Source organism: Cupriavidus sp. MEYA8, from assembly GCF_059278825.1.
The window spans coordinates 2,302,990-2,414,411 of record NZ_CM181221.1 but is presented as its reverse complement, the minus strand read 5'-3'; the positions used below and the strand labels follow the sequence as shown (position 1 = coordinate 2,414,411).

The 111,422-nt window shown below is 66.1% G+C and carries 105 protein-coding genes, 8 tRNA genes and 1 pseudogene (2 of these 114 only partly in view); 77 read left to right on the top strand and 37 right to left on the bottom strand.

Annotated features, from left to right (window positions below; all coding sequences use genetic code 11):
* The 4 genes in view from recO to nagZ are tightly spaced (at most 34 nt apart) and all read left to right on the top strand, a layout consistent with a single transcriptional unit that may run on beyond the window.
* A protein-coding gene (gene recO, locus AC5WJ1_RS11185; protein WP_135705562.1) for a DNA repair protein RecO crosses the window boundary here: on the top strand, positions 1-111 show its end. 789 nt of this gene lie to the left of the window's left edge; only the last 111 of its 900 coding nucleotides appear in the window; the start codon falls outside the window, past its left edge; the stop codon is at positions 109-111.
* A 34-nt stretch (positions 112-145) separates the two neighbouring features.
* Entirely contained in the window at positions 146-928 is a 783-nt protein-coding gene (pdxJ, locus tag AC5WJ1_RS11180) for a pyridoxine 5'-phosphate synthase (protein WP_494476079.1), read from the top strand.
* The gene (acpS, locus tag AC5WJ1_RS11175) at positions 925-1,347 is read left to right on the top strand and encodes a holo-ACP synthase (RefSeq protein ID WP_133095542.1); all 423 of its coding nucleotides are present in this window, start codon (positions 925-927) and stop codon (positions 1,345-1,347) included. Before pdxJ ends, acpS begins: the two co-directional genes overlap by 4 nt.
* Before the next feature lie 14 nt (positions 1,348-1,361).
* Positions 1,362-2,411: a beta-N-acetylhexosaminidase gene (nagZ, locus tag AC5WJ1_RS11170; protein WP_135705560.1), complete on the top strand. Its 1,050-nt coding sequence runs from the start codon at positions 1,362-1,364 to the stop codon at positions 2,409-2,411.
* A gap of 88 nt (positions 2,412-2,499) precedes the next feature.
* Here the strand turns inward: nagZ and efp are convergent, their stop codons facing one another.
* A complete protein-coding gene (efp, locus tag AC5WJ1_RS11165; protein WP_133095544.1) occupies positions 2,500-3,060 on the bottom strand; it encodes an elongation factor P in 561 nt (186 codons plus the stop codon).
* 222 nt (positions 3,061-3,282) lie between these two features.
* Positions 3,283-4,452 (bottom strand): elongation factor P maturation arginine rhamnosyltransferase EarP, encoded by a 1,170-nt coding sequence (gene earP, locus AC5WJ1_RS11160; RefSeq protein ID WP_434033544.1) that lies wholly within the window; start codon positions 4,450-4,452, stop codon positions 3,283-3,285.
* 112 nt (positions 4,453-4,564) lie between these two features.
* Between earP and uvrC the strand changes: the two genes are divergently transcribed.
* The 6 genes from uvrC to AC5WJ1_RS11130 all read left to right on the top strand — a co-directional run bounded on the left by uvrC (position 4,565) and on the right by AC5WJ1_RS11130 (position 9,565).
* Positions 4,565-6,640, top strand: coding sequence for an excinuclease ABC subunit UvrC (gene uvrC, locus AC5WJ1_RS11155; RefSeq protein WP_494476078.1), 2,076 nt, complete (start codon positions 4,565-4,567; stop codon positions 6,638-6,640).
* Between the two features lie 107 nt (positions 6,641-6,747).
* On the top strand, positions 6,748-7,347 hold the full coding sequence (gene pgsA, locus AC5WJ1_RS11150) for a CDP-diacylglycerol--glycerol-3-phosphate 3-phosphatidyltransferase (protein WP_133095547.1): 600 nt from the start codon (positions 6,748-6,750) through the stop codon (positions 7,345-7,347).
* Positions 7,348-7,519: 172 nt separating this feature from the next.
* Positions 7,520-7,595 (top strand) — tRNA-Gly (locus tag AC5WJ1_RS11145).
* Between the two features lie 61 nt (positions 7,596-7,656).
* Positions 7,657-7,732: transfer RNA gene (locus tag AC5WJ1_RS11140), tRNA-Gly, on the top strand.
* A 107-nt stretch (positions 7,733-7,839) separates the two neighbouring features.
* Positions 7,840-7,913: transfer RNA gene (locus tag AC5WJ1_RS11135), tRNA-Cys, on the top strand.
* Positions 7,914-8,335: 422 nt separating this feature from the next.
* A complete protein-coding gene (locus AC5WJ1_RS11130; protein ID WP_133095548.1) occupies positions 8,336-9,565 on the top strand; it encodes a cation:proton antiporter domain-containing protein in 1,230 nt (409 codons plus the stop codon).
* Between the two features lie 31 nt (positions 9,566-9,596).
* Here AC5WJ1_RS11130 and AC5WJ1_RS11125 read toward each other — a convergent pair whose 3' ends face one another.
* Complete coding sequence (locus tag AC5WJ1_RS11125) at positions 9,597-10,526, bottom strand: LysR family transcriptional regulator (protein ID WP_133095549.1); 930 nt, start codon at positions 10,524-10,526, stop codon at positions 9,597-9,599.
* 94 nt (positions 10,527-10,620) lie between these two features.
* On the opposite strand from AC5WJ1_RS11125, the gene AC5WJ1_RS11120 reads away from it, so the two are divergent.
* Complete coding sequence (locus tag AC5WJ1_RS11120) at positions 10,621-11,724, top strand: YeiH family protein (protein WP_133095550.1); 1,104 nt, start codon at positions 10,621-10,623, stop codon at positions 11,722-11,724.
* Between the two features lie 116 nt (positions 11,725-11,840).
* Here AC5WJ1_RS11120 and AC5WJ1_RS11115 read toward each other — a convergent pair.
* Positions 11,841-11,927, bottom strand: a tRNA-Leu gene (locus tag AC5WJ1_RS11115).
* Positions 11,928-12,135: 208 nt separating this feature from the next.
* Here AC5WJ1_RS11115 and AC5WJ1_RS11110 point away from each other — a divergent pair.
* From AC5WJ1_RS11110 to AC5WJ1_RS11100, 3 genes are all read left to right on the top strand, one after another.
* Positions 12,136-12,468: a hypothetical protein gene (locus AC5WJ1_RS11110; protein WP_133095551.1), complete on the top strand. Its 333-nt coding sequence runs from the start codon at positions 12,136-12,138 to the stop codon at positions 12,466-12,468.
* 276 nt (positions 12,469-12,744) lie between these two features.
* Positions 12,745-13,002 carry a hypothetical protein gene (locus AC5WJ1_RS11105; RefSeq protein ID WP_133095552.1) on the top strand — a complete coding sequence of 86 codons (258 nt, stop codon included), beginning with the start codon at positions 12,745-12,747 and terminating at the stop codon, positions 13,000-13,002.
* A 141-nt stretch (positions 13,003-13,143) separates the two neighbouring features.
* Positions 13,144-13,551 (top strand): heme-binding protein, encoded by a 408-nt coding sequence (locus tag AC5WJ1_RS11100; protein ID WP_133095553.1) that lies wholly within the window; start codon positions 13,144-13,146, stop codon positions 13,549-13,551.
* A gap of 275 nt (positions 13,552-13,826) precedes the next feature.
* Here AC5WJ1_RS11100 and AC5WJ1_RS11095 read toward each other — a convergent pair whose 3' ends face one another.
* From AC5WJ1_RS11095 to AC5WJ1_RS11080, 4 genes are all read right to left on the bottom strand, one after another.
* The gene (locus tag AC5WJ1_RS11095; RefSeq protein ID WP_133095563.1) at positions 13,827-14,156 is read right to left on the bottom strand and encodes a hemin uptake protein HemP; all 330 of its coding nucleotides are present in this window, start codon (positions 14,154-14,156) and stop codon (positions 13,827-13,829) included.
* Positions 14,157-14,400: 244 nt separating this feature from the next.
* Complete coding sequence (locus tag AC5WJ1_RS11090; RefSeq protein ID WP_133095554.1) at positions 14,401-14,814, bottom strand: ExbD/TolR family protein; 414 nt, start codon at positions 14,812-14,814, stop codon at positions 14,401-14,403.
* A gap of 21 nt (positions 14,815-14,835) precedes the next feature.
* Positions 14,836-15,564, bottom strand: a complete 729-nt coding sequence (locus AC5WJ1_RS11085; RefSeq protein ID WP_133095555.1) for a MotA/TolQ/ExbB proton channel family protein — start codon at positions 15,562-15,564, stop codon at positions 14,836-14,838.
* A 72-nt stretch (positions 15,565-15,636) separates the two neighbouring features.
* A complete protein-coding gene (locus AC5WJ1_RS11080) occupies positions 15,637-16,290 on the bottom strand; it encodes an energy transducer TonB (RefSeq protein ID WP_133095556.1) in 654 nt (217 codons plus the stop codon).
* Positions 16,291-16,801: 511 nt separating this feature from the next.
* Here AC5WJ1_RS11080 and AC5WJ1_RS11075 point away from each other — a divergent pair.
* Positions 16,802-19,102, top strand: coding sequence for an AAA family ATPase (locus tag AC5WJ1_RS11075; protein WP_135705555.1), 2,301 nt, complete (start codon positions 16,802-16,804; stop codon positions 19,100-19,102).
* 22 nt (positions 19,103-19,124) lie between these two features.
* On the opposite strand, the gene murI is transcribed toward AC5WJ1_RS11075, so the two are convergent.
* From murI to AC5WJ1_RS11055, 4 genes are all read right to left on the bottom strand, one after another.
* On the bottom strand, positions 19,125-19,934 hold the full coding sequence (gene murI, locus AC5WJ1_RS11070; protein WP_133095558.1) for a glutamate racemase: 810 nt from the start codon (positions 19,932-19,934) through the stop codon (positions 19,125-19,127).
* Positions 19,935-20,061: 127 nt separating this feature from the next.
* Complete coding sequence (locus AC5WJ1_RS11065) at positions 20,062-21,585, bottom strand: fumarate hydratase (protein ID WP_133095559.1); 1,524 nt, start codon at positions 21,583-21,585, stop codon at positions 20,062-20,064.
* 192 nt (positions 21,586-21,777) lie between these two features.
* Complete coding sequence (locus AC5WJ1_RS11060; RefSeq protein ID WP_133095560.1) at positions 21,778-22,335, bottom strand: TIGR00645 family protein; 558 nt, start codon at positions 22,333-22,335, stop codon at positions 21,778-21,780.
* Positions 22,336-22,447: 112 nt separating this feature from the next.
* Positions 22,448-23,350: a DMT family transporter gene (locus AC5WJ1_RS11055; RefSeq protein ID WP_135706293.1), complete on the bottom strand. Its 903-nt coding sequence runs from the start codon at positions 23,348-23,350 to the stop codon at positions 22,448-22,450.
* A gap of 399 nt (positions 23,351-23,749) precedes the next feature.
* Here AC5WJ1_RS11055 and acs point away from each other — a divergent pair, with 399 nt between their 5' ends.
* From acs to AC5WJ1_RS11040, 3 genes are all read left to right on the top strand, one after another.
* Positions 23,750-25,732, top strand: coding sequence for an acetate--CoA ligase (gene acs / locus AC5WJ1_RS11050; protein ID WP_494476077.1), 1,983 nt, complete (start codon positions 23,750-23,752; stop codon positions 25,730-25,732).
* 94 nt (positions 25,733-25,826) lie between these two features.
* Positions 25,827-27,878 carry a sodium:solute symporter family protein gene (locus AC5WJ1_RS11045; RefSeq protein ID WP_133096055.1) on the top strand — a complete coding sequence of 684 codons (2,052 nt, stop codon included), beginning with the start codon at positions 25,827-25,829 and terminating at the stop codon, positions 27,876-27,878.
* Between the two features lie 60 nt (positions 27,879-27,938).
* Positions 27,939-28,029: transfer RNA gene (locus tag AC5WJ1_RS11040), tRNA-Ser, on the top strand.
* 1,084 nt (positions 28,030-29,113) lie between these two features.
* Here AC5WJ1_RS11040 and AC5WJ1_RS11035 read toward each other — a convergent pair.
* A complete protein-coding gene (locus AC5WJ1_RS11035) occupies positions 29,114-29,266 on the bottom strand; it encodes a hypothetical protein (protein WP_165971517.1) in 153 nt (50 codons plus the stop codon).
* A gap of 22 nt (positions 29,267-29,288) precedes the next feature.
* Here AC5WJ1_RS11035 and AC5WJ1_RS11030 point away from each other — a divergent pair, with 22 nt between their 5' ends.
* From AC5WJ1_RS11030 to AC5WJ1_RS11005, 6 genes are all read left to right on the top strand, one after another.
* Positions 29,289-30,137 carry a D-amino acid aminotransferase gene (locus tag AC5WJ1_RS11030; RefSeq protein WP_494476076.1) on the top strand — a complete coding sequence of 283 codons (849 nt, stop codon included), beginning with the start codon at positions 29,289-29,291 and terminating at the stop codon, positions 30,135-30,137.
* A 53-nt stretch (positions 30,138-30,190) separates the two neighbouring features.
* Positions 30,191-30,466 carry a hypothetical protein gene (locus AC5WJ1_RS11025; RefSeq protein ID WP_135705551.1) on the top strand — a complete coding sequence of 92 codons (276 nt, stop codon included), beginning with the start codon at positions 30,191-30,193 and terminating at the stop codon, positions 30,464-30,466.
* A 357-nt stretch (positions 30,467-30,823) separates the two neighbouring features.
* Positions 30,824-31,027: a hypothetical protein gene (locus tag AC5WJ1_RS11020; protein WP_133096058.1), complete on the top strand. Its 204-nt coding sequence runs from the start codon at positions 30,824-30,826 to the stop codon at positions 31,025-31,027.
* A gap of 127 nt (positions 31,028-31,154) precedes the next feature.
* Positions 31,155-31,571, top strand: a complete 417-nt coding sequence (locus AC5WJ1_RS11015; protein WP_133096059.1) for a YXWGXW repeat-containing protein — start codon at positions 31,155-31,157, stop codon at positions 31,569-31,571.
* Positions 31,572-31,679: 108 nt separating this feature from the next.
* Positions 31,680-31,904, top strand: coding sequence for a hypothetical protein (locus AC5WJ1_RS11010; protein ID WP_029046345.1), 225 nt, complete (start codon positions 31,680-31,682; stop codon positions 31,902-31,904).
* Positions 31,905-31,993: 89 nt separating this feature from the next.
* Positions 31,994-32,287: a hypothetical protein gene (locus AC5WJ1_RS11005; RefSeq protein WP_167884615.1), complete on the top strand. Its 294-nt coding sequence runs from the start codon at positions 31,994-31,996 to the stop codon at positions 32,285-32,287.
* Between the two features lie 57 nt (positions 32,288-32,344).
* Here AC5WJ1_RS11005 and AC5WJ1_RS11000 read toward each other — a convergent pair whose 3' ends face one another.
* The 4 genes from AC5WJ1_RS11000 to glpK all read right to left on the bottom strand — a co-directional run bounded on the left by AC5WJ1_RS11000 (position 32,345) and on the right by glpK (position 36,518).
* Positions 32,345-32,725, bottom strand: coding sequence for a hypothetical protein (locus tag AC5WJ1_RS11000; RefSeq protein ID WP_133096061.1), 381 nt, complete (start codon positions 32,723-32,725; stop codon positions 32,345-32,347).
* Between the two features lie 92 nt (positions 32,726-32,817).
* A complete protein-coding gene (locus tag AC5WJ1_RS10995; RefSeq protein WP_218959749.1) occupies positions 32,818-33,177 on the bottom strand; it encodes an MliC family protein in 360 nt (119 codons plus the stop codon).
* Positions 33,178-33,229: 52 nt separating this feature from the next.
* A complete protein-coding gene (locus AC5WJ1_RS10990; protein ID WP_135705548.1) occupies positions 33,230-34,888 on the bottom strand; it encodes a glycerol-3-phosphate dehydrogenase/oxidase in 1,659 nt (552 codons plus the stop codon).
* Between the two features lie 55 nt (positions 34,889-34,943).
* Positions 34,944-36,518 (bottom strand): glycerol kinase GlpK, encoded by a 1,575-nt coding sequence (gene glpK, locus AC5WJ1_RS10985; protein WP_135705547.1) that lies wholly within the window; start codon positions 36,516-36,518, stop codon positions 34,944-34,946.
* Between the two features lie 56 nt (positions 36,519-36,574).
* Between glpK and AC5WJ1_RS10980 the strand changes: the two genes are divergently transcribed.
* Positions 36,575-37,507 (top strand): NUDIX hydrolase, encoded by a 933-nt coding sequence (locus tag AC5WJ1_RS10980; protein WP_494476075.1) that lies wholly within the window; start codon positions 36,575-36,577, stop codon positions 37,505-37,507.
* Between the two features lie 129 nt (positions 37,508-37,636).
* Positions 37,637-38,503, top strand: a complete 867-nt coding sequence (gene purU, locus AC5WJ1_RS10975; RefSeq protein WP_063238204.1) for a formyltetrahydrofolate deformylase — start codon at positions 37,637-37,639, stop codon at positions 38,501-38,503.
* 169 nt (positions 38,504-38,672) lie between these two features.
* On the opposite strand, the gene AC5WJ1_RS10970 is transcribed toward purU, so the two are convergent.
* Complete coding sequence (locus AC5WJ1_RS10970; protein ID WP_133096065.1) at positions 38,673-39,443, bottom strand: DeoR/GlpR family DNA-binding transcription regulator; 771 nt, start codon at positions 39,441-39,443, stop codon at positions 38,673-38,675.
* A gap of 156 nt (positions 39,444-39,599) precedes the next feature.
* On the opposite strand from AC5WJ1_RS10970, the gene AC5WJ1_RS10965 reads away from it, so the two are divergent.
* The 6 genes from AC5WJ1_RS10965 (at position 39,600) to AC5WJ1_RS10940 (ending at position 45,812) form a co-directional block, all read left to right on the top strand.
* Complete coding sequence (locus AC5WJ1_RS10965) at positions 39,600-40,772, top strand: ABC transporter ATP-binding protein (RefSeq protein ID WP_434033619.1); 1,173 nt, start codon at positions 39,600-39,602, stop codon at positions 40,770-40,772.
* A gap of 2 nt (positions 40,773-40,774) precedes the next feature.
* Positions 40,775-41,890, top strand: coding sequence for an ABC transporter ATP-binding protein (locus AC5WJ1_RS10960; RefSeq protein WP_494476074.1), 1,116 nt, complete (start codon positions 40,775-40,777; stop codon positions 41,888-41,890).
* Positions 41,887-42,771, top strand: coding sequence for a carbohydrate ABC transporter permease (locus AC5WJ1_RS10955; RefSeq protein WP_494476073.1), 885 nt, complete (start codon positions 41,887-41,889; stop codon positions 42,769-42,771). The genes AC5WJ1_RS10960 and AC5WJ1_RS10955 overlap by 4 nt, the downstream gene beginning before the upstream one ends.
* A complete protein-coding gene (locus AC5WJ1_RS10950; RefSeq protein WP_133096069.1) occupies positions 42,764-43,594 on the top strand; it encodes a carbohydrate ABC transporter permease in 831 nt (276 codons plus the stop codon). The genes AC5WJ1_RS10955 and AC5WJ1_RS10950 overlap by 8 nt, the downstream gene beginning before the upstream one ends.
* Positions 43,595-43,639: 45 nt before the next feature.
* Entirely contained in the window at positions 43,640-43,948 is a 309-nt protein-coding gene (locus AC5WJ1_RS10945) for a DUF2160 domain-containing protein (protein WP_133096129.1), read from the top strand.
* Between the two features lie 133 nt (positions 43,949-44,081).
* On the top strand, positions 44,082-45,812 hold the full coding sequence (locus AC5WJ1_RS10940; protein ID WP_133096130.1) for an ABC transporter substrate-binding protein: 1,731 nt from the start codon (positions 44,082-44,084) through the stop codon (positions 45,810-45,812).
* A gap of 85 nt (positions 45,813-45,897) precedes the next feature.
* Here the strand turns inward: AC5WJ1_RS10940 and AC5WJ1_RS10935 are convergent, their stop codons facing one another.
* Entirely contained in the window at positions 45,898-47,931 is a 2,034-nt protein-coding gene (locus tag AC5WJ1_RS10935) for a sensor domain-containing diguanylate cyclase (RefSeq protein WP_135705544.1), read from the bottom strand.
* A 551-nt stretch (positions 47,932-48,482) separates the two neighbouring features.
* On the opposite strand from AC5WJ1_RS10935, the gene AC5WJ1_RS10930 reads away from it, so the two are divergent.
* The 9 genes and pseudogenes from AC5WJ1_RS10930 to AC5WJ1_RS10890 all read left to right on the top strand — a co-directional run bounded on the left by AC5WJ1_RS10930 (position 48,483) and on the right by AC5WJ1_RS10890 (position 52,964).
* Complete coding sequence (locus tag AC5WJ1_RS10930) at positions 48,483-48,818, top strand: ArsR/SmtB family transcription factor (protein ID WP_135705543.1); 336 nt, start codon at positions 48,483-48,485, stop codon at positions 48,816-48,818.
* Complete coding sequence (locus tag AC5WJ1_RS10925; protein WP_133096072.1) at positions 48,815-49,297, top strand: ArsI/CadI family heavy metal resistance metalloenzyme; 483 nt, start codon at positions 48,815-48,817, stop codon at positions 49,295-49,297. Before AC5WJ1_RS10930 ends, AC5WJ1_RS10925 begins: the two co-directional genes overlap by 4 nt.
* A 9-nt stretch (positions 49,298-49,306) precedes the next feature.
* Positions 49,307-49,801 carry an arsenate reductase ArsC gene (locus AC5WJ1_RS10920; RefSeq protein WP_135705542.1) on the top strand — a complete coding sequence of 165 codons (495 nt, stop codon included), beginning with the start codon at positions 49,307-49,309 and terminating at the stop codon, positions 49,799-49,801.
* A 39-nt stretch (positions 49,802-49,840) separates the two neighbouring features.
* Positions 49,841-50,335: an arsenate reductase ArsC gene (locus AC5WJ1_RS10915; protein ID WP_135705541.1), complete on the top strand. Its 495-nt coding sequence runs from the start codon at positions 49,841-49,843 to the stop codon at positions 50,333-50,335.
* A gap of 5 nt (positions 50,336-50,340) precedes the next feature.
* Positions 50,341-51,045, top strand: a complete 705-nt coding sequence (locus AC5WJ1_RS10910) for an aquaporin (RefSeq protein ID WP_133096075.1) — start codon at positions 50,341-50,343, stop codon at positions 51,043-51,045.
* A 90-nt stretch (positions 51,046-51,135) separates the two neighbouring features.
* On the top strand, positions 51,136-51,558 hold the full coding sequence (gene arsC, locus AC5WJ1_RS10905; protein ID WP_135705540.1) for an arsenate reductase (glutaredoxin): 423 nt from the start codon (positions 51,136-51,138) through the stop codon (positions 51,556-51,558).
* Entirely contained in the window at positions 51,555-52,319 is a 765-nt protein-coding gene (gene arsH / locus AC5WJ1_RS10900) for an arsenical resistance protein ArsH (protein WP_133096077.1), read from the top strand. The genes arsC and arsH overlap by 4 nt, the downstream gene beginning before the upstream one ends.
* Before the next feature lie 40 nt (positions 52,320-52,359).
* A pseudogene (locus AC5WJ1_RS10895) lies at positions 52,360-52,734 on the top strand (MFS transporter); the annotation flags it as partial.
* 74 nt (positions 52,735-52,808) lie between these two features.
* Positions 52,809-52,964, top strand: a complete 156-nt coding sequence (locus tag AC5WJ1_RS10890; protein WP_431189918.1) for an ATP-binding protein — start codon at positions 52,809-52,811, stop codon at positions 52,962-52,964.
* A gap of 105 nt (positions 52,965-53,069) precedes the next feature.
* Here the strand turns inward: AC5WJ1_RS10890 and AC5WJ1_RS10885 are convergent, their stop codons facing one another.
* From AC5WJ1_RS10885 to AC5WJ1_RS10865, 5 genes are all read right to left on the bottom strand, one after another.
* Positions 53,070-53,705: a site-specific integrase gene (locus AC5WJ1_RS10885; protein WP_135705539.1), complete on the bottom strand. Its 636-nt coding sequence runs from the start codon at positions 53,703-53,705 to the stop codon at positions 53,070-53,072.
* A gap of 135 nt (positions 53,706-53,840) precedes the next feature.
* Positions 53,841-53,915, bottom strand: a tRNA-Val gene (locus tag AC5WJ1_RS10880).
* Between the two features lie 91 nt (positions 53,916-54,006).
* On the bottom strand, positions 54,007-54,738 hold the full coding sequence (gene dnaQ, locus AC5WJ1_RS10875; protein ID WP_133096078.1) for a DNA polymerase III subunit epsilon: 732 nt from the start codon (positions 54,736-54,738) through the stop codon (positions 54,007-54,009).
* A gap of 59 nt (positions 54,739-54,797) precedes the next feature.
* Positions 54,798-55,235: a ribonuclease HI gene (gene rnhA / locus AC5WJ1_RS10870; RefSeq protein WP_029046361.1), complete on the bottom strand. Its 438-nt coding sequence runs from the start codon at positions 55,233-55,235 to the stop codon at positions 54,798-54,800.
* Between the two features lie 65 nt (positions 55,236-55,300).
* On the bottom strand, positions 55,301-56,032 hold the full coding sequence (locus AC5WJ1_RS10865; RefSeq protein WP_195432029.1) for a class I SAM-dependent methyltransferase: 732 nt from the start codon (positions 56,030-56,032) through the stop codon (positions 55,301-55,303).
* Positions 56,033-56,167: 135 nt separating this feature from the next.
* Here AC5WJ1_RS10865 and gloB point away from each other — a divergent pair, with 135 nt between their 5' ends.
* The 15 genes from gloB to AC5WJ1_RS10790 all read left to right on the top strand — a co-directional run bounded on the left by gloB (position 56,168) and on the right by AC5WJ1_RS10790 (position 75,704).
* Positions 56,168-56,968, top strand: coding sequence for a hydroxyacylglutathione hydrolase (gene gloB / locus AC5WJ1_RS10860; protein ID WP_135705538.1), 801 nt, complete (start codon positions 56,168-56,170; stop codon positions 56,966-56,968).
* A 133-nt stretch (positions 56,969-57,101) separates the two neighbouring features.
* Positions 57,102-58,796 (top strand): transglycosylase SLT domain-containing protein, encoded by a 1,695-nt coding sequence (locus AC5WJ1_RS10855; protein WP_135705537.1) that lies wholly within the window; start codon positions 57,102-57,104, stop codon positions 58,794-58,796.
* A gap of 166 nt (positions 58,797-58,962) precedes the next feature.
* The gene (locus AC5WJ1_RS10850) at positions 58,963-60,855 is read left to right on the top strand and encodes a propionate--CoA ligase (RefSeq protein ID WP_240745885.1); all 1,893 of its coding nucleotides are present in this window, start codon (positions 58,963-58,965) and stop codon (positions 60,853-60,855) included.
* 146 nt (positions 60,856-61,001) lie between these two features.
* A complete protein-coding gene (locus tag AC5WJ1_RS10845) occupies positions 61,002-63,356 on the top strand; it encodes a bifunctional salicylyl-CoA 5-hydroxylase/oxidoreductase (protein WP_135705536.1) in 2,355 nt (784 codons plus the stop codon).
* On the top strand, positions 63,353-64,156 hold the full coding sequence (locus AC5WJ1_RS10840) for an SDR family NAD(P)-dependent oxidoreductase (protein ID WP_133096083.1): 804 nt from the start codon (positions 63,353-63,355) through the stop codon (positions 64,154-64,156). Before AC5WJ1_RS10845 ends, AC5WJ1_RS10840 begins: the two co-directional genes overlap by 4 nt.
* A 25-nt stretch (positions 64,157-64,181) precedes the next feature.
* Complete coding sequence (locus AC5WJ1_RS10835) at positions 64,182-65,033, top strand: enoyl-CoA hydratase family protein (RefSeq protein ID WP_133096084.1); 852 nt, start codon at positions 64,182-64,184, stop codon at positions 65,031-65,033.
* Between the two features lie 14 nt (positions 65,034-65,047).
* Positions 65,048-66,217, top strand: coding sequence for an acyl-CoA dehydrogenase family protein (locus tag AC5WJ1_RS10830; protein WP_135705535.1), 1,170 nt, complete (start codon positions 65,048-65,050; stop codon positions 66,215-66,217).
* Between the two features lie 49 nt (positions 66,218-66,266).
* Positions 66,267-67,961: an AMP-binding protein gene (locus tag AC5WJ1_RS10825; RefSeq protein ID WP_135705534.1), complete on the top strand. Its 1,695-nt coding sequence runs from the start codon at positions 66,267-66,269 to the stop codon at positions 67,959-67,961.
* Positions 67,958-68,383, top strand: coding sequence for an acyl-CoA thioesterase (locus AC5WJ1_RS10820; RefSeq protein ID WP_133096087.1), 426 nt, complete (start codon positions 67,958-67,960; stop codon positions 68,381-68,383). The genes AC5WJ1_RS10825 and AC5WJ1_RS10820 overlap by 4 nt, the downstream gene beginning before the upstream one ends.
* A gap of 67 nt (positions 68,384-68,450) precedes the next feature.
* Positions 68,451-68,861, top strand: a complete 411-nt coding sequence (locus tag AC5WJ1_RS10815; protein WP_133096088.1) for a RidA family protein — start codon at positions 68,451-68,453, stop codon at positions 68,859-68,861.
* 346 nt (positions 68,862-69,207) lie between these two features.
* Entirely contained in the window at positions 69,208-70,344 is a 1,137-nt protein-coding gene (carA, locus tag AC5WJ1_RS10810; RefSeq protein ID WP_133096089.1) for a glutamine-hydrolyzing carbamoyl-phosphate synthase small subunit, read from the top strand.
* Between the two features lie 36 nt (positions 70,345-70,380).
* Complete coding sequence (gene leuE, locus AC5WJ1_RS10805) at positions 70,381-71,052, top strand: leucine efflux protein LeuE (RefSeq protein ID WP_133096090.1); 672 nt, start codon at positions 70,381-70,383, stop codon at positions 71,050-71,052.
* 100 nt (positions 71,053-71,152) lie between these two features.
* Entirely contained in the window at positions 71,153-74,401 is a 3,249-nt protein-coding gene (gene carB / locus AC5WJ1_RS10800) for a carbamoyl-phosphate synthase large subunit (RefSeq protein ID WP_133096091.1), read from the top strand.
* A 264-nt stretch (positions 74,402-74,665) separates the two neighbouring features.
* Complete coding sequence (gene greA / locus AC5WJ1_RS10795) at positions 74,666-75,142, top strand: transcription elongation factor GreA (RefSeq protein ID WP_063238187.1); 477 nt, start codon at positions 74,666-74,668, stop codon at positions 75,140-75,142.
* 58 nt (positions 75,143-75,200) lie between these two features.
* On the top strand, positions 75,201-75,704 hold the full coding sequence (locus tag AC5WJ1_RS10790; RefSeq protein WP_133096092.1) for a DUF4149 domain-containing protein: 504 nt from the start codon (positions 75,201-75,203) through the stop codon (positions 75,702-75,704).
* Positions 75,705-75,756: 52 nt separating this feature from the next.
* Here AC5WJ1_RS10790 and AC5WJ1_RS10785 read toward each other — a convergent pair whose 3' ends face one another.
* A complete protein-coding gene (locus AC5WJ1_RS10785; RefSeq protein WP_133096093.1) occupies positions 75,757-76,260 on the bottom strand; it encodes a YhbY family RNA-binding protein in 504 nt (167 codons plus the stop codon).
* A gap of 198 nt (positions 76,261-76,458) precedes the next feature.
* Here AC5WJ1_RS10785 and AC5WJ1_RS10780 point away from each other — a divergent pair, with 198 nt between their 5' ends.
* From AC5WJ1_RS10780 to phoR, 11 genes are all read left to right on the top strand, one after another.
* Positions 76,459-77,124 (top strand): RlmE family RNA methyltransferase, encoded by a 666-nt coding sequence (locus AC5WJ1_RS10780; RefSeq protein WP_133096094.1) that lies wholly within the window; start codon positions 76,459-76,461, stop codon positions 77,122-77,124.
* A 150-nt stretch (positions 77,125-77,274) separates the two neighbouring features.
* The gene (gene ftsH / locus AC5WJ1_RS10775) at positions 77,275-79,158 is read left to right on the top strand and encodes an ATP-dependent zinc metalloprotease FtsH (protein WP_133096095.1); all 1,884 of its coding nucleotides are present in this window, start codon (positions 77,275-77,277) and stop codon (positions 79,156-79,158) included.
* Between the two features lie 134 nt (positions 79,159-79,292).
* The gene (gene folP / locus AC5WJ1_RS10770) at positions 79,293-80,168 is read left to right on the top strand and encodes a dihydropteroate synthase (RefSeq protein ID WP_135705533.1); all 876 of its coding nucleotides are present in this window, start codon (positions 79,293-79,295) and stop codon (positions 80,166-80,168) included.
* A gap of 77 nt (positions 80,169-80,245) precedes the next feature.
* Complete coding sequence (gene glmM / locus AC5WJ1_RS10765; RefSeq protein ID WP_133096097.1) at positions 80,246-81,589, top strand: phosphoglucosamine mutase; 1,344 nt, start codon at positions 80,246-80,248, stop codon at positions 81,587-81,589.
* Positions 81,590-81,820: 231 nt separating this feature from the next.
* Complete coding sequence (pstS, locus tag AC5WJ1_RS10760; protein WP_133096098.1) at positions 81,821-82,852, top strand: phosphate ABC transporter substrate-binding protein PstS; 1,032 nt, start codon at positions 81,821-81,823, stop codon at positions 82,850-82,852.
* Positions 82,853-82,969: 117 nt separating this feature from the next.
* Positions 82,970-83,938, top strand: a complete 969-nt coding sequence (gene pstC, locus AC5WJ1_RS10755; protein ID WP_133096099.1) for a phosphate ABC transporter permease PstC — start codon at positions 82,970-82,972, stop codon at positions 83,936-83,938.
* A 5-nt stretch (positions 83,939-83,943) separates the two neighbouring features.
* The gene (gene pstA / locus AC5WJ1_RS10750; protein ID WP_135706291.1) at positions 83,944-84,849 is read left to right on the top strand and encodes a phosphate ABC transporter permease PstA; all 906 of its coding nucleotides are present in this window, start codon (positions 83,944-83,946) and stop codon (positions 84,847-84,849) included.
* Positions 84,850-84,915: 66 nt separating this feature from the next.
* Complete coding sequence (gene pstB, locus AC5WJ1_RS10745; protein ID WP_022535815.1) at positions 84,916-85,704, top strand: phosphate ABC transporter ATP-binding protein PstB; 789 nt, start codon at positions 84,916-84,918, stop codon at positions 85,702-85,704.
* A gap of 55 nt (positions 85,705-85,759) precedes the next feature.
* The gene (gene phoU, locus AC5WJ1_RS10740) at positions 85,760-86,464 is read left to right on the top strand and encodes a phosphate signaling complex protein PhoU (RefSeq protein ID WP_029046387.1); all 705 of its coding nucleotides are present in this window, start codon (positions 85,760-85,762) and stop codon (positions 86,462-86,464) included.
* Between the two features lie 27 nt (positions 86,465-86,491).
* Positions 86,492-87,199 carry a phosphate regulon transcriptional regulator PhoB gene (gene phoB, locus AC5WJ1_RS10735; RefSeq protein WP_133096101.1) on the top strand — a complete coding sequence of 236 codons (708 nt, stop codon included), beginning with the start codon at positions 86,492-86,494 and terminating at the stop codon, positions 87,197-87,199.
* A 134-nt stretch (positions 87,200-87,333) separates the two neighbouring features.
* Positions 87,334-88,698, top strand: a complete 1,365-nt coding sequence (phoR, locus tag AC5WJ1_RS10730; protein WP_135705532.1) for a phosphate regulon sensor histidine kinase PhoR — start codon at positions 87,334-87,336, stop codon at positions 88,696-88,698.
* Positions 88,699-88,781: 83 nt separating this feature from the next.
* On the opposite strand, the gene ppk1 is transcribed toward phoR, so the two are convergent.
* Positions 88,782-90,869, bottom strand: coding sequence for a polyphosphate kinase 1 (ppk1, locus tag AC5WJ1_RS10725; RefSeq protein ID WP_240745998.1), 2,088 nt, complete (start codon positions 90,867-90,869; stop codon positions 88,782-88,784).
* A 187-nt stretch (positions 90,870-91,056) separates the two neighbouring features.
* Between ppk1 and ppx the strand changes: the two genes are divergently transcribed.
* Positions 91,057-92,589: an exopolyphosphatase gene (gene ppx / locus AC5WJ1_RS10720; RefSeq protein WP_133096104.1), complete on the top strand. Its 1,533-nt coding sequence runs from the start codon at positions 91,057-91,059 to the stop codon at positions 92,587-92,589.
* Positions 92,590-92,636: 47 nt separating this feature from the next.
* Here ppx and AC5WJ1_RS10715 read toward each other — a convergent pair whose 3' ends face one another.
* The 3 genes from AC5WJ1_RS10715 to infA all read right to left on the bottom strand — a co-directional run bounded on the left by AC5WJ1_RS10715 (position 92,637) and on the right by infA (position 94,825).
* Positions 92,637-93,476, bottom strand: a complete 840-nt coding sequence (locus AC5WJ1_RS10715; protein WP_135705531.1) for a GNAT family N-acetyltransferase — start codon at positions 93,474-93,476, stop codon at positions 92,637-92,639.
* Positions 93,477-93,907: 431 nt separating this feature from the next.
* Positions 93,908-94,384, bottom strand: a complete 477-nt coding sequence (locus tag AC5WJ1_RS10710) for a SixA phosphatase family protein (RefSeq protein WP_133096132.1) — start codon at positions 94,382-94,384, stop codon at positions 93,908-93,910.
* Between the two features lie 219 nt (positions 94,385-94,603).
* Positions 94,604-94,825, bottom strand: coding sequence for a translation initiation factor IF-1 (gene infA / locus AC5WJ1_RS10705; RefSeq protein ID WP_008641674.1), 222 nt, complete (start codon positions 94,823-94,825; stop codon positions 94,604-94,606).
* Between the two features lie 650 nt (positions 94,826-95,475).
* On the opposite strand from infA, the gene AC5WJ1_RS10700 reads away from it, so the two are divergent.
* Together AC5WJ1_RS10700 and AC5WJ1_RS10695 are read left to right on the top strand one after the other, a co-directional pair.
* Positions 95,476-95,997, top strand: a complete 522-nt coding sequence (locus AC5WJ1_RS10700) for a hypothetical protein (RefSeq protein ID WP_135705529.1) — start codon at positions 95,476-95,478, stop codon at positions 95,995-95,997.
* 164 nt (positions 95,998-96,161) lie between these two features.
* Entirely contained in the window at positions 96,162-96,920 is a 759-nt protein-coding gene (locus tag AC5WJ1_RS10695; protein WP_133096107.1) for an exonuclease domain-containing protein, read from the top strand.
* Between the two features lie 94 nt (positions 96,921-97,014).
* Here the strand turns inward: AC5WJ1_RS10695 and AC5WJ1_RS10690 are convergent.
* Positions 97,015-97,091: transfer RNA gene (locus tag AC5WJ1_RS10690), tRNA-Pro, on the bottom strand.
* A 410-nt stretch (positions 97,092-97,501) separates the two neighbouring features.
* Between AC5WJ1_RS10690 and AC5WJ1_RS10685 the strand changes: the two genes are divergently transcribed.
* Together AC5WJ1_RS10685 and AC5WJ1_RS10680 are read left to right on the top strand one after the other, a co-directional pair.
* Positions 97,502-98,749: a GGDEF domain-containing protein gene (locus AC5WJ1_RS10685; protein WP_494476072.1), complete on the top strand. Its 1,248-nt coding sequence runs from the start codon at positions 97,502-97,504 to the stop codon at positions 98,747-98,749.
* A gap of 51 nt (positions 98,750-98,800) precedes the next feature.
* Positions 98,801-98,877, top strand: a tRNA-Arg gene (locus AC5WJ1_RS10680).
* Positions 98,878-98,974: 97 nt separating this feature from the next.
* Here AC5WJ1_RS10680 and AC5WJ1_RS10675 read toward each other — a convergent pair.
* The 5 genes from AC5WJ1_RS10675 to AC5WJ1_RS10655 all read right to left on the bottom strand — a co-directional run bounded on the left by AC5WJ1_RS10675 (position 98,975) and on the right by AC5WJ1_RS10655 (position 105,805).
* Positions 98,975-99,313, bottom strand: a complete 339-nt coding sequence (locus AC5WJ1_RS10675; protein WP_135705528.1) for a copper-binding protein — start codon at positions 99,311-99,313, stop codon at positions 98,975-98,977.
* Positions 99,310-102,483 (bottom strand): efflux RND transporter permease subunit, encoded by a 3,174-nt coding sequence (locus AC5WJ1_RS10670; RefSeq protein ID WP_494476071.1) that lies wholly within the window; start codon positions 102,481-102,483, stop codon positions 99,310-99,312. The genes AC5WJ1_RS10675 and AC5WJ1_RS10670 overlap by 4 nt, the downstream gene beginning before the upstream one ends.
* Positions 102,480-104,030, bottom strand: a complete 1,551-nt coding sequence (locus tag AC5WJ1_RS10665; RefSeq protein ID WP_135705526.1) for an efflux RND transporter periplasmic adaptor subunit — start codon at positions 104,028-104,030, stop codon at positions 102,480-102,482. The genes AC5WJ1_RS10670 and AC5WJ1_RS10665 overlap by 4 nt, the downstream gene beginning before the upstream one ends.
* Entirely contained in the window at positions 104,027-105,334 is a 1,308-nt protein-coding gene (locus AC5WJ1_RS10660; RefSeq protein WP_494476070.1) for a TolC family protein, read from the bottom strand. Before AC5WJ1_RS10660 ends, AC5WJ1_RS10665 begins: the two co-directional genes overlap by 4 nt.
* Before the next feature lie 72 nt (positions 105,335-105,406).
* Positions 105,407-105,805, bottom strand: a complete 399-nt coding sequence (locus AC5WJ1_RS10655) for a copper resistance protein (protein ID WP_133096112.1) — start codon at positions 105,803-105,805, stop codon at positions 105,407-105,409.
* 454 nt (positions 105,806-106,259) lie between these two features.
* On the opposite strand from AC5WJ1_RS10655, the gene AC5WJ1_RS10650 reads away from it, so the two are divergent.
* On the top strand, positions 106,260-106,787 hold the full coding sequence (locus AC5WJ1_RS10650) for a c-type cytochrome (protein ID WP_494476069.1): 528 nt from the start codon (positions 106,260-106,262) through the stop codon (positions 106,785-106,787).
* Between the two features lie 188 nt (positions 106,788-106,975).
* The gene (locus tag AC5WJ1_RS10645; protein WP_195431970.1) at positions 106,976-107,443 is read left to right on the top strand and encodes a nucleoside deaminase; all 468 of its coding nucleotides are present in this window, start codon (positions 106,976-106,978) and stop codon (positions 107,441-107,443) included.
* 11 nt (positions 107,444-107,454) lie between these two features.
* Here AC5WJ1_RS10645 and AC5WJ1_RS10640 read toward each other — a convergent pair whose 3' ends face one another.
* The gene (locus tag AC5WJ1_RS10640) at positions 107,455-107,613 is read right to left on the bottom strand and encodes a hypothetical protein (protein WP_494476068.1); all 159 of its coding nucleotides are present in this window, start codon (positions 107,611-107,613) and stop codon (positions 107,455-107,457) included.
* A 15-nt stretch (positions 107,614-107,628) separates the two neighbouring features.
* Between AC5WJ1_RS10640 and AC5WJ1_RS10635 the strand changes: the two genes are divergently transcribed.
* Both AC5WJ1_RS10635 and AC5WJ1_RS10630 read left to right on the top strand, forming a co-directional pair.
* Complete coding sequence (locus AC5WJ1_RS10635; RefSeq protein ID WP_165971515.1) at positions 107,629-107,790, top strand: hypothetical protein; 162 nt, start codon at positions 107,629-107,631, stop codon at positions 107,788-107,790.
* A gap of 170 nt (positions 107,791-107,960) precedes the next feature.
* The gene (locus tag AC5WJ1_RS10630) at positions 107,961-109,250 is read left to right on the top strand and encodes an MFS transporter (protein ID WP_133096113.1); all 1,290 of its coding nucleotides are present in this window, start codon (positions 107,961-107,963) and stop codon (positions 109,248-109,250) included.
* 106 nt (positions 109,251-109,356) lie between these two features.
* Here AC5WJ1_RS10630 and fabI read toward each other — a convergent pair whose 3' ends face one another.
* Positions 109,357-110,142, bottom strand: coding sequence for an enoyl-ACP reductase FabI (fabI, locus tag AC5WJ1_RS10625; protein ID WP_133096114.1), 786 nt, complete (start codon positions 110,140-110,142; stop codon positions 109,357-109,359).
* A gap of 211 nt (positions 110,143-110,353) precedes the next feature.
* Between fabI and AC5WJ1_RS10620 the strand changes: the two genes are divergently transcribed.
* A protein-coding gene (locus tag AC5WJ1_RS10620; protein ID WP_135705524.1) for an extracellular solute-binding protein crosses the window boundary here: on the top strand, positions 110,354-111,422 show its 5' portion. It continues 830 nt past the right edge of the window; 1,069 of the gene's 1,899 nt are visible here — the first part of the coding sequence; its start codon is at positions 110,354-110,356; its stop codon lies beyond the right edge, outside the window.

Genomic DNA, 111,422 nt, shown 5'->3' with positions numbered 1-111,422 from the left:
GCGCAGACCGCGGCGCAAAGCCGGGCGCTGATGCGCTTCCTGCTGCATTATTATCTGCAAGGCGAACCGCTGAAAACGCGCCAGATACTGATCGACCTGCAGTATCTGTGACCGAATCATTCCAATCCGAATCTCTCCTGCTCGCATGATCTTCCACGCAAATCCGGGCGTCATCGACCTTGGCGTCAATATCGACCACGTCGCCACGCTGCGCAACGCGCGCGGCACCGTGTATCCCGACCCCATCCAGGCTGCGCTGCAGGCCGAGGAAGCCGGCGCGGACCTGATCACGCTGCACCTGCGCGAAGACCGTCGCCATATCCGCGACGCCGACGTGCGCGCGCTGCGCCCGCAACTGGCCACGCGCATGAACCTCGAATGCGCGATCACGCAGGAGATGCTCGATATCGCCTGCGAGATCCGCCCGCAGGACGTGTGCCTGGTGCCCGAGCGCCGCGAAGAGGTGACCACCGAAGGCGGCCTCGATGTGGCCGGGCGCTTCGAGCAGGTCAAGGCCGCCTGCGCGCAGCTGGCCGGCGCCGGCATCCGCGTGTCGCTGTTCATCGATGCCGATGCCGACCAGATCGCCGCCGCGGCCGCGTGCGGCGCGCCGGTGATCGAGCTGCATACCGGCGCCTATGCCGATGCGCAGTCGCCCGACCAGCAGGCGGCGGAATTCCGCCGCATCGCCGAGGGTGTCGACGCAGGCCTGAAGCATGGGCTGGTGGTCAACGCCGGACACGGCCTGCACTACACCAATGTCCAGCCCATCGCGGCGCTGCCCGGCATCAAGGAGCTGAACATCGGCCATGCCATCGTCGCGCATGCGGTGTTCGTCGGCTGGCAGAACGCGGTGCGCGAGATGAAGGCCATCATGGTGGCCGCGCGTCTCGGCACGCGTTATCCCGTAGCAGGCACGCCGGCGTGATCTACGGCGTCGGCACCGACATCATCCAGATCGCCCGCGTGCAGGGCGTGATGGAACGCACCCACGGCCGCTTCGCGGAGAAGGTGCTCGGACCCAACGAGCTGGCCAAGTACCACGCGCGCAAGGCGCGTTCCGAGAAGCGCGGGCTCGCCTTCCTGTCCACGCGTTTTGCCGCCAAGGAAGCCTTTTCCAAGGCCATCGGCCTGGGCATGCGCTGGCCGATGACGTGGCGCGCGATGGAACTGATGAACCTCCCTTCGGGCGAGCCTGCGCCGGTATGCCACGGCGAGCTGGCGGCATGGCTTGCGGAACGCGGCCTCACTGTGCGGGTCAGTGTCAGTGACGAACATGACTATGCGGTCGCCTTCGCCATTGCCGAGCGCACCGGCGGGGCGGCTCCCCAAACCAAAGCCTTGTGAATCCAACCACTTCCATGTCCAAGAAGAACTCCGGCAAGCGGCCGGGCCCGGTGGTCCTCGACGTCGTCGGCAAGCAGCTCGATACCGACGATGCGCGCCGCATCGCGCATCCGCTGACCGGCGGCGTGATCCTATTCGCGCGCAATTTCGAATCGCGCGCGCAGCTGCAGGCGCTGACGCGCGCGATCCGCGCGGTGCGCGACGACGTGCTGATCTGCATCGACCATGAAGGCGGCCGTGTGCAGCGTTGCAAGACCGACGGCTTTACCCACCTGCCGGCGATGCATCGGCTGGGCGAGCTGTGGGACCGCGATGTGCTGGCGGCCACGCGCGCCGCGGTGGCATGCGGCTATGTGCTGGCGGCCGAGCTGCGCGCCTGCGACATCGATTTCAGCTTCACGCCGGTGCTGGACCTCGACTACGGGCGCAGTGCCGTGATCGGCGACCGCGCCTTTCATGCCGACCCGCGCGTGGTGACGATGCTGTCCGGCCACCTCAACCACGGCCTGCTGCTGGCCGGCATGAGCAACTGCGGCAAGCACTTTCCCGGCCACGGCTATGTCGAAGCCGACTCGCACGTGGCGATCCCGGTCGACGAACGTACGCTGGACGAGATCCTCGAACAGGACGCGCGTCCGTATGAATGGCTGGGCCTGGGCCTGTCGTCGGTGATGCCGGCGCACGTGATCTATCCCAAGGTCGACCCGAATCCGGCCGGCTTCTCGCGCTACTGGCTGCAGGACGTGCTGCGCGCGCAACTGGGCTTCGAAGGCGTGATCTTCAGCGACGACCTCAGCATGGAGGGCGCCAGCGTGGCCGGCAACGTGACCGAGGCCGCGCGCGCCGCGCTGGCGGCAGGCTGCGACATGGTGCTGATCTGCAACCACCCGGATCGCGCCGACCAGTTGCTGACCGAACTCGACACAGGCATCGACAAGGCCTCGCAGCGCCGCGTCCGCAAGCTGTTCCCGCGCCGCAAGCCGATGGACTGGAACAAGCTGCAGGGCGAAGGCGAATACCGCGCTGCGCTGCGCACGCTGCGCGAGTACGAGCTGATCGCCTGATCCGCGGGCGTACAAAAACAGAAAAGGCAGCCGAGGCTGCCTTTTTCCTTGCCGGTCCCGCTGTGCGAGCCGGGACCTTGCGCGCGCCTTAGTTGGCGCGGCTGCGGTATTCGCCGGTACGGGTGTCGATTTCGATCTTGTCGCCGATGTTGCAGAACAGCGGCACTTGCAGTTCGAAACCGGTGTTGATCTTGGCGCCCTTGAGCACCTTGCCCGACGAGGTGTCGCCCTTGACGGCCGGCTCGGTGTAGACGATTTCGCGGACCAGCGTGGTCGGCATTTCGACCGAGATGGCCTTGTCGTTGTAGAACACGACTTCGACGTTCATGCCGTCTTCGAGGTAGTTCAGCGAGTCACCCATGCTGTCCTGCTCGACTTCGTACTGGTTGTAGTCGGCGTCCATGAACACGTACATCGGGTCGGCGAAGTACGAGTAGGTGCACTCGCGGCGCTCCAGCACCACGACTTCGAACTTGTCGTCGGCCTTGAACACCGACTCGCCCGGGGCGTCGGTCAGCAGGTTCTTGTACTTCATCTTGACCACGGCTGCGTTGCGGCCCGACTTGTTGTACTCGGCCTTCTGCACGACCATCGGATCGCCGCCGATCATGAACACGTTACCGACGCGGAGTTCCTGTGCGATTTTCATCTGAACTGTTTTCCTGATTAAGAAAGTAGGAATCTGGAATGGCGAAGGCGCGCTGCCGGCATTACCGCTGCGGTCGGGCAAATGCTCCACCGAAAGCCGCCGAAGCCGGTATCCACGCGCTCGCGACCCCGTGCTCAGCTTGCATTCAGGTCTTCAGCCCCCGCGTTCGACGCATGGGAGAGGACCCGGTTCTCCGGCCCGGTCGCCATTTGAATCAACCGGTTATTTTACCTGATTTTCGCAAAACGCCACCAGGTTGGCGGCAAGATCTCCGGGATGCTGCAAGCGCCGCTCCCAGCGCGGCGCGGTTGCGGCAAGTGCCTCCAGATGCGCTCGCAGGCGTGGCCAGTCGACGGGAACGCCATAGCCGTTCCACGCGTGCCAGAAATCGGTTAATGCAGCGGCGGCGTCGGGTGCCACCCCGCTTTGGCGGAACAGGTCGAGCCAGGCATCGAGCTTGACCTCGTGTGCCGCATCGTCCTGCGGGTAGATATGCCAGACCAGTGGCCGCGCTGCCCACTGCGCGCGGACGAAAGAGTCCTCGCCCCGCACGAAGTTCAGGTCGCAGGCCCACAGCAGTTCGTCGAAGTGCTCCTGGCGTACGAATGGGATCAGCTGCACGCACAGCCTGCCACGTTCCACCGGGTCGCCGATCCGCAGCGGCGCGCCCAGCCATTCGGCGACCTGGTCCGCAGCCAGGCCGGCGGGCACCAGGCAATGGACCGTCTCGGCGCCTTCGCGCCATTGCTCCAGCAGCGCGGGCAGGGCCGGGTTGCGGTAGGCAAACAGGCTCACCCGCAGCGCGTCGGGCCGGGGCGTCACGCTCAGCCGATGCCACAAGGCAGCCTGGGCGGCTGTTCCGCCAAGGAAGGCGGCGCGCTGCGCGCCCAGCATCGATTCCCGCAACAGGCCGCCGGTGCCGGGCTCGAAGCCGGGGAAGAAGAAGTGCTTTACCAGCGGCAGCCGCGGATGGGGCGAGGGCATCGCATGATGCTCCCGCACCCACTGTTCGGCGCTCATGTATTCCAGGTTGATCCAGGCGGGCTTGGGGTCGCGCGCGGCCATGCGGGCCAGGAAGGCTTGCGGCACTTCGCAGGCGAAGGCTTCGATGACGGCATCGTGTGGCGCCACCCCGGCGGTGTCATCCACGTCGCTATCATCACCCGGGCCTGCCGGCCGCCACGGACGAATTTCCACGCCCGCCAGGCGCTGCACGGTGGCGCCGGTATCGAGTTCAGGCGCCAGCCGCGCGAAGCTCGCCAGGTCATCGACCCATAGCCGCACCGCGTGCCCGTGCTCCTGCGCGAGCTGGCGGGCCAGCCGCCAGCCGACGCCGATGTCGCCGAAATTGTCGATCACGGTGCAGAAGATGTCCCAGGAGCGGATAGGCATGGCGGGTAAAGGCGCGCGCGGGCGGGACGCGCGCTGAATTGCTCTAAACTTGCGATTTTAGAGGCCGCGTCACTTTGTTGCGCGCGAGCCGTGTAGCGGTCACCGTCCCCCAATGTCCGACCAGCAATCCGATTCACCGAAACCCGAGGCCGATGTGGCGGCCGAAACGCCGGCCGACGTTCCGGCTGACGTGCAGCCCGAGATCGCCGCCGAAGCTCCGGGCGCTCCGGGCGAATTGCCGCCGGAGCCCTTCGACCCCAAGCCGGTCATCTCGCGCCTGCCGGGCCTGCCCGGCGTGTACCGCTATTTCGATGCCGCCGGCAATGTGCTGTATGTCGGCAAGGCGCGCGACCTGAAGAGGCGGGTCTCGAGCTATTTCACCAAGACCCAGCTGTCGCCGCGCATCGCGATGATGGTCGCGCGCATCGCCCGTATCGAGACCACGGTGGTGCGCACCGAGGCCGAGGCGTTGCTGCTCGAGAACAACCTGATCAAGGCGCTGGCGCCGCGCTACAACATCCTGTTCCGCGACGACAAGTCGTACCCGTTCCTGAAGCTGACCGGGCACCGCTTCCCGCGCATGGCGTACTACCGCGGCGCCACCGACCGCAAGCACCAGTACTTCGGCCCGTTCCCGAGCGCCTATGCGGTGCGCGAGAGCATGCAGATCCTGCAGAAGGTGTTCCAGCTGCGCACTTGCGAGGACACCGTCTTCAACAACCGCACCCGGCCTTGCCTGCTGCACCAGATCCATCGCTGCACGGGCCCGTGCGTCAACGCCATCAGCGAAGAGAGCTACGCGCGTGACGTGGCCAACGCGGCGCGCTTCCTGCAGGGCCGCCAGACCGAAGTGCTGGAAGGCCTGCAGGGCAAGATGGAGCAGCATGCCGAGCGGCTCGAGTTCGAGCAGGCCGCCGCGGTGCGGGACCAGATCGCGGCGCTGTCGACCGTGCTCAAGCGCCAGGCGGTGGAGGAAGTGGGCGGGCAGGCGCGCGATATCGACGTGCTGGCCGTGGCGGTGGAAGGCGGGCGCGCCTGCGTCAACCTGGCCATGGTGCGCGGCGGGCGGCATCTCGGCGACAAGGCCTATTTCCCGGCCCATGCCGACGAGGCCGCGATGATCGTCGAGGATGCCGACCAGCGCGACACGCTGGACGAAGCCGGCGCCGCCGAGGCTGCACTACCGCTCACCGTCGAGCGCATCGCCGCCCGGGTGTTGTCCGCCTTCATGGTGCAGCACTACCTGGAGCAATCCGCACCCCCCATCATCGTCGTCAGCCATATGCCGGACGACGGCGCGGTGTTGGAGGCGCTGTCGCTGCACGCCGGCCGCAAGGTGACGCTGGTGCGCCAGCCGCAGGGCCAGCGCAAGGTGTGGCTGGAGATGGCGCAGCAGGGCGCGGCGCTGGCGCTGTCGCGCCGGCTGGCCGAGCAGGGCAGCCAGGAGGGGCGTACGCGCGCGCTGGCGGAAACCATCGGCCTGGATCTGGAAGACCTGGCGCTGCTGCGGGCGGAGTGCTTCGATATCAGCCATACCGCCGGCGAGGCGACGCAGGCGTCGTGCGTGGTGTACCACCACCATGACATGCAGAACAGCGAATACCGCCGCTACAACATCCAGGACATCATCCCCGGTGACGACTATGCCGCCATGCGTCAGGTGCTTACGCGCCGCTACCAGAAGCTGGTCGAGCAGATGCAGGAAGACGGCGGCGGGCAGGCCGGCGGTGAGTCCGCCGCGCTGCTGCCGCAGATCGTGCTGATCGACGGCGGCAAGGGCCAGGTCGAGGTGGCGCGCCAGGTATTCGAGGAGCTGGGGCTGGATATCGGCTTGCTGGTCGGCGTGGCCAAGGGCGAAGGGCGCAAGGTCGGCCTGGAGACGCTGGTGTTCGCCGACGGCCGGCCGTCGCTGGAGCTGGGGCAGGGCAGCGCGGCGCTGATGCTGGTGGCGCAGATCCGCGACGAGGCCCACCGCTTCGCCATCACCGGCATGCGCGCGCGCCGGGCCAAGGCGCGCACGACCTCGCGGCTGGAAGAGATCGAAGGCGTGGGCGCACGCCGGCGGCAGAAGCTGCTGACCCGTTTCGGCGGCTTGCGCGGCGTGATGGCCGCCAGTATCGACGAGCTGGCCAGCGTCGAGGGCATCTCGCGCGGGCTGGCCGAGGAGATCTACCGGCAGCTGCATTGACCCGCGGCGTTGCCGGCGCGGGCAGGAAAATGACCAATGATGGTCGATTGGTCCCGAAATCGGCGACAATCGCGGGATTGGTCACGTTCCCCCGCCGCCCGAGTTCCATGCCTTTCAATATTCCGATCCTGCTGACCTGGCTTCGTGTCGCCATGATTCCCCTGGTGGTGGGCGTGTTCTACCTGCCCGACGCATGGCTTCCCATGCACACCAAGAACCTGACGGCGGCGGCGTTCTTTATCATCGCCGCGGTGACGGACTGGCTCGACGGCTTCCTGGCGCGGCGCTGGAACCAGACCTCGTCGTTCGGCGCATTCCTGGACCCGGTCGCCGACAAGCTGATGGTGACGGCTGCGCTGCTGTCGCTGCTGGCGCTGGATCGGGTCACCGACCTGATCGCGCTGGTCATCATCGGCCGCGAGATCACGATCTCGGCGCTGCGCGAGTGGATGGCGCAGATCGGCGCGTCCAAGAGCGTGGCAGTGAACTTTCTCGGCAAGCTGAAGACCACAGTGCAGATGATCGCGATCCCGCTGCTGCTGTTCAGCGGTCAGCTGTTCGGCTTCGACGCCTATGTGCTGGGCACGTGGATGATCTACCTGGCCGCGGTGCTGACGCTGTGGTCGATGATCTATTACATGAAGCTAGCCTGGCCGCAGATCCGGGAGCGCAGCAGTGTCGTGGCGGGTGCCGGCGCCCGGAAGTGAAAAGAAATTCCAAAAAGGTGTTGACGCAGAGAAGAGCTTTTTGCATAATCTCATTCTCGTTGCTGACGACGCAAACGAAAGCAGCGAGATAAGGCAGGTTTGGCGCAAGATGTTGTGTGATAGCGCAAAATTGCGAAATAAAATGCCTTAAAAGTTTTTGAAGCAGTACCCTGCGGGAGTAGCTCAGTTGGTAGAGCGCAACCTTGCCAAGGTTGAGGTCGCGAGTTCGAGACTCGTCTCCCGCTCCAGGTTATCGAAGGGTTCGGCAACGTGCATGGCACTGGCCGGGCCGGCAGCAAAAAGTTGTACGCGGGAGTAGCTCAGTTGGTAGAGCGCAACCTTGCCAAGGTTGAGGTCGCGAGTTCGAGACTCGTCTCCCGCTCCAATCCCCAAAGGGAAGCAACGCTTCCCTTTTTGTTTGGGTTGAATTGCCGTGGCAGGCCAGCCGGCAGCATCGGCTGAATGCGGCTACAATCCAGCATCACGTCACCTGGCGGGGTGGCAGAGTGGTTATGCAGCGGCCTGCAAAGCCGTGTACGCCGGTTCGATTCCGACCTCCGCCTCCAGTTGCAAAGCAAAAACGGCGCCCTTGGGCGCCGTTTTTGCTTTGCGCATGTTTAGCGCTCGTTCGCCCAGCCTCGCGCAGCCGCCCCGCCCCGCGCCGCGAATTGCCTCGCATTTCTGCGCTTTGAGCGCGCGGCGGGCATGTTACATTACTCCTGTCGTACGCTTTTCCGGGTGCGCCGCGCGATGGATCGCGGCGCAGCATGTCATACGCCATTCCCGATCCGTGATGCGCCTCCAGCGTGTCCGGGGCCGCTGCGGCACTTCCCGTTCTTTCCCTGCTTGTCCCGTTACGAGGCTGCCATCGTGCTGCGCCGACCGCTGGTGCGCGCCGCATGGTGGGTCATGGCATCGTGGCGCGCGGGGAGGGCGGGTGGAATCCAGCCATCGCCGTCCAGCCCCTGACACGAGGAACCCCGCGCGCATGCATCACGCCACCCCGCTCATCAGCACCATCGTCGGTGGTATCGTCCTGGCCTTCGTCCTTGGCGCTATCGCCAGCAAGCTGCGGCTGCCGCCGCTGATCGGCTACCTGTGCGCGGGGATCGTGGTGGGACCGCATACGCCGGGCTACACGGCCGACCAGGCGCTCGCGCCGGAGCTTGCCGAACTCGGCGTGATTCTGCTGATGTTCGGCGTCGGGCTGCATTTCTCGATCAAGGACCTGATGGCGGTGAAGCGCATCGCGATCCCCGGGGCGGTCGTGCAGATCGGTATCGCGACCTTCCTCGGCATGCTGGTGGCGTGGGGTTTCGGCTGGTCGTGGGGGCAGGGGCTGGTGTACGGCCTGGCGCTGTCGGTGGCCAGTACCGTGGTCCTGCTCAAGGCGCTGCAGGAGCGCGACCTGGTGGAATCGCCCCAGGGGCGGATCGCAGTAGGCTGGCTGATCGTTGAAGACCTGGCCATGGTGCTGGCGCTGGTGCTGTTGCCAGCGATGGCGGGTCTGCTTGCCGGCGCCGCGGACGCCGGCGCCGAAGGCAGTCCGGGCACCGGCGACGTCCTGCTGGCGGTGCTCTCGACGCTGGGCAAGGTCGCCGCCTTTGTCGCGGTCATGCTGGTGATCGGGCGCCGCTTTATTCCGTGGATGCTCGAGCGCATCGTCTGGACCGGCAATCGCGAGATGTTCCGCCTGGGCGTGCTGGCGACCGCGCTGGGCGTTGCCTATGGCGCGTATTCACTATTTGGCGTGTCCTTCGCACTGGGGGCCTTCTTTGCCGGCATGGTGCTGGCCGAATCTGAATTCAGCCATCGCGCGGCCGAAGAATCGTTGCCGCTGCGCGATGCCTTTTCGGTGCTGTTCTTCGTCTCGGTCGGCATGCTGTTCGATCCCATGGTGCTGGTCAACGACCCATGGGGCGTGCTGTCGACGCTGTTTATCATCGTGGTCGGCAAATCGCTGGCGGCGATGGGCATCGTACGGGTGTTCGGGCACTCCGGGCAGACCGGCATGACGATTGCCGTCAGCCTGGCGCAGATCGGCGAGTTCTCCTTCATCCTGGCGAGCCTGGGCGTCTACCTGAACATCCTGCCCGAGCGCGGCCAGGCATTGATCCTGGCGGGTGCGCTGCTGTCGATCATGCTCAATCCGGTGCTGTTCCACCTGCTCGACCTGTACACCGCGCGCAGCAAGCGCAGCGAGCCGCAGGCGGCATAGCTGTCCGCGCTCAGGCGGCCCGCAGGAGGCGTCACGCGCCGATACGCGGCGCCATGGTGCGCAGGTATTCGGTGAAGGCCAGCAGGCCTTGCGTCGGGAACTTGTCCTGGTGCACGACCAGTTGCAGCGGCCGCACGATGCGCGGCAAGCCTTCGCGGATCGCCACCAGCGTGCCTTGCGCGAGTTCGTCGCGCACCACGTACAACGACAGGCAACTGACGCCGAAGCCGCTCATCACCGCGCGCTTGATTGCTTCGGCGTTGCCCAGTTCCAGCGCGAAGCGCAGTTCGCCCAGCAACGGCACCAGGCGTTCCTCGATCACCTCGCGCGTGCCCGAGCCCGGTTCGCGCACGATCCATTCGGCGTCGCGCAGTGCCACCAGGTCGTTCGGCGTGAGCGCCAGCGGATGCGACGGGCCAACCACCACCACCATCTCGTCATCGCACCAGTGCATGCTGCGCAGGTCGCGCTCGTGGCTGGCGCCTTCCACCAGGCCGATGTCGGCTTCGAACTGCAGCAGCGACTGCAGCACTTCGCGGGTGTTGCCGATGCGCAGGTCCAGCGTGCAGGGCCCGCTGCGCGAATGACGGAATCCCGCCAGCAGCGGCGGCAGGATATAGCTGCCGATGGTATTGCTGGCCGCGATGCGCAACTGCACCCCGGTCTGTGTGGCAAAGCGCTCCAGCTCATGCGCCTGGTCCAGCAGCGCCAGCGCGCGCGGGAAGAACTGGCGGCCGGTCTCGTTGATGCTGAGCCGGCGTGCGATGCGATCGAACAGCGGGCTGTCCAGCGCACGTTCGAGCTCTGCCAGTGAAGCGCTGACCGCTGACTGCGACATCGCCAGCGCCTGCGCGGCTGCCATGGTGCTGCCGTGCTGGGCCACGGCGACGAAGACGGACAGCTGGCGCAGCGTGAGGCGCAGGGGGCGTTGCTCGGGGCGGGGCTCTGGACGGGATTCCATATCGAAAGAATAGATAACGCATAACGATATTACCCGTTTTACGGGTTAGGGGCGGGCCAGTACGCTGGAGTCACTACATAACAAGTGAACTGCCATGTCTTCCGCCACTTCCAGCAGCGCCCCCCGCACCGCAGTCGCCACGCCGGCAGCGGCTTCCCCGCCCTGGTCACAGCGCCTGCTGACGCTGGTGCCGCTGGGCGGCATTGCCTGGCTGGCACTGGCGCTGGCCGAGCATCCGGCGATTGCCCGCTACGGCCTGAGCGCGCTAACGCTCGCCATGTGCGCCGGCATGGTCGCCGCCAATACGCTGCCGAAGCACTGGCTGGCGCCGCTGGCACCCGGGATGCAGGTGGCGCGCCATTACCTGCTGCGGCTTGGCGTGGCACTGTACGGCCTGCGGCTGACATTCGCGTCCATCGTCGCGCTGGGCCTGCCGGGTATCGTGGTGCCGCTGACGATGCTGGTCGCCACGCTGCTGTTCGGCACCTGGGTCGGCACGACCTTCTTCGGCCTGAGCCGCCGCGAAGCGATCCTGGTCAGTTCCGGCAGCGCCATCTGCGGCGCGGCCGCGGCCATCGCGGTGTCGTCGGTGGTACGCACCGACGATCGCCAGACCGCGGTGGCGGTCGCCACGGTGGTGCTGTTCGGCACCGTCGGCATGCTGCTCTATCCCTATCTGTTCGAACTGGCCAACGGCCATTGGCACTGGTCGGTCAGCGAGCGCATGTTCGGCATCTTCACCGGCGCGACGTTGCATGAAGTGGCGCAGGTGATCGCCGCGGGCAAAATGATCAGCGAGCCGACCGCCGATGCCGCAGTGGTGGCCAAGATGGTGCGCGTGCTGGCGCTGGGGCCGCTGCTGCTGGTGATGGCGCTGTGGCCGCAAGGCAAGGCCGAGGCAGGCCAGGCACCTGCCGGCAAGGGCCGCTTCTCCGGGATCCTGAAGTCGGTGCCGTGGTTTGCGGTGGGTTTTGTCGCGGTAATGGCACTCAACTCGGCCGGCACGGTGCCCGCTGCCTGGAAGGCCCCGTTGATCGCGCTGGATAACTGGCTGCTGGCGTGTGCGATGCTGGCCATCGGCCTGCATACCCGCATCGGCGACCTGGTGCGCGCCGGACGCAAGCCGCTGGCACTGGCCGGGGTGCTGTTTGTGTTCCTGATGGGGGTCGGTGCGCTGATGTGCTACGTGATGGCCTAAATGATGGCCTAGATGGCGTAAAGCGGCGTAAAGCACGACCCAGCGCGAAGGATCTGAAGGGGGGGGCGAGAGCCTCCTCTTTTGTATTTGGCGCAAGGTTGCCGCTGCGGTGGCCCTGGTGCGGCCGACGGGACTCGAACCCGTACGCCTGGAAAGGCGGCAGATTTTAAGTCTGCTGAGTCTACCAATTTCTCCACGGCCGCACGGCAAGCCCGGTATTGTGGTGGCTTCGCAATCCGGATGCAAGCGCGCCGCAGGCTTTAATTTGCTTGGCCAAGCAGATGGCGTCGCGGAAGGAAAAAGTGACGCACTGTTACGGCTAGTAACAATGTCGTGCCTTCGGTTGCACCTGGAAAATTCAGGCCCTCTACAATACCGAGTAAGAGAAATCTCAAATTCTGAGAGGCGGATATGAAACGTTGGTGGCTCGCAGCATTCGGTGTCGCAGCCGGGCTGGCATCCGGGGCCGCGATGGCCCATGTGAGCGTCGGCGTCGCGATTGGCGTGCCGGGCGTCGTGGTTGGCGCGCCGGCCTACTATCCGCCCGCTCCGGCCTACTATGCGCCGCCGGTGGTGGTGGCCCCGGCACCGGTCTACTACGGCCCGCCGGCCGTGGTGGTGCGTCCGCGCCCGGTCTACTACGGCCCGCGCTACTATGGCCCGCCGCGCTACTATGGTGGCCATCACCACGGTTACTATGGTCCGCCGGGCTACCGCGGTCATGGCCGCTGGCGTCACGACTGACCGGCCGGCGCCGAAACGCTGTGGAATACAGGGCCCTGCGGGGCCCTTTCCTTTTGGCTTGCATATCGCGACACGAGCCGCAGGCGCCGGTTCCCTGGATGATTCCCTAGTTTGACGCCCATCAAATTATTTGAACGGACTGCTCAAAGCGTCACGTCTATCGTCTTAAGGGTTTTCCCTAAACTAGAGGCATGACATCGCGATGACGGCGGCTCTTTTTGTTTTAGGAGTCGTCCGCCGCGGTGCCTTACCGACCAGAATTGCAAGGGGAATCTCATGAAGCTCAAACAATCAATTGCCGCCGCCTCCGTGCTGGCCGCGCTGTGCGCAGTGTCCACCGCCTCGTTCGCCGCGACCGGCAAGCCTGACCCGTACCTGGACGGCGCCCGCATGGGCAAGGTCGATCCGTTCACCGATGGCGCCCGCGTCGGCAAGACCGACCCGTACACCGACGGCGCGCGCATCGGCAAGCCTGACCCTTACACCGACGGTGCCCGCATCGGCAAGCCGGATCCGTACACCGACGGCGCTTGATTGCCGCCGTGTCTGCATGACGAATGGCCCGCCTGTGCGGGCCATTTTCTTGCCCGCCGCTGCCGCGTGGGCGCGATGACGATGGCATGGGGTGCGGGGTATACTTCGGTCTCCAACCAAATGAATGATCAGGAGAGTGGCATGCAGCAAAAGACGGTTCTGACGGCAGACGATGTGAAGAAGATCATGGCCGCGGCGGAAACCGAAGCGAAGAACCATCACTGGGCTGTGTCCATCGTCGTGGTCGATGACGGTGGCCATATGCTGGCGATGCAGCGCCTGGACGGCGCCGCGCCGATCTCGGCCCATATCGCCGCGGAAAAGGCCCGTACGTCCGCCCTGGGCCGTCGTGAATCGAAGATCTACGAAGACATGATCAACAACGGCCGCTATTCGTTCATGACCGCACCGGTGTTGCAGGGCATGCTGGAGGGCGGCGTGCCTATCGTCGCCAACGAGCAGGTGGTCGGTGCCGTCGGCGTTTCGGGCGTGAAGTCGACCGAAGACGCGCAGATTGCCCGCGCCGGCATCGCCGCTCTGGGCCTGTAATAGCAGGGCCCGTTGCGCGGCACCAGCCGCGCATGAAAGAGCCCCGCAGGCCAGGGCCTGCGGGGCAGAATAAAAGAGGGCATGGCTGGGTGTGGCCGATATGGCGAGGGGTCTGGAATTCCCGCCGCGGCGCCAGCACCTGGCTACTGCCCAACACCTCGTTCCGAGGTGGTCCCCACAAAAGTCTGTACTGCCACTAGCGTGGCACCCGCGGCAGACGCGGGCCTCAAACAGTTCCCTTCGGCTTCAGCGCATGGCCTTGCCGCCAGGATGCGTCATTTGGTCAGGATCAGCTTGCCATAGCGCGTCACGCGCAGCGTGTAGACCTCGCCGTTATGCAGGATCGGCAGCGTGCTGTTGCCGCGCATGATCGCGTCAAGTGCGACCGGTTCGCCGGCGGGCGCCGACGACAGGCTGTCGCGCACCAACGCTTCCAGCCGGGCGGGCAGGGCGGCTACGGCCGATTTCATGGATGCGATCGTCGACGGGGCTGCTTTCGCGGCTGCGGTCTCGCGGCGCGGCTGGGCCACCTCGACACGGCGCAGCGACAGGCGGCGGCGGGTGACTTCACGCGGTTGCGACAGCGGCAGGGAAAGAGTGCTCATCATCTGGCTCCGGGTCGGCCTGGCGCCATGGGCGCGCAGGGGAAAAGGCATCAGGGGTGCGCCACCGATGGCGCAATCGATGGATGAATCATAAATGCGAATTGTTATCATTACAATAGCATGGATCGAAGATTCGACAAACAGCGATCCGGTCCAGCGCCCTGCAGCGGCGAGCGGCCAGTAAACGAAAAAGGGCATCCCGCGGGATGCCCTTCCAGTGCGCAACGCCTGCCGGCGCGCCTCCTTATTGCTTGGGTTCGGTGATAAAGCCGATCTTGCCCAGGCCGCCGTGCTGCGCGGCGGCCATGACTTCGGCCACGCGCTCGTAGCGCACCTCGCGGTCGGCGCGCAGGTGCAGCTCAGGCTGCGGCTGCTGCTGCGCGGCCAGCGAAATATTGCTTTCCAGCGTGGCCTGGTCCACTTCCACCTGGTTCCAGAACACCTTGCCGCTGGCGTCGATCGAGACGTTGATGTTCTGCGGCTTGGGATCGTTCGGGGAGTTGGTGGCGCGCGGCAGGTCGATCTTCACCGCGTGGTTGATCACGGGGATGGTGATGATGAAGATGATCAGCAGCACCAGCATGACGTCGACCAGCGGCGTCATGTTGATCTCGCTCATCACCTCGTCGTCGTCACCGTCGAGAGTACCGAATGCCATGATGACTTCCTTGCTTGCGGATTAGCGCTGGGCCGCGGCCAGGCGCACGGTGCCGTCTTCGCTGCGGGCACCGGTGGGGCGCACGCGGGCGCCGGTCACGAAGTAGGCGTGCAGGTCGTGGGCGAAGCGGTTGAGCTTGGAGATCACCGCTTTGTTGCCCCGCGTCAGTGCGTTATAGCCCAGCACCGCGGGGATTGCCACGGCCAGGCCGAAGGCGGTCATGATCAGGGCCTCGCCCACCGGGCCGGCGACCTTGTCGATGGTCGGAACGCCCGAGGCGCCGATGCCGATCAGCGCGTGGTAGATGCCCCACACCGTGCCGAACAGGCCGACGAACGGTGCGGTCGAGCCCACCGAAGCCAGCACCGCCAGGCCCGACTGCATGTGCGCCACGGCGTCGTCGATCGAGCTCTTAAGCGAGCGGGTCAGCCAGTCGGAGATATCCATCACGTCGTGCAGCTGCGGCTGGCTGGCGCGGTGGTGCTGGGCGGCTTCCTTGCCGGCGATGGCCAGCGTGCGGAACGGGTTGGCATCATTGGCGCCCAGGGTTTCCAGCGCATGGTCGAAGTCGTCCGAGTGCCAGAAGCGCTTTTCCGCGCCTTGCGCCATCTTCTTCAGGCGCACCAGATCCCAGGCCTTGGTGAAGATCACGATCCAAGAGGCGAGCGACATGATCAGCAGAATGATGGCGGTCGCACGCATGACGAAGTCGCCTTGCGTCCAGAGGTGGGAGAGTCCGAGGTCCTGCATGGGTTGGTTCCTGGTGAGTTCGCTTGGTTTAGGTCAGATCGGATGATCGGAAATCGGGTAGCGGATCGGTGATCAGTTCAGTTCGAAGCCGATTGGCTGCTGCGCCGTGACGGCGATGGCACGGCCGTTGTCCGTGTAAGGCTTGCAGCGCATGGCCTGCACGGCTTCCACCGCGGCCTGGTCCAGGCGCGACGAGCCGCTCGACGACACCACGGAAGTCTTGACGACCTTGCCGCCTTCATCTGTGGTCAGGCGCACCACTGTCCTGCCGGTCTCGCCCATGCGGCGCGATTGAGAAGGATACTTCGGTTGGGGCGGCGTGCACTGGATTTCACCGATGCCGACGGCGCGCGGCGCGGCGGAAACGGGCGCCGGAGCGGGTTCAGGCGGTGCGGGCGGCGCAGGCGGTGCGGCCGGCGCTTCCGGCGCGCTCGGGGTCGGCGGCAGGTTGGCCACCGGCTGCGGAGTCGGCTTGGGCTGCGGCGCCGGCTTGGGCGTGGTCACCTTGACCTGCTTCGGCGGCGTTTCCTGCTTGGGCTTGGGTTTGGGCGGCTCGGGCGGGGCCTCTTGCTTGGGCGGTTCAAGCGGGATGATGCGGGCGACGATCTCGGGGGCGACCACCGCCTCGGTCAGCTTGCGGCCCAGGCCGCTCTGGATCAGGTAGAGCAGGCCGGCGTGGAACAGCAGGACGGCGAGCGTAATCTTGAAGAAGCGTTGATCGAACATGTGTCAACAACAAAAGTCTGCCGGCAGGCGCAGGAGGGCCTGGCTCGGTACAACCAGCGCCACGAGCAGCAGCGACCGTGCGCCATCACTTGCGGTAAAACAGGATCAGCGAGATGCCGCAACCGACCAGCAGGCTAAGCAGCAATTCCATGATAAACGCTCCTTCAACTAGGTTGACGTGGGAGCGCCACTCTGGGGCAGCGTGTCAGCGCGCTAGTATAAACGATAATGATTCTTATTTGTTGTGATTTGTGCGTCGCAACTGGAATTTTCTGCCGCGGCAAGTTATACCGCCAGATCAGGCAGCCGTGTGGAGCGGTTGGCGCTATCTTGCGCGGGTTTGCGCGCCCGCAAGGATCCGTAGCTTCGGTGGCACAGGCCACAGTCGCTGGTGGCAGCTTTGCCTATCCCCGCGCGGTGGGCAGCAAAGCGCGCTAGCATAGGAAGAAACTGCAGACGAGGCGGTGCGCCGGTCGGTCGGCCCCGCCACGGCGAACTCGGGGAACCGTCCATGGATTTCACACGTTCCGCTGAAGATGACCGATCGACGCTCCTGCGCTCCATGCCCGGGGTGTCGTCCAGCTCCGCGCTGGACTGGATGTGCGCGCAATTTGCCCTGCGCGTGGTGTGCGCATTGGGTCCGCGCTTCAACCTGCGCAGCAATATCAACGATGTGCTGACCGTCAGCGCGCAGGAAATGGTGTGGCCATACGGGGTGGTGCTGCGCGTGCAGCGCTTCCTGGCCGCCCGCTGCGCCGACATGCCCGCGTGGAAGGGCGCGGCGCGGCTGACGCCCGAGGAATTCCTGGACCGCCACGGCCAGTGGAACAGTGCCTTCGACGAAAGCGCGCTGTTCTATTACCTCGACGAGTACGTCAAGCACCACGCCAAGGACATGTTCGCCGTGTTCGACGCCTCGGCCGCCGCCATCGCGCAGCGGCTGGACGGCGAGCGCGTGCTGCTGGTGCGCAATATCGACATGCTCAGCCGCGTGCTGGACCTGCCCGACCACGAGCGCAAGCTGCTGCTGTACGCGGCGCTGGCCAAGTACAAGCGCGACCTGCGCGCGGTCATGGTCGATTGCAAGGTGGCGCACAGCCAGGAAGCCTTCCAGATCCTGGCCGGCCTGACCGGTGCCGGGGCGGCCGACGTGGCCGCGTCGCTGCGACCGGGCTCGCGGCTGGAAACGCTGAACCTGATCGAGCAGCCGCTGCCCGAGAACAGCGTCACCGACCTGGGCGACCTGATGCGCCTGTCCGACCGGCTGCTGCACGTGCTGCTGGGCAATTACGCCAACGAGGCCGAGATGATGGCGGTGTTCACACGCCCGGCCGCGCCGCCCACGCTGACCGTCGCCGACTACCCGCATGTCGAGACCGATGCCCGCTACCTGTGCGCGCTGCTCGCCAACGCCACGCGCCAGCACGCCAGCGGCGTCAACGTGCTGATCTACGGCCCGCCCGGCACCGGCAAGACTGAATTTGCGCGCCTGCTGGCGCGCGAGGCCGGTTGCGAGCTGTACGAGGTGGATTGCCTGGACCGCGACGGCAACAGCCTGTCGGGCAAGGACCGCTACCGCTCGCTGCAGGTATCGCAGGCCTTCCTGCGCGGCCGCGCGCATACCGCGCTGCTGTTCGATGAGGTGGAGGACGTTTTCCCCGGCAGCGCGCGCGAGCTGATGAGCCTGTTCGGCCAGGAAGATACGCGCGCGTCGGTCAACGGCAAGGCGTGGGTCAACCAGACCCTCGAGCAGAACCCGGTGCCGGTGATCTGGATTTCCAATTCGATCCGGCAGATCGACCCGGCCTACCTGCGCCGCTTCCAGTTCCACCTCGAACTGAAGATCCCGCCCCCGCTGGTGCGCGAGAACATCATCCGCAAGCACCTGGGTGGGCTCGATGTCAGCGATGCCTTCATCAGCGGCCTGGCCGCCCGCAAGACGCTGACGCCGGCGCAGGTGCAATCGGCGGCGCGTTTTGTCGAGCTGGCGCGGCCCGACGTGGCGGAACCGGTCGAAGCGCTGATCCTGCGCCAGCTGGAGCATGCCGACCGCGCCATGGGCCTGCGTCCGGAGGCCGAGGCCCGCCCGGTGGTCACGCATTACCGGCTGGAAAACCTGCACCTGGAAACCCGCTACGAGGTGGTGAAGATCGTCGATGCACTGCGCGTGCGCCAGCGCGGCACGCTGTGCTTCTATGGGCCGCCCGGCACCGGCAAGACCGCGCTCGCCGAGCATATCGCCGCCGAGCTGGACCTGCCGCTGATGATCCGGCGCGCCTCTGACCTGATGAGCAAGTACGTGGGCGAGACCGAGCAGCAGATCGCGGCCATGTTCGCGCGCGCGGAGGAAGACGGCGCGGTGCTGTTGCTGGACGAGGCCGACAGCTTCATGCAGAGCCGCCAGCAGGCGGTGCGCAACTACGAGATCTCAGAGGTCAACGAGATGCTGCAGGGCATGGAGCGCTTCAACGGCATCTTCATCTGTACCACCAACCTGTTCGACCGCATTGACGAGGCCGCGCTGCGGCGCTTCTCGTTCAAGATCCGCTTCCTGGCGCTGAGGCCGGAGCAACGGGCGGCGATGTTCGTCGACGAAGCGCTGGGCGGCGACGCCACGCTGCTGACCGATGCCATGCGGCGCGAGTTGGATGCGATGGATTGCCTGACGCCAGGCGACTTCGCCACCGTCAAGCGCCAGTGCGTGCTGCTGGGCGAGGCGCTGACGCCGGACGAATTCCTGGCGCAGCTGCGCCAGGAACATGCCATCAAGCCGGAGGTGCGGGAGCACCGGCCGCTGGGCTTCCTGCAATAACCTGCCGCAGGGCAGGCGCCGGCTAGAACGCTGGCGCCGGCTCGATCACCACCGTTTCCGCATCCGCGTCCACCCGCAGCAGCGCTGCTGCCATCGCGCGCAAGTGCGCGGCGTCCTTGGTGGAAACGAAGCGGTCGCGCGGCAGCGCGCCGGTGTCCGCGCAAAGGCCGTGCTCGGCCAGCTTGCGGGCGAGCTGGCGCGCAATGGCGCTGCCGGTGTCGACCAGCGCCAGTTGGTCTCCGACCATCTCGCGGATCGTGCCGGACAGGAAAGGGTAGTGCGTGCAGCCCAGCACCAGCGTGTCCGCGCCGGCTTCGAGCATGGGAGTGAGGTAGGCATCGAGGCGCTCGCGCACGGCGGGGCCGTCGAGGTCGCCTTGCTCGATCAGCGATACCAGGCCAAGGCCGGCCTCGCAGATAAAGCGGCTTTCGCGCTCGAGCGAGGTCAGTAGCCGGCCGAACTTGGCGCTCTTGAGGGTGTTGGCGGTCGCCAGCACGCCCACCACCTTGCTGCGGCTCGCCGCGGCGGCCGGCTTGAGGCCGGGCTCGACGCCGATGATCGGCACCGGCAGCCGCTCGCGCAAGGTCTGCACCGCGTGCATGGTCGCCGTATTGCAGGCGATCACCAGCGCCTTGCAGCCCTGGCCGAGCAGCCATTCGCACGCCTGCAGCGTGCGCGCCTCGACGAACGTCTCGGGCTTCTCGCCGTAAGGCGCGTATTTCGAGTCGGCGAGGTACAGCAGCGATTCTTGCGGCAGCAGCGCGCGGATCTCGCGCAGCACGGACAGGCCGCCAAGGCCGGAATCGAAGATGCCGATGGGTGCTGGGTTCACTGGGATGCGAGGACGACTGGAAAGGACTGGAAAGAAGAGGGCAGAAAAAAGCCGGGTCGGAACCCGGCTTTTTCGAGTGCTAGGGCAGATTCTACCGCCTCGGCGTGATGCGCTCGCGTGGCGATGCTTACAGCGCGGCGACCGGAATCTTGCCGATCTTGGCCTGCCACTCGGCGGGGCCGGTCTTGTGCACCGAGGTGCCTTCGCTGTCCACGGCGACCGTCACCGGCATGTCCTTGACGTCGAACTCGTAGATGGCTTCCATGCCGAGGTCTTCGAAGCCGACCACCTTGGCTTCCTTGATCGCCTTGGCCACCAGGTAGGCGGCACCGCCCACGGCCATCAGGTAGGCCGACTTGTGCTTCTTGATGGCCTCGATTGCCGCCGGGCCGCGCTCAGCCTTGCCGATCATCGAGATCAGGCCGGTTTCGGCCAGCATCATCTCGGTGAACTTGTCCATGCGCGTGGCGGTGGTGGGGCCGGCCGGGCCGACCGCCTCGTCGCGCACCGGATCGACCGGGCCGACGTAGTAGATCACGCGGTTCTTGAAGTCCACCGGCAGCTTCTCGCCCTTGGCCAGCATGTCGGCGATGCGCTTGTGCGCGGCGTCTCGGCCGGTCAGCATCTTGCCGTTGAGCAGCAGGGTCTGGCCCGGCTTCCACGAGGCGACTTCTTCCGGCGTCAGCGTGTTCAGGTCCACGCGCTTGGAGGTCTCGGTGTTGGGTGCCCACTCGACCTCCGGCCATTGCGACAGGTCCGGCGCTTCCAGCTTGGCCGGGCCGCTGCCGTCCAGCGTGAAGTGCACGTGGCGGGTGGCGGCGCAGTTCGGGATCATCGCGACAGGCTTGGACGCGGCGTGCGTCGGGCAGGCCATGATCTTGACGTCCAGCACGGTGGCCAGGCCGCCCAGGCCTTGCGCGCCGATGCCCAGCGCGTTGACCTTCTCGTACAGTTCGACGCGCAGTTCCTCGACCCAGTCCTTCGGGCCGCGGGCGATGATGTCCTGGATGTCGATGGATTCCATCAGCGATTCCTTGGCCATCACCATCGCCTTCTCGGCGGTGCCGCCGATGCCGATGCCCAGCATGCCCGGCGGGCACCAGCCGGCGCCCATGGTCGGCACGGTCTTCAGCACCCAGTCGACGATCGAGTCCGACGGGTTCAGCATCACGAACTTGGACTTGTTCTCCGAGCCGCCGCCCTTGGCCGCGACCTGGATGTCGACGGTGTTGCCCGGCACCACTTCATAGTGGATCACGGCCGGGGTGTTGTCCTTGGTGTTCTTGCGGCCGCCTTCGGGCGGGCTGACGATCGAGGCACGCAGCACGTTGTCGGGGTGCGTGTAACCGCGGCGCACACCCTCGTTGATCATGTCGGTCAGGCCCATGGTGGCGCCGTCCCAGCGCACGTCCATCCCCACCTTGACGAAGACCGTGACGATGCCGGTGTCCTGGCAGATCGGACGCTTGCCTTCCGCGCACATGCGGCTGTTGGTCAGGATCTGTGCGATCGCGTCCTTGGCCGCCGGGCTCTGCTCCAGCTCATAGGCGCGGCCCAGGCTGGTGATGTAGTCCATCGGGTGGTAGTAGCTGATGTACTGCAGGGAGTCGGCGACGCTCTGGATGAGGTCTTCTTGCTTGATGACTGTCATTTTGTGGGGTGGGCAGCGGTGAAACACAGGCCGAAATCATACACTGCCCCGGGGCTGTCTGCCCGGCTGCATACATTGGTCTACAGCCTCCTGGGGTGTCGCCGGCGCCTCATGGCGCGGACACCGAACGCCAAATGCAAAAACCGCGGCGCATGGCCGCGGTTCGGAGGCAAGTCCTGGCTTTTGGAAAGCTTAATGTGATTCGCGCTTGGCATGCGCGCCGGCCGGGTGCGACACCATCCGGTCGACATACGCCATCGCCACCGCAGAAGCCAGGAACGCCACGTGGATGGCCACCTGCCACATGATGGTGTGGGTAGTGCGCTGTTCCGCGTCGATAAACGTCTTCAGCAGGTGGATCGACGAAATCCCGATCAGCGCCATCGACAGCTTGACCTTGAGCACCCCTGCGTTGACATGGTCCAGCCATTCCGGCTCGTCCGGGTGGTTGTCGATGCCCAGGCGCGAGACGAAGGTCTCGTAGCCGCCCACGATCACCATGATCAGCAGGTTGGAGATCATCACCACGTCGATCAGCCCCAGCACCACCAGCATGATCTTGTTCTCGTCGAACTCGGTCACATGTGCCAGCAGATGCCAGACTTCGACCAGGAAATGGTAGACATAGACGCCCTGGGCCACGATCAGGCCCAGGTATAGCGGCAGCTGCAGCCAGCGCGACGCGAAGATGATGCTCGGGATCGGCCGCAGGCTCTGGGCCTGCGGCTTGGTCATTGGATTGGAAGCCATGGGCGGGGCGAAGAGTGGAAAAATTGCGGCGAGTTGAAAATCGGCGTGGATTGTACCAAGCGACGATGGCAGCGCTGTGTTACCAGCAGTAACCGGTGCCACGCCACGCCGTTCAGGTTCCCGCGCGCGGATCGGCGCCCGCCGCCTTGCCGCGCCACGCGCCGCGCGCAATCCGCCCCGGCCAGCTCGCAAGAACGATTCCGGCCAGCACGCAGGCCAGCGCCACGCCGTGCGGCCAGCCCGGCTGCTCGCCCAGCACAGCGATGCCGTAGGTGGCCGCTGCCACCGGCAGCACCGAGGTAAACACGCCCGCCAATTGCGCCGGCACATGGCGGATGCCCTTCATCCACAGCCAGAACGAGAACACGCTGGCCGACAGCGCGTACCACAGCAGCATCAGCCAGGTCTGCGCCGGCACCGTGGAGGCGTCGAAGGTCAGCAGCGGCACCAGCCCCAGCGGCAGCATCAGCAGGCCGCCGATCAGGTGGGTATAGGCGCAGATCTCGATCGCGGCCAGTGTCTGCGTGAGGCGGCGCGACAGGATCACGTAGACCGATTCGCACAGCACCGCGCCCAGGATCATCAGGTTGCCGAGCCAGGCCTGGCTGTTTTCGCCGGCGCCGTGCGCATCGCTGCGGGCGATGTTGAGCACGGCGATGCCGGCCACCGCCAGCAGCACCGAGGCCACGGTGCGGCGCGACAGCCGTTCGCGCAGCACCAGCCAGGACAGGATTGCCACCGTGGCGGGAATGGTGCTGGTGATGACCCCCGCGGCCATGGCGCTGGTCAGCCGCACGCCGTTGAGCATCAGCAGCGTGAACAGGAAGGTGCCGAAGAACGCCTGCAGGAACAGGTTCAGCCATTCGCCGCGCGACACCCGGCGCATGCGCGCCGGCCGGTACCACGGCGCCAGGCAGACGATGGCGATGACGAAGCGCAGCAGCGCGAACAGCAGCACCGGCACATGGGCGATGATCGATTTGCCCAGCCCCACATTGCTGCCGACCAGCGCCATCGATCCGACCAGGAACAGTGCGTGGATCGGGGAGAAAAGCCGAGAGTGGGCAGGGGCTGAAGTGGAGGTGTTGGTGGGCACGGTCGATGCCTCGGTCAGCCGGCGGCCACGATCGCGGGTGGCGCGAGGCGCGGCGAGCCGGTGCAAGCGTGGAGAGGCCGCGGCAAGGGTAAGCACCGCGTTCAGGTATAGGGCTCGCGGGATTATAGCTGTGCTAGCCTAATGGAGAAGGCTGCACTTTCGCCCCCGATGGCAGGACGTTTCCCGCTGCATTGCAGCATGCGGCGACCTCGGACACCGGCCAGTCACCATAGGCAGCAGCCGCCGACCGTCAGGTTTAAGTAAGCCGTCGGGCGTAACTTGGCAGCCAAAGCCATTCCAAAATCAGGAGACGAGTCTATGTCCGCCATCGAATCGGTGATGCAAGAGAACCGCGTGTTCAACCCGCCCGAGTCGTTCGCCAGCCAGGCCGCGATTCCCAGCATGGACGCCTACCGCGCGCTGTGCGAGGAAGCCGAACGCGACTACGAAGGCTTCTGGGCACGCCACGCCCGCGAGCTGCTGCACTGGAACAAGCCCTTCACCAAGGTGCTGGACGAGAGCAACGCGCCGTTCTACAAGTGGTTCGAGGATGGCCAGCTCAATGCCTCGTACAACTGCCTGGACCGCAACCTGGAAAACGGCAATGCCGACAAGGTCGCGATCGTGTTCGAGGCCGACGACGGCACGGTGACGCGCGTCACCTACCGCGAACTGCATGCGAAGGTGTGCCGCCTGGCCAACGGCCTGAAGACGCTCGGCATCAAGAAGGGCGACCGCGTCGTGATCTACATGCCGATGTCGGTCGAAGGCGTGGCCGCGATGCAGGCCTGCGCGCGCCTGGGCGCGACGCACTCGGTGGTGTTCGGCGGCTTCTCGGCCAAGTCGCTGCAGGAGCGGCTGGTCGACGTGGGCGCGGTGGCGCTGATCACCGCCGACGAGCAGATGCGCGGCGGCAAGGCGCTGCCGCTGAAGGCCATCGCCGACGACGCGCTGGCGCTGGGCGGCTGCGAGGCCGTGAAGAACGTGATCGTGTACCGCCGCACCGGCGGCAATGTCGGCTGGACCGAGGGCCGCGACCGCTGGCTCGACGACGTCTGCGCCAACCAGCCCGAGACCTGCGAAGCCGAGCCCGTCGGCGCCGAGCACCCGCTGTTCGTGCTCTACACCTCGGGCTCGACCGGCAAGCCCAAGGGCGTGCAGCACAGCACCGGCGGCTACCTGCTGTGGGCGCTGATGACGATGAAGTGGACCTTCGACATCAAGCCCGACGACCTGTTCTGGTGTACCGCCGACATCGGCTGGGTCACCGGCCACACCTACATCGCCTACGGCCCGCTGGCCGCCGGCGCCACCCAGGTGGTGTTCGAAGGCGTGCCGACCTACCCGAACGCCGGTCGCTTCTGGGACATGATCGCGCGCCACAAGGTCAGCATCTTCTATACCGCGCCGACCGCGATCCGCTCGCTGATCAAGGCCGCCGAGGCCGACGAGAAGATCCACCCGAAGCAATACGACCTGTCGAGCCTGCGCCTGCTCGGCACCGTGGGCGAGCCGATCAATCCCGAGGCGTGGATGTGGTACTACAAGAACATCGGCAACGAGCGCTGCCCGATCGTCGACACCTTCTGGCAGACCGAGACCGGCGGCCACATGATCACGCCGCTGCCGGGCGCGACGCCGCTGGTGCCGGGTTCGTGCACGCTGCCGCTGCCGGGCATCATGGCCGCCATCGTCGACGAGACCGGCCATGACCTGCCCAACGGCAATGGCGGCATCCTGGTGGTCAAGCGCCCGTGGCCGGCCATGATCCGCACCATCTGGGGCGATCCGGAGCGCTTCAGGAAGAGCTACTTCCCCGAGGAGCTGGGCGGCAAGCTGTACCTGGCCGGCGACGGCTCGATCCGCGACAAGGACACCGGCTACTTCACCATCATGGGCCGCATCGACGACGTGCTGAACGTGTCGGGGCACCGCATGGGCACGATGGAGATCGAGTCGGCGCTGGTGGCCAACCCGCTGGTGGCCGAGGCCGCGGTGGTCGGCCGCCCCGACGACATGACCGGCGAGGCGATCTGCGCGTTCGTCGTGCTCAAGCGCGCCCGCCCGAACGGCGAAGAGGCCATCAAGCTTGCCACCGAGCTGCGCAACTGGGTCGGCAAGGAAATCGGCCCGATCGCCAAGCCCAAGGACATCCGCTTTGGCGACAACCTGCCCAAGACGCGCTCAGGCAAGATCATGCGCCGCCTGCTGCGCTCGCTGGCCAAGGGCGAGGCAATCACGCAGGACACCTCGACGCTGGAGAACCCGGCGATCCTGGACCAGCTCAAGCAGGCACAGTAACCCTTCCGCCGTGCCCCCTACCAGCCCGCCGCCGCGTTCCCGCGCGCCGGCGGGTTTGTTACGATAGCGCCCCACCGACCACGGACCGCCGCCCATGCCTGATGCCCAGTCGCGCTTCCGCCGCCGGCTGCTGCTGTACTACGGCCTGTTCACGCTGGGGTTGTTTGGCTTCGTCGGCATGATGGGGCTGCTGGAGCGTTCCAACGCCGATGCCTTGTGGCTCGGCTATGTCTTCCTCTTCATCACCATCGCGATCTATGCCTGCATCGGGCTGATCTGCCGCACCTCCGACCTCAACGAGTATTACGTCGCCTCGCGGCGCGTGCCGGCCCTGTTCAACGGCATGGCGATCGCCGCCGACTGGATGAGCGCCGCGTCCTTCATCGGGCTGGCCGGCATCCTGTTCGCATCCGGCTACGAGGGCCTCGCCTACGTCATGGGCTGGACCGGAGGCTATTGCCTGGTGGCCTTCCTGCTGGCGCCATACCTGCGCAAGTACGGCGGCTACACCATTCCGGATTTTCTCGCCGCGCGCTATGGCAACGGCAAGCCCGGCGGCAACCTGCCGGTGCGCGCGATCGCGGTGCTGGCGGCGTCGCTGTGTTCGTTCGTCTACCTGGTGGCGCAGATCCAGGGGGTAGGGCTGGTGGTGACGCGCTTCATCGGCGTGGAATTCGCCGTTGGCATCTTCTTCGGCCTGGCCGGCATCCTGGTGTGCTCGTTCCTGGGCGGCATGCGCGCGGTCACGTGGACGCAGGTGGCGCAGTACATCATGATGATCGTCGCCTTCCTGGTCACGGTCTCGATGATCGCGTGGAAGCATCACCAGGAAGCGGTGCCGCAGCTCAGCTACGGCACGCTGCTGGCGCAGCTCGATGCGCGCGAGCAGGAACTGGAGCGCGAGCCCGCCGAGCAGGCCGTGCGCGAGTACTACAAGCAGCAGGCCATCCTGCTGCAGGAGCGCATCGCCCGGCTGCCGGCATCCTTCCAGCAGGAGCGCGACACGCTGGACGCGCGGCTGCAGGACCTGCGTGCGCGCAATGCGCCGCTGCGCGAAATCAAGGCGCTGGAACGCGAGCGCCTGGAATTCCCGCGCGATCCCGCCGCCGCACAGCAGCAGTGGAACCTGCAGCGCGAAGACGCGCTTGCGCGCAGCCGGCATTCGATGTCGTCCACCGAGCCATACCCGGCGGCGTCCGAGCAGGAGCGCAAGACCAAGCGGCTCAATTTCGTGCTGCTTGTGTTCTGCCTGATGGTCGGCACCGCCAGCCTGCCGCATATCCTGACGCGCCTCTACACCACGCCCTCCGTCAAGGAGACCCGCAACTCGGTGGCCTGGGCCGTGTTCTGCATTGCGCTGCTGTACGTGTCCGCGCCGACGCTGGCCGCGCTGGTCAAGTACGAGTTCTTCGAGCACCTGGTCGGCACGTCGTATGCGGAACTGCCGCAATGGGTGGTGCAATGGCGCAAGGTCGATCCGCCGGTATTCGGCATCCGCGACGTCAACGGCGACGGCATCGTGCAATGGGCCGAGATCTTGCTGCAGCCCGACATGATCGTGCTGGCCGCCCCGGAGATCGCCGGACTGCCTTATGTCATCTCCGGCCTGATCGCCGCCGGCGCGCTGGCGGCGGCGCTGTCGACCGCCGACGGCCTGCTGCTCACCATCGCCAATGCGCTGTCGCACGACGTCTTCTATCACATGGTCGATCGCCAGGCGAGCCACCAGCGCCGCGTCACCACGGCCAAGATCGTGTTGCTGGGCGTTGCCTTGTTCGCTTCATACGTTACATCGCTGCGCCCAGGCAACATCCTGTTCCTGGTCGGCGCTGCCTTCTCGCTGGCGGCATCGAGTTTTTTCCCCGTGCTGGTGCTGGGCATCTTCTGGCGCCGGACGACTGCGGCCGGCGCTGTCGCCGGCATGTCCGCCGGGCTTGGCGTGGCGGTCTACTACATCTTCGTCAACTACCCGTTCTTCACCCGCATGACCGGCATTTTCGGCAACCGCTGGTTCGGCGTCGACCCGATCGCTTCCGGCGCCTTTGGCGTGCCCGCGGGGTTTGCGGTAGCGATCATCGTCAGCCTGCTCACGCCGCGCAACGCGCCGGTGATCGACAGGCTGGTGACGTATTTGCGTCGGGGCTAGGAGGGCGCCGCACGAACTTGTAGATTCGTCGGGCAACTCTGCTATAATCGCGGACTTCCCGGAGAGATGGATGAGTGGTTTAAGTCGCACGCCTGGAAAGCGTGTATAGGTTAATAGCCTATCGGGGGTTCGAATCCCCCTCTCTCCGCCAGAACATCCGCAGTGAGCCGAAGCCGTCCAATTGGACGGCTTTTTTGCTTTCTGCGCCGACCCGCACGGGATGCGCACGGGATGCGCGCGGGGCGCCGGAACTGCCATAGCAGGGTCACCGGGCCTGTGTTCGGACAGAGGCCGACTCCGGCAAAGAAAAGCCCTCGGCCAGGGTGGGCGAGGGCATGAAGGGCTTGAAGAAAGTGGGCAAGTCACGGAAACGCCCATAACCATGTTCGTGCAATCGCCCGGGGCGCGCATCCCTCTAAACAGAGGTGCCGCCAGGTCCGGCAGCGTCCTGACAGGGCCTGCATGAAAAAAAGAGCCCGCACAGCGGCGGGCTTTGGGTAGAAAGCCGAGAGGGGTCAACTCACGACCCGAGCATTCTCCGGCAAATGTAAAGACATTTGCATCCCCATTCGGTGGGGATCTATTTCCATCGCTGTTTCGACGAGGACGCAGCGCAGCCTTATTCGAAGGTCCCGGCCGCTTTGGAAAGCGTCCACCCAAGCCCCAGACACAATCCAATCCATGCCGCCGAAATCAAGGCAACGTCATGCCAGTTCATCGTCCGGCGCCCAGGGCGGCGCAGCTTGAATGTGTCCCGCGACGAAGGCATGGCCGTCTCCTTCGGAAAGCATGGGGGAAGGCTAGGGCAACCCTGCCGGAATTCACGGGCTCAGTTGTAAAGATTTGTTGCGGTGCGGATGGGCCACAGCCTCTTTGCGCCAACCAAAGAAAAAGCCCTCGGCCAGGGTAGTCGAGGGCTTGAAGTAGTGGTGGGCGAGTCGCGGAACCGCCCATGACGATGGTCGTATAGCCGCATGGGATGGCGCATCCCTCTAAATAGAGGTGTTGTGCCTGGACGACGACACCCGGTCAACGGATCGCGCCCTGGCGGGGCTTGCCCTAGTGAAGGCAAAGAAAAAGCCCTCGGCCAGGGTAGGCGAGGGCTTGAAATGGCGTTGGGCGTGTCGCAGTCCGCCCGGTCTTATCGTCGCCGTTGCCGGCACGGCGCGCATCCCCAATTCTGGGGATGAAAAAAAGCCCGCACGAATGCGGGCTGCGGGAAATGCCGAGAGGGGTCAACTCACGACACCTTGATTCTGGCCGGGAAGTGCTGCAACGAACACCCCCACATGGGTGAATGGCGTCACTGCTTCGACGCCGCGCCAGCCGGCAATCCGATGCAAATTGCGCATAACCTCGCGGTGGGGCGTGTGGAAGAATTGTTTCATTCTCTCCACCGCCTGAAGCACAATGACCGACCCCGTCGTCCACCTCAATGGTTCCCTGACCCCGCTGTCCGAAGCCCGCATTCCGGTCCTCGACCGCGGCTTTATTTTTGGCGATGGCATCTATGAGGTCATCCCGTACTACGGTGGCAAGCCGTTCCGCGGTGCACAGCATCTCGCGCGCCTGCACCGCAGCCTGGAGGCGATCGGGATACCCGACCCGCACAGCGCCGAGCAGTGGCAGGCACTGATCGGCGAAGTGGTCCGTGCCAACGGGATGTCGGACCAGATGATCTATATCCAGGTGACGCGCGGCGTAGCCCGGCGTACGCATGCCTTCCCCAAGGAAGTCGTGCCGACGGTGCTGATCATGACCAACCCGATGGCGCTGCCGCCCGCTCACATGCGCGAACAGGGCGTGGCCTGCGTGACGATGGAGGACCGGCGCTGGCTGAACTGCCAGATCAAGTCGACCTCGCTGCTGGGCAACGTAATGGCAGCGCAGCATGCCGCCGAGCACGGCGTGATCGAGGCGATCCAGTTCCGCGACGGCTGGCTGACCGAGGCCTCGTCGTCCAACGTCTGGGTGGTGCGCGATGGCCGCGTGCTGGCGCCGCCCAAGGACAACCTGATCCTGGAAGGCATCCGCTACGGCTTTATGGAAGAGGTTTGCGCGGCGCTGGAGATTCCGCTGGAAGCGCGCCGGATCGCCAGGGAGGACGTGTTCGGGGCGGACGAAGTGTTGCTGTCGTCGGCAAGCAAGGAGCTGCTGCCGGTGGTTACGATCGACGGGCGCACCGTCGGCGCCGGCGTGCCCGGACCGGTCTTCGCGCGGCTCTACTCGGCCTACCAGGCCGCGATCGCCGCACTTTGAACCACGCGGGCGCACCATGCTAGGATGCCAGCGCATGCATCGAGGAGTCAGTCATGGCCAAGCGCGAGCGTGGCCGGCGTGCCCTTCGGGACGAGGTCAGCCGGCGCATCCAGCAAATCTATGAAGTCGGCGAGGACGGCGCCAAAGTCCGCGTGCCCGCGCCGGTGCCGCATGCGCGCGATGCCCGCGGCCGCAACTGGGACATGAGCGGCTTTGGCAACGCAACCGGTTATGAGGCCAGCATCCGCGCGGTGGTCGACAAGGTGCGCGACGAGTTCGACCTGAACGAGTCGCTCGAGAACCGCGCGCCCAATCCGTTCGGCGACTGAGGCGGCTCACAGCGTAAGCGGCTATGGTCCGGGCGCCGGTTCCGGGCGGTCAAGCGTTCGGACGGAGGGCTGGGCTGCCGGCCGGCGGTCGCCAGTGGACTGATTATCGGTTGCTGCGACGCGGACTGAAAGATCAAGCAGCCGGGCTTCGCGGTGCTTCACGCAACACTTGCAATGGGGCCGGGTAAGGTCAGGTGCGGCCGGGTGCGGCCGGGTGCGGTGGGGTAGGCCGGGTAAGCCGGGTAAGCTGGGTAAGCTGGGTAAGGGCTCGGACCGTGTGCTAGAGTTTTCAGACACCTTTGTGTTACGGCACTTCCCGCAACGACGTTTCCAGAACGTTTCTCAAGGAGATGGATCATGGCGAGTGAAACCCGGCCGAACCTGAAAGCTTTCGTGCAGACCGCTCCCCAGGCTGGGCGCTATGTCTGGGTGATCGCGCTGGTCGACTTCGATGCGCGGCAGGTCCGGCGCGCCATCGTCTCGGATGACACCTTCACCACCGCGGACGCCGCGCGCGATGCCGGCGACGCTCAGCTCAAGGCGATGGCAGAGGATCACTGATGCCGCCGGCGTGCAGGCGAGTGTTGCGCGCCGGCATCTTTGTGATCCACCGAAACCCTTTCTTACATGGCGCCGCGGGGGGCGCGCGCTAGACTGTGCGCGTGTTCCTCCACGAGAAAGGGATTCCATGACACATCTCGCGCTCCGGCCGGTCCGGATTGTCTTGCTGGCGGCAATGCTGGGTTCCGGCCTCGCCTTCAGTGCGGCGTCGATCGCCCAGGTGTCGGTCAATATTGCCATCGGCGTGCCGCCGCCGGCGCCGATGTACGAGGCCATTCCCATCCCGCGCCCTGGCTATGTCTGGATGCCGGGCTACTGGGACTGGGACGACCACCACCATAAGCACGCGTGGAAGAAGGGCCGCTGGGAACGCGAGCGGCCGGGCTATGTCTATGAGTCGCCGCGCTGGATCCAGTCGCGCGATGGCTGGGTGCTGGTGCCGGGCCGCTGGGACCAGGGCGGCCACGGTGGCAAGGGCAATGGCAAGGGAGGCAAGAAGGACTACCACTGTCCGCCGGGCCACGCCAAGAAAGGCGAATGCTGAGGCGTGCGCCGGCGCCGCAAGGTGACGCCGGCCATGGTTGCCATGCTACGATCCCCGCCATGACTCCCGCGCCCGCAGGGTGCATCGGCAGTGGATCTGGAGGTAGCGATGGCAAGGCACGTCTTCACGCGCGCGCAGTATCTCGACATCCTCAATGACAGCCTGCGCAAGCATCCGGGCTGGCAGCCCGGCATGGCCTTCGTCTTCCTGCCGCCGGGTGCGGATGCCAGCCAGGCGACGGCGGTAGGCTGCACCGGCCCGATGGACGCCATCCCGGTCTACGCGGAAATCCAGCGCGTGGCGGCCGAGCTGATCGAAGTCAGCGACACGTAACGCGACTCGTCGCATGTTCCAGCGCGCGGTCGTTGCCGTGCCCGGCCGCAGCCTGCGCGTACAATGCCGGCCTCGACAGACTTTCGGAAATTGCCGTGAAGAAAACGGACCTGGAAAAGAACAAGGGCCTGAAGATCGCCAACAGCCTGAAACAGGCCTCGGCGGCCCGGGGCGGGATTCCTGGCGGCGCCGGGGCGCGGCCGGATCGCCGTGAACAGCGCCGGCTGGACCAGGAGCAGGGCCTGGTGCCGTTCGCGTGCAAGCTGGACGGCACGCTGGCGCGGCGCCTGCAGGCGCTGGCCGTCAATCATCCCGGTGGCATGACCGGCCTGCTCAATGAACTGCTGACGGGCGCGCTGCCGCCGGAGCAGGACCAGGCCTGATAAATGCGCGGCCGCGCAGGCGGCCGCAACGATCCGGCGGGGCCGGAAGCGGGTGGGTCAGTCCTCTTCCTCCTCGTCGAGGAATTCGCGGCGCAGCATCCAGTTGGCAATGGCTTCGTCGCAGACGCGCTTGAACTTCTGCTTGTCCGGCATCTTGTCGAACAACTGGAAGTTGACCAGTGCCATGCCGGCGTCGGTGATATAGAACATCCGGCGCGGATCGTCATGGTGGACGATGCGGCCGTCGATGGCGTCTTCCTCGCTCTCGGCCGGCATGTCTTCCAGCTCGACCACGCGGCAGGTAAAGCGCGGGCTGCGGGTATGGGTCAGATACTCGAACTCGTCGTGCATGACCTCGCCGCTCTTGCCGGCGATAACGGCGAAGCCCCAGATAAAGCGGGGCATCGGCAGATCGGACAGATCTTCAATCTCGTCCATGGTGTTCTCCCTGATTCAATCCCCGCATTATCGCCCGGAACGCCGTTGCCTCAAACGTCGGCGTCGGATCCGGCAATGATGCTTGCCCGCGGCTAGGGCCTTGCCTGGCAATTCGACAGCGCCGCCGCGGCGTTTTCCTGCTGCATCAGGTCGCGCAGCGTGCCGGTGTCGCCCTTGGTCCACCACTCGTAGCGCCCGCCGACATAGCGCGCGCCGGACGCCGCGACCGTGGTCACCGCCAGCACCGGCTTGCCGTCCAGGCGGAACACGGCGGCCTGGTTGTCGGCGCTGTTGAAGTAGCGCACGGTCAGCGTCTTGTCGCCGTCGCATTGGTAGCGCACGGTACGCACGTCGGTAAAGCGCACGCCGTCGATGCCGGGGGGCCGCGCGGCACTGGCGCTGCCAACGGCGGCCAGCCATGCAAGCAGCACCGCGCCGCGGATTGCGTTCAAGGTCGGGCGAGTCACGTCGGTGGGCCCTTTCTAGCGGTTTTGGCCAGCCAGTTCAGACGCGGGCGGCGGCGGCCGGTTCCTCGGGTTGCGCAGCGCCGCCCAGCATGTAGCCGGCGGCGAGCGCGCGGAAACTGTCGAGCTCGCGCGCCTGCCAGGCCTCGCTTTCCCCGAACTCTTCGGCCAGGATCGCGGCCACTGCCGGCGCGGCCTGCAGCGCAGCGCGCGCGTCGAGGAACAGCACGCGGTTGCGGCGCGCCAGCACGTCCTCGACGCGCCGTGCCAGTTCGTGCCGGGCCGCGAAACGGACATGCGCTTCGGTCAGGCCCGATGCCGCCGCCAGCACGCGGTCCTGGCCGGGCAGGGCGCGCAGCGTGGCCAGCTCGTTGCCGTAGTAGCGGTCCGGGGCGGGCGCATCCGCCAGCGGCAGTTCCGCCGGCAGTCCGGCGGCGCCGTGCAGCGGCAGGTCGCCGGTCACGCAGGGCGCGGCGCGCACCATCTGCCGCTGGATCGCGGTGTCGATCACGTCCTCCGCCATCTTGCGATAGGTGGTCCACTTGCCGCCGGTGACCGTGATCAGCCCCGCCTTAGAGACCAGGATCGTATGCTCGCGCGACAGCGACGCGGTGGAAGCTTCGCCGGTAGCCTTGACCAGTGGCCGCAGCCCGGCCCAGACGCTGGTGACGTCTGCGCGGGTGGGATCCTTGGCCAGGTAGCGCGACGCGGTCTCGAGGATGAAATCGACATCGTCGGCGCCGGCATCGGGCTCGAGCGGCAGGTCGCGCCGCGGCGTATCCGTGGTGCCGACAATGGTATGGCCGTTCCACGGCACCACGAACAGCACCCGGCCGTCGTCGGTCTTTGGAATCAGGATGGCGCTCTCGCCCGGCAGGAAGCTGCGCGGCAGCGTCAGGTGCACGCCCTGGCTCGGGGCCACCAGGGTGCGGGCATGGCCGTCCTCCATCTGGCGCACCGCGTCGACCCAGACCCCGGTGGCATTGATCACGCAATCGGCGCGCAGCCGGAAGGTGGCGTCGCCCAGCGCGTCCTGCACCGTGATGCCGCAGATCACGCCGCCTTGCTGGCTCAGGCCGGTCACGCGCATGTAGTTGACCGCGGTGCCGCCCACGTCGAACAGGGTGCGCATCAGCGCCACCGCCAGCCGCGCATCGTCGAACTGGCCGTCGAAGTACAGGTTGCCGCCACGCAGCGGGCGCCCGCTGACGTGCTCGGCCAGGTTGGGGACGGCGGCCAGCACCTCCTGGTGGTTCAGCCAGCGGCTGCCGGCCAGGTTGAGGTTGCCGGCGAGCAGGTCGTAGACCTTCAGGCCGATGCCGTAGAAGGGCTGGTCGAACATCTGGTACGCCGGCACCACGAAGCCCAGCGGCCACACCAGGTGCGGCGCGTTGCGCGCGAGCAGGCCGCGCTCGTGCAAGGCTTCGCGCACCAGGCCGATATTGCCCTGGGCCAGGTAGCGCACGCCGCCGTGTACGAGCTTGGTGGCCTTGCTCGAGGTGCCCTTGGCAAAATCGGCGGCTTCGACCAGCAGCGTGCGGTAGCCGCGCGAGGCGGCATCGACCGCGGTGCCGAGGCCGGTGGCGCCGCCGCCGATGACGATGACATCCCAGCGCGGTTCGCGCTCCAGGGTGGAAAGCAGGGCGGCCCGGCTGGGGGGCTGGGTCGGGGGCTGGGTCGGGGTGGAGGCTTTCTGCATGGCGCTTGGTTCGGGGTGTGTACGGTCTTGGCGGAGCGTTGGGGGCGGCCGGCGTTCAGCCGGCGGCGCCGGCTTCGTCCTCGCGCGCCCAGTCGCGGGCGCGCTCGACGGCGCGGTGCCAGCGCGCCAGCCGGTGACCGCGTTCGTCAGCCGACAGGTTGGGCTCGAAGCGCTGCTCCACCTGCCATTGCTGCGCGATCTGCGCGGGGTCGCTCCAGTAGCCGGTGGCCAGGCCGGCGAGGTAGGCTGCGCCCAGCGCGGTGGTCTCGGTCACGCGCGGACGGACCACCGAGGTGCCGAGCAGGTCCGCCTGCATCTGCATCAGCAGGTCGCTGCGCGAGGCGCCGCCGTCCACGCGCAGCTCGGCCAGCGCGATGCCGGCGTCCTTCTGCATGGCTTCCAGCACGTCGACACTCTGCAACGCGATCGATTCCAGCGCCGCGCGCGCCAGCTGCGGCCGGCCGGTGCCGCGTGTCATGCCGACCAGCGTGCCGCGCGCGAAGGCGTCCCAGTGCGGGGCGCCAAGGCCGGCAAAAGCAGGCACCAGCACCACGCCGCCGGTGTCGTCGCACTGGCGTGCGAGTGGCTCAACTTCGGGCGCGCTGTTGATGATCTTCAGGCCGTCGCGCAGCCACTGGATGGTGGCGCCGCCCATGAAGACGCCGCCCTCCAGGCAATACTGGGTTTGCCCGCCCAATTGCCAGCCGATGGTGGTCAGCAGCCGGTTGTGCGATGCCACCGGTTCGGTGCCGGTATTCATCAGCAGGAAGCAGCCCGTGCCATAGGTGTTCTTGGCCATGCCGGGCGACAGGCAGGCCTGGCCGAAGGTGGCCGCCTGCTGGTCGCCCGCGATGCCCGCGATCGGGATCTCGACGCCGAACAGCCGCGCCGCGGTGCGCGCCACCTCGCCGCTGGACGGCACTACCTCGGGCAGCAGCGCGTGCGGGATGTCGAGCAGCGCCAGCAGCGCGTCGTCCCACTCGAAGCGGTGGATATTGAACAGCATCGTGCGCGAGGCGTTAGACACGTCCGTGACGTGGCGCGCGCCGTCGGTCAGCTGCCAGATCAACCAGCTGTCGACCGTGCCGAACGCCAGCTCGCCGCGCTGCGCGCGTTCGCGGGCACCTTCGATGTTGTCGAGCATCCAGCGCAGCTTGGTGCCGGAGAAATACGCATCGATGACCAGCCCGGTCTTCTCGCGGAACAGCTCGCCATGGCCGGCGTCCTGCAGCGCCTCGCACATCGGCGCGGTGCGGCGGTCCTGCCAGACCAGTGCGCGCCCGACCGGCTCGCCGGTCTTGCGGTCCCACAGCACCGTGGTTTCGCGCTGGTTGGTGATGCCGATGGCGCGCACCTGCGTGGCGGAGATGCCGGCATCGGCCAGCACTTCGTGCGCTACCGCCAGCTGCGACTGCCAGATTTCATACGGATCGTGCTCGACATGGCCCGGATGTGGGTAGTATTGGCGGAACTCGCGCTGCGCCAGCCGCACCACGCTGCCGGCGTGGTCGAACAGGATCGCGCGCGAGCTGCTGGTGCCCTGGTCGAGCGCCAGAACAAAGTGCGGCTCGGAAGCGTGCCGGCCTGGGCCGGCGTGCTGCGCCTGGGCTTGCGTTGCTGCCTGGTTCATGCGTTCAATCCTGAAAATGACAAGATGCGCCGGCCCGGCCGGCGCCCCGATCTGACATGGCCGACATCTTTTCCCTGCCGCCCGCGGTGCCGTCCGGCGTTCCGTCTGGAATTCCGTCCGGCGATGGCGCCGACGCCAGCCACATGGCACGCATCGCCGCCTCGCTGGCGGCGCGCACCCGCTTCGATCCTGCCAGCAAGCTGCGCCTGATGGTGGGCGGCCAGCAGGTCGGCTGGCTGCCCCGGGCGCATGCCGCGATCCTGCGCGGCATGGGTTGCATCCTCGGCCCGGAGGAGGGCGCCGCGGATGGCACCGCCGCGGCGGCATTGCTGCCGGGACGCTCCGGCTTCGAAGTGCTGAGCGCCGCGCTGGCCGCGCTCGCGCACCAGCTGGCCGAGGCCGGGCACGTGCGCGGCTGGCGCCATGAACTGTTCGCGGTCACCCCGGCGCTGGACGCGCCCGCGCTGGCGGCGGTCGAGCGCGCGGCGGCGCGCTTCCTGGGTTTGCTGACCTTTGCCTCGCACATGAACGGGATCGTTGACATGGCCGATACCGGCGCCGGCCCCGTGCTGTGGATCTCGCGGCGCAGCCCCGGCAAATCGGTCGACCCCGGCATGTGGGACAACCTGGTCGCCGGCGGCATGCCGCACGGCAGCGACCCGCTCGCCACGCTGGTGCGCGAGTGCGAGGAAGAGTCCGGCATCCCGCCGGCGCTGGCCGGGCGCGTGCAGCCGCACGGCATGGTCGAGGTGCTGCGCGACCTGCCCGAAGGCGTGCAGTGGGAACAGGTCTACATCTATGACCTGATGCTGCCGCCGGGATTCGTCCCGAGCAACCAGGACGGCGAGGTCAGCGAACACAAGCGCGTGGGGCTGGCCGCATTGCTTGATATCATGTCGAGCGGCGCCATGACGGTCGACGCCACGCTGGTGACGCTGGATGCCCTTCGCCGGCGCGGCTGGCCGGGCACCGAAGACCGTCGCGCCTGAGCGTGCGCAGCGGGCCTGGCCCGCGCTTTCACGGCTTTCACTGGCTTCGCGGCCTTGATGGCCCTTGGGCTCGCGCACCGGCTCGCGCACCGGCTCGTACACCGCGCCCCTCCGACAGAACCACACACCATGAGCACCACCGGATTCATCCTGACCCTTTCGTGCCCCGACCAGCCGGGCATCGTCCACGCCGTCTCGGGCCTGCTGTTCCAGCACGGCTGCAATATCGTCGATTCGGACCAGTACGGTGACGCGTACACCGGCCGCTTCTTCATGCGGGTGCACTTCAGCGCGGCCGCCGGCGGCCCGGACCTGGGCACGCTGAAGGCAGCGTTCGCGCCGGTGGGCGACCAGTTCGGCATGCAGTGGGAGCTGAACGACGCCTCTGTCAAGCCGCGCGTGATGATCATGGTGTCCAAGATCGGCCACTGCCTGAACGACCTGCTGTTCCGCGCCAAGGTGGGCGGCCTGCCGGTCGAGATCGCGGCAATTGTGTCCAATCACCGCGACTTCTACCAACTGGCGGCGTCGTACGACGTGCCGTTCTTCCACCTGCCGCTGATGAACGCCTCGGCCGAGCAGAAGGCCGCGCAGGAGGCGCGCGTGTTCGACGTGGTGCAGGAGCAGAAGATCGACCTGGTGGTGCTGGCGCGCTACATGCAGGTGCTGTCCGACGACCTGTGCCGCAAGCTCGCCGGCCGCGCCATCAATATCCATCACTCGTTCCTGCCCAGCTTCAAGGGCGCCAAGCCTTATTACCAGGCGCACGACCGCGGCGTGAAGCTGATCGGCGCGACCGCGCACTACGTCACCGCCGACCTGGACGAGGGCCCGATCATCGAGCAGGAAATCGAGCGCGTCGATCACAGCATGGACCCGGACCAGCTCACCGCCGTGGGCCGCGACGTGGAGTGCGTGGCGCTGGCCCGGGCGGTCAAGTGGCACGCCGAACGCCGCATCCTGCTGAACGGCCACAAGACCGTCGTCTTCAAGTAAGCCTCGATTTCCCAGGGGGTTTGCTCCCCTCTGCCGCGTGCGGGAGAGGGAACGGGGGGGAGGGCAGGCGCGTCGCAATGCCGACGCAGCATGCACCGTCCCGCCCCCCGCCCTCAACGCCAGCCCCGCTCCCGCCAGCGCGGCAGCGGCAGCCGGACATCCGGCACGCTCACTCCCGCTCCGCCACCACACACTTCACCCCACTGTCGGCCAGGATCCGGTCGAACGGTGCCGCCAGCGGCTCATCGGTGAACAGCCGGTCGACCTGCGACACATGCGCGAGCTCCACCATGGCCTGGCGGTTGAACTTGCTGGTATCCGCCGCCAGCCAGACCTCGCGTGAATGCTCGATGATGGTCCGCGCCACCTTGACCTCGCGGAAGTCGTAGTCGCGCAGCGTGCCATCCGTCTCGATGCCCGAGATGCCGATCAGGCCGATATCCACCTTGAACTGCCGGATGAACTCGACCGTGGCCTCGCCGACGATGCCGCGGTCGCGCGAGCGCAGCACGCCGCCGGCGACGATGACCTCGCAGTCGGGGTTGTCCGCCAGGATATTGGCCACGTTCAGGTTATTGGTGATCACGCGCAGCCCGCGGTGCTGCATCAGCTCGCGCGCGATCTCTTCCACCGTGGTGCCGATGTTCAGGATCAGCGAGCAGCCCTCCGGCACCGCCGCCGCCACCGCGCGCGCAATGCGCGCCTTGCCCTCGGCATTCAGCACCTGACGCTGCCGGTAGGCAATGTTCTCGGTGGTGGAGCCCTCCACCCGCACCCCGCCGTGGAAGCGCGCCAGCATGCCGTTTTCGGCCAGCAGGTTGACGTCTCGCCGCACCGTCTGCAGCGTGACGCCGAACTTGCGCGCAAGTTCGTCGATGGAGGCAAAGCCATGGCTGCGGACTTCTTCGAGCAGGGCGGTCTGGCGTGGATTGAGCGTCATGCCGGGATTCTAGTTCAAACAGAAACGAAAACAAATGATGCGGTGCACACTTGTTTTCTGTTCGTTTTATTACTAAAACGGTCGAAAGCCAAGAACTGTGCGCCTGCATCGCGCGGAAAGTGGTGATGCGAAAAGCATATCGAACATGGAGACCGGATGCAGCTGAGTTTGGAGGCCGTGGCGCAGCACGCAGGTTCGCAGGCGTATCTCTATCCGATGACGCTGGCGCCGGTTCCCGGCGCGGTGACCATCCTGCTGGGCGCTACCCAGGCGGGCAAGACTTCGCTGATGCGCGTGATGGCGGGGCTCGACCGGCCCAGCGCCGGCCGCGTGCTGGTCGACGGCCACGATGTCACCGGCGTGCCGGTGCGCGAGCGCAACGTGTCGATGGTCTACCAGCAGTTCATCAACTACCCGTCGCTCAAGGTCTTCGACAACATTGCCTCTCCGCTGCGCTTGCGGCTGCGGCTGCGTCGCGATGGCGCCGCCGGCGCCGACATTGCCGCGCGCGTGCGCGAGCTGGCGGCGCGGCTGCATATCGACCACCTGCTCGACCGCTACCCGTCTGAGCTGTCGGGCGGCCAGCAGCAGCGCGTGGCGCTGGCGCGCGCGCTGGCCAAGGAAGCGCCGCTGATGCTGCTGGACGAGCCGCTGGTCAACCTGGATTACAAGCTGCGCGAGGAACTGCGCGAAGAGCTGTCGCAGCTGTTCGCGCATGGCGATGCGACCGTGGTCTACGCCACCACCGAACCCGGCGAGGCGCTGCTGCTGGGCGGCCATACGGCCGTGCTCGATGCCGGCGAGCTGCTGCAGTATGGGCCGACCGCCGACGTCTTCCACTATCCCGATTCGCTGCGCGTGGCGCGCGCCTTCAACGATCCGCCGATGAACCTGGTACCGGGCACGCTCAACGGCGGCTGGGTCACGCTTGCCGGCGGCATCTCGGTGCCGGTGTCCGGCGCCGGCGGCGCCGGCGGAGGTGAGGGACCCGTCACCGTGGGCGTGCGCGCGTCGGCGCTGCGCCTGGCAGGCGAACCGGGCGCGGTCGCGGTACCGGGGCACGTGGCGCTGGCCGAGCTGTCGGGCTCGGACACCTTTATCCATGCCGATACGCCGGTGGGCAACCTGGTGGCGCAGTTCGCCGGCGTGCTCGACCTGCGGCTGGGCGAACCGGTGTCCTTGCACCTGTTGCCTGACCAGATCTACCTGTTCGACGCGGCCGGCCGGCGCATCCATGCGCCGCGGCGGCCCGGCGGGCTGGCCGCGGGGGTGCCGGGCGATGTGCCGGGCGGGGCGGCAGCCGGTGCCGCGGCGGCGGCGGGGGGCTGACGATGGCACGCATCGACCTGGACCTTGCGCACTCTTACCTGCCGCATCCGCGCAACGATGACGACTACGCATTGCTGCCGCTGAAGTTCACCTTCGAGGACGGCGGCGCCTATGCGCTGCTGGGCCCGTCAGGCTGCGGCAAGACCACGCTGCTGAACTGCATTTCCGGGCTGCTGCGGCCTTCGCACGGCACCATTGCCTTCGACGGACGCGACGTCACGGGCGCCACGCCGCAGGCGCGCAATATTGCACAGGTGTTCCAGTTCCCGGTGATCTACGACACCATGACCGTCGGCGAGAACCTGGCCTTCCCGCTGCGCAACCGCGGCGTGCCGGAGGCGCAGGTGCGCGAGCGCGTGGGACGCGTGGCCGAGATGCTGGAGCTGTCGGCCACGCTGGACCGCCGCGCCAGCGGCCTCGCCGCCGACGCCAAGCAGAAGATTTCCTTGGGCCGCGGACTGGTACGGCACGACGTCTCGGCGATCCTGTTCGACGAGCCGCTGACGGTGATCGACCCGCAGCTGAAATGGCAGCTGCGGCGCAAGCTCAAGGAAATCCACCACGAATTCGGCCTGACGCTGATCTACGTCACCCACGACCAGACCGAGGCGCTGACCTTTGCCGACCAGGTGGTGGTGATGTCGCGCGGCAAGGCGGTGCAGGTGGGGCCTGCCGATGCGCTGTTCGAGCGGCCTGCACACACCTTCGTCGGGCATTTCATCGGCTCGCCCGGCATGAACTTCCTGCCGGGCCAGTGGCGCGACGACGCCATCGAGGTGGCAGGCCGGCGCTACACGCCGGCGCTGGCGCCATCGGTGGCTGCGGCCTTGCGCGCGGCGGGCAGCTTCCGCATCGGCGTGCGGCCCGAGTACCTGCAACTGGCACCGGAGCGCGAGGAGCGCCCTATGCAGGCAGTGCCGATACAGGTGCAGCGCGCGCAGGACATCGGCACCTACTGGCTGGTGACCGGCAGCGTGCAGGAAGCGGGCGCGCAGGCTGCAACGCTGCGTGCCCGCCTGGGGGCCGAGGCGGCCGCCTTGCGCGCCGGCGACACGGCCTGGCTGTCGGTGTTCAACAGCCATACCTGCTACTACGTCAACGAGGAGCTGGTGTCATGAAGCCCGTCAACCAGAAGGCCTGGCTGCTGGTATTGCCGGTGGTGGCATGCGTGGCGTTCTCGGCGATCCTGCCGCTGATGACCATCGTCAACTACTCGGTGCAGGACATCATCTCGCCCGAGCGGCGCGTGTTTGTCGGCACCGAATGGTTCCGCACCGTGCTGCGTGACGGCGAACTGCACGACGCGCTGCTGCGCCAGCTTGGCTTCTCGCTGGCGGTGCTGCTGGTGGAGATCCCGCTCGGCATCCTGCTGGCGCTGTCGATGCCGGCCAAAGGCTGGAAGGCGTCGGCGGCGCTGGTGATCATCGCGCTGTCGCTGCTGATCCCGTGGAATGTGGTCGGCACCATCTGGCAGATCTTCGGGCGCACCGATATCGGCCTGCTCGGTGCCGCGCTCGAGGCGATGGGTTTCGACTACAACTACACCGGCAGCGCCTTCGATGCCTGGGTCACGGTGCTGGTGATGGATGTCTGGCACTGGACGCCGCTGGTGGCGCTGCTCTGCTACGCGGGCCTGCGCGCGATTCCCGATGCCTACTACCAGGCCGCGCAGATCGATGGCGCCTCGCGGCTGGCGGTGTTCCGCCACATCCAGCTGCCCAAGCTGCGCGGGGTGCTGATGATCGCGGTGCTGCTGCGCTTCATGGACAGCTTCATGATCTATACCGAGCCCTTCGTGCTGACCGGCGGCGGTCCCGGCAACGCCACCACCTTCCTGTCGCAATACCTGACGCAGAAGGCCGTGGGCCAGTTCGACCTTGGCCCCGCGGCGGCGTTTTCCATCGTCTACTTCCTGATCATCCTGCTCCTGTGCTTCATCCTCTATAACTGGATGCAGCGCGCGGGCACCGCCGGCAGCGAGGACATGCCCCATGGCTGAAATCCGCACCCAGGCCACCACCACGACTTGGTGGCGCGCCGGTTTCCTGCTGGTCTACCTGCTGTTCGCCATCGTGCCGATCTACTGGATGGTGAACATGTCGTTCAAGACCAACGAGGAAATCGTCTCCACGCTGTCGCTGTGGCCGGCCGACTTCACGCTGGAGCACTACAAGACCATCTTCACCGATTCGTCGTGGTACTCCGGCTACCTCAATTCGATGATCTACGTGGCGATGAACACGGTGATCTCGATCGTGGTCGCGCTGCCGGCGGCATACGCGTTTTCGCGCTACCAGTTCATCGGCGACAAGCATGTGTTCTTCTGGCTGCTGACCAACCGCATGACACCGCCCGCGGTGTTCCTGCTGCCGTTCTTCCAGCTGTACAGCACCATCGGCCTGATGGACACGCACCTGGGCGTGGCGCTGGCCCACCTGGTCTTCAACGTGCCGCTGGCGGTGTGGATCCTGGAGGGCTTCATGTCGGGCGTGCCGCGCGAAATCGACGAGACCGCCTACGTCGACGGCTATTCCTTCCCGCGCTTCTTCCTGACCATCTTCCTGCCGCTGATCAAGGCTGGCGTGGGCGTGGCGGCGTTCTTCTGCTTCATGTTCAGCTGGGTGGAGCTGCTGCTGGCGCGCACGCTGACCTCGGTCAACGCCAAGCCGATCGTGGCCACCATGACGCGCACGGTGTCGGCATCGGGCATGGACTGGGGCGTGCTGGCCGCGGCCGGCGTGCTGACCATCGTGCCAGGCGGCATCGTGATCTGGTTTGTGCGGCACTACATCGCGAAGGGCTTCGCGATGGGGCGCGTATAGGACGCAGGTAAAAAGCGCGCGCACTCAAGACAAGGAGACATGGCAATGCTGAGCTGGATGGTGTGGACGACACCGGTCGCGGTGTTCTTCGCCTGCATCGTAGTCATGCTGATCGGCATGACCGTCCTGGAAATCCGTTCGCCTTCGGTGCTGCGCAAGGGCTTCCTGCCAATCGCCACCACCCGCGGCGACCGGCTGTTCATCGGCCTGATGTGCGCGGCGTGGGTCAACCTGGCATGGGTCGGGCTGGGCGAGAAGCTCACCGCGTGGCTGTCCCTGGCCGAGGAACCGTCTGTCTGGATCAGCTTCGGCGTATCGATGCTGGTGCTGGCGCTGATCCTGCGCAAGGGCTGAACGGGCCCATCGGGGCCAGCAGTTTCCGCTTCGATGGGAGATAACGGTATAGCGGCTTATCCCTGCCCCGGGGCCGCCACCCAGACCATAGCCGGGGAGGGGAATTCATGAGGAGACACCGATGAAAGTGCACGTGAAGTTGGGGATGACAGCCCTTGCCTGCGCGGCTGCGCTGGCTTGCGGTACCTCCGCCCTGGCGGGCGAGGCGGAAGCGAAGAAGTGGATCGACAATGAGTTCCAGCCCTCGTCGCTATCCAAGGACAAGCAGCAGGCGGAAATGAAGTGGTTTATCGACGCCGCCGCCAGGCTCAAGGCCAAGGGTGTTACGCAGATCAGCGTGGTGTCCGAGACCATCACCACGCATGAGTACGAGTCCAAGACACTGGCCAAGGCCTTCGAGGAAATCACCGGGATCAAGGTCAACCATGATTTGATCCAGGAAGGCGACGTGGTCGAGAAACTGCAGACCTCGATGCAGTCCGGCAAGTCGATCTACGACGGCTGGATTTCCGATTCGGACCTGATCGGCACGCACTATCGCTATGGCTCGATCCTGCCGCTGACCGACTACATGAACGGCGCTGGCAAGGAGTGGACCAACCCGGGCCTGGACGTGAAGGACTTCATCGGCACCAAGTTCACCACCGCGCCGGACGGCAAGCTGTACCAGCTGCCCGACCAGCAGTTCGCCAACCTCTACTGGTTCCGCGCCGACTGGTTCGCGCGCAAGGACCTGCAGGACAAATTCAAGGCCAAGTACGGCTACGACCTGGGCGTGCCGACCAACTGGTCCGCCTATGAAGACATCGCCAACTTCTTCACCAACGACGTCAAGGAGATCGACGGCAAGAAGGTCTACGGCCACATGGACTACGGCAAGAAAGATCCCTCGCTCGGCTGGCGCTTCACGGATGCCTGGCTGTCGATGGCGGGTACCGCCGACAAGGGCCTGCCCAACGGCATGCCGGTCGACGAGTGGGGCATCCGCGTGGCCGAGGACAAGTGCACGCCGGTCGGCGCCTCGGTCGCGCGCGGCGGCGCCACCAACAGCCCCGCGGCCGTCTATGCGCTGACCAAGTACATCGACTGGATGAAGAAATACGCTCCGCCGCAGGCGATGGGCATGACCTTCTCCGAGGCCGGGCCGGTGCCGGCGCAAGGGCAGGTGGCGCAGCAGATCTTCTGGTACACGGCCTTTACCGCGGACATGACCAAGAAGGGCCTGCCGGTGGTCAATGGCGACGGCTCGCCCAAGTGGCGCATGGCGCCGTCGCCTTACGGCCCGTACTGGAAGCAGGGCATGCAGAACGGCTACCAGGACGTGGGCTCGTGGACCTTCTTCAAGAACACCGATCCCAACAAGCTCGCCGGCGCGTGGCTGTACGCACAGTTCGTCACCTCGAAGACGGTATCGCTGAAGAAGTCGCTGACCGGGCTGACCTTTATCCGCGACAGCGACATCAACCACGACTACCTGACCAAGAACGCGGCCAAGTACGGCGGCCTGATCGAGTTCTACCGCAGCCCGGCGCGCGTGGCCTGGACGCCGACCGGTACCAACGTGCCCGACTATCCCAAGCTGGCGCAACTGTGGTGGAAGAACGTGGCCACCGCGGTGACCGGCGAGAAAACCCCGCAGGCCGCCATGGACACGCTCGCCGACGAGATGGACCAGGTGATGGCACGGCTGCAGCGCGCCGGCATGAGCAATTGCGCGCCCAAGCTCAACCCGAAGGGCGACCCGGCCAAGTGGCTGTCGAGCGACCACGCGCCATGGAAAAAGCTGGCCAACGAGAAGCCGAAGGGCGAGACCATCCCCTACGACAAGCTGCTGCAGGCATGGAAGGAGGGCAAGGTGCGCTGACCAGCGGCGCCGGCTGGCCGCAAGGCCTGCCTCCCGGCGCGCTGTCACCAGCAACGGGCTCCTGGTGCGCCCGTTTTTTTATCCGTCAGGCCGGCAAGCCGGCAGGCTCCTGGGACGGCGCCGATACCACCATGGAGTCGGGGTTGTCCGCAGGGGTGCAATCGCGCTGGGCAGCATAGCGCGCCTTGCCGTGCCGCTTGGCCTCGTACAGCGCCATGTCCGCGTGCATGAACAGCTCGCTGACGGTCATGGCCTGGCGCCCCTGATGCAGCGCCGAACCGACGCTGGCCGTGGCCGACAGCGAATGCCCGTCGATCACCAGCGGCATGCGCGCGGACTGCACGATGGCGTTGGCAACCGAATCCATCGCGCCGCAGTCGGATACACCGTCAAGGATCACCGCAAACTCGTCGCCGCCGATGCGCGCGACCGCGTCGCCCTTGCGCACGCAGGCGCGCAGGCGCTGCGCGAACGCCACCAGCAGGCGGTCGCCGACCGGATGGCCGTAGTTGTCGTTGACCGCCTTGAAGTCGTCCAGGTCCACCAGCAGCAGGGCCAGCGCGCGGCCGCCGGCACTCGTGCGCGCCATGCATTCCGCCAGGCGCCGGTCGAAGCCCTTGCGGTTAAGCAGGCCGGTCAGATGGTCGGAGACGGTCTGGGCCTCCAGATTGCGCAGCTTCTGGCGCTCGTGCGTCACATTGCGCGCGAACATATGGAGCCCGACCACGGTGTCCTGGGCATCGTTCCAGGCCGGCTGGTAGGTGACTTCCATGCACTCGTTGCCATCCGGGCTTTCGCGCGTGAATGTCACCGCGCTGCCGGCGAAGGCCTGCTCGAGGTATGGCTGGCAGGCCATGTATTCGTGAGTGCCCCACAACTCGCGCAAGGACAGCCCGACGATCTGCTGCGCCGGCACTCCGTAATGCTGCGCGTAGGCCTGGTTGGCGAAGGCGTAGCGCTGTTGCCGGTCGATGAAGGAGACGAAGTCCGGCACGTGGTTGGCGATGGCCTCGATGCGCTTTTCGCTCTCGGCGGCGCGGTCCTTGGCGGCCTGCAGCGCGGCCTCGCGCTCGGACAGCTGCGCCACCACCTCGGCAAAACTGGTGGCAAGCTCGCCGATCTCGTCGGCCCGGCCGGTGGGAAGATCCGCCAGCGCCGAGGGGGTGGTGGCAATCTGGCGCACGGCGCGGTGCAGCCGCTGCAGCGGCGCCAGCAGCCGGCGCATCACCAGCCACATCAGCGCGGCGGCGAACAGCAGCGATAGCCCGGCAATGACCATCGTGCGCTGGCGCACATCGACCAGCACGCCGTAGGCCTCGGCCGCTGGCAGCACGGCCACCACCTGCCAGCCGTTGGACTGCAGCAGGTGGCGCGCCACGATGGGCTGCGTCGGCCGGACCACTTCCAGCATCGAGGCGGGACGTTCGGCGCCGCAGGCCTCGTCGACCGCGCGCGCCGGCGTCAGCACGCGGCTGGGGTCGGGATGCATGGCGTAGCGCGGACTGGCGCCGGCCGACACCAGGCAGAAGCTGCCGGTATCGCCGACCCGGCTGTGCGCCAGCTCGCGCAGGAAATTGCTGGCCGACAGGTTCAGCACGCCGCCGACCACGCCGCGCAATTCGCCGTTGGGCCCGAGCAGCGGCACGGCCAGCACCATGCCCGGTGCGTTGGTCAGCTTGCCCTGGATCAGGTCCGACACCGCCAGCGGCTGGCCGCGCAGGACATCACGGAAATAGTCGCGGTCGTCCACCCGCAGGCGCACGTTGTCCGGCACGGCGGTGCTGAACACCAGCTGGCCGTCAGGAGCGGCAAGGAAGATGCCGTTGAACTGGTCCGGCATGTCGACCATGCCTTCGGCGGCACGTCGCAGCTCCGCCGGCCTGGCTGCGAGCATCGGCGACAGCTGCCGGGCTACACGGCGCAACGTCGCGGCCCGGCTTTGCACCTTTTCGTCCAGTTGCTCCGCCACCAGTTCGACCAGCGTGTCCTGCTGTTGCTGCCGCAGGTGCTTGAGGCTGTCGTAGGCGTAGTACTGGGCGTACAGGGCGCGCAGCACGATGATCAGCGTCACCACACCCGCCGTGGCGAACGCCATCCGGTACTTCAAAGAGTGCTGCATGATTGACGTCTTTCTTGTGCGCACTGACCCGTGTCCCGGTCCGGGGCTTATCTTGCCTGCCTCGCCCATTGCCGAGCCACGCGTTCAAGATTAGCAGATGTCAAGGGAGAATTCGAAACTGTTTGCAACAGATCAGGGGTTGTTGCAGGTGTGCGGAAAGGCGCGATTGAGGGTGCATCTTGCGCCTCGCAGGAGTGAGGCGCAGCAGGCGCAAAAGAAAAAAGCCAGCGCGAGGCTGGCTTTTCCTGAATGCTGGTGGGTGGTACAGGGATTGAACCTGTGACCCCTGCCGTGTGAATCGGAATCATTGCCCTTAATTTACAACAGGTTAGCAAAAAGGCCTTTGCGAAACAAGAGTTTACGTTGGCGCTCGTTAGCAGGTGGGGTTCAAGTTAGCTTTTCGTATGTGGCGCAATTGTGGCATGCCGCATTCCCCTCACTTCCATGCCATATGCGCTTGTTCGCCGTAGCAACCGAGCTGAAAGAGAGAGTCGCCAGGGGACACAGAAATTTCACTTTACAGAATTCTATAATTCGAATATTTTCGAAAAATGGAAACCGACCACGCCCTTGAAGCGCTCGCCGCGCTCGCCCATTCGATACGCCTGTCCGTGTTCCGGCTACTGGTGCAGGCCGGTCCCGCGGGACTTCCCGCCGGCCGGATTGCCGAGTTGATGGCAATGCCGGCGTCCTCCCTCTCCTTTCATCTGAAGGAGTTGCACCGCGCCAAGCTGCTATCCAGTAGGCAGGACGGTCGTTCAATTATTTACATGGCTCATTTCGAGACCATGAACGGATTGCTGGGTTACCTCACGGAGAACTGCTGCAGCGGCAATCCGTGCTCGCCTGTGTCCACCTGTTCCGTCGCCTTGGAGCCCAAATCATGAAGCGCTTCCACGTTCACGTCAGCGTCGCCGATCTCTCTGCCAGTATTCGCTACTACTCGGCCCTCTTCGCAGCCGAGCCAACGGTCGTGAAAGTGGACTATGCGAAGTGGATGCTGGAGGATCCCCGCGTGAACTTCGCCATCTCGGCCCGTGGCGCGGAGACTGGCGTCGACCACCTCGGATTTCAGACAGACGACGCGGCCGAACTGGCCGAACTGAAGCAGCGAGCCGAAGCAGCCGACATGGCGTTGCTCGACGAAGGTGAGACCACCTGCTGCTATGCGAAAAGCGAGAAGTACTGGGTCACGGACCCCCAAGGCATCGCGTGGGAGCACTTCCATACCTTGGGCAATGTGCCGGTGTACGGCGAATCCCGAAAAGTCGACGCTGCTGGCCAGGAGTCGGCCTGTTGCGCCCCCCGAGCTCCGAAGGGCAAGCCGATCGGCATTGCGGTCAACGCCAAGCCTTCCTGCTGCTAAGGGTCCGTCATGAACGAAAAGACCTACAACGTGCTGTTCATCTGCACCGGCAATTCGGCACGCTCGATCTTGTCGGAAGGGTTGATGAACCATCTGGGCAAGGGGAGCTTCCGCGCCTATTCGGCCGGCAGTCATCCGACTGGCGTAGTCAATCCCCTCGCACTGGCGGCACTAGCTCGCCACGGGCTGGACACGACCACCTTTCGCAGCAAGAGCTGGGATGAGTTCTCACAAGACGGGGCGCCGAAACTCGATTTTGTCTTCACGGTGTGTGACAAGGCAGCGGGCGAAGTTTGTCCGGTATGGCCAGGCCAGCCGATGACAGCGCACTGGGGCGTCCCCGACCCGGCTGCCTGTGAGGGTACCGAGGCCCAGAAGCAGCAAGCCATCAACGACGCAACCATTACGCTCAAGCGCCGTATCGAATTGTTCCTGTCATTGCCGCTTCCGAAGCTGGACGCCGTCGCACTTCAGAAGGCTGTTAAGGACATCGGGAAACAGTGATACGCATTCCCTCCGCATCTGACTATTTCGTAGCGCCCCATGACCACCAACGTACTGATTTTGTGTACCCACAACTCGGCCCGCAGTGTGCTGAGCGAAGGAATGTTGAACCATCTGGCCAAGCAGTTTGGCCGCGATGTGCGCGCCTATAGCGCCGGAAGCTCGCCCAGCGGACGCATCAATCCGTTCGCCATCGAGGTGCTTGGCAATGCTGGCGTCGACGTCAGCGACTTCCGCAGCAAGAGCTGGGATGAATTTGTCGGCGAGAATGCCCCTGAGATGCGGGTGGTCATCACCGTGTGCGACAGTGCCGCCGCAGAGGCGTGCCCGTATTGGCCGGGCAGCCCGGTGAAGGTGCATTGGGGCTACCCTGACCCGTCGAACACGGAAGGCGGCGACGACAAGAAGCGGCAGGCTTTCGAGCTGACCCGGCAGGCCATCGGCTACCGCATGCTGCAACTGCTGACGCTGCCGCTGGACACGCTGAGCAATGCGGAACTGCAGGACCACCTTAACCGTATCTCGCAAAGCTGAGCGTCATGGTCGATCTGCGTAACAGACTGGGCGCCGAAGCCTTGGGAACGGCGCTGCTGCTGGCCATCGTTATCGGCTCGGGCATCATGGCAGAGCGGCTTGCCGGCGGCAATGTCGCCGTCGCCCTGCTGGCCAACACGGCGGCCACGGTCGGTGGCTTGTACATCTTGATTGAAGTCTTTGGCCCGATCAGCGGCGCGCACTTCAATCCAGCCGTCAGCGCGGTCATGGTGGCGCGAGGTGAACTGCCTGGCGCGGCGCTGCTGCCATACATCGCCGCCCAGCTCGTAGGCGCGGTGCTGGGGGCTTGGCTCGCCCATGCCATGTTTGACATGACGATCCTGCAGCTTTCCACCAAGGTCCGCAGCGGTCCGGGGCAATGGATTGCTGAAACCGTTGCGACCGCCGGCCTGCTTTTGGTGATTCTGCGCGCCCCGAACGGGCGCGCCTCTGCCATGGTGGCGGCCTATATCGGCTCGGCATACTGGTTCACCGCATCCACCTCGTTTGCCAATCCCGCAGCCGCGTTCGGGCGCATGTTCAGCGACAGCTTTGCGGGCATCGCACCGGCGAGCGTGCCGGGATTCATGCTGGCGCAATGTCTCGGCGCGGCCATCGGGCTGGGGCTGCATCGGCTGCTTGAGCCGCGTGCGTTACCCCACGGCCACCCAAATGTCATCGAAGCCTCCGGCGAGCACCAGGCAGACTGACGCTGACCGGAACCGGGGCGCCACTCTTGCCGCCTTGGTTGGAGTCCTTTCAACTGCCTGCAACCAGATACCAACTGAACCCGGGAAACCATGTCCGTCACCATCTATCACAACCCCGCCTGCGGCACATCGCGCAACACACTGGCCATGATCCGCAATGCGGGTATCGCGCCGAATGTCATCGAATATCCGAGCACGCCGCCTGACCGACAGACGTTGCAACAGATGATTAGCCTTGCGGGCCTCACAGTTCGTGAAGCCATCCGCGAAAAGGGTACGCCCTACGCCGAACTGGGCTTGTCCGACCCGGCCCTGACCGATGAGCAGTTGCTCGAAGCGATGCTGGCCCATCCGATCCTGATCAACCGGCCGTTCGTCATCACAGAGCGGGGCGTGCGGCTGTGCCGGCCATCGGAACTCGTGCTCGACATCCTGCCCTCGCCACAGCAAGGTGCCTTCACCAAGGAGGATGGCGAAGCCGTCATCGACGCGCAAGGCCGGAGGGTCAAATGACCATGGCGCTGCCTAACGTTATCCCGGCCGTGCTCGATACCCCGGACCTGAACAAGCTGGAACCGGTGCGCGTCAGCACGCATCCACCGCGCATCCTGCTGCTCTATGGCTCGCTGCGCGAAACGTCTTATAGCCGGCTGCTGGTGCAGGAAGCCGAGCGGATCCTGCAGCATTTCGGCGCGGAGACGCGCGTGTTCGATCCGCATGACCTTCCGGTGTGCGACAGTGTTCCCGCCGATCACCCCAAAGTGGTTGAACTGCGCAAGCTCTCGGAGTGGTCGGAAGGCCAAGTGTGGTGCAGTCCCGAGCGGCACGGCACGCTGACCGCGGTTTTCAAGAACCAGATCGACTGGCTGCCCCTGGAGATCGGATCCATCCGACCGACTCAGGGTCGCACGCTCGCGGTGATGCAGGTCTGCGGCGGCTCGCAGTCGTTCAACGCGGTCAACGCGCTACGCGTGCTGGGGCGCTGGATGCGCATGGTGACGATTCCCAATCAGTCATCGGTAGCCAAGGCATACCAGGAGTTCGACACGAACGGCCGCATGAAGCCGTCCTCCTACTATGACCGGGTGGTCGACGTCATGGAGGAACTGTACAAGTTCACTCTGCTGGTGCGTGATCGCAGCGACTATCTGACGGACCGCTATAGCGAACGCAAGGAAGCGGCGCCTGCGAACGTCGCCGCGCTCGCCGCGGCCGCCATGAGCCATGAACGGGACGCGCAGGTCACCGACACAGATAGCGGCGAAGTCGAATAAAAAACGGACGGGATGGCCATGGAGCCAACGAGTCGTGTGATTGCCAGCCAATCTCAGCACGCCTAACAGTACGGCCACGGACCCGCCACCCGCAAAGACTGCGTCCTCCCAGGCTCCTAAGGATGGCGTGCCCTCTCAGCGGCTTGCCTCGTTCACACTCGCCTTTGTCTTCGCCGCCACCTGGTTCATTAGCACCGCCATGGCGGCGCTCCTGCCGCGATTGCTGCAGGCAGGTGGTGCGACACTCGCAACTGCCGTGATGGTCGGTGCGCTGATCGGCCCCGCTCAGGTGGGTGCCCGGATATTGGAGTTCGGGCTGCTGCGCAAGATCCACCCGCTGCTTTCGGCCCGCATCGCTGCTGCGCTTCACCCTGCGGGTGCCATCGCGTTCGGCATTGTTGGGGCTGCTCTGGCGCAATGACCGCAAGCTTGCCCGACTCTTGCAGCGAGCCCGGCTCAAGTACCCCCAGGCCGCCATCGAAGACCTCGATGCCCGCCCCGGACGGGGCATTGATCGCAACCATCGCCGATGCGATTCTCGATCGACTGATGCACCGCATTCACCGCATCACGCTGGCCGGCGACTCAATGAGAAAGACTGCTCAAAAAACAAGCGCCACAGCCAGCGGCAACCCCACTGCCTAGCCTGGCAGAGTAGAATCCGTCCCCGCGCAACACCCTCAACCGATCACCGGTCACGATGCCGGAATTGCCGGTCACGACCAACCGGAAACCGCTGGGAAACAGCGGTCACGATAAAGCGGAATCCGCGGTCACGATGCCGGAATCAGCGGTCACATTCACCGGAATACGCACTCGGGCCAGTAAGGCGACCTCTTGGGTCGCGTGGAGGCGTTTCGAGCGCGGCAAGGAGTCGTTCCTATTCCCGTGTCCCAAGCGACGATTGCGCCCGCGGTTTTCGGCGGGCCGGCGAACCATCGACACGGCATTGTCAATGTGGATTCCCCATTCTTTGCCTGCCACATTGATTACATGGGAAATCAGGTTCAGGTCGCGGTTTGTTGTGGAGCCGGACACCTGCTTCAGTCGTTTGTCGCGCCATTCGGCGATGAGCTTGCCAGACAGGGCGGCAACCTTTACCTGTGCGAGTGGGTCGCGGAGCATCGCAGTGAGCCGATATCGTTCGGATTCGGCCCCTTTTTTCTGGCCGGACACCTCTTGTAGGTACCTTCGAATCAGATCGCCCAGGGTGTTTTTCTCAGCTTCGGTGCGATCAATGAAGACCCCGCGCTCGATCTCGGATTCGATTACCGTCGCCCATGCACGGGCGTCTGCCTTGGTGGAGAAGCTGCGGGAGAGGGTAGGCCAGCCTTTGCGCCGAATCTGGGCTTCCCAGTTCGAGCCCCGTTGCCGAATAGTCGCCATTCGTGGTCCTCACAAGTTTGCGTGTGGCAAATTTGTGGCAATCGGACCGATTCGAGGGAGGCCAGAAATCGCGGGGTTAGTGTGTCCTAACCCCAGAAATGAGAAAAGCCAGCACGAGGCTGGCTTTCCGTGTTCTGGTGGGTGGTACAGGGATTGAACCTGTGACCCCTGCCGTGTGAAGGCAGTGCTCTACCGCTGAGCTAACCACCCCTTTCTGCATCGTCGTTGCCGTCGTGCAGCGGAGAAATGAGATTATGCAGGGCTCCCTGTATCTTGTAAAGCCCTTTTCCCAACTTTTTGTTCAGGCGGCCATCGTGCCGGGTTCCTCGGCCGTGGCTTCCTGCCATACCGTCTTGCCGCCGCTGGCCTTGTCCAGGCCCTTGAGCAGATCGAAATGGGCTTCCAGTTCCGCCTCGGTGGCGCGCAGCACCGGCAGTACCAGCCGAGAGAGGTCGGCCGTAGCGGTGGCCCCGCCTGCGCCAGTGCCGCTTTCCATGGTGTCGATTACCAGCGAATCCTGGCCGCGGGTCATTGCCAGGTAGACCTCTGCCAGCAATTCCGCATCGAGCAATGCGCCGTGCAGCGTGCGGTGCGCGTTGCTGATCCCCAGCCGGTCGCACAGGGCGTCGAGGGAGTTGCGCTTGCCGGGGAACATCTGCCGCGCTTCGCGTAGCGTATCGATCACGTTGCCGACATGCTCGCGGAAGGGAGGCATGCCCAGCAGCTGGAATTCCATGTCGAGGAAGCCCAGGTCGAACTGCGCGTTGTGGATGATCAGCTCGGCATCTGCGACGAATTCGCGGATCTCGTGCACGACCTCGGCAAAGCGGGGTTTGTCCGCCAGGAACTCGACCGTGATGCCGTGGACGGCGATCGCACCTTCGTCGATGTCGCGCTCCGGGTTGACATAGAAGTGCAGGTGGCGCCCCGTCAGGCGGCGGTTAAGCAGCTCCACGCAGCCGATTTCGATCAGGCGGTCGCCGGTGGCGGCATTCAGGCCGGTGGTTTCGGTGTCGAGAACGATTTGTCGCATGGCGGGCATTCTAGCGGAGCGGCATTGCCCCGCGGTTCTTGTTGTGGCGTTGCGGCGGTTCAGCGGCCGATCGATTCGACGCCGCGGTTGGCCAGCGCATCGGCGCGCTCGTTGCCGGGATGACCGTTGTGGCCGCGCACCCAGTGCCACGAGATCTGGTGTCCCTGGGTCAGCGCGTCGAGTTCCTGCCACAGGTCGGCGTTCTTCACCGGCTTCTTGTCGGCGGTCTTCCAGCCGCGGGCTTTCCAGCCGGGCAGCCATTCGCTGATGCCTTTCTGGACATATTGCGAGTCGGTGTAGACCCGCACGGTGCAGGGCCGCTTGAGCGCGCGCAGCGCTTCGATCACCGCGGTCATCTCCATGCGGTTGTTGGTGGTGTTGGGCTCGCCGCCGAACAGTTCTTTTTCATTGGTGCCGGCGACGAGCACCGCACCCCAGCCGCCGCGGCCGGGATTGCCTTTGCAGGCGCCGTCGGAGTAGATCGTGACTTCTTGCATGGAATTCCGTTGGGGGCCGGCCGCGCAGCGCGGCCGGCGCATGGGTTGTCCGCCGTGGCTCCGGCTCAGTGGTCGTCGCCGGGCGTCTTGCCGTGGGTGCCGGTGGGCGTTGCCACGGGCGTTGCCACCGGTGCCAGCGCCGGCTTGGCTTTCCACGCAGGGCCGACCAGTCGTATGTTGCGCACGCGCTTGATCGCCGAGATCATATAGACCGCGCCGAAGATCGGCCACCAGCGGTCGCCGGCCTTTTCCATGAAGGCGGTGCGCTGCAGCCAGCGCTCGGTGCGATAGGGCGGGCAGTAGCAGCCGAAGCGGCCGCGGATGATATCGAAGCCGAGCAGCTTGAGCCAGTCCTTGATGCGCACGAAGCCGATCTGCTGCGCATCGGTCGGCAGGAAGGGCGTGGCGCCGAGCCGGTTCATGCCCTGGCGCGCGCCCCACAGGCTCATCGGGTTGAAGCAGGTGACCACCACGCGCCCTTCGGGCATCAGCACGCGCGAGACTTCGCGCAGCACTTCGTGCGGGTCTTCGGCAAACTCCAGGATATGGGGCAGGGTTACCAGGTCTACGCTCTGCGTGTCGAACGGCAGCTCGTCGAAGCGGCACAGCAGCTGGCGCGCGTCCGGATGTGCCGCGCGCGGCCCGTGCGGCCCGCTGGCCGGATCCAGCGCCAGCGCCGAGAACGGCATCCGGTTCTCGCGCAGGGTATCGACGTACGGCATGCCCAGCTGTACGGCGTGGTAGCCGAAGATGTCCGCCACGGTGCGGTCGTACTGCTGCGCTTCCCAGCGCAGCATGTACTTGCCGGGCGGCGAGGCCAGCCAGTCTTCCCAGCTTACAATCGGGCCATTGGGACCATTGGGGCCATTCAGGCCGCGCTGGCCGTACTCGCCGTTCCGGCGATTGGGACGATTGGACATAGGAGCATGCGCATGTTGAAGGTTGAGCCGATCCCGGCGTTCCAGGATAACTATATCTGGGCCATTCACGATGGGCATCATGCCGCCGTGGTCGATCCCGGCGAGTCGGCGCCGGTGGAGGAATTTCTGGCGCAGCGGGGGCTGGCTCTGGGCGCTATTGTAATCACTCACCACCACGGCGATCACCAGGGCGGCGTTGCCGGCCTGCTGGCGGCACACCCGAGCACGCCATCGGGCGCGCCGATGCCGGTGCTCGGGCCCGCCGGCGAACGTATCGGCGGACGCACCCGGGCGCTGCGCGAAGGCGACGAGGTGACACTGGCCGAGCCCCCGGTGACGTTGCGGGTGCTGGACGTACCCGGGCATACCGCCGGCCATATCGCCTATGTGGGCGACCTGGGCGAAGCGGGCCGCGCCGTGTTCTGCGGCGACACGCTGTTCGCCAGCGGCTGCGGGCGCCTCTTCGAGGGCTCGCCGGCGCAGATGCTGGCGTCGCTGGACAAGCTGGCGGGCCTGCCGGGCGACACCCGCGTCTACTGCGCCCACGAGTACACGCGCAGCAACGTGCGCTTTGCCCGGGCGGTCGAGCCGGATAATGCCGCGCTGGCGGCGTGGGAGCAGCGCGTCGATGCGCTGCGTGCCGCGGACACGCCTACGTTGCCGACCACCATCGCCCACGAGCGCGAGGTCAACCCGTTCCTGCGCTCGCGCGAGCCGTCGGTACGCGCAGCGGTGTCGGCGCACGGCGGTGCCACCGACAGCGATGCCAAGGCATTTGGCGCGCTGCGCAGGTGGAAGGACAATTTCCGCTAAATTAAAGGCAGGCCCGGCCGAAAACCCTTGCGGGTCAAGGCTTTCGGGGCGCTACCTAGAAAAATCTGATTGACGCGATAGGCCGTTTTTTTTAGCATCACGCATCCTTTTAGCGTCACGATTCGAGAACTTAATGAAAATTGGTCGATTACTGGCGGTAGTTGCGTGTGCGGCGCTGCTTGCAGCCTGCGCCAGCACCCCTACGCCGCCTGACGCCGATGCCAACGGCGCGACCGCCCAGACTGCCAGGCGCCAGGATCCGCTCAATTCGCTCAGCGACAAGTCGGCGCTGTCATCCTCTTCCACCATCAATGTCGACCAGGGCGGCCTGGACTGGCTGCGCGGCCCGTCCAACGATATCTGGGACCGGATCCGGCGCGGCTTTGCCATGCAGGACCTGGAGGGCACGCTGGTCGATGACCGCACCCAGTGGTATGCGCAGCGCCCGGAATACATGGAGCGCATGGTCGGGCGGTCGAGCCGCTACCTGTACCACATCGTCGAGGAACTGGAACGCCGCAAGATGCCGACCGAGCTGGCGCTGCTGCCGTTCGTCGAGAGCGCGTTCAACCCGCAGGCCCAGTCCAGCGCCAAGGCCGCCGGCATGTGGCAGTTCATCCCCAGTACGGGCAAGTCATACAACCTGAAGCAGAACATGTTCCGCGACGAGCGCCGCGATGTGCTGGCCTCGACCGATGCCGCACTGGACTATCTGCAGCGGCTCTATGACATGTTCGGCGACTGGCACCTGGCGCTGGCCGCGTACAACTGGGGCGAGGGCGCGGTGTCGCGCGCGATCGCGCGCAACCAGGCGCGCGGGCTGCCGACCGACTACGCCAGCCTGACCATGCCCAACGAGACGCGCTACTACGTGCCGAAGCTGCAGGCGGTCAAGAACATCATCGCCAACCCGGCCATCTATGGCGTCAGGCTGCCGGAGATCCCGGACCATCCGTACTTCGTCACGGTGACCACGTCGCGCGATATCGACGTGAACCTCGCCGCCAAGCTGGCGGACATGACGCTGGAAGAGTTCAAGGCGCTGAACCCGTCGTTCAACCGCCCGGTGATCCTGGGGGCATCCAACCCGCAGATCCTGCTGCCGTTCGACAATGCCGAGCGCTTCCAGTACAACCTGAACACCTACCGAGGCGGGCTGTCGAGCTGGACCGCGGTCACGGTGGACGGGCGCGAGCGCGTCGAGTCGCTGGCGGCGCGGCTCAATGTCGATGCCGACACGCTGCGCGAAATCAACAGCATTCCCAAGGGCATGCGCCTGAAGGCCGGCTCGACCGTGATGATCCCGCGTTCGGGCCGCCACGACCAGGACATCAGCGCGAGCCTGGCCGACACCGCCATGCTGGCGATGGAGCCCGACCTGCCCGACGCGCGCCGCGTGGTGGTGCGTGCAAGCCGGCGTGATACGGTGACGTCGGTGGCGCGGCGCTACGGCGTGTCGCCGGGCCAGGTGCAGTCCTGGAACAAGCTGTCCGGCACCAAGCTGGTGGCAGGGCAGAGCCTGGTGCTGATGGTGCCGGTGCGCGGTGCCGGCGCGGTCCGCGCGGCGCGTGCCGAACGGGCCGACCGGGCCGAGCGCGAAGACCGCGCCGAGCGCGCCGAACGTGGCAGCAAGGGCAGAATCGTGCGCGTCTCGACACAGGGGGGCAAGGCCGAGCCGCGCAAGCGCATCACTGTGGAAGCCTCCCCGCGCCGCGGTACCAAGGCGGCGCCGACGGCCAAGGTGGCGCGCGAGGCCAAGGCGGCCCCGGTGAAGGCATCGGCCAAGTCCAGCGTCAAGGCCAGCAGCAAGGGCAGCAAGGCGCGCTGAGCGCAGGGCTTGAGAGCAAAAAGGCGTGCCGGCGGCACGCCTTTTTTGCATCTGCCGTGTGCATCGGCCGGGGGCGGCACCCCTCTGAATCCCGTTTCCTCCACGCCCGCGCCGGTGGCAAACTACCGTCATCATCACAATGACCGCAGACGCGGAGGAGACTGCCATGACGGCAAGCCATGCCGTGCATGCCCGTTCGCTGGCCGACCCGCAGGGGTTCTGGGCCGAACAGGCGGCACGCATCGATTGGGAAACTCCCTTCGATCAGGTGCTCGACAACAGCCACGCGCCGTTCACCCGCTGGTTCGTGGGCGGACGCACCAACCTGTGCCACAACGCGGTAGACCGCCACCTGGCGGCGCGCGCCAGCCAGCCCGCCTTGCACTGGGTTTCGACCGAAGTTGACCAGTCCCGCAGCTACTCCTATGCCGAGCTGCACGACGAGGTCAACCGCATGGCGGCGATCCTGCAGGGGCTCGGGGTGCAGAAGGGCGACCGCGTGCTGGTCTACATGCCGATGATCCCGCAGGCTGCGTTTGCGATGCTGGCGTGCGCGCGCATCGGCGCGATCCATTCGGTGGTGTTCGGCGGCTTTGCCTCGGTGAGCCTGGCGGCACGGATCGACGACGCCCGCCCGCGCGTGGTGATCAGCGCCGACGCCGGCTCGCGCGCCGGCAAGGTCGTGCCGTACAAGCCGCTGCTGGACGAGGCCATCCGGCTGTCGTCGCACCAGCCGGAGAAGGTGCTGCTGGTCGACCGCCAGCTGGCCGACATGCCGCGCACCGAAGGCCGCGATGAAGACTACGCCACCTGGCGCGACCGCGTGGCCGGCGCGCAGGTGCCGTGCGCATGGCTGGAGTCGAGCGAGCCGTCGTATGTGCTCTACACCTCCGGCACCACCGGCAAGCCCAAGGGCGTGCAGCGCGATACCGGTGGCTACGCGGTGGCGCTGGCCACGTCGATGGAATACATCTTCTGCGGCAAGCCGGGCGACACCATGTTCACGGCCTCGGATATCGGCTGGGTGGTCGGCCACAGCTATATCGTCTACGGGCCCCTGCTGGCCGGGATGACCACGCTGATGTACGAAGGCACGCCGATCCGCCCGGACGGCGGCATCCTGTGGCGGCTGGTCGAGCAATACCGGGTCAACCTGATGTTCAGCGCGCCCACCGCGATCCGCGTGCTGAAGAAGCAGGACCCGGCCTGGCTGACCCGCTACGACCTGTCCAGCCTGCGCCTGCTGTTCCTGGCCGGCGAGCCGCTGGACGAGCCCACCGCGCGCTGGATCCAGGACGGCCTGGGCAAGCCGGTGGTCGACAACTACTGGCAGACCGAGTCGGGCTGGCCGATCCTGGCGATCCAGCGCGGCATCGAGCCGCTGCCGCCCAAGCTGGGCTCGCCGGGCGTGCCGGCCTACGGCTACGACCTGAAGATCGTCGACGAGAACACCGGCGAGGAATGCCCGCCCAACCAGAAGGGCGTGGTCGCGATCGACGGGCCGCTGCCGCCCGGCTGCATGAGCACGGTGTGGGGCGACGATGACCGCTTCGTGCGCACCTACTGGGAGGCGGTGCCGAACCGGCTGTGCTATTCCACCTTTGACTGGGGCGTGCGCGACGAGGACGGCTATGTCTTTATCCTCGGCCGCACGGACGATGTGATCAATGTCGCCGGCCACCGGCTGGGCACGCGCGAGATCGAGGAAAGCCTGTCTTCGAACGCCGCCGTGGCCGAGGTGGCGGTGGTGGGCGTGCAGGATGCGCTCAAGGGCCAGGTGGCGATGGCGTTCTGCATCGCGCGCGATCCGGCCCGCACCGCAACGCCGCAGGAGCGGCTGGCGCTGGAAGGCGACCTGATGAAGACGGTGGAACAGCAACTCGGCGCCGTGGCGCGGCCGGCGCGGGTATTGTTTGTCAATGCGCTGCCCAAGACGCGTTCGGGCAAGCTGCTGCGGCGCGCCATGCAGGCTGTGGCGGAGGGCCGCGACCCGGGCGACCTGACCACCATCGAAGATCCGGGTGCGCTGGAGCAGATCCAGGCGGCGCTGAAGGGATGAAGGGTTGAAGCGGTCGACGGTGCGGAGTGCGTGGCGAGGCACTCCGCACCGAATGCTTGCCTTATCTCGTGATGCAATCTAATATTTGAAGCATAAAATATTTAGACATGATCTACATGACGGCACGGCCGGCAGGAGATGAAGCGATGCGAGTGCTTTGTATTGGCGGCGGCCCCGCCGGACTGTACTTCGGCCTGTTGATGAAACTGCAGGACCCGGCTAACGAAGTGATCGTGGTCGAGCGCAACCGGCCGTACGACACCTTCGGCTGGGGCGTGGTGTTCTCCGATGCCACCATGGACAACCTGAAGCAAGCCGATCCGGTGAGCGCCGACGAGATCAACGCCGCCTTCAACCACTGGGACGACATCGACATCCATATCGGCGGGCGCACCATCCGTTCCGGCGGCCATGGCTTTATCGGCATCGGCCGCAAGCGCCTGCTCAACATCCTGCAGGCGCGCTGCGAAGCGCTCGGCGTCAGGCTGGTGTTCGAGAACGATGTCACCGACGACCAGGCGCTGGCAATGCAATACCAGGCTGACCTGGTAATCGCCTCGGATGGCCTGAACAGCCGCATCCGCACCCGCTACGCCGAGACCTTCCAGCCCGACATCGATACGCGCCAGTGCCGCTTCGTCTGGCTGGGCACGCACAAGCTGTTCGACGCCTTCACCTTCGCCTTCGAGAAGACCGAGCACGGCTGGTTCCAGGCGCATGCCTACCGCTTCGACGACAACACCTCGACCTTTATCGTCGAAACACCGGAATCGGTCTGGCGCGCCGCCGGCATCGACGAGATGAGCCAGGAAGAGGGCGTGGCGTATTGCGAGAAGCTGTTTGCGCGTTACCTCGACGGCAACAAGCTGATTACCAACGCGGCGCACCTGCGCGGCTCGGCGATCTGGATCCGCTTCCCGCGCGTGATCTGCCGCCAGTGGGTGCATTGGAACACGCTGCCGGACGGTCGCCGCGTGCCCGTAGTGCTGATGGGCGATGCCGCGCACACGGCGCACTTCTCGATCGGTTCCGGCACCAAGCTGGCACTGGAAGATGCGATCGACCTGGCCGAAGAGATCCGCGGCAGCGGCCACGACGGCCTGCCTGATGCGCTGGCGCGCTATGAAGCCACGCGCGGCGTGGAAGTGCTGAAGATCCAGAATGCCGCGCGCAACTCGACCGAGTGGTTCGAGAACGTCGAGCGCTACGCCGGCAGCTTGCCGCCGGAGCAGTTCGCCTATTCGCTGCTGACGCGTTCGCAGCGCATCTCGCACGAGAACCTGCGCGTGCGCGACGCCGATTATGTGGCGCAATTCGAGCACTGGCTGGCGCAACAGGCCGGCGTGCCGCAGCAAAGCCTGAAGCTGCGCGAGCATGAGCCGTTGCCGCCGATGTTCACGCCGTTCCGGCTGCGCGGCGTCACGCTGAAGAACCGCGTGGTGGTGTCGCCGATGGCGATGTACTCCTGCACCGACGGCATGCCGGGCGACTTCCACCTGGTTCACCTCGGTTCGCGCGCGCTGGGCGGCGCCGGCATGGTGGTGGCGGAAATGACCTGCGTGTCGCCCGATGCGCGCATCACGCCGGGCTGCCCGGGCTTGTGGAACGATGAGCAGCGCGACGCATGGAAGCGCGTCGTCGATTTCGTCCATGCCAACAGCGATGCGCGCATCGCCATGCAGATCGGCCACTCGGGCCGCAAGGGGTCGACGCAACTTGGCTGGGAAGCGATGGACCATCCGCTGCCGCAGGGCAACTGGCCGGTGATGTCGGCCTCGCCGCTGCCGTACCTGCCCGGCGAGTCGCAGACCCCGCGCGAGATGACGCGGGACGACATGGACCGCGTGCGCGACGACTTCGTGGCCAGCGCGCGGCGCGCGGCCGAAGCGGGCTTCGACTGGCTCGAGCTGCACTGCGCCCACGGCTACCTGCTGTCGAGCTTTATCTCGCCGCTGACCAATACGCGCAACGACGAATACGGCGGCTCGCTCGCGGCGCGGCTGCGCTATCCGCTGGAGGTGTTCGAGGCCGTGCGCGCGGTATGGCCGCAGGACAAGCCGATGTCGGTGCGCATCTCGGCGCACGACTGGGTCGAAGGCGGCATCACGCCCGACGACGGCGTCGAAATCGCCCGCGCCTTCAAGGTCGCCGGCGCCGACATGATCGATTGCTCGTCGGGGCAGGTCAGCCCGGACCAGGCGCCGGTCTATGGCCGCATGTACCAGACCCCGTTCGCCGATCGCATCCGCAACGAGGCGGGCATCGCCACCATCGCCGTGGGCGCGATCTTCGAGGCCGATCATGTCGACTCGATCATCGCCGCGGGCCGCGCCGACCTGTGCGCGATCGCGCGGCCGCACCTGGCCAACCCGGCGTGGACGCTGCAGGAAGCCGCGCGCATCGGCTACCGCGACATCAACTGGCCCAAGCAGTACCTGGCGGGCAAGCGGCAACTGGAAACCAATCTCGAACGCGCCGCGGCGCAGGAGAAGCAGGCATGACGGGCAGCATGGCGACACTGGCCGGCAGGCACGCGCTGGTCACCGGCGGCGGGCGCGGCATCGGCGCAGCGATCGCGCGGCGGCTGCTGGCCGACGGCGCCAGCGTCACGCTGCTGGGGCGCGATGCCGGCACGCTGCAAGCGACGGTGCAAGTCCTGCGCGAGCAGGCACCGGCAGGCGCCAACGTTTCGTTCGTCACGGCCGATATCGCCGATGCCGGCAGCGTAGCGCGCGCCTTTGCCGCGGCCACGGAGCAGGCTGGTCCGGTATCGATGCTGGTCAACAACGCCGGGCAGGCGCACAGCGCCCCCTTCATGAAGACCGATGCCGCGCTGTGGCAGCGCATGCTCGACGTCAACCTGACCGGCACCTTCCTGTGCACGCAGGCCGCTCTGCCTGCGATGCTCGAAGCCGGCTGGGGCCGCATCGTCAACGTGGCCAGCACCGCCGGGTTGATCGGCTACGGCTACGTCAGCGCCTATTGCGCGGCCAAGCATGGCGTGATCGGACTGACGCGCGCGCTGGCGCTGGAGACCGCGGCCAAGGGCGTGACCGTCAACGCGGTTTGCCCGGGCTACACCGAGACCGATATCGTGCGCGACGCCGTCGCCAACATCGTCGGCAAGACCGGCCGCAGCGAGGACCAGGCGCGCGCCGAACTGGCCGCGCGCAACCCGCAGCGGCGACTGGTGCAACCCGAGGAGGTGGCCGACGCCGTGGCATGGCTGTGCCAGCCGTCCGCCGGCGCGATCACCGGGCAGGCGATCCCGGTGGCCGGCGGCGAAGTGATGGCGGGCTGACAAAACAAGGACCTGAGAGAGAACCATGACTGAAATCGCACTCGACATGCGCCACCACAAGCGCAGCTTTGCCGGCTACGAACCGCGGCACTTCCTGTGGTCGGTGTCCGACGACGGCAAGGTCGGCACCATCACGCTGAACCGGCCGGAGCGCAAGAACCCGCTGACGTTCGACTCCTATGCCGAGCTGCGCGACCTGTTCCGCGCGCTGTGCTACGCCAGCGACATCAAGGCGGTGGTGGTCACCGGCGCCGGCGGCAATTTCTGCTCGGGCGGCGACGTGCACGAGATCATCGGGCCGCTGACGCAGATGACCATGCCCGAACTGCTCGACTTCACGCGCATGACCGGCGACCTGGTCAAGGCGATGCGCGCGTGCCCGCAGCCTGTGATCAGCGCGGTCGACGGCATCTGTGCCGGCGCGGGCGCGATGATGGCGCTGGCTTCGGACATGCGGCTGGGCACGGCGCAAGCCAGGACCGCGTTCCTGTTCGTGCGCGTTGGGCTGGCTGGCGCCGACATGGGCGCGTGCTCGCTGCTGCCGCGCGTGATCGGACAGGGGCGTGCCAGCGAGCTGCTCTATACCGGCCGCGCCATGAACGCGGAGGAGGGGCTGCAGTGGGGCTTCTTCAATGCGCTGCATCCGTCCGAGGCCGTGCTGGCACAGGCGCAGGCACTGGCCGCGCAGCTCGCCGCCGGGCCGACCTTCGCCCACGGCGTGACCAAGAAGCTGCTGCACCAGGAATGGAACATGGGGCTGGACGAGGCCATCGAAGCCGAAGCCGAAGCCCAGGCCATCTGCATGCAGACGCGCGATTTCCGCCGCGCCTACGATGCCTTCGTGGCCAAATCGAAGCCGGTGTTCGAAGGCGACTGAGCCAGGGAGCCGCGATGTCAGACAAGACCTATCTCGACCTGCCGCTGTTCGACGACGCGCACCGCACGCTGGAGCGCGAGCTTGACGCCTGGTGCGCGCAGCACCTGCATGTCGACCACGGCGATGCCGATGCCGCCTGCCGCGCCCTGGTGCGCCAGCTCGGCGAAGCGGGCTGGCTGCGCTATTGCGTGCCGGCCACGCACGGTGGCGCGTTGCCCGCGCTCGACTCACGCTCGCTGTGCCTGCTGCGCGAGACGCTGGCGCGCCATGACGGCCTGGCCGACTTTGCCTTCGCGATGCAGGGGCTGGGCTCGGGCGCGATCTCGATTGCCGGCAGCGAAGCGTTGCGCGCGCAATACCTGCCGCGCGTGGCGCGCGGCGAAGCGATCGCCGCCTTTGCCCTGTCCGAGCCCGAGGCCGGTTCCGATGTCGCGGCGATGCAATGCAGCGCGCGGCTGTCGGAAGACGGCAAGCACTATGTGATCGACGGCACCAAGACCTGGATCTCCAATGGCGGCATCGCGGACTTTTATTGCGTGTTCGTGCGCACCGGCGAAGCGCCGGGCGCGCGCGGCATCTCGGCCTTCGTGGTCGATGCCGACACGCCGGGCCTGACCATCGCCGAGCGCATCGACGTGATCGCGCCGCACCCGCTTGCCACGCTGCGCTTCGACAACTGCCGCGTGCCGGTCGGCAACCGGCTGGGCGAGGCGGGGCAGGGCTTCAAGGTGGCGATGATGACGCTCGACATCTTCCGCGCCTCGGTGGCGGCGGCTGCATTGGGCTTCGGGCGCGCCGCGCTGGACGATGCGCTGGCGCGTGCCTGCGAGCGGCCGATGTTCGGCGGCGTGCTGGCCGACCTGCAACTGACGCAGGCCGCCATCGGCGACATGGCAACGGCCATCGACGCGGCCGCGCTGCTGACCTATCGCGCGGCCTGGCTGCGCGACGTCAGGAAAGAGCGCACCACGCGCGAAGCGGCGATGGCCAAGATGGTCGCGACCGAGAACGCGCAGCAGGTCATCGACCGCGCGGTGCAGATGTTCGGCGGCCTCGGCGTCAAGGTCGGCACGCGCGTGGAAAGCCTGTACCGCGAGATCCGCTCGCTGCGCATCTATGAAGGCGCCACCGAGGTGCAGAAGCTGATCATCGCCCGCGAAACACTGGCCGGCCGGAAGGCCTGAGCCATCCGACCGGAACTGCCGTACCGACAGAGCAGACAGGAGACAAGCCATGGCGACCACCGCCCACCTCGATACCTTCGCCCGCGACCGCCTGCCGCCGCCCGAGCAGTGGCCGGTGTTCCGCTTCAATGCCGACACTGACTACCCGGCGCGGATGAACTGCGCGGTGGAACTGGTCGATCGCCACGTGCGCGAAGGTCGCGGCGAGCGCATCGCCATTCGCCATCGCCCTGCGAGTCAAGCAGGCCAGGCGGGCCAGATCGAGACGGTCACCTACGCGCAACTGGCGGCGCTGGTCAACCGCATCGCCCATGTGCTGGTCGAGGACATGGCGCTGGTGCCCGGCAACCGTGTGCTGCTGCGCGGGCCCAACAACCTGATGATGGCCGCAAGCTGGCTCGCCACCATCAAGGCCGGCCTGATTGCCGTGCCGACCATGCCGCTGCTGCGCGCCAGGGAACTGAAGCAGGTCATCGACAAGGCGCAGGTCACCGCGGCGCTGTGCGATGCGCGGCTGCGCGAGGACCTCGACGCCAACCAGCGCGCCGGCGGCGCATACCATTGCCCGACCCTGGCGCGCGCGCTGTATTTCAACGGCACCGGCGAGGGTTCGCTGGAAGCCGCGATGGCGGGCAAGCCCGACAGCTTCGATGCCTGCGACACCGCCAGCGACGATATCTGCCTGATTGCCTTCACCAGCGGCACCACCGGACAGCCCAAGGGCACCATGCATTTCCACCGCGACGTGCTGTCCATGTGCGACCTGTTCCCGCGCCATGTGCTGCGCTCCGTGCCGGACGATATCTTCTGCGGCACGCCGCCGATCGCCTTCACGTTCGGGCTGGGCGGCATGCTGTGCTTTCCGTTGCGCATCGGCGCCAGTACGGTGCTGGCGGAGAAGCTCACGCCGGAATCGCTGCTGGAGCTGATCCACGACTTCCGCGCCACCATCGTCTTCACCGCGCCCACGTTCTACCGGCAGATGGCGGCGCTGGCGCCGCGCTTCGATATCTCCAGCCTGAGGCATAGCGTATCGGCCGGCGAGGCGTTGCCGGACGCCACGCGCCAAGGCTGGAAGGCCGCTACCGGCATCGAGATGACCGACGGCATCGGCGGCACCGAGATGATGCATATCTTTATCTCCAGCGCCGGTGCCGAGGTCAGGCCGGGTGCCATTGGCAAGGTGGTGCCCGGCTACGTGGCGCAGATCGTCGACGACGAGATGCGGCCGCTGCCTCCGGGGCAGGTGGGCAAGCTGGCGGTGCAGGGCCCGACCGGCTGCCGTTACCTGGACGACCCGCGCCAGGCCAACTACGTGAAGGCGGGCTGGAACCTGCCGGGCGATACCTTCACGGTCGACGCAGACGGCTATTACTTCTACCAGGCGCGCTCCGACGACATGATCATCTCGGCCGGCTACAACATCGCCGGCCCCGAGGTGGAGAGCACGCTGATGCAGCACGAATCGGTGGCCGAGTGCGGCGTGGTCGGCGCACCCGACGACGGGCGTGGGCAGGTGGTCATGGCCTACGTGGTGCTGCGCGAGGGCGTGCCCGCGGACGACGCCACGCGCACCGCGCTGCAGGACTACGTCAAGCGCCAGATCGCGCCGTACAAGTATCCGCGCCGCATCGAGTTCGTGCCGGCGCTGCCGCGCACCGAGACCGGCAAGCTGCAGCGCTTCCGGTTGCGCCAGATGGCGGAGCAGGGCAATGGCGGCAACCACGGTGGGAGCAAATCATGAGCCCGGTCTTCCGCAGCACCGTCCTGGTGCGCTTCAAGCACTGCGACGCGGCCGGGATCGTGTTCTACCCGCGCTACTTCGAGATGCTCAACGACTTCATCGAAGACTGGTTCGGCGAAGCGCTGGGCTGGCCCTTCGACGTCATGCACGGCGAGGGCCGGGCCGGCGTGCCGACCGCGGAGCTGGAATGCCGCTTCCTGGCGCCGAGCCGGCTGGGCGAGGTGCTCACGCGCGAACTGCGCGTGCTCAAGCTCGGCCAGTCCAGCTTCACGCTGGCGATCCGCTTTGCCGGCCCGCACGACGATACCCGCATGGAAGTGACGCAGCGGCTGGTCTGCGTCGACACCGGCTCGATCGCGCCGCAGCCGTTGCCGGAGGCCGTGCGCCAGGCCATGGCGGCCTACCTGGTGGCAACGGCCTGACTGGCCGGCTACCGCATTCCCGACCGAATTCCCGATCCATCAATCAGAAAGCAAAAGGACATCAACCATGAAAATCCTGCAGCCGCCCGACTGGGCGCCCCCGCGTGGCTACGCCAACGGCATGATGGCCGAGATCCAGGCCGGCAGCCGCCTGCTCTTTGTCAGCGGCCAGATCGGCTGGAACGGCAAGTGCGAGTTCGAGACCGACGATTTCGGCCTGCAGGTGGCGCAGGCGCTGCGCAATGTGGTCGACGTGCTGGCCGCCGGCGGGGCGAAGCCTGAACATATCGCGCGCATGACCTGGTATGTGAAGGACAAGGCGGAATATGTCGGTGCCTATGGGGCGATCGGCCAGCACTACCGCGCCATCATTGGCCGGCACTTTCCGGCGATGACGGCGGTCGAGGTGGCCGACCTCGTCGAGCCGCGCGCCAAGGTGGAAATCGAGGTGACGGCGGTCGTGCCGCCGGATGCGTAACGGGGTCTGCACACCGCCGGACCTGGGCGCGGGCACCGGCGGGCCGGGTGCCCGCGGCGGCGCCCGTGTGATGCAAGTCCTTGAAAACTTGAGAAATTGGGTGGCGCGGGATATAATTCGAAAGTTTCGCTTTCAGAACCCTTCACCCTAGCGCCAACCGCTTTCCACCTTCCGCCGCCCCCATCCGCGCCGCCTTTGCCGTTCGCACCTGATGTGATGCAAAGAGCATGCCGCAACCGGATCCGACCGCATCGGCGCAATGCCGCTGCCGACGTCACGGATCCAGCCTGGGAGGCACGAGGCGTCGATTGGTCGGTCACGGGGTGAGTCCAGCAGGAGCCTACCCGTGTTACCGTCTTTTCCGTCCGCCATTCTCGCGCTAGCAGACGGCACGGTCTTTCGTGGCTATTCCATTGGCGCTTCCGGCCATACCATCGGTGAAGTGGTGTTCAACACCGCCATCACCGGTTACCAGGAAATCCTCACCGACCCGAGCTATTCGCGGCAGATCGTCACGCTGACGTATCCGCATATCGGCAACTACGGTGTCAATCCTGAGGATGTCGAAGCCACGAAAGTCCATGCCGCCGGCCTGATCATCAAGGATCTGCCGATCCTGGCCTCCAATTTCCGCAAGGAACACACCCTCGCGCACTACCTGAAGCAGGAAAAGGTGGTGGCGATCGCCGGCATCGATACCCGCAAGCTGACCCGCATCCTGCGCGAGAAGGGCGCCCAGAACGGCTGCATCCTGGCCGGCGAGGACAACGTGCAGAAGGCCATCGACCTGGCCCGCTCGTTCCCCGGCCTGGCCGGCATGGACCTGGCCAAGGTGGTCTCGGTCAAGGAACCGTACGAGTGGACCCAGTCCGAGTGGGCGCTGGGCGAAGGCTACGGCAAGCAGGACAAGCCGCAGTTCCACGTGGTTGCCTATGACTACGGCGTCAAGTTCAACATCCTGCGCATGCTGGCCGAGCGCGGCTGCAAGGTGACGGTGCTGCCGGCCCAGGCCACCGCCGCCGACGCGCTGGCGCTGAATCCGGACGGCGTGTTCCTGTCCAACGGCCCCGGCGACCCGGAGCCGTGCGACTACGCCATCGCCGCCACGCGCGAGTTCATCGAGCGCGGCATCCCGACCTTCGGCATCTGCCTGGGCCACCAGATCATGGCCCTGGCCGTCGGCGCCAAGACGCTGAAGATGAAGGCCGGCCACCACGGCGCCAACCACCCGGTCAAGGACCTGGAGGATGGCCGCGTGATGATCACGTCGCAGAACCACGGTTTCGCGGTCGATGCCGACACGCTGCCCGCCAACGCGCGCGTGACCCACGTGTCGCTGTTCGACGGCACGCTGCAGGGCTTCGCGCTGACCGACAAGCCGGCGTTCTGCTTCCAGGGTCACCCGGAAGCCTCGCCTGGCCCGAACGACGTGGCTTACCTGTTCGACCGCTTCATCCAGCACATGACCGACGCGCGCAAGTAAGCGCGACCGGAACAGCGCTGGACCAAGGGACATCCCATGAACGCCTTCATGCAAACCGCCTTCGGCATCACCGATTTCTGGACCTACCTGCTCGGCACGATCTTTATCGTGCTGCTGCCGGGGCCGAACTCGATGTACGTGCTGTCGGTGGCGGCGCAGCGCGGCGTGCGCGCCGGCTACAAGGGCGCGTGCGGGGTGTTCCTGGGCGATTTCGTGCTGATGGTGCTGTCGGCGGCGGGCGTGGCCTCGCTGCTGAAGGCCAGCCCGGCGCTGTTCTACGTGGTGAAGTACATCGGTGCGGCCTACCTGGCGTGGATCGGCTTCAGCATGCTGCGCGGCGCGGTGCGCAACTGGGCCGCGCGCGGCGATGCGGCCGCGACTGCGCCCGTGGGCAAGGCCGACCAGTCCGACCCGTTCCGCAAGGCGTTGCTGATCAGCCTGCTGAACCCGAAGGCGATCCTGTTCTTCATTTCGTTCTTCATTCAGTTCGTCGATCCGGCCTTCGCCTATCCGGCGCTGTCGTTCTCCGTGCTGGGTGTGGTTGCCCAGCTATGCAGCTTCGCCTACCTGACCACGATCATTTTCGTGGGCGCGACGCTGGCCGATGCGTTCCGGCGCCGCCGGCGCCTGTCGGCGGGCATGTCGAGCGGGGTGGGCGCGATGTTCATCGGCTTCGGCGCCAAGCTGGCCACGGCCACCATGAACTAACCGCAGCGGCGGACAGACTGACATTTTCGAATCCCGACGGATTCCCTGATTACCGGCACGGCCCGCATGCAAGCGGGCCGGCCCATAAAGAGAGCGTGCAATGCCAAAACGCACAGACATCAAGAGCATCCTGATCATCGGCGCGGGCCCCATCATCATCGGCCAGGCGTGCGAGTTCGACTACTCCGGCGCCCAGGCCTGCAAGGCCCTGCGCGAAGAAGGCTTCAAGGTCATCCTGGTCAATTCGAATCCGGCGACCATCATGACCGACCCGGCCACGGCCGACGTGACCTACATCGAGCCGATCACCTGGGAAGTGGTCGAGCGCATCATCGAGAAGGAGCGCCCCGACGCGATCCTGCCGACCATGGGCGGCCAGACCGCGCTGAACTGCGCGCTGGACCTGCACCGCCACGGCGTGCTGGACAAGTACAAGGTCGAGCTGATCGGCGCGTCGCCCGAGGCCATCGACAAGGCCGAAGACCGCCAGAAGTTCAAGGACGCGATGACCAAGATCGGCCTGGGCTCGGCCAAGTCCGGCATCGCCCACTCGATGGACGAAGCCGTGGCCGTGCAGGGCCGCATCGCCCAGGAAACCGGCACCGCCGGCTACCCGATCGTGATCCGTCCGTCGTTCACGCTGGGCGGCACGGGCGGCGGCATCGCCTACAACCGCGAGGAATTTGAAGAGATCTGCAAGCGCGGCCTGGACCTGTCGCCGACGCGCGAGCTGCTGATCGAGGAATCGCTGCTGGGCTGGAAAGAGTATGAGATGGAAGTGGTCCGCGATAAGAAGGACAACTGCATCATCATCTGCTCGATCGAGAACCTGGACCCGATGGGCATCCACACCGGCGACTCGATCACCGTGGCCCCGGCCCAGACCCTGACCGACAAGGAATACCAGATCCTGCGCAACGCCTCGCTGGCCGTGCTGCGCGAGATCGGCGTGGACACCGGCGGCTCCAACGTGCAGTTCTCGATCAACCCGAAGGACGGTCGCATGATCGTCATCGAGATGAACCCGCGCGTGTCGCGTTCGTCGGCGCTGGCCTCCAAGGCAACCGGCTTCCCGATCGCCAAGGTCGCGGCCAAGCTGGCCGTCGGCTACACGCTGGACGAGTTGAAGAACGAGATCACCGGCGGCGCGACGCCGGCGTCGTTCGAGCCGTCGATCGACTACGTGGTCACCAAGGTGCCGCGCTTCGCCTTCGAGAAGTTCCCGCAGGCGGACAGCCACCTGACCACCCAGATGAAGTCGGTGGGCGAGGTGATGGCGATGGGCCGCACCTTCCAGGAATCGTTCCAGAAGGCGCTGCGTGGCCTGGAAGTGGGCGTGGATGGCCTGGACGAGAAGTCGACCGACCGCGACGAGATCGTCGAGGAAATCGGCGAAGCGGGTCCGGACCGCATCTGGTATGTCGGCGATGCGTTCCGCATCGGCATGTCGCTGGAAGAGGTCTACAGCGAGACCGATATCGATCCGTGGTTCCTGGCCCAGATCGAAGACATCGTCAAGACCGAAGGCCTGGTCAAGGCACGCACGCTGGAAAGCCTGTCGGCCGCCGAACTGCGCCACCTGAAGCAGAAGGGCTTCTCCGACCGCCGCCTGGCCAGGCTGCTGAAGACCGACGCCCGCGCCGTGCGCGAAGCGCGCATCGCCCACAAGGTGCGCCCGGTCTACAAGCGCGTGGATACCTGCGCGGCAGAGTTCGCCACCAACACCGCCTACATGTACTCGACCTATGAGGCCGAGCATGGCGAGTGCGAAGCCAACCCGACCGACAAGAAGAAGATCATGGTGCTGGGCGGCGGCCCGAACCGGATCGGCCAGGGCATCGAATTCGACTACTGCTGCGTGCACGCCGCGCTGGCGCTGCGCGAAGACGGGTACGAGACCATCATGGTCAACTGCAACCCGGAAACCGTGTCGACCGACTATGACACCTCGGACCGCCTGTATTTCGAGCCGGTGACGCTGGAAGACGTGCTGGAGATCGTCGCGATCGAGAAGCCGGTCGGCGTGATCGTGCAGTACGGTGGCCAGACCCCGCTGAAGCTGGCACTGGACCTGGAAGCCAACGGCGTGCCCATCATCGGTACCAGCCCCGACATGATCGACGCCGCGGAAGACCGCGAGCGCTTCCAGAAGCTGCTGCAGGACCTGGGCCTGCGCCAGCCGCCCAACCGCACCGCGCGTGCCGAGGACGAAGCGCTGCGCCTGGCCGAAGAGATCGGCTACCCGCTGGTGGTGCGCCCGTCGTACGTGCTGGGCGGCCGCGCGATGGAAATCGTGCACGAGCCGCGCGACCTCGAGCGCTACATGCGCGAGGCCGTCAAGGTGTCGAATGACTCCCCGGTGCTGCTGGACCGCTTCCTGAATGACGCTATCGAGTGCGATGTCGACGCCCTGAGCGACGGCAAGCGCGTGTACATCGGCGGCGTGATGGAGCACATCGAGCAGGCCGGCGTGCACTCGGGCGACTCCGCCTGCTCGCTGCCGCCGTACTCGCTGTCGGCCGAGACCGTGGCCGAACTGAAGCGCCAGACCGCCGCCATGGCCAAGGCGCTGAACGTGGTCGGCCTGATGAACGTGCAGTTCGCTATCCAGCAGAACAACGGTGTCGACACCGTCTATGTGCTCGAAGTGAACCCGCGCGCTTCGCGTACGGTGCCGTACGTGTCCAAGGCCACCGGCATGCAGCTGGCCAAGATCGCCGCGCGCTGCATGGCCGGCCAGTCGCTGGACGAGCAGGGCATTACCGACGAGGTGGTGCCGCCGTACTACAGCGTCAAGGAAGCCGTGTTCCCGTTCAACAAGTTCCCGGGTGTCGATCCGGTCCTCGGACCTGAAATGCGCTCCACCGGTGAAGTGATGGGCGTGGGCAAGACCTTCGGCGAGGCACTGTTCAAGAGCCAGCTGGCAGCGGGTTCGCGCCTGCCGGAAAAGGGCACCGTGCTGATCACCGTGAAGGACAGCGACAAGCCGCGCGCGGTTGCCGTGGCCCGCATGCTGCACGACCTGGGCTACCCGATCGTCGCCACCCGCGGCACCGCGTCGGCCATCGAGGCCGCCGGCATCCCGGTCAAGGTGGTGAACAAGGTCAAGGACGGGCGTCCGCACATCGTCGACATGATCAAGAACGGCGACCTGGCGCTGGTGTTCACCACCGTCGACGAGACCCGCGGCGCGATCGCGGACTCGCGTTCGATCCGTACCTCGGCGCTGGCCAACCGCGTGCCTTACTACACCACCATCGCCGGCGCCAGCGCCGCGGTGGAGGGCCTGAAGCACATGCAGAGCCTGGAGGTCTATGACCTGCAAGGCCTGCACGGCACGCTGGCGTAAGCCACGCTGCACATTGCCATCCCGCCGGGCGCTCGCGTCCGGTCAAAGGGACGGCAAGGCCCGGAAGCCCGCCGGTGTTGATGCCGGCGGGCTTCTTGGCCTAAACTACGTCAAATTCATCGATCGAATCGGCCTGGCACCAGTGCATGCAGTGTGCGGCCCTTCGGTCCTGTCTGAAAGCCGCGGTTGAGCGGAAGTGCCCTGGCAGGTATTGCCAGGATGGCTCCTGCTCCGCTGCGGCTCATTTTTTTGTTGAACGAAGACATGAGCACCATTCCGATTACCAAGCGTGGCGCCGAACTGCTCAAGGAAGAGCTGCAGCGCCTCAAGGCTGTCGAGCGTCCGGCGGTGATCAATGCCATCTCCGAAGCACGCGCTCAAGGCGACCTTTCCGAAAACGCCGAATACGACGCTGCCAAGGAAAAGCAGGCCTTTATCGAAGGCCGCATCCTGGAAGTGGAGTCCAAGCTGTCGACCGCGCAGGTCATCGACCCGACCCAGCTGGATACCGACGGCCGCATCGTCTTTGGCGCGACCGTTGACCTGGAAGACCTGGAGTCCGGCAGGCCGGTCAGCTACCAGATCGTGGGCGATGACGAGGCCGACCTCGACACCGGCAAGATCTCGGTCAGCTCGCCGATCGCGCGTGCGCTGATCGGCAAGTTCGAAGGCGACGTCGCCACCGTGCTGGCCCCTGGCGGCGAGCGCGAGTACGAAGTCATTACCGTCCGCTATATCTGAGGCCGGTCGGGCCGGGTATGGCGCTCGCCCGCCATCCGGCCCCCGGAAAGACCGGCACGTGTTCTCTTCTTCCTATAACAGCCTGCCGCCGCTGCCGCACCGGCTATTCCTGCTGCTGACGGTGGTGTGGGCGGGCAGCCTGTGGACGGTTGGCTACATGGTGGCGCCGACGCTGTTCTCGGTACTGCCCAGCCGCGAGATGGCTGGCATGATCGCAGGTCACCTGTTTCATACCGAAGCCATCATCGGCGTGACCATCGGCGTGCTGCAGCTGGTGCTGTGCAACGTGATGATCCGCCGCGGCGCCAACCGCTATCGCAGCCTGCGCTGGCTGGTGCTCGGCATGCTGTGCTGCGTACTGGTCGGCTACTTCGGCATCCAGCCGTTCATGGGGAGCCTGAAGGAAAAGGCGCAGGCGCTGGGGCTGGGGGTTTCGGAATCGCCTTACCGGGCACAGTTCGGCATGCTGCACGGCGCGTCGAGTGCTTTCTACCTGCTGCAAAGCCTGCTCGCGCTGGTGCTGGTGTGGCGCGCTTCGGCGCCGCGTTCGGCCGGGGAGTGAGTGGAGTGCTGCGGCCACCTGGCGGTGGCCGCAATAGAAGCAGCGGGCGGGATCAGCCCAGGGCCTTCTTCTTCTGGCTGGTCGGCCGCGCGCGCGCGCGCTTGACGTTGCCGCCGGCCGTGACGCGCTCGTTGCCGAGTACGGTCACTTCCTTGCGGGTCGGGCGACGGTTCGGTGCGGCGCTGGGCTTCTTGACCGTCACCGTGCGCGGCGCGGCGCCGCCACGGCGGGCCGGGGCAAGGCGGCCCAGGCTATCCGGCTGGTTTTCCTTCAGGCGTGCCTCGCCCGGGCGCCAGACCACCAGCAGCTTGCCGATGTGCTGGATCGGCGCGGCGTGCAGCGCGTCACAGATTTCTTCGTAGATGGCAATGCGCGCGTCGCGGTCATCGCCGAACACGCGGATCTTGATCAGGTCGTGCGCAGCCAGGCTGCGGTCGATTTCGGCCAGTACGGCGCGGGTCAGGCCCTCGGCGCCGACCATGACGACCGGGTTCAGGGCATGGGCACGGGAGCGCAGTTCGGAGCGCTGGGCGGGAATCAGTTGTAGTGCAGGCATAGGTTGGCGCCGGTGGCGCTGGAGTTTGGTGCGCGGCGGGCCCGGCAGATGCCGGTTCGGCAGGCGGGCGGAGCGCGAATTGGCGCGTATTATCCGTCAATCCGGCACTGTCGGGCGGCAAAATCATCAAAACAGTAGAAAAACCTTGAGCATGCGGCGCACGCCGCGTGCCGGGGCAGGCAACAGGCTGGATCTGGCATGGCAAAGAACAAGTTCAACCATTCGTGGCTGCACGACCACATCAACGACCCGTACGTAAAGATGGCGCAACGGGAGGGCTACCGTGCCCGCGCCGCCTACAAGCTCAAGGAAATCGACGAGCAGGACAAGCTGATCCGCCCGGGGCAGGTCATCGTCGACCTTGGCGCCGCCCCGGGCAGCTGGAGCCAGTACGCACGCAACAAGCTGGCTGCGTCGACCCGGGCCAAGGACGGGAAGATCGACGGCGCGGTGGTGGCGATCGATATCCTGCCGATGGAGCCTGTCGCTGACGTCACTTTTATCCAGGGCGATTTCCGCGAGGAAGAGGTGTTCCGGCAACTCGAAAGCCTGGTGCTGGAAGCCTCCGGCGGCGACAAGATCGACCTTGTTATCTCCGACATGGCCCCCAATTTGTCAGGTGTGGCCTCCGCCGATTCGGCCCGGATCGAGTACTTGTGCGATCTGGCCCTTGAGTTTGCGCAGGCCCATTTGAAGCCGGAAGGCGCATTGCTGGTAAAGTGTTTCCACGGGAGCGGCTACAGCCAGATCGTGGAGAAGTTCAAACGGCAGTTCAAAGTGGTCGCGAAGCGCAAGCCCAAGGCGTCACGCGACAAATCTTCCGAAACCTTTATCCTTGGGCGCTACCTGAAGGCGGTGGATTAACTGAATCCGATCAGGCCAGGGCAAAATAAGAGGGCAAAAGTGCCCCACCCGCGGCTATCGGCGTCATAGTTTCGCTGTTTCCCCCCGAGGGCGGGCGCTGCATTACAATGCAGCTATCCGTTGGCAAGGCAATTGCAAAGGAGTTCGGCCTTGAATAACAACCTGTTTCAAAAGGCGGCAATCTGGCTCGTGATCGCGCTGGTGTTGTTTACCGTCTTCAAGCAGTTCGACAAGCCCCGTGCGCAGGACAGCGTCACCTATTCGCAGTTCATGGATGACGCCAAGAACGGCAAGGTGTCGCGTGTCGACGTGCAGGGCCGCAACCTGGTGGTCTCGCCGAAGGAAGGCGCCAAGTACACCATCATCTCGCCGGGCGACATCTGGATGGTCGGCGACCTGATGAAGTACGGCGTCCAGGTGACCGGCAAGGCGGATGACGAACCCAACGTGCTGGTCCAGGCCCTGTACTACCTCGGACCGACCCTGCTGATCATCGTGTTCTGGTTCTACATGATGCGCCAGATGCAAGGCGGCGGGAAAGGCGGCGCATTCTCATTCGGCAAGTCGCGTGCGCGCCTGATCGACGAGAACCAGAACGCCGTCACGTTCCAGGACGTGGCCGGCTGCGACGAGTCCAAGGAAGAAGTGGTCGAACTGGTCGACTTCCTGAAGGATCCGCAGAAATTCCAGAAGCTGGGCGGCCGTATCCCGCGCGGCGTGCTGCTGGTCGGCCCTCCGGGTACCGGCAAGACGCTGCTGGCGCGTGCCATCGCCGGCGAGGCCAAGGTGCCGTTCTTCAGCATCTCGGGTTCCGACTTCGTTGAAATGTTCGTCGGCGTGGGCGCGGCGCGTGTCCGCGACATGTTCGAGAACGCCAAGAAGCAGGCCCCCTGCATCGTGTTCATCGATGAAATCGACGCGGTCGGCCGCCATCGTGGCGCCGGCATGGGCGGCGGCAACGACGAGCGCGAGCAGACCCTGAACCAGATGCTGGTCGAGATGGACGGCTTCGAGGCCAACTCGGGCGTGATCGTGATTGCCGCGACCAACCGTGCCGACGTGCTGGACAAGGCGCTGCTGCGTCCGGGCCGTTTCGACCGCCAGGTCTACGTGGGCCTGCCGGACATCCGCGGCCGCGAGCAGATCCTGAAGGTCCATATGCGCAAGGTGCCGATCGGCAACGACGTCGACGCTTCGGTGATCGCGCGTGGTACCCCGGGTTTCTCGGGCGCCGACCTGGCCAACCTGGTCAACGAGGCCGCGCTGTTTGCCGCCCGCCGCAACAAGCGCGTGGTCGACATGCAGGACTTCGAGGACGCCAAGGACAAGATCTACATGGGTCCGGAGCGCAAGTCGACGGTCATGCGCGAGGAAGAGCGCCGGGCCACGGCTTACCACGAGTCGGGCCACGCGGTGGTGGCCAAGCTGCTGCCCAAGGCCGACCCGGTGCACAAGGTCACCATCATGCCGCGTGGCTGGGCGCTGGGCGTGACCTGGCAGCTGCCCGAGCATGACAAGTATTCGAAGTACAAGGACAGCATGCTGGAAGAGGTCGCTATCCTCTTCGGCGGCCGCGCGGCGGAAGAGGTCTTCCTCAACGCCATGAGCACCGGCGCGTCCAACGACTTCGAGCGCGCCACCAAGATCGCCCGCGACATGGTGACCCGCTTCGGCATGAGCGATTCGCTCGGCGCCATGGTCTACGTGGATACCGAGCAGGACGGCATGTTCGGCAAGCTGTCTTCGAAGACCGTGTCGGAAGCCACGCAGCAGAAGGTCGACGCCGAGATCCGCCGCATCATCGACGAGCAATACGCGCTGGCCAAGCGCCTGCTCGAAGATAACCGCGACAAGGTCGAGGCCATGACCAACGCGCTGATGGAGTGGGAAACCATCGACGCCGACCAGGTCAACGACATCATGGCCGGCAAGCCGCCGCGTCCGCCGCGCGGTGTGTCGGGCCCGAACGGTGGCGGGAGCACGCCTCCGGGCGGCTCGCCGGTGGCGCCGACCAACGCGCCTGCCACGGCCTGATCGCATCAGCTCGTCGACCTGACGACGCCTGCATGCTGGCTGTGTAATGCATGACCCTGAAGCCGGTGCCTGATGCACCGGCTTTTCCTTTTGCGCGGCCGGGTTCGCGCACCGCTTGATTGAGTATTCAGACCTTGCAGCAGACTCCAGAGACCCGGTATTTCCAGTGCGGACGCTTCCGCTTTGCGCTTGGCCAGCGCCCGCTCGTGATGGGCATCCTCAATGTCACGCCCGACTCTTTCTCGGACGGCGGCCAGCACGCCGGCCGCGACGCCGCCGTGCGCCACGCCGAGCAGATGATCGCCGAGGGCGTGGACATCATCGACATCGGCGGCGAATCCAGCCGCCCGGGCTCGGCCGCGCTGCCGCTCGAGGATGAACTGTCGCGCGTGATCCCGGTGGTCGAGGCGCTGCGCGACTGCGGCAAGCCGCTGTCGATCGACACCTACAAGCCCGAGGTCATGCGCGCCGCGCTGGCGGCCGGTGCCGATCTCATCAACGATATCTGGGGCTTCCGCATGCCGGGCGCGGTGGAGGCACTGGCGGCGCCAGAGGCGGGCCAGGCGGGGCTGTGCGTGATGCACATGCAGCGCGACCCGCAGACCATGCAGGAAGACCCGCACTACGAGGATGTGGTCAGCGAGGTGGCGGATTTCCTGGCCGAGCGGATTGCCGTGCTGCGCGCCGCCGGCATCGACGACGCGCGCCTATCCCTCGATCCGGGGTTTGGCTTTGGCAAGACGCCGGATCATAATCTGCGCCTGCTCGGCCAGTTGCCGCGGATGGCGCTGGAGGGTCTGCCGGTTCTGGCGGGGATCTCGCGCAAATCCACGCTGGGCGCGATCCTGGGCGGGCGCCCGCCACAGCAACGAATTGCCGCCAGCATTGCCGCCGCGGTGTGTGCGGTTGAGCGCGGTGCGTTTATCGTACGCGTGCATGATGTGGAGCAGACCGTGGACGCGGTCAAGACCTGGTGGGCCGTGCGCAATGAGTCCGTCACGGCAGCCTGAACACCCCGTCCACCCGGGGCAGGCGCCGCAGAGCGCCAGGTAGTGCAACGCAGGACAGAACAGAAAGGGAACAGCGAATGACACGCAAATATTTCGGGACCGATGGCATCCGGGGGCGCGTTGGCGAGGCGCCGATCACCCCCGACTTCGTGATGCGCCTGGGCCATGCGGCCGGCAAGGTGCTGGCGCACGGCGCCAAGACCGGGCAGGGCCGCCCGACCGTGCTGATCGGCAAGGACACCCGCATTTCCGGCTATATGCTCGAAGCTGCGCTGGAAGCCGGCTTTACCTCGGCCGGCGTGCACGTGCTGCTGACCGGCCCGCTGCCCACGCCGGGCATTGCCTACCTGACGCGCGCGCTGCGCCTGTCGGCCGGCGTGGTGATCTCGGCCAGCCACAACCCGTACTACGACAACGGCATCAAGTTCTTCTCCGCCGACGGGGACAAGCTGCCCGACGCGGTCGAGGCCGAGATCGAGGCCGCCATCGACGAGCCGATGTTGTGCGCGCCCTCCGACGACCTGGGCCGCGCCCGCCGCATCAATGACGCCCCAGGCCGCTATATCGAGTTCTGCAAGAGCACCTTCCCCCATGAGCAGGACCTGCACGGCCTGAAGCTGGTGGTCGATTGCGCCCATGGCGCCGCCTATCACATCGCGCCGCACGTCTTCCACGAGCTGGGCGCCGACGTGGTCTCGATCGGCAACCAGCCGGACGGCCGCAATATCAACGCAGGCTATGGCGCCACCGCGCCCGCCAGGCTGATCGAGGCGGTCAAGGCCAACGGCGCCGACCTCGGCCTGGCCTTCGACGGCGACGCCGACCGGCTGCAGGTGGTGGATGCCGACGGCCGGCTTTATAACGGCGACGAGCTGCTGTACCTGATCGTGCGCGACCGCCAGGCCAATGGACAGGTGGTGCCCGGCGCAGTGGGCACGCTGATGACCAATATGGCGGTGGAACTGGCGCTGCAGCGCCAAGGCGTGGAATTCGTGCGCGCCAAGGTCGGCGACCGCTACGTGCTGGAAGAGCTGAACAAGCGCAAGTGGACGCTGGGTGGCGAGGGCTCCGGCCACCTGCTGTGCCTCGATCGCCACAGCACTGGCGACGGCATCGTCTCGGCGCTGCAGGTTCTGGCGGCACTGCGCCGCAGCGGCAAGACGCTGGCGCAGCTGCTGGATGGCGTCTCGCTGTTCCCGCAGACACTGATCAACGTGCGTGTGCAGAAGGGATTCGACTGGCAGTCGCACGCTGGCCTGCAAGCCGCGCGCGCCAAGGTCGAGCCGGCCCTCGAAGGCCGTGGCCGGGTGCTGATCCGCGCCTCCGGCACCGAGCCGGTGGTACGGGTGATGGTAGAGGCTGAACAGGCCGAGATGGCCGAGCGCGCCGCGAAGACGCTGGCTGATGCGCTGAGCGCCTGATCCGCCGCAGCGGTGACGCAAACGCCGGGTTCATCCCGGCGTTTTTTCTGGGTATTCTGCAATTAACCGCCGTTACATTGCACCCCCATGAGAGATCGAGGGCGCGTTGAAACCTAAGCTGGCAGCGGCTTTCAAGAAGATTTAAAGATGTCACGGAATTGTCATATGGGGAGCATACAGTTCGTCTTGTCAAAAATTTGTCATTCCCAACCAATGTTCTCTGGAGGACATATGAAGCTGGTCAAGACTGCCGTGGCAGGCATCGTTTCGATGGTCGTAGCGGGTACTGCGTTCGCGGCGGAAATTACCGGTGCAGGCGCTTCCTTCCCGGCGCCCGTGTATTCCAAGTGGGCCGACGCATACAACAAAGCAACGGGCAACAAGGTCAACTATCAATCCATCGGCTCGTCGGGCGGCATCAAGCAGATCGGTGCCAAGACGGTCGATTTCGGTGCCTCGGACGCGCCGCTGAAGGACGAGGAACTGAACAAGCAGGGCCTGGTCCAGTTCCCGACGGTGATCGGCGGCGTGGTGCCGGTGATCAACCTGCAAGGCGTGAAGCCGGGCGAGCTGACCATCACCGGCGAGGTGCTGGCCAATATCTACCTGGGCAAGATCAAGAAGTGGGACGACCCCGCCATCAAGGCGCTGAACCCGCAAGCCAAGCTGCCGAGCCAGGACATCCTGCCGGTGCGCCGCGCCGACGGTTCGGGCACCACCTTCATCTTCACCAACTACCTGTCCAAGGTCAGCGCTGACTGGAAGGGCTCGGTGGGCGAGGGCACCACGGTCAACTGGCCGGGCGGCGGCACCGGCGGCAAGGGCAACGAGGGCGTGGCCGCTTTCGTGCAGCGCCTGAACGGCGCCATCGGCTACGTCGAGTACGCCTACGCCAAGCAGAACAAGATGACCCACGTGAACATGAAGAACGCGTCGGGTGCCGTGGTCAAGCCTGGCGACGATGCCTTCAAGGCCGCCGCTGCCGGCGCGGACTGGAGCAAGAGCTACTACCAGATCCTGACCAACCAGCCGGGCAAGGATGCATGGCCGATCGCCGGCGCCACCTTCATCCTGGTGCACAAGAACCAGGAAAAGCCGGCGCAGGGCGCGGAAGTGCTGAAGTTCTTCGACTGGGCCTACAAGAGCGGCGCCAACATGGCCGCCGACCTGGACTACGTGCCGCTGCCGGAGAGCGTGGTCAACCAGATCCGCTCGACCTGGAAGACCAGCGTGAAGGACGCCTCGGGCAAGGCGCTGTACTGATCTGACGGTATCGCCGGCCCCGCGCTCGCGCGGGGCCGGTGTCGGGCAGCCTGACTCCCGCCCCGACACCGCGGTCCCGCCCAGGCGGGAGCGGCGATCCACCCTGAATTCTCCGACATGGCGACTATCCCCTCCGACACCCGCGGCGTCCAGCCTCCGAGCCGGCTCGGCGACATCCTGTTCGGCGGCCTGACCCGCGGCGCCGCCATCGTGACGCTGCTGCTGCTGGGCGGCATCATCGTCTCGCTGGCGATCAGCGCCTGGCCCTCGATCGAGGCCTTCGGCGCGCGCTTCCTGTGGTCCGCGGAGTGGAATCCTCCTGCCGATGTCTACGGCGCGCTGGTGCCCATCTACGGCACCATCGTGACCTCGCTGATCGCGCTGATCATCGCGGTGCCGGTTAGCTTCGGCATCGCCCTGTTCCTGACCGAGCTGTCGCCCGCCTGGCTGCGCCGTCCGCTCGGCACCGCCATCGAGCTGCTCGCCGCGGTGCCGTCGATCGTGTACGGCATGTGGGGCCTGCTCGTGTTCGCGCCGATCTTCGGCGAGTATTTCCAGAAGCCCCTGGCGGCCACTGTGGGCCAGCTGCCGGTGATCGGCAAGCTGTTCCAGGGCGCGCCGCTGGGTATCGGCCTGCTGTGCGCGGGCGTGATCCTGGCGATCATGATCATCCCGTACATCGCCTCGGTGATGCGCGACGTGTTCGAAGTCACTCCCGTGCTGCTCAAGGAATCCGCCTACGGCGTGGGCTGCACCACCTGGGAAGTGATGTGGAACGTGGTGCTACCCTACACCCGCGCCGGCGTCATCGGCGGCGTGATGCTGGGCCTGGGCCGCGCGCTGGGCGAGACCATGGCTGTCACCTTCGTGATCGGCAATACCAACCTGCTGGACAGCGCCTCGCTGTTCTCGCCGGGCAACAGCATCACCTCGGCGCTCGCCAACGAGTTCGCCGAAGCCGGCGCCGGCCTGCATACGGCCGCGCTGATGGAGCTGGGCCTGATCCTGTTCTTCATTACCTTCGTGGTGCTGGCGTTGTCGAAGCTGCTGCTGCTGCGACTCGCCAAGAATGAGGGCGCCAAATGAGCCAAATGACCCAAGCGAGCCAGGCTGTGTCTTCCGTATCGATCCCCGCCGTCCGTCCCGATGCCGATGCCGTGCGCGCGCGCCTGCAGGCCCGCCGCCGCCGCGTCAACCTGTATGCGCTGACCGCTTCGCTGGTGGCGATGGGCTTCGGGCTGTTCTGGCTGGCGTGGATCCTGTGGACCACCGTCACGCTGGGCGTGGGCGGCCTGTCGCTGGACCTGTTCACGCAGATGACGCCGGCACCCAACACCGCCGGCGGCGGCCTGGCCAACGCCATCTTCGGCAGCTTCGTGATGGTGGGCATGGCCACACTGTTCGGCACGCCGCTCGGCATTCTGGCCGGCATCTACCTGGCCGAGTATGGCCAGCGCTCGCCGCTCGCCAGCTTAATCCGGTTCATCAACGACATCCTGCTGTCGGCGCCGTCGATCGTGATCGGCCTCTTTGTCTACGCGCTGGTGGTGACCCGCATGGGCCACTTCTCGGGTTGGGCCGGCATCTGCGCGCTGGCGCTGCTGCAGGTACCGATCGTGGTGCGCACCACCGAGAACATGCTGAACCTGGTGCCCAACGCACTGCGCGAGGCCGCCTTCGCCCTGGGCACGCCCAAGTGGAAGATGGTGCTGTCGATCACGGTGAAGTCATCGTACGCCGGCATTGTGACGGGCGTATTGCTGGCGGTGGCTCGTATTGCCGGTGAAACCGCGCCGCTGCTGTTCACCGCGCTGTCCAACCAGTTCTGGACCTCCGACCTGAACAAGCCGATGGCCAACCTGCCGGTGACCATCTTCCGCTTCGCCATGAGCCCGTTCACCGAATGGCAGCAACTGGCCTGGGCGGGTGTGTTCCTGATTACGATCGGCGTGCTGGCCCTGAACATCCTGGCGCGCATCCTGTTCCAGAAGAAATAAGCGGCGGGACGACCATCCCACGTTTCGCCCTGAAGACTGCAAGCTGACTGCAAGCGAGAGAACGCAATGACCTCCACCGTCATCGACATTCCTGATTCGGTACGCGCCAAGATCGACGTGCGCAACCTGAACTTCTACTACGGCCAGTTCCATGCGCTGAAGAACATCAACATGTCGATCCCCGACCGCAAGGTCACGGCTTTCATCGGCCCCTCGGGCTGCGGCAAGTCGACGCTGCTGCGCACCTTCAACAAGATGTATGCGCTTTATCCCGAGCAGCGTGCCGAGGGCGAGATCAACATGGACGGCGACAACCTGCTGACCGCCAGGCAGGACATCGCCCTGCTGCGCGCCAAGGTCGGCATGGTGTTCCAGAAGCCGACGCCGTTCCCGATGTCGATCTACGACAACATCGCCTTCGGCGTGCGCCTGTTCGAGAAGCTGTCGCGCTCGGAGATGGATGACCGCGTGGAATGGGCGCTGACCAAGGCCGCGCTGTGGAACGAAGCCAAGGACAAGCTGAACCAGTCGGGCTACGGCCTGTCCGGCGGCCAGCAGCAGCGCCTGTGCATCGCGCGCGGCATCGCCATCCGCCCCGAAGTGCTGCTGCTCGACGAGCCGTGCTCGGCACTGGACCCGATCTCCACCGGCCGCATCGAAGAGCTGATCGCCGAGCTGAAGGACGAGTACACGGTGGTGATCGTCACCCACAACATGCAGCAGGCCGCGCGCTGCTCCGACTACACCGCGTACATGTACCTGGGCGAGCTGATCGAGTTCGGCGAGACCGAGAAGATCTTCATCAAGCCGCACCGCAAGGAAACGGAAGACTACATTACCGGCCGCTTCGGTTGATTAGGCCGATCGTCACCGCAGGGCGTAGCATACCAACAGCGGCCAGGAGAAACCCATGCCAGACAAGCACCTTTCGACCCAGTTCGACGCCGACCTCAACGCGATCAATACCAAGCTGCTGCAGATGGGCGGGCTGGTCGAGTCGCAGATCGAAGTTGCCATGCGCGCGCTGGCCGACTTCGACGCCGACCTGGCCGACCAGGTCATTGCGCGCGAGCAGCAGCTCAACGCGCTGGAAGTCGAGATCGATGCCGATTGCGGCAATATCATCGCCCGGCGCCAGCCGACCGCGCGCGACCTGCGCCTGGTGATGGCCATTTCCAAGACCATCACCAACCTGGAGCGTGCCGGCGACGAGGCGGAGAAGATCGCCAAGCGCACCAAGCACATCATGGAAGACGCGTCGGCGCACAGTATCAACTACGCCGAGGTGAAGCTGTCGGGCGAGATGGCGATCTCGCTGCTGCGCCAGGCGCTGGATGCCTTTGCCCGCCTGGATACCGTGGCGGCCGCGCGCATCGTCAAGGACGACAAGGCGATCGACGAGGAATTCCGCGGCTTCGTGCGCAAGCTCATCACGTACATGATGGAAGACCCGCGCACGATCTCGGTCGCGCTGGATTTCCTCTTTATCGCCAAGGCGGTGGAGCGCATCGGCGACCACGCCAAAAATATCGCGGAATTTATCATTTACATTGTCAAGGGGACGGACGTCCGCCATGTCTCGCGCGAGGACATGGAGCGCGAAGCCCTGAGCTGACCCGCCTGATTGCGGAGAACGATACACATGCCGAGCAGTATTCTCGTTGTCGAAGACGAACCGGCGATCGCAGAACTGATCGCTGTCAACCTGCAGCACGCGGGGCACTATCCGATCCGGGCCTATAACGCCGAGCAGGCGCTGTCGCTGATGAGCGACGTGCTGCCCGACCTGGTGCTGCTGGACTGGATGCTCCCGGGCAAGTCGGGTGCAACCTTCGCCAAGGAGTTGCGGGCCAACGACCGTACCCGCCAGATCCCGATCATCATGCTGACCGCCCGCGGCGAGGAGCAGGACAAGGTGATGGGCCTGGAAGCCGGTGCCGACGACTACGTCACCAAGCCGTTTTCGCCCAAGGAGTTGCTGGCCCGCATCAAGGCCGTGCTGCGCCGCCGCGCGCCGCAGCTGACCGATGACGTGGTGGCGATCAATGGCCTGCGGCTGGACCCGGCCACGCATCGTGTCACCGGCGAGGACGACAGCGGCCCGATCAAGCTGGACCTGGGCCCGACCGAGTTTCGCCTGCTGCACTTCCTGATGACCCATCCGGAGCGCGTGCACAGCCGTTCGCAGCTGCTCGACCAGGTCTGGGGCGACCATGTCTTTGTCGAAGAGCGCACCGTCGACGTGCACATCAAGCGCCTGCGCGCAGCGCTGACCCCGGGCGGCTACAGCAATATGATCGAAACCGTGCGCGGCAGCGGCTACCGCCTCGCGCGCGCCCCCGGCGCCTGACAGGCCGGGCTGGCACGGGGCGACGCCGTTCGCCCCGTGCTACTCCCCACGCTGCTGGCAGGGCGCGGCGAAATCGTGGCACACTCCGTCGCAACCCATGCGGCCGCTGCCGGCCGCTAGCCTGAACCCTGCGCATGAACGTCATCTGGGCCCGTTCCGCGGCCATCCTGATCAGCCTGGTGGTGGTAGCCGCCGGCGTTTACCTGGCCCTCGGTCCGCTCGCCGCGCTGGCACTGGCCTGTGCGGTGCTGTTCGGGCTGCTTTGCTTCTACCTGTACCAGATCAACCGCCTGTGGAAAGTGCTCGACGCGCCCGTCTACGGCGAGATCCCGAGCGCCGTGGGCCTGTGGGGCGAGGTGTATTACCGGCTGCACCGTCTGGTCAAGCGCTGGCGCACGCAGGTACTGCAGGTCGAGCAGCAGCACACCCGCTTTATCCAGGCGATCCAGGCCTCGCCCAACGGCGTGCTGATGCTGGACGATGCCGACCAGATCGAATGGTGCAACGACGTGGCCGAGCAGCACTTCGGCCTGAACGCGCGCCGCGACGTGCGCCAGCGCATCACGCACCTGATCCGCCGGCCCGAATTCGTCCACTACCTGACGCGGCAGCGCTTCGACGATCCGCTGGTGATGCGCGACATGGGCACACACAAGCACAGCGTGATCGCGGTCCAGATCCTGCCCTACGGCGATAACCGCAAGTTGGTGATCACGCAGGACATCACCAAGCTGGAAAACACCGAGGCGATGCGCCGCGACTTCGTCGCCAACGTTTCGCATGAACTCAAGACGCCGCTGACGGTGCTAACCGGTTTCCTGGAAACCGTGCGCGACCTGCCGGTGTCGGACGACGATCGCCGCCGCTATGTCGACATGATGCTGGTGCAGTCGATGCGCATGCAGAGCATCGTCGAAGACCTGCTGGCGCTGGCAAAACTTGAAAGCGATGCGCAGCCGCCGGGTAACGACATGGTCGCCGTGCAGGCAATGGTTGCGCACCTGATGCATGATGCCGAAGCGCTGTCGCAAGGCCGGCACAGGATTACGGCCGAGATCGACCCCACGGTGGGATTCCGCGGCGCGGAGACCGAGCTGTTGTCGGCGCTGGGCAACCTGGTGTCCAACGCAGTGCGCTACACGCCGGACGGCGGGCGCATCTCGTTGCGGCTGGGCTGGGAAGAGGGCCATGCCGTGTTCTCCGTGGCCGACACCGGGCTTGGCATTGCCGCCGAGCATATCCCGCGGCTGACCGAGCGCTTCTACCGCGTCGACCGCAGCCGTTCGCGCGATACCGGCGGCACCGGGCTGGGCCTGGCCATCGTCAAGCATGTGCTGTCGCGCCACCATGCCGACCTGCGCGTGACCAGCGAGGAAGGGCGCGGCAGCGTGTTCCGCATCATCTTCCCGCTGGAGCGCAGCGTGCGCAGCCTGAGCGACGCGGCCGCCGCCGTGCCGGCATCGCCGCAGGCGCCGGATTCTTCGCGCCGGGCCGCCTGAGCGGACTGCCTCGCCGGTCCACCAAAGCAACAAGCCCCGCTTGGCGGCCGCCATGACGGGGCTTGTTGCTTTTCAGGCAGCATTCACGGATTGCCGCCGAACATCGCCAGCATGTCGTTCTGGCTGACGCGCGGATGCCTGGAACGCGTCTGCTTGCGCACGTAGTTGCCGTCTGGCTGCATGATCCACGCGGAAGCATTGTCGCGCAGGTGCACCTGCAGGCTTTCCTTGATCACGCGCGCCTTCAGCGCCTTGTCCAGCACTGGGAAGGCTACCTCGACGCGGCGGAACAGGTTGCGATCCATCCAGTCGGCGCTGGACAGGTACAGCACCTCTTCGCCGCCCGCGCGGAAATAATAGACGCGATGGTGTTCCAGGAACCGCCCGACGATCGACCGCACCGAGATGTTCTCGGACATGCCCGGCACGCCTGGCATTAGCGCGCAGACGCCGCGCACGATCAGGTCGATCTTCACGCCCGCGCGCGAGGCCTTGTACAGCTCGTCGATGATCGACGCCTCCAGCAGCGCATTCATCTTGGCGATGATCCGGGCCGGCTTGCCGGCGCGCGCGTTGCGGGCCTCGGCGCGGATATGCTCGACCAGGTTGGTCTGCATGGTGAACGGAGATTGCCACAGGTGGTTCAGCCGGATCGTGCCGGCGGTGCCGGTCAGCAGCTGGAACACGTGGTGCACGTCTTCGCAGATCGCCTCGTCGGCGGTCAGCAGCCCGAAGTCGGTATAGAGGCGTGCGGTGCGCGGATGGTAGTTGCCCGTGCCCAGGTGCGCGTAGCGGCGCAGCTTGACCTGCTTGGCCTTGGGACCGGTTGGCTCGCGGCGCACGATCAGCAGCATCTTGGCGTGGCACTTGTGGCCGACCACGCCATAGATCACGTGCGCGCCGGCCGATTCCAGCCGCTCGGCCCAGTTGATATTGGTCTCTTCGTCGAAGCGCGCGAGCAGCTCCACCACCACCGTGACTTCCTTGCCGTTGCGCGCGGCGGTCATCAGCGCTTCCATCACCAGCGACTCGTTGCCGGTGCGGTACACGGTCTGCTTGATCGCGACCACGTTGGGATCGGCGGCGGCCAGCTGCAGCAGGTCGAGCACCGAGCTGAAGCTCTCGTACGGGTGGTGCAGCAGCACGTCCTGCTGGCGCATCACGTCGAACATCGAGGCCCCCGTGGCAAACGCCTTCACCGGCGCCGGCACATAGGGCGGGTACTTGAGGGCGGGGCGATCGACCATGTCGGGGATCTGCATCAGCCGCGCCAGGTTCACCGGGCCGGAGACACGGTACAGGTCCTGCTCGCTCAGGCCCGATTCCAGCAACAGCCGGCGCGCCAGCGGCGTCGGCGTATCGGAGGACACCTCCAGCCGCACCGTGTCGCCGAAATGACGCGTCGGCAGTTCGCCCTGCAGCGCTTCGCGCAGGTCGGTGATCTCGTCCTCGGAAACGAACAGATCGGAATTGCGCGTGACGCGGAACTGGTAGCAGCCGTGCACCGCGATCGCCGGGAACAACTCATGCACAAAGCCCTGCATGAACGACGACAGCATCACGAAGCCGAACGGGTAGCCCGACAGCTTCTCCGGCATCTTCACCACGCGCGGCAGCGCGCGCGGCGCCTGCACGATGGCAAGGTCGGCCTCGCGGCCGAAGGCATCCTTGCCGGACAGCTCGACCACGAAGTTCAGGCTCTTGTTGAGCACGCGCGGGAAGGGGTGGGCGGGGTCCAGCGCGATCGGCGTCAGCACCGGCGCCAGCTCGCGCTGGAAGAACTCGCGCGCCCATTCGCGCTGCGCGTCGGTCCAGGTCGTGGTCAGGTGGAAAAAGACACCTTCTTTTTCAAGTAGTGGAAAAATGGTGTTCTGCAGCATGTCATACTGCGAAGCCACAAGCCGCTGCGTGCGCTCGGTGACAAGCTGGTAAGTCTGCTGGAAGGACAAACCGTCCGGCGTCAGCCCCGAAGCGTTGTCGCGCATCTGTTCCTTCAGGCCCGCCATGCGGATTTCAAAGAACTCGTCCAGATTGCTGGACACGATGCAGATAAACTTCAACCTCTCCAGCAGCGGTACCTTGGGGTCCGCGGCTTGCGCCAACACGCGGGCATTGAATTCCAGGATGCCCAGCTCGCGGTTGAGCAGCGTGCTGGACGGCGTCGTCGACATGGTCATGACCTTCTTTTGGTAATGTGGCGACTTTTTCATAAAATCGTGTCACTTTTATGACAGTTTGATTTTGTCATGAGGCGGACATGACACGGACATATTTTTGCGGGGCGCGTGCGCCGGCGGCGGGACACCTAGCCTGGACCGGGCCACGCAACACGAACGCGAACCAGCTCTCTAGCACACGATGAACAACACTCCACGCCTGCTCGCCGCCGTCGACATGGGCTCGAACAGTTTCCGCCTGATGATCGGGCGGGTGGACGAGACCACCACGGCCAACGGCACCGCGAGCCAGATCTTCCAGGTCGACGCCCTGCGTGAGCCTGTGCGGCTGGCGGCTGGCCTGACGCCCGACAAGTACCTGGACCAGCCCGCGCGCCGGCGCGGCATCGATGCGCTGCGGCGCTTCGGCGACCGCCTGCGCGACTTTGCGCCCGACCAGGTGCGTGCGGTCGCCACCAATACGCTGCGCGTCGCCAAGAATGCATCCGAGTTCCTGATCGAGGCCGAGAACGCGCTCGGCTTCCCGATCGAAGTCATCGCCGGGCGCGAAGAAGCGCGGCTGATCTACCTGGGCGCCTCGCACGATGCGCCGGCCTGCCAGGGCAACCGGCTGGTGGTGGACATCGGCGGCGGCTCGACCGAATTCATCATTGGTAGCGGCTACCAGTCCAAGCTGATGGAAAGCCTGTACATCGGCTGCGTATCGCATAGCCGGCAGTTCTTCCCCAGCGGCAACGTCGACGAATACGCGATGAAGCAGGCCGAGCTGGCCGCGCGCCGCGAGATCCAGGTGCTGGTGCGCCAGTACCGCGCCGCCGGCTGGCAGCAGGCGGTCGGTTCGTCCGGTACGGCGCGCGCGCTGGCCGAGCTGATCGAGCTCAACGGCATGAACGACAACCCGGCTGACCACGGCATCACGCGCGAAGGGCTGGAGCGGCTCAAGCGCGCGCTGATCAAGGCCGAGAACACCAACCGCGTCAAGCTTACCGGGCTGAAGGCGGACCGCATCCCGGTGCTGCCGGGCGGGTTGTCGATCATGCTGGGCGTGTTCGCCGAGCTCGACATCGACCGCATGGACGTCACCGACGGCGCGTTGCGCCTGGGCGTGCTCTACGACCTGCTGGGGCGCAGCCACCATGAGGACATGCGCACCGTCACGGTCGACCAGTTCATGCGCCGCTACGGCGTCGACCGTGCCCAGGCGGGGCGCGTGCGCGGTACCTCGCAGGCGCTGCTGTCCCAGTTCCCGGATCCCGCCAACGAACGGCGCGATGACAACCTGGCGCTGCTGGGCTGGGCTGCGAGTCTGCATGAGATCGGCATGTCGATCTCGCACAGCGGCTACCACAAGCATTCGGCGTATATCGCCACGCATGCGGACATGCCGGGCTTTTCCAAGACCGACCAGGCGCGGCTGGCCACGCTGCTGCTGGGGCATGCGGGCAAGCTTGGCAAGCTGTCGGGCAGCGGCAAGTTCGTCGACTGGCGCATGCTGTTCAGCCTGCGCCTGGCCTTCGTGCTGTGCCGGCGCCGTTCGGACGTCGGCTCGCCCGATATCCGCGTCAGCCAGCTCGCCGAGGCGCTCGACGAGGGCTTCGAGGTGCGCCTGCCCAAGATGTGGATCGAGGCCAATCCACTGATCGAATACAGCCTCGCGCAGGAGGCCGACGAATGGCAGCGGATCGGCAAGCGCTACAAGGTCGTCTACGACTGACCAACGGCTGAGCGCGGAAGAAGGGGCCGCCGCTCGGGCGGCCCCGATCATACGGCCTGGTTCAGGCCGAGGAAGTGGCGGGCGTAGCGCGGGTTCATGTCGTTCACGCGCAGCAGCGTCAGGAAGTCGGCCACGTTGAAATCCGGATCCCAGGCCGGCTGGCCGCAGATCTTTGCCCCGAGGCGCAGGTAGCCCTTGATCAGCGCGGGCGGCTCGACCTCGAGCTGCTGGTTCAGGTCCTCGACCGGCAGCGGCAGGCGCGGGAAGGCATGGTATTCGATCGGTGCCAGGTAGCGCTCGCTGAACAACCGGTGCAGGCTGGCAGCATAGTGGCCGCCGTCGCTCATCGGCACGCTGGCGCAGCCCAGCATCGACTCGATGCCCCAGCGCTGCAGGTACTCGCCCAGCCCGCCCCACAGCGCCATGATGACGCTGCCCGAGCGATAGTCGCGGTGCACGCAGGAGCGGCCCAGTTCCAGCATCTTGGGGCGCAGGTGGGACAGGCGCACCAGGTCGAATTCCGATTCCGCGTAGAGGCAGCCCAGGCGCTTGGCCTGGTGCGGCAGCAGCACGCGATAGGTGCCGACCACGCGCAGCGTGGCCATGTCGCGCACGATCAGGTGGTCGCAGTAGCCATCGAACATGTCGATGTCCAGCTCCGGCACCGAAGACGTCAGGCGTGCGCCCATCTCCTCGGCGAACACCTTGTAGCGCAGGCGCTGCGCCTCGACTACTTCGTCCTGGTGGCGCGCCCACGCCACGCTGAGAGCAGGCGACTCACTTGCCTTATCCGATTGGCGATGAAGACGGCTCCGCGCCGTCTGGCAGGCAAGGCCATTGGGCAAAGAGTCAAAAAGCGGCTGGGTCGGCGTGGGGAGGTCTCGCATCAGTATGTCCTTTTGGTGACGAAACTGTTGCGATGCAATGTAGTGAGCCGCGGTGACATTGCCGTGACCTGGCGATGACGCTTCCGTGACGTCCGGCGAGGTGCTGGTGCTGGTGCCGGTGGCGCCGTTGCGCGACCGGCCAGCTTCGGGGGATGGTTCTGCCGGCGCGCCTGCGGGTTGGCGGGGAAGATGGGGGTCCGACGGGCAATCCATGGAAATCTCCGTGACACCTGTGGTCGAAGCCCATGCCTGGCATGGCGAGGGCGGCGCGGCCAGAGGGCTGCGCCGTAGCGACTCTAGGGAGCGGAGAATGCGGCTGCCATCAGCTATTTCGGATTTTTGCCGGGCGCGACCATGCCGGCCATGCCAGAAGCTGCAGCCGGCTCATGCGTGCCGGCTGCAATGGCGAAGTCGGAAATATCTGGGCCGCGTCAGAGAAATTCGGGATTGATAACCGCGCGCAGCACGGTCTGTGCCTCGCTTTCGCGGGTCCGTCCAGTCAGCCACCAGATGCCTGCCTTGCGCACGCTCCAGTCCATCTCGTTGCCGGCCAGAAGCAGGCTGGCGACGCGGCCGATCCATGGCTGGTGCCCGACGACCACCACGTGCTCGGTGCGTTCGGGCCATTGCACCGCGGCCAGCACCGCGCTGACGTCGGCGCCGGGGGCCAGCTCCTCGACGATCTGCGCGTTGCCCGTCAACGCCGCCGCGGTTTCGCGGGTGCGTACGGAGGGGCTGCACAGCACGCGCGTGTCCGATGGCAGGTGCGCACGCAGCCATTTGGCGGACGCCTCCGCCTGCTTGCGGCCGCGGCGCGTCAGGGGCCGCTGCATGTCGGCATGGCGGCTCAGGCTGAGGGCGTCGGGGAGGTCTTCGGCTTCGGCGTGGCGCCAGAGGATCAGGTTCATGTCGGGTGTGGCGAGGGTGATGCTTCGAGTATGGTGAAGCTGCCCGACCAGCGCAAGCGGATGGCCTGGTGCCACGAATTGCCGTAAACGAAGTCGGGCCGCCCGTCGGGCAGCCCGCAAGTGTGTCCGGGCGCGGTGTCAGCTCCATGACAGCGCGTCGGCAACGCCCCGGAATTCACTTGTACGGCGGGAGCGGCGGGCTCCGGGCCGTGCGAAGACTCAGGACTTGTGGCGGAAGTTGATGCGGCCCTTGGTCAGGTCGTAGGGCGACATTTCCAGGGTGACGCGGTCGCCGGCCAGGATGCGGATGCGGTGCTTCTGCATCTTGCCCGAAGCGTATGCCCAGATTTCCACGCCGTTTTCCAGCGTGACACGATAGCGGTTGTCGGGCAGGGCTTCCGACACCACGCCGCCAAATTCAATGAGTTCTTCCTTAGCCAATCTGCTTTCCTTTTCGGCAGCCCGCGAAGGCTGCATGGTTGCGTTATCAAAAATTCCGGTCCGGTTCGTCCGGCCCGAGGGCACGGCGCGAACCGGCGCACATTCGCCAGGCTGGCGAACCGCGCCAATGAAGTCGTTCGGGGCAGGCGCACGCGGACGATGCCGCGCGGCGCCACGCGTGGCGCCAGATACTCGATCCATGCCGGTCGCGCCCCGGCCAGGCGGGCACGGATTGCCTGGCGTGGACACTGCCGGTGACGGCCTGGGTGGCCGTTCGCTACGCGGAGCAGGGCGGGCAGGTGTACCCGGTGGTTCGCCAGTTCTGGTGTCGCCGCGGATGGCCGCGCCGGCTGCTGCTGAGCGCTCGCGAGAGCGCGCTGGTGAGAACGCCCGGTTACAGGGATGCACGGACACCCAGGGGCTACTTGCTCTCATATTGTATCACGTACGCAGTTGCAGCATTGCCCCTGCGAACATGGGGAAGCCGTGGGACAACTGCGCATTGTGCAGTGCATGGTCCATGCGATGTCAGGTGATGTATGAAGCGCTTTGCGTATCCGGCATGCCTTGGTATTTGCCTCGTATGAGCTAGAACTAACTCGTACGGCCGCCGGGAGTCAGCGGGGCCGGAATCTCGCAAGGAGACTGCCATGGAACTCCATCTGGACTCGCACCGCTTCGTCCGCTGCACTCCGGACTGGCGGGCCGCCGTGGTGGCCGGGCTGATCGCCGGTGCAGTGTATATGGTGCTTGAGCTGCTGACGGCGCGCTTCCTGATGTACCAGGGCGCCTGGGGCACGGTGAAGATGGTGGCGGCCATTATCCTCGGCCGCGAAGCGCTTTCCGCCGATGCCTTCAACTGGACCGTGGTGCTGTCGGCCGGCACGGTTCATTTTGCGCTGTCGATCATACTTTCGGCAGTGCTGGCGATGATCCTGTCCTCATTCCGTCTCGATTCCAGCATGGGGTTGGCGTCGCTGGTCGGCATCGTGTTCGGCGTGGTGGTCTACCTGGTCAATTTTTATGTGTTCGGCAGCTATTTCAACTGGTTCGACGAGGCGCGCGGGTGGGAAAGCCTGTTCGCCCACGCACTGTTCGGGCTGGTCGCGGCGGATGTGTACGTGAATCTCGAGCGGCGCCGCGGCGATTCCACCGGCCCGCAGCAGGCATGAGATGGCCGGCCTGGTGCCGAGGCGCCGGCCTATCTCCAACCGATGGCGCCTCCGGCTAGCCCATCTGGTTGATATGACGTTTGGCACCCCCGCACTACGCTAGAGGCAAACGACCATAGCGGCCGCCGCCAACGTGCCTTGCGGACGGCTACACCGGAGTGCCCATGCGGGTCGCAATCGTCAGTACCGAGACAACCGGGCTCACGCCAGTGGACGAGCCTGTCAGCATCGGCCTGCTGCTTGTCGAAGTAGCGCCGAGGGCGGGCAGTCTCGTGCGCGAAATCACTGACTACTACGGTTCGCAGGAGCCCACCGTGCCGATCAGCGAGGCCGCTACCGGCATGCACGGCCTGACCGCCGAAATGCTGCGCGGGCAGCGCTTCGATGTCGGTGCGATCCGTGCCATCGTCGAGGATGCTGACGTGCTGGTCGCCCATGGGGCCGAATTCAATGTGCGCATGCTGGAAAAGGTGCTGCCCGAGGTACAGCGCAAGCATTGGCGCTGCTCGGTGCGCCAGGTGCGCTGGTCCCAGTATTTCCATGCTCCCAACCACAAGCTCGATACGCTGTGCGAACACCTGCGCATCTTCCGGCCGCGACCGCAAATCGCGCTGGACGACTGCCTGGCGCTGTCCAAGCTCCTCTTCCAGCAGATGGGAGCGGTAGGGCAGGCCACGCCGATGGGCTTTCTGCTGGCGCAGCCGGACTATGTGCCGCGGACTGTCGTGCACGGCGCGGCGGCCTCCCCGGCCAATGCGGCGCCGACAGCGCCCGTATCGCCACAACGGGACGGCGGCCCGGGCTGGCAGCCTCAGGTCGACAAGCAACACGACAGTGCCAGCCGCGGCCTTGTGCTGGCGGCCGTGGTGCTGCTGCTGATCGCGGCCGCACTGCTCTGGCCCGACATGATGCCGCGGTGGTGAGCGGGGCCGACGCAGTCGCGCGGGGGCGGGCAGAAAAGAAAAACGGCCTGGACATTGCTGTCCAGGCCGTGTTCCTTGAAGCCAAACTTAAAACTGGTCGGGGCGACATGATTCGAACATGCGACCCTCTGATCCCAAATCAGATGCGCTACCAGGCTGCGCTACGCCCCGAAGCCGAGCATTGTAGCGCGCGCCGGCAGGGCCGGTCAATCTGGCGTATCCGGCACATCGCGGTGCGCGAGCCGTCCCGCGGGCGCGCTCCCCCTTTTGGCGGGGGACACTTTGGCTTGACTTGGGTTTGCGCGCTGCGATAATCCGCACACCGCTCTTAGTCCGACCGGCGTGATGTCGGGAATGCCGGTTTGCAGATTCCTTCCGGACTGGCCTGATCACCATAACAAGAACGGCGCTCCCTGTCCTGGCGAGCGCCTCGGCGCGTTGGCTTTGCCGCTGGCAACGCCACGGCGGCCCGACACAGGATATGCGGCAATCGATGAAAACGGTCCGGCACAGGACCGGCATAAAAAGGGGAAAGGCGGCGCCTGGCGGGGCGCCGTTGGTCGCCTTGGACGGGAATGAAGATGTTTCAGTCGCATATTGTGGTGCTCATCGCAGGGCTGTTTGCCGTGCAGATGGCGGTGGTTTGCGTCGTATTGCGTCGATCCGCGGGCATGGGCCGCAGTGGCCTGACGTCATGGGCACTGGGCAATGCCGCCGCGGCGATCGGCTCGGTGCTGGCTGCGGTGCAGGACGCGCGCCCCGCGTGGCTGGTGCCGGACGCAACCGATCTCGCGTTGCTGGCTGCGTTCGCCTTGATGGCGATCGGGGCGCGTCATTTTGCTGGTCGCTCCGGCAAGACCGGGCTCCTACTGGGAACCTGCCTGGCTGCCGCTGTCGGCGTGGCATGGCAGTTGGTGGCAGCCGGCATCCCCGATGCGCCGCTGGCAGGGCTGCAGATGGCGCCGCTGCTGACGGCATGCCATATCGGCTTGCTGCTCGACGTGACCCGCAGCATCGGCCCATCGGTGCGGACTTCCCGCGGCGTCGGGCGCCTGGCTGCTGCTTCGCTGGTGCTGATTGCCCTTGCCGTGGCCGCGACCAATGCATGGACCATGGCCTTGCCGGTTGCCGCGCTGGTGCAGGGCGGCGCCTGGCCGCGGCCATTGCCGTGGGACGGCGAACTGGCCATGCTCAACGTCTTTGCGCTGGTTGGCCTCTCGGTCAGCTTTGCGCTGATGGCGCATGACCGGTTGCGGCGCATGCTGGAGCGGCGCGCGCGGCATGACGACCTGACCGACGTGCTGCTGCGCGGCGCCTTCTGGGAAGCGCTGGAGCAAGCCTGCCTGCAGGCCGAGCGCCAGCGCAAGCCGTTGACCGTGGCCTTTGTGGACCTGGACCACTTCAAGGCGATCAACGATGTCTACGGCCACCTGGCCGGCGACAGCGTGCTGCGCCACTTCGCCGGGCTGCTGCGGCGTACCAGCGGCCCGTACGACGTGCTCGGGCGACTCGGCGGCGAAGAGTTTGCCATCGTCATGCCCGATACCGTGATGGAAAATGGCCGGCTGGCCTGCATGCGGCTGGCGACCGCCGTGCGCGCGAGCCCTTGTCCTTCCCAGCCGGATGCAATCGCTTACACCGTCAGCATCGGCCTTGCCACGCGCAACCCCGGGGAGGGCGCCGACGCGCTGATGCGCCGCGCCGACCGCGCCTTGTATGACGCCAAGCTCAAAGGCCGCAACGGCGTATCGATGCACCCGGTTGCCGGCAACCATGCGTCGGCGGCGGGCCGCTACGTCACCCGCGCGAACGAGCGCCTGGCTTCCTGAACGCCTCCGATCCGCACTGCGGGCCGGCGCTGCGGTAGAATGCACGCCTTCGCGTCCTTAGCTCAGTTGGATAGAGCACTCGCCTTCTAAGCGAGCGGTCAGAGGTTCGAATCCTCTAGGACGCGCCAAGCACGTTTTGCGGCCGATCGCCTGCATGCTCCGGTCACCGGCGTGGCCCCGGGAAATGCCGTTCCGGCCATTTGCCGTGTGCCACCGCGCCTTGCCTTACTTGTGCCGTAGGTCAATCACTGTCGGCTTCCCTTCGATCGTGTCGAAGATAGCGGAAACCGACTCGCCTTCCTTGAAGTTCTTCAACGAAGCAGGGTCCTTGACCGGGAACGCCATGGTCATGGCCTGCATCCCGAGGTTCTCGATCGGCCCATGCTTGAGCGTGACCTTCCCGGCCCGCGCATCAATCTTTTTGATTTCGGCCGCAACGGCGCGTGGGGCTTGCCGGGTTGCGGCAGGCGTCTTCATGTCCATGCTGTCCATCGAGCCGGCAGCAAATGCGACCGGCGTGGCAGCAAGGGCCAGGGCGGCAGCGAACGTCTTGACGTGGTTCATTTCGGGTCCTCCTGAAGTGAGGGATTGGGGGAAAGAGAAGAAGCCGCCTTCGCGTGACGGCGGCGCAGTAACAAGTAGACGGCCGGTACCACGAACATCGATAGCAGCGGGGCGGTCACCATGCCGCCGACCATGGGGGCCGCAATACGCTGCATGACCTCGGAGCCGGTGCCGTGCGACCACATGATGGGAACCAGGCCAGCCAGGATGACGGCGACGGTCATCGCCTTGGGGCGAACGCGCAGGACTGCACCTTCCTGGATCGCATCCAGCAAATCCGTGACGCCGGTCTCTCCGTTCTTGATGCGCTCGGCCCATGCCTGCTTCAGGTAGAGCAGCATGATCACGCCGAACTCCGCCGCGACGCCAGCCAGCGCGATAAACCCGACAATGCCGGCCACGGACAGGTTGTAGCCGAGCAGATAAAGCAGCCAGAATCCACCGATCAGGGCGAGCGGCAGGGTGCCCATGATCAGGATCGCCTCATCCAGGCGGCCGAATACCAGGTAGAGCAGCACGAAGATGATCAGCAGCGTGAACGGTACCACGACCTTCAGCCTGCCGGTGGCGCGCTCCAGGTACTCGAACTGGCCCGACCAGCTCAGCGAGTAGCCCGCGGGCATCGGCACCGCCTTTGCCACCGCGGCCTGCATGTCGTGCACGGCGGAACGCAGGTCGCGTCCGCGAATGTCGACATAGATCCAGCCGGACAGGCGCGCATTCTCGCTGCGCAGCATCGGCGGGCCCTGCACGACTTCAACGCGGGCCACGTCGGACAGCATGATCTGCAACCCCTTGTCGGTCACGATGGGGAGGCTTCGCAATTGCTCGATGGAATCGCGGTAGTCGCGCGGATACCGGACGTTGATCGGAAAGCGCGCCAGTCCGTCGACCACTTCGCCGACATTCTCGCCACCGATCGCGGATGACACGATGCCTTGCACGTCCTCGATATTGAGGCCATACCGGCCCGCGGCCCTGCGGTCGATATCGACGTCGATATAGCGGCCGCCGGTAAGGCGTTCGGCCAGCGCGGAGGTGACGCCCGGGACGTTCTTGACGGCTTCCTCGATGCGGGTGGCCAGCCGGTCGATCTCCATCAGGTCCGTGCCGGCCACCTTGATGCCGACCGGGCTCTTGATCCCCGTGGCGAGCATGTCGATCCGGTTGCGAATCGGCGGCACCCAGATGTTCGACAAGCCCGGCACCTTCACCACGCGATCCAGTTCCTCCACCAGCTTGTCGGTGGTCATGCCCGCACGCCACTGATCGCGTGGCTTGAACCGGATGGTGGTCTCGAACATCTCGATGGGAGCCGGATCGGTGGCGGTATCGGCGCGGCCGGCCTTGCCGAACACGGTCGCAACCTCGGGCACGGTCTTGATCAGGCGGTCGGTCTGTTGCAGCAGCTGCGCCGCCTTGCCGGCGGAGAGCCCGGGCAACGCCGAAGGCATGTACAGCAGGTCTCCTTCATCGAGAGGCGGCATGAACTCGCCACCGATGCGCATGATCGGCCAGGCGCTCGCTACCAGCAGCAGCGCCGCGATTGCCAGTGTGATCTTCGGATGCGAGAGCACCCTGGCGAGCAATGGCTGGTAGCCACGGATCAGCCACCGGTTGAGCGGATTGGCCTGTTCCAGTGGAATCTTGCCGCGGATCATGTAACCCATCAGCACCGGCACCAGCGTGATCGACAAGCCCGCGGCGGCGGCCATCGAGTAGGTCTTTGTAAACGCCAGCGGCGAGAAGAGCCGCCCCTCTTGCGCTTCAAGCGTGAATACCGGGATAAACGAGAGCGTGATGATCAGTAGCGAGAAGAACAGGGCCGGACCGACTTCCGCAGCGGAATCGCCGACGATGCGCCATCGCTCCTGTGCGGACAGTTCCCCTCCCGGGTTGTCGGCGTGCCAGTGCTCCAGGTGCTTGTGCGCATTCTCGATCATCACCACCGCCGCATCGACCATCGCGCCAATGGCGATGGCGATGCCGCCAAGGGACATGATGTTGGCGTTCACGCCCTGATAGCGCATGACCAGGAACGCAGCCAGCACGCCGAGCGGCAGCGAGACAATGGCGACCAGGGCCGAGCGCAGGTGAAACAGGAACACCAGGCAGACCAGCGCCACCACGATGAATTCCTCGATGAGCTTGGCCGTCAGGTTATCCACGGCGCGATGGATAAGCGCCGAGCGATCGTAGGTGGTCACGATCTCCACGCCCTTTGGCAGGCTCGTCTGCAGGGCGGCAAGCCTGGCCTTGACCGCGTCGATGGTCTCCAGTGCATTCTTGCCGGATCGCATCACGATGACGCCGCCCGCGACTTCGCCCTGGCCATCGAGCTCGGCAATGCCGCGCCGCATCTCGGGGCCGAACTGAACGGTGGCCACGTCGCCGAGCCGTACCGGGATGCCGGCCTCGCTGGTTACCAGCGGGATCTGGCGGAAGTCATCGAGCGTCTTCAGGTAGCCACTGGCCCGCACCATGTACTCGGCTTCTCCCAGCTCCAGCACGGACCCTCCGGTTTCCTGGTTCGCACCCTTGAGCGCCGCCAGCACCCTGGCCTGCGATAGGCCATGGGCACGCAGCCGGTCTGGCATCAGCACGATCTGGTACTGCCTGACCATCCCGCCCAGCGACGCGACCTCGGCCACATTGGGCAGCGATTTGAGCTCGAAGCGCAGGAACCAGTCCTGCATGGCGCGCAACTGGCTGAGGTCGTGCTGCCCGGTCTTGTCGATGAGGGCGTACTCGTAGATCCAGCCCACGCCGGTCGCGTCGGGCCCAAGCGCCGGCCTGGCGGCGGCGGGGAGCCGGGATTGCACCTGGTTCAGGTATTCCAGCACGCGCGAGCGCGCCCAGTAGAGGTCCGTCCCATCCTCGAACAGCACGTAGACGAAGGAATCGCCGAAGAACGAATAGCCGCGTACGGTCCTGGCGCCGGGCACGGACAGCATCGTCGTGGTCAGCGGATAGGTGACCTGGTTCTCCACGATCTGTGGTGCCTGGCCGGGGAGCGGCGTACGGATGATCACCTGTACGTCGGACAGGTCCGGCAATGCGTCGAGCGGCGTACTGCGCACGGCCCACAAGCCCCAGGCGGTGAGCATGGCGGTGGCCAGCAGGACCAGGAAGCGATTCCGGATGGAAGCAAGGATGAGCCGCGCAATCATGGCCTGGCTCCCTGTGCAGAGCTGGCGGGCTCCACCGACGACAGGATCGCCGCGCCTTCGTTGTTCACGCGGAAGCGGAAGCGGATGCGGTCACCTGGCTTGAAGCCCTTCGCCATGCCTGTCGGCGGTGCGGCAAAGTCCATGGTCATGGCGCCCCACTGCATCGACTGGATCGGGCCGTGGGAAATCGTCATGCCTTCAGCGCTCACCGCCTCCACACGCCCGACGCCTTCGTGCTCCGGCCCTGCGGCCGCGGCGGCGGGTGCCGAAGCGGCTGGCGCTGCCGTCATGCGCTGCGCGGTACCGCGCAGGCTGGCTTCGGAGTCGATCAGGAACTGGCCGGATACCACGACCTTCTGTCCGGCCTTGAGGCCCTCGATCACTTCGGTCTGTCCGCCGGCCTCGGCACCTGTCTTGACCTCGACGGGACTGAAGCCACCCTGGCCGGCTTCCACTATGGCAAGCGTGCGCGTCCCGGTGCGGATCAGCGACTCGGTCGGGACAAGCAGCCGGTCCGGTCCGGGCGGGGCACCAAAGCGGGCAGTCACGAACATGCCAGGCAGCAACTGACGGTCCTTGTTCTGCAACTCAATCCGTACCTTGATCGTCCGGGTGCCTGGGTTGATGTCCGGAAGGATGGCGTCGACCTTGCCAGTCAGCGCTTGTCCGGGCAGCGCTGCCGCGATTGCCGACAAGGCTTGTCCGGGCCGTAGCTGCGCGGCCTGGCTCTCTGGCACTTCGGCCAGCACCCATACCGTGGCCAGGCTGGCAATGCGAAAGAGCGTCGTGCCGGGGGACACCGTCATGCCCTCGCGCGCGCCGATCTCGGTGACGATGCCGTCTGCGGGACTTGCAACGGTGAGCCGCGGCTGCAGCTTGCCGGTGTCCTGCACCAGGCGGATGTGGCTGTCGGCCATGCCGGCCTGCCGCATGCGGGCAATGGCGGCTTCGCGCAAATCGCCCTGCAGGTTACCGCTCATGCGGGCCACGGCCAGGTACTCCTCTTGCGCGGCGACCCAGTCAGGCGAGTAGATCTGCGCCAGTGGCTGGCCTTTACGGACCGGGTCCAGCGTCGTCCTGGCATAGGTGTGCTCGACGAACCCGGTCGTACGGGCCTGCAGCACTTCGATGCCGCGTTCGTCGATCGCGACATTCCCTGGAACTTCCAGTGCGGATGCCAGGCGACCCAGCTTGACTTCCGCGGTTCGAATGCCGAGGCTTTGGCTGACACGGCTATCGATGGTGACAGCCGCGCCGCCACCGGCGTCTTCGTACACGGGCGACAGCGCCATATCCATGAATGGCGACTTGCCAGGCTTGTCAAAGCGCTGGCCCGGCACCATCGGGTCATGCCAATAGAGGATGCGCTTGCCGTTTCGGGGATCGATATCCCCGGCCTTCAGGCTCGCATCGCCAGGGTCGCCCGCGGGCGTCGTCGACGCGGCCGTATGCTGGCGTCCCTGTTGCTGGCCGAGGTAGTAGGCACCGGCGACGCTCGCCACCACAGCGAGGGTTGCTCCTGCCCGTGCAATCGTGGTCCTTTTCATTGCTGGACTCCTTGCGGAAACATGGCTTGTGCGGCAGTCGGCAAAGGCATCAGGAAAGCGAGCTCGGCCCAGAGCCTGGCGGTAGCTGCCTCCAGCTTGAGCCGCTCGAGCGAGAGGTCGAGCGCCTTGCGGCTGGCCTCGGCCACCGCTGTCAGGCTGCCGGCGCCGGCGCGATAGGCGCTCAGGGCCGCCTCGGTCTGCGCCTTCGCCAATGGCAAGGTGGCATTTCGATAGCGCTCCAGGCGCGAGCGGCCGAGTTGCAGTTCGGCCTGCTTGCCGCGGAGCTGTCCAATCACGCCGCGGCGTACCGATTCGGCTTGCGCCCGTGCGGCATTGGCCTGCGCGAGCCTGGAGGCCAGTTCGCGATCCTGGCGATTCTTCTGGTCCCACGGCACCGGCAGCGAAACATTCAGCGACACCATGTTCGAATAGGCGGGACCGCGCTGGCTGTACATCAGTTCGACGCTGACGTCCGGAACCTTGCTCTCGCGCGCGAAGCGGCTTTCCGCGTCGGCCACGCCGACCTGGGCCTCCGCGGCGGCAACCTCTGGCAGTTGCGTGGCGCCGGCAGCGTCGAGCGTATCGAGCCAGGCCGGCGCATCGAGCGCGGGGCGCTCGGTCAGCGGCAGTTCCGCAGCGTCGCCGACCCACCGGCGCAGCATCGCCCGGGACGAAGCGAACGCGGCGCGGGCTTCGTCTTCGCGATCCTGCAGTCGCTGCCATTCAATCTCGGCCGCCAGGATATCGGCACGCGAACCGCGGTTGCCGCGATAGGCGGCCTGTGCCGCATCCACCAGCAGCTTGATCGACTGCGACTGTTCGGTGAGCACGCCGTATGCGCGCTCGGCATACCAGCGCTCGAGCCATGCCGTGGCGGCGCCGCGCTGCACGGCGGCCAGCGCCACCGTGCGTTGGGCCTCGGCCGAAGACGCTTCGGCCTCGAAGCGCTCGGCGCGGGCCTGGCGCTTCGCCGCGCGCGTGAATTCCTGCATGACGCTGATCGACCTCATGGTCATCGAATCCGTGCCAAGCGAGAACCGGTCAGGGCCATTCGCCGGCACGTTGTTGACGCCGACCTTCAGCACCGGGTCCGGCAACTGCTTGCCGGCTACTGCCATCTCAATGGCTGACTGGACCGCCGACCGCGATGTCTCGGCATCCGTCGAACGCGACGATGCGCGTGCGACCGCTTCTTGCAGGGAGAGCGCGGCCAGGGATTCCGCCCGTGCCGGATGGACAATGGCAAGCAGCGTGATGGCGAGCACCAGCCGGCGCCCGCACATGGTGGGGAAACGCAAATGCATAAAGCCTCCGCAAAGCAACGACCGCCCTGACGCCTATGGCTCAGGGCACGATGGCAGGCGTTGCTTCGGAGGCTACGTTCGGAAGCAGCAGTTGAGGATAGGGAGGGGGCGTGGCGGCGCGCGCGGAATTGCGTCGCGGGAAACCGCTACGCGATGTGCCAGTACCGGTACCGGGGTGGGCACCACAATATTGACGAGCACCGGATGGAAGGCGGGAACCTGGGGTGTTGCATGGTCGGCCGACTTGGAGCCGAGCTGGCAGTGCTCCTGGCAAAGCCCGTCATGCATGCCCGGCGCGGCGTCTTCCTTTGCCATGTCGGGGCAGGCTTCCGTCATGCCCGGCATTCCCTCCATCGAGCCAAGCGAATACCGGCTGCCCTCGCAGGCATACGCTGCCGCTGCCAGTTGCACTGTCAGGAAAGCGCTCAGCAGGAATACGGCAAGCAAGAGCCGATGAAGGGGAGTACGCATGTTGTGATGCCGGTGTGGCACGAATGGTAGCAGCCTTTGCCTGCTTGCAGCATATGCCGGTTGTGGCGCTTTGTCGCACGTCAAGCGCATGCTGCCGGCCATGGATGGGAGCGCCAATTCGCCAGACACCTTACCGGGATGTAATGGCCGCGTAACGTCCTGGTGAGAGAAGGCCTCATACGATGGATTCGCGGGTGCGCCCGCGTTTGGGAGCCAATGGGGGAGCCACATTGCCTCCCGGCCGCCCTTTGCGATAGTGTTGCCGTACCCGCTGATGCATTTCTTCCATGGCAGCCAAAAGGAGCCAGGGGCAACGCCACGGTAACAGGCAAAGCGGATGCCTCGATGGGTCCCGGCCGCCGATGATTGCGGCGCTGGCGATGAGCCTGAGTTCTGCCTCGGTCATTACCAATGCGTTGCGGCTCAGGGGGGCTGCTACTTGACGCGAGCCAACATGGAAGATTCAAGCAAGCGACGCTGGCGCATCGCTGGACTGATCGCACTCGGCGCGGCGGCTGCCGCCGCCGTTGCGCTGCAGGCCAAGCGATATATCGAGGCGCCCATCCCTGCCGGAAAGGCAAGCGATGCGCGGCAGCTTCGCATCGATGCCTCCGATACGGTACTGGTTGCGCAGGGTCGGAAGATCTACGCGCAGCAGTGCGCGTCGTGTCATGGCGCCAGCCTGCAGGGGCAGCCCGAGTGGCGCCAGCGACTGCCAAGCGGCCGGATGCCGGCGCCTCCGCATGATGCTTCCGGCCACACGTGGCATCATCCCGACGCCGTGCTGTTTGCCATTACCCGGAATGGCCTGGTCCCGGGCATTACCGCGCCGGAGGGCTATGAGAGCGACATGCCGGCGTTCGCACCGTTGCTGTCCGATGCAGACATCATCGCCGTGCTGGCGTATATCAAGAGTACCTGGCCACAGAAAATGGCAGCCGCGCAGCGGGAGGCAACGGAGCAGTACGCCGGTCGCCGGTGACGCGCCGCACCGGGTCCCGGCGAAAGCGTCGCCGTCAAGCCGCGTTGCGGCTCAGCACCGGCAGCGAGCTGGAACCAAATTCGCTGTATAACAACTTGCCGCACGCCGCGCACGCACGCTGGCCTATAGTCTGTCAGCCAGCCACCTCATCGGCCCAACCAGGGCCGAGCCCTCACAGGAGATAACGCGTGTCGACCACGGAAACCTATCTGATCGATTCCATCCGCCTTGCCATGGAAAACGTGCGGGAGCGCAACACCTGGCCCTTCGGCGCCGTGGTGGTCAAGGACGGCAAGGTGCTGGCGCGCGCGGTCAACGAGGTGGAAGCCACCTGCGATCCCAGCGCGCACGCCGAAATGCAGGCAGTGCGCGCCGCGAGCCGTGCACTGGGCAAGCCCGACCTGAGCGGCTGCACGGTCTACGCCAGCGGCTACCCGTGCCCGATGTGCCTGACGGCGATGTACCTGGCCGGTGTCGGGGCGGTCTACTACGCCTATTCCAACGAAGACGGCGCGCCTTATGACCTGTCCGCGGAGCGCGGCTATGTCGAGCTGGCGCGGCCTGTCGAACAGCGCGAGATGAAGCTGGCCTACCTGCCGGCGCGCGACGAAGGCCCAGACCTGTATGAGGCGTGGCGCGAACGGCAGGACCGCTAGGGCATAGGCCTTCACCGGATGCCGCGCGATGCCTTGTCCGCGCGGCCGTGCAGCGCGCGACTTCCTGGCCGCAGGTGCTCCAGCACCCGGGCGGCGCGCGGCGACAGCGGCCACTCGGCACGATGGACCAGCCAGAGCGTATCGACCGCCGGCGGGCCAGAGTCGACCAACTTGACCGCCTCCGCATGCGCGAAGGCCTTGCGCGCACGATCGAGCTGGCGCGCGCGATGCGCGAGGGCGGCCTCGACCTGCTCAACGTCAGCGTCGGCTCTCCACGCCCGACGCCGTCGTGGGTACTGCCGGCGCCTTACGCGCACTGGCTGGAGCGCTGCCGGCTTCAGGCCTGAGCGCGGGCCGGGCGTGGGCTGAACGCGGCGGCGTGCCGGCACGTTTCCGCGTTTTGCCGCACAATAACGCCTTGCGCGCCGCACAGGAGCACGCTGGATCACCAGAGGCGGGGTCATCGACCCGCCCGGCAGCGGGCGGCATTTTCGTAGAACCCCCTGCAATCCTGTACATGGCCGCCCCACATGCACACGCCGCCGCGGACGCCGTCCGCGGCGTTCCGCCTTCCGGCCCCTCGCGCGATGCGAGCACGCCGAATCTTTCCGACCACCCTGCAAAGGCCAGACGGCCGGCAAGTTCCGGCCGCCTCGCACTGCTGGCGCTTGGCGTCGGCAGCTTCGCCATCGGTACCGGCGAATTTGTCATCATGGGTCTGCTGCCCGATGCCGCGCGCGACCTCGCCATCTCCATCCCCGAAGCCGGCCACCTGATCAGCGCCTATGCGCTGGGCGTGGTCATCGGCGCGCCGCTGCTGGCGGTGCTGGGCGCGCGCTGGCCGCGGCGCAACCTGCTGGTGGCGCTGATGGCGGTGTTCGCGGCGGGCAATCTCGCCAGCGCGATGGCGCCGGCCTACCTGTCGATGCTGGTGGCGCGGCTGCTGACCGGCTTCCCGCACGGCACCTACTTTGGCGTGGCGGCGCTGGTCGCCGCGGGGCTGGTGCCGCGCGAGCGGCGCGCGCAGGCGGTAGGACTGGTGATGCTTGGGCTGACCAGCGCGACGCTGGTCGGCGTACCGATCGCCGCCACGGTCGGCACCTGGCTCGGCTGGCGATCGGCCTTCGTGATCGTGGGTGCGCTCGGCGCGCTGACCGCGCTGCTGGTGTGGCGCTGCGTGCCGTTCGTGCCGGCCGACCGGCATGCCAGCCCGCTGCGCGAGTTGTCGGCGCTCAGGCGCAAGCAGGTGTGGCTGACGCTGGGCATCGGCGCGATCGGGTTTGGGGGCATGTTCTCGGTGTTCAGCTACATCAAGCCGACCATGCTCGAACTGGCGCACATGCCGGCCGCGGGCATCCCCGTGGTGCTGGCGCTGTTCGGCGTCGGCATGGTGGTGGGCAACCTCGCCGGCGCGCGGCTGGCCGACAAGGCGCTGATGCCGACCATCGGCGGCGTGCTGGTGTGGACCGCGCTGGTGCTGGGCGCCTTCACCTTCACCGCGCCGCATGCGTGGCTGGCCGCGGCCAATGTGCTGCTGGTCGGCACCGTGGTGGCACTGGGCCCGGCGCTGCAGATCCGGCTGATGGACGTGGCCGGCGATGCGCAGGCACTGGCGGCCGCGCTCAACCACTCAGCGTTCAACATGGCCAATGCGCTCGGCGCGTGGCTGGGCGGCGTGACCATCGCAGCCGGCTATGGCTGGACCTCGACCGGCTGGGTCGGCCTGCTGCTGGCGCTGGGCGGCCTGGCGATCTATGCCTGGTCGGTGCTCGACATGGACCGCCGCGGCGCCACTGCCACGGCTTGATCTTGCTCGCGGCGCTACGACAGCCGGCTTGCAACCTGCCAGGAAAAAAGGGCGCCATCGCTGGCGCCCCTTGTCGATTCCGGCGCTGCGGCCGGCAGTGCTGCCCTCAGGCGTCCGCGACGCTCGCGCCGACGATATTGAAGCCGCCGTCGACGTAGGTGATCTCACCGGTCACTCCGCTGGCCAGGTCGGACAGCAGGAAGGCGGCCACGTTGCCGACTTCGTCGATGGTCACGTTGCGGCGCAGCGGCGCGGCCTGCTCGAAGTGGCCCAGCAGCTTGCCGAAGTCCTTGATCCCCGACGCGGCCAGCGTCTTGATCGGGCCGGCCGAGATGCCGTTGGCGCGGATGCCGCGCGGGCCGACCGAGGAAGCCAGGTAGCGCACGCTGGCTTCCAGCGCGGCTTTGGCCAGGCCCATGGTGTTGTAGTTGGGAACCACGCGCTCGGCGCCCAGGTAGGTCAGCGTCAGCAGCGAGGCCTTGTCCGACAGCAGCGGCAGCGCGGCCTTGGCCAGCGCCGGGAAGCTGTAGGCGGAAATGTCATGCGCGATGCGGAAGCCTTCGCGCGACAGGCCCTCGAGGAAATCGCCGGCGATGGCTTCGCGCGGCGCAAAGCCGATCGAGTGCACCAGCCCGTCGAACTTCTCCCAGCGCTGGCCCAGCGCGGCGAAGGTCGCGGCGATCTGCTCGTCGCTGCCGACGTCGCACTCGAACACCATGTCGGTACCGAATTCCTTGGCAAACTCGCTGATCCGGTCCTTGAACCGTTCGCCGACATAGGTGAAGGCGAGTTCGGCGCCTTCGCGCTTGCACGCGGAGGCAATGCCATAGGCGATCGAGCGGTTCGAGAGCAAGCCCGTGATAAGGATCCGCTTACCTGCCAGAAATCCCATAAGTTCTCCAAGGTGGTGTATCAGGCACGCTTCCTGCGTCCGCCGTGCGGCCGTGCGCGTGCCCTGGCTGTTCTGCGGCCGTTTTATTGCGCCGCGCAGAGGGAATGTCCGGATGGCTGGCGCCACCCCGGACGCATGTAAAATTGTCTCATACTTGGCCCGGCCGCAGAACGCCGGGACCCCAGAGGTCATAGTGGAGGAATCCAACGGGATGCCTATTCAAGCACGTTGGCCGCTTCAGGCGGCATGGCAGTGCTTCCGGCGGGATGCGGTACTGCGGTTCGGGCTGGCGACCATGCTGGCGGCGGGGGTCTCCCTGGTCTCTCTGGTCTCTTCCCCGGCCATGGCGGCGCATGGGTTCGCGCTGCACGGAGACCTGAAGTACGCCGAGAATTTTCCGCACTTCGACTATGTCAACCCCAACGCACCGGCTGGCGGCACGCTCACGCTCGCCAATCCGGACCGGCGCACCAGCTTCGACAAGTTCAACCCGTTCACGCTGAAGGGCACGTCGGCGCCCGGGCTCAATGCGCTGATGTTCGAGTCGCTGCTGGTCAGCAGCGCCGACGAGACCGCCAGTGCCTACGGCCTGCTGGCCGAGGACGTCACGGTCGCGCCGGACGAGATGTCGGTCACCTTCCGCATCCGCCCGCAGGCGCGCTTCTCCAATGGCGACCCGGTGCTGGCATCTGACGTCAAGCATTCTTATGACATGCTGATGAGCAAGGCGTCGAGCCCCGGCTACCGCAGCATGTGCACCGATGTGAAGGCGGTGGTCGTGACCGGCGAGCGCACGCTGCGCTACGACTTCAAGCAGCGCAACCGCGAACTGCCGCTGATCGTCGGCGCACTGCCGGTGTTCTCGAAGAAGTGGACCGCCAAGGTGCCGTTCGAGAAGCTGACCTTCGAGCCGCCCATCACCAGTGGCCCCTACCTGATCGAGCGCTACGACGCCGGCCGCGGCATCATCTTCAAGCGCGATCCCGGCTATTGGGGCAAGGATCTGGCGGTGCGCCGCGGCACCTTCAACTTCGCGCGCGTGGTCTACCGCCTGTACAAGGACGAGACCGCCAAGCTGGAGGCCTACAAGGCCGGCGAGTTCGATGCCATCGTCGAGTACCGTGCCAAGAACTGGGCCAAGAGCTACCAGGGCACGCGCTTCCGCAACGGCGAGCTGATCAAGACCGAGTTCCCGCACCGCAACGGCGCCGGCATGCAGGGCTTCGTGATGAACATGCGCAAGCCTGTGTTCCAGGACGTGCGGGTGCGCCAGGCGCTGA

What these genes read in the sequence shown, in the direction of transcription:
- AC5WJ1_RS11060 (WP_133095560.1), bottom strand. Translation starts at nt 22,335, where the DNA reads ATGGCTTCCAATCCAATGACCAAGCCGCAGGCCCAGAGCCTGCGGCCG.
- arsH (WP_133096077.1), top strand. Translation starts at nt 51,555, where the DNA reads ATGACCATGGCGCTGCCTAACGTTATCCCGGCCGTGCTCGATACCCCG.
- pstS (WP_133096098.1), top strand. Translation starts at nt 81,821, where the DNA reads ATGAAGCTGGTCAAGACTGCCGTGGCAGGCATCGTTTCGATGGTCGTA.
- phoB (WP_133096101.1), top strand. Translation starts at nt 86,492, where the DNA reads ATGCCGAGCAGTATTCTCGTTGTCGAAGACGAACCGGCGATCGCAGAA.
- gloB (WP_135705538.1), top strand. Translation starts at nt 56,168, where the DNA reads ATGTTGAAGGTTGAGCCGATCCCGGCGTTCCAGGATAACTATATCTGG.
- AC5WJ1_RS11080 (WP_133095556.1), bottom strand. Translation starts at nt 16,290, where the DNA reads ATGTTCGATCAACGCTTCTTCAAGATTACGCTCGCCGTCCTGCTGTTC.
- dnaQ (WP_133096078.1), bottom strand. Translation starts at nt 54,738, where the DNA reads ATGCGACAAATCGTTCTCGACACCGAAACCACCGGCCTGAATGCCGCC.
- AC5WJ1_RS10820 (WP_133096087.1), top strand. Translation starts at nt 67,958, where the DNA reads ATGAGCCCGGTCTTCCGCAGCACCGTCCTGGTGCGCTTCAAGCACTGC.
- AC5WJ1_RS11020 (WP_133096058.1), top strand. Translation starts at nt 30,824, where the DNA reads ATGGCGAGTGAAACCCGGCCGAACCTGAAAGCTTTCGTGCAGACCGCT.
- AC5WJ1_RS11130 (WP_133095548.1), top strand. Translation starts at nt 8,336, where the DNA reads ATGCATCACGCCACCCCGCTCATCAGCACCATCGTCGGTGGTATCGTC.
- AC5WJ1_RS11085 (WP_133095555.1), bottom strand. Translation starts at nt 15,564, where the DNA reads ATGCAGGACCTCGGACTCTCCCACCTCTGGACGCAAGGCGACTTCGTC.
- AC5WJ1_RS10655 (WP_133096112.1), bottom strand. Translation starts at nt 105,805, where the DNA reads ATGCGTACTCCCCTTCATCGGCTCTTGCTTGCCGTATTCCTGCTGAGC.
- AC5WJ1_RS11035 (WP_165971517.1), bottom strand. Translation starts at nt 29,266, where the DNA reads ATGAAACAATTCTTCCACACGCCCCACCGCGAGGTTATGCGCAATTTG.
- glmM (WP_133096097.1), top strand. Translation starts at nt 80,246, where the DNA reads ATGACACGCAAATATTTCGGGACCGATGGCATCCGGGGGCGCGTTGGC.
- glpK (WP_135705547.1), bottom strand. Translation starts at nt 36,518, where the DNA reads ATGAACCAGGCAGCAACGCAAGCCCAGGCGCAGCACGCCGGCCCAGGC.
- AC5WJ1_RS10660 (WP_494476070.1), bottom strand. Translation starts at nt 105,334, where the DNA reads ATGCATTTGCGTTTCCCCACCATGTGCGGGCGCCGGCTGGTGCTCGCC.
- AC5WJ1_RS10715 (WP_135705531.1), bottom strand. Translation starts at nt 93,476, where the DNA reads ATGCGAGACCTCCCCACGCCGACCCAGCCGCTTTTTGACTCTTTGCCC.
- AC5WJ1_RS10945 (WP_133096129.1), top strand. Translation starts at nt 43,640, where the DNA reads ATGCTGAGCTGGATGGTGTGGACGACACCGGTCGCGGTGTTCTTCGCC.
- AC5WJ1_RS10785 (WP_133096093.1), bottom strand. Translation starts at nt 76,260, where the DNA reads ATGCCTGCACTACAACTGATTCCCGCCCAGCGCTCCGAACTGCGCTCC.
- arsC (WP_135705540.1), top strand. Translation starts at nt 51,136, where the DNA reads ATGTCCGTCACCATCTATCACAACCCCGCCTGCGGCACATCGCGCAAC.
- AC5WJ1_RS10920 (WP_135705542.1), top strand. Translation starts at nt 49,307, where the DNA reads ATGAACGAAAAGACCTACAACGTGCTGTTCATCTGCACCGGCAATTCG.
- uvrC (WP_494476078.1), top strand. Translation starts at nt 4,565, where the DNA reads ATGTCCGACCAGCAATCCGATTCACCGAAACCCGAGGCCGATGTGGCG.
- earP (WP_434033544.1), bottom strand. Translation starts at nt 4,452, where the DNA reads ATGCCTATCCGCTCCTGGGACATCTTCTGCACCGTGATCGACAATTTC.
- phoR (WP_135705532.1), top strand. Translation starts at nt 87,334, where the DNA reads ATGAACGTCATCTGGGCCCGTTCCGCGGCCATCCTGATCAGCCTGGTG.
- AC5WJ1_RS10700 (WP_135705529.1), top strand. Translation starts at nt 95,476, where the DNA reads ATGGAACTCCATCTGGACTCGCACCGCTTCGTCCGCTGCACTCCGGAC.
- AC5WJ1_RS10925 (WP_133096072.1), top strand. Translation starts at nt 48,815, where the DNA reads ATGAAGCGCTTCCACGTTCACGTCAGCGTCGCCGATCTCTCTGCCAGT.
- AC5WJ1_RS10710 (WP_133096132.1), bottom strand. Translation starts at nt 94,384, where the DNA reads ATGAACCTGATCCTCTGGCGCCACGCCGAAGCCGAAGACCTCCCCGAC.
- AC5WJ1_RS10865 (WP_195432029.1), bottom strand. Translation starts at nt 56,032, where the DNA reads ATGCTGCGCTGGGAAGCGCAGCAGTACGACCGCACCGTGGCGGACATC.
- AC5WJ1_RS10675 (WP_135705528.1), bottom strand. Translation starts at nt 99,313, where the DNA reads ATGAACCACGTCAAGACGTTCGCTGCCGCCCTGGCCCTTGCTGCCACG.
- greA (WP_063238187.1), top strand. Translation starts at nt 74,666, where the DNA reads ATGAGCACCATTCCGATTACCAAGCGTGGCGCCGAACTGCTCAAGGAA.
- AC5WJ1_RS11065 (WP_133095559.1), bottom strand. Translation starts at nt 21,585, where the DNA reads ATGACAGTCATCAAGCAAGAAGACCTCATCCAGAGCGTCGCCGACTCC.
- AC5WJ1_RS10840 (WP_133096083.1), top strand. Translation starts at nt 63,353, where the DNA reads ATGACGGGCAGCATGGCGACACTGGCCGGCAGGCACGCGCTGGTCACC.
- AC5WJ1_RS11125 (WP_133095549.1), bottom strand. Translation starts at nt 10,526, where the DNA reads ATGGAATCCCGTCCAGAGCCCCGCCCCGAGCAACGCCCCCTGCGCCTC.
- AC5WJ1_RS10950 (WP_133096069.1), top strand. Translation starts at nt 42,764, where the DNA reads ATGGCTGAAATCCGCACCCAGGCCACCACCACGACTTGGTGGCGCGCC.
- AC5WJ1_RS10910 (WP_133096075.1), top strand. Translation starts at nt 50,341, where the DNA reads ATGGTCGATCTGCGTAACAGACTGGGCGCCGAAGCCTTGGGAACGGCG.
- pgsA (WP_133095547.1), top strand. Translation starts at nt 6,748, where the DNA reads ATGCCTTTCAATATTCCGATCCTGCTGACCTGGCTTCGTGTCGCCATG.
- phoU (WP_029046387.1), top strand. Translation starts at nt 85,760, where the DNA reads ATGCCAGACAAGCACCTTTCGACCCAGTTCGACGCCGACCTCAACGCG.
- AC5WJ1_RS10650 (WP_494476069.1), top strand. Translation starts at nt 106,260, where the DNA reads ATGGAAGATTCAAGCAAGCGACGCTGGCGCATCGCTGGACTGATCGCA.
- AC5WJ1_RS11110 (WP_133095551.1), top strand. Translation starts at nt 12,136, where the DNA reads ATGAAACGTTGGTGGCTCGCAGCATTCGGTGTCGCAGCCGGGCTGGCA.
- AC5WJ1_RS10780 (WP_133096094.1), top strand. Translation starts at nt 76,459, where the DNA reads ATGGCAAAGAACAAGTTCAACCATTCGTGGCTGCACGACCACATCAAC.
- leuE (WP_133096090.1), top strand. Translation starts at nt 70,381, where the DNA reads ATGAACGCCTTCATGCAAACCGCCTTCGGCATCACCGATTTCTGGACC.
- AC5WJ1_RS10970 (WP_133096065.1), bottom strand. Translation starts at nt 39,443, where the DNA reads ATGACGCTCAATCCACGCCAGACCGCCCTGCTCGAAGAAGTCCGCAGC.
- AC5WJ1_RS11025 (WP_135705551.1), top strand. Translation starts at nt 30,191, where the DNA reads ATGGCCAAGCGCGAGCGTGGCCGGCGTGCCCTTCGGGACGAGGTCAGC.
- AC5WJ1_RS11100 (WP_133095553.1), top strand. Translation starts at nt 13,144, where the DNA reads ATGCAGCAAAAGACGGTTCTGACGGCAGACGATGTGAAGAAGATCATG.
- AC5WJ1_RS10665 (WP_135705526.1), bottom strand. Translation starts at nt 104,030, where the DNA reads ATGAAAAGGACCACGATTGCACGGGCAGGAGCAACCCTCGCTGTGGTG.
- rnhA (WP_029046361.1), bottom strand. Translation starts at nt 55,235, where the DNA reads ATGCAAGAAGTCACGATCTACTCCGACGGCGCCTGCAAAGGCAATCCC.
- acs (WP_494476077.1), top strand. Translation starts at nt 23,750, where the DNA reads ATGTCCGCCATCGAATCGGTGATGCAAGAGAACCGCGTGTTCAACCCG.
- ppk1 (WP_240745998.1), bottom strand. Translation starts at nt 90,869, where the DNA reads ATGTCGACGACGCCGTCCAGCACGCTGCTCAACCGCGAGCTGGGCATC.
- AC5WJ1_RS10830 (WP_135705535.1), top strand. Translation starts at nt 65,048, where the DNA reads ATGTCAGACAAGACCTATCTCGACCTGCCGCTGTTCGACGACGCGCAC.
- pstA (WP_135706291.1), top strand. Translation starts at nt 83,944, where the DNA reads ATGACCCAAGCGAGCCAGGCTGTGTCTTCCGTATCGATCCCCGCCGTC.
- purU (WP_063238204.1), top strand. Translation starts at nt 37,637, where the DNA reads ATGAGCACCACCGGATTCATCCTGACCCTTTCGTGCCCCGACCAGCCG.
- AC5WJ1_RS10935 (WP_135705544.1), bottom strand. Translation starts at nt 47,931, where the DNA reads ATGCAGCACTCTTTGAAGTACCGGATGGCGTTCGCCACGGCGGGTGTG.
- AC5WJ1_RS10825 (WP_135705534.1), top strand. Translation starts at nt 66,267, where the DNA reads ATGGCGACCACCGCCCACCTCGATACCTTCGCCCGCGACCGCCTGCCG.
- carB (WP_133096091.1), top strand. Translation starts at nt 71,153, where the DNA reads ATGCCAAAACGCACAGACATCAAGAGCATCCTGATCATCGGCGCGGGC.
- AC5WJ1_RS11045 (WP_133096055.1), top strand. Translation starts at nt 25,827, where the DNA reads ATGCCTGATGCCCAGTCGCGCTTCCGCCGCCGGCTGCTGCTGTACTAC.
- AC5WJ1_RS10890 (WP_431189918.1), top strand. Translation starts at nt 52,809, where the DNA reads ATGCCCGCCCCGGACGGGGCATTGATCGCAACCATCGCCGATGCGATT.
- AC5WJ1_RS10630 (WP_133096113.1), top strand. Translation starts at nt 107,961, where the DNA reads ATGGCCGCCCCACATGCACACGCCGCCGCGGACGCCGTCCGCGGCGTT.
- AC5WJ1_RS10670 (WP_494476071.1), bottom strand. Translation starts at nt 102,483, where the DNA reads ATGATTGCGCGGCTCATCCTTGCTTCCATCCGGAATCGCTTCCTGGTC.
- AC5WJ1_RS10915 (WP_135705541.1), top strand. Translation starts at nt 49,841, where the DNA reads ATGACCACCAACGTACTGATTTTGTGTACCCACAACTCGGCCCGCAGT.
- AC5WJ1_RS10965 (WP_434033619.1), top strand. Translation starts at nt 39,600, where the DNA reads ATGCAGCTGAGTTTGGAGGCCGTGGCGCAGCACGCAGGTTCGCAGGCG.
- pstB (WP_022535815.1), top strand. Translation starts at nt 84,916, where the DNA reads ATGACCTCCACCGTCATCGACATTCCTGATTCGGTACGCGCCAAGATC.
- AC5WJ1_RS11090 (WP_133095554.1), bottom strand. Translation starts at nt 14,814, where the DNA reads ATGGCATTCGGTACTCTCGACGGTGACGACGACGAGGTGATGAGCGAG.
- pdxJ (WP_494476079.1), top strand. Translation starts at nt 146, where the DNA reads ATGATCTTCCACGCAAATCCGGGCGTCATCGACCTTGGCGTCAATATC.
- AC5WJ1_RS11000 (WP_133096061.1), bottom strand. Translation starts at nt 32,725, where the DNA reads ATGGACGAGATTGAAGATCTGTCCGATCTGCCGATGCCCCGCTTTATC.
- AC5WJ1_RS11055 (WP_135706293.1), bottom strand. Translation starts at nt 23,350, where the DNA reads ATGGCGCTGGTCGGCAGCAATGTGGGGCTGGGCAAATCGATCATCGCC.
- AC5WJ1_RS11105 (WP_133095552.1), top strand. Translation starts at nt 12,745, where the DNA reads ATGAAGCTCAAACAATCAATTGCCGCCGCCTCCGTGCTGGCCGCGCTG.
- AC5WJ1_RS10955 (WP_494476073.1), top strand. Translation starts at nt 41,887, where the DNA reads ATGAAGCCCGTCAACCAGAAGGCCTGGCTGCTGGTATTGCCGGTGGTG.
- AC5WJ1_RS10960 (WP_494476074.1), top strand. Translation starts at nt 40,775, where the DNA reads ATGGCACGCATCGACCTGGACCTTGCGCACTCTTACCTGCCGCATCCG.
- AC5WJ1_RS10685 (WP_494476072.1), top strand. Translation starts at nt 97,502, where the DNA reads ATGTTTCAGTCGCATATTGTGGTGCTCATCGCAGGGCTGTTTGCCGTG.
- AC5WJ1_RS11015 (WP_133096059.1), top strand. Translation starts at nt 31,155, where the DNA reads ATGACACATCTCGCGCTCCGGCCGGTCCGGATTGTCTTGCTGGCGGCA.
- AC5WJ1_RS10855 (WP_135705537.1), top strand. Translation starts at nt 57,102, where the DNA reads ATGAAAATTGGTCGATTACTGGCGGTAGTTGCGTGTGCGGCGCTGCTT.
- AC5WJ1_RS10845 (WP_135705536.1), top strand. Translation starts at nt 61,002, where the DNA reads ATGCGAGTGCTTTGTATTGGCGGCGGCCCCGCCGGACTGTACTTCGGC.
- AC5WJ1_RS10980 (WP_494476075.1), top strand. Translation starts at nt 36,575, where the DNA reads ATGGCCGACATCTTTTCCCTGCCGCCCGCGGTGCCGTCCGGCGTTCCG.
- AC5WJ1_RS10930 (WP_135705543.1), top strand. Translation starts at nt 48,483, where the DNA reads ATGGAAACCGACCACGCCCTTGAAGCGCTCGCCGCGCTCGCCCATTCG.
- AC5WJ1_RS10695 (WP_133096107.1), top strand. Translation starts at nt 96,162, where the DNA reads ATGCGGGTCGCAATCGTCAGTACCGAGACAACCGGGCTCACGCCAGTG.
- efp (WP_133095544.1), bottom strand. Translation starts at nt 3,060, where the DNA reads ATGAAAATCGCACAGGAACTCCGCGTCGGTAACGTGTTCATGATCGGC.
- AC5WJ1_RS10990 (WP_135705548.1), bottom strand. Translation starts at nt 34,888, where the DNA reads ATGCAGAAAGCCTCCACCCCGACCCAGCCCCCGACCCAGCCCCCCAGC.
- AC5WJ1_RS10815 (WP_133096088.1), top strand. Translation starts at nt 68,451, where the DNA reads ATGAAAATCCTGCAGCCGCCCGACTGGGCGCCCCCGCGTGGCTACGCC.
- fabI (WP_133096114.1), bottom strand. Translation starts at nt 110,142, where the DNA reads ATGGGATTTCTGGCAGGTAAGCGGATCCTTATCACGGGCTTGCTCTCG.
- AC5WJ1_RS10835 (WP_133096084.1), top strand. Translation starts at nt 64,182, where the DNA reads ATGACTGAAATCGCACTCGACATGCGCCACCACAAGCGCAGCTTTGCC.
- AC5WJ1_RS10885 (WP_135705539.1), bottom strand. Translation starts at nt 53,705, where the DNA reads ATGGCGACTATTCGGCAACGGGGCTCGAACTGGGAAGCCCAGATTCGG.
- AC5WJ1_RS11030 (WP_494476076.1), top strand. Translation starts at nt 29,289, where the DNA reads ATGACCGACCCCGTCGTCCACCTCAATGGTTCCCTGACCCCGCTGTCC.
- AC5WJ1_RS10635 (WP_165971515.1), top strand. Translation starts at nt 107,629, where the DNA reads ATGCGCGAAGGCCTTGCGCGCACGATCGAGCTGGCGCGCGCGATGCGC.
- pstC (WP_133096099.1), top strand. Translation starts at nt 82,970, where the DNA reads ATGGCGACTATCCCCTCCGACACCCGCGGCGTCCAGCCTCCGAGCCGG.
- AC5WJ1_RS11075 (WP_135705555.1), top strand. Translation starts at nt 16,802, where the DNA reads ATGGATTTCACACGTTCCGCTGAAGATGACCGATCGACGCTCCTGCGC.
- AC5WJ1_RS11095 (WP_133095563.1), bottom strand. Translation starts at nt 14,156, where the DNA reads ATGAGCACTCTTTCCCTGCCGCTGTCGCAACCGCGTGAAGTCACCCGC.
- AC5WJ1_RS10850 (WP_240745885.1), top strand. Translation starts at nt 58,963, where the DNA reads ATGACGGCAAGCCATGCCGTGCATGCCCGTTCGCTGGCCGACCCGCAG.
- AC5WJ1_RS11120 (WP_133095550.1), top strand. Translation starts at nt 10,621, where the DNA reads ATGTCTTCCGCCACTTCCAGCAGCGCCCCCCGCACCGCAGTCGCCACG.
- AC5WJ1_RS11010 (WP_029046345.1), top strand. Translation starts at nt 31,680, where the DNA reads ATGGCAAGGCACGTCTTCACGCGCGCGCAGTATCTCGACATCCTCAAT.
- ppx (WP_133096104.1), top strand. Translation starts at nt 91,057, where the DNA reads ATGAACAACACTCCACGCCTGCTCGCCGCCGTCGACATGGGCTCGAAC.
- nagZ (WP_135705560.1), top strand. Translation starts at nt 1,362, where the DNA reads ATGTCCAAGAAGAACTCCGGCAAGCGGCCGGGCCCGGTGGTCCTCGAC.